The 84,030-nt window shown below is 74.8% G+C and carries 83 protein-coding genes, 1 pseudogene and 1 riboswitch (1 of these 85 only partly in view); of the genes and pseudogenes, 36 read left to right on the top strand and 48 right to left on the bottom strand.

Features of this window, described 5'->3' with window-relative positions:
• The 7 genes and pseudogenes from BUB17_RS08850 to BUB17_RS08820 all read right to left on the bottom strand — a co-directional run.
• Positions 1 to 236, bottom strand: a pseudogene (locus BUB17_RS08850) (endonuclease); the annotation flags it as partial.
• A 150-nt stretch (positions 237 to 386) separates the two neighbouring features.
• A complete protein-coding gene (locus BUB17_RS08845) occupies positions 387 to 1,046 on the bottom strand; it encodes a glycosyltransferase (protein WP_072916573.1) in 660 nt (219 codons plus the stop codon).
• Complete coding sequence (locus BUB17_RS08840; protein ID WP_072916570.1) at positions 1,043 to 1,897, bottom strand: NAD-dependent epimerase/dehydratase family protein; 855 nt, start codon at positions 1,895 to 1,897, stop codon at positions 1,043 to 1,045. Before BUB17_RS08840 ends, BUB17_RS08845 begins: the two co-directional genes overlap by 4 nt.
• Entirely contained in the window at positions 1,894 to 2,679 is a 786-nt protein-coding gene (locus tag BUB17_RS08835; RefSeq protein ID WP_244277073.1) for an aldolase, read from the bottom strand. The genes BUB17_RS08840 and BUB17_RS08835 overlap by 4 nt, the downstream gene beginning before the upstream one ends.
• Before the next feature lie 20 nt (positions 2,680 to 2,699).
• A complete protein-coding gene (locus BUB17_RS08830) occupies positions 2,700 to 3,773 on the bottom strand; it encodes an ABC transporter ATP-binding protein (RefSeq protein ID WP_072916564.1) in 1,074 nt (357 codons plus the stop codon).
• Between the two features lie 40 nt (positions 3,774 to 3,813).
• On the bottom strand, positions 3,814 to 5,247 hold the full coding sequence (locus tag BUB17_RS08825) for an ABC transporter permease (protein ID WP_244277071.1): 1,434 nt from the start codon (positions 5,245 to 5,247) through the stop codon (positions 3,814 to 3,816).
• A gap of 152 nt (positions 5,248 to 5,399) precedes the next feature.
• Entirely contained in the window at positions 5,400 to 6,449 is a 1,050-nt protein-coding gene (locus BUB17_RS08820; protein WP_244277069.1) for an iron ABC transporter substrate-binding protein, read from the bottom strand.
• Between the two features lie 154 nt (positions 6,450 to 6,603).
• Here BUB17_RS08820 and BUB17_RS27755 point away from each other — a divergent pair, with 154 nt between their 5' ends.
• Positions 6,604 to 7,530, top strand: coding sequence for a GNAT family N-acetyltransferase (locus tag BUB17_RS27755; protein WP_244277067.1), 927 nt, complete (start codon positions 6,604 to 6,606; stop codon positions 7,528 to 7,530).
• Positions 7,531 to 7,596: 66 nt separating this feature from the next.
• Here the strand turns inward: BUB17_RS27755 and BUB17_RS08810 are convergent, their stop codons facing one another.
• The 4 genes from BUB17_RS08810 to BUB17_RS08795 form a co-directional block, all read right to left on the bottom strand.
• Positions 7,597 to 8,553 carry a bacteriorhodopsin gene (locus BUB17_RS08810; protein ID WP_208983347.1) on the bottom strand — a complete coding sequence of 319 codons (957 nt, stop codon included), beginning with the start codon at positions 8,551 to 8,553 and terminating at the stop codon, positions 7,597 to 7,599.
• A gap of 347 nt (positions 8,554 to 8,900) precedes the next feature.
• Entirely contained in the window at positions 8,901 to 10,133 is a 1,233-nt protein-coding gene (locus BUB17_RS08805) for an RNA polymerase sigma factor (RefSeq protein ID WP_244277065.1), read from the bottom strand.
• A 59-nt stretch (positions 10,134 to 10,192) separates the two neighbouring features.
• Complete coding sequence (locus tag BUB17_RS08800) at positions 10,193 to 10,618, bottom strand: YciI family protein (protein WP_072916552.1); 426 nt, start codon at positions 10,616 to 10,618, stop codon at positions 10,193 to 10,195.
• 128 nt (positions 10,619 to 10,746) lie between these two features.
• Complete coding sequence (locus BUB17_RS08795; RefSeq protein ID WP_072916549.1) at positions 10,747 to 11,439, bottom strand: maleylpyruvate isomerase family mycothiol-dependent enzyme; 693 nt, start codon at positions 11,437 to 11,439, stop codon at positions 10,747 to 10,749.
• A 122-nt stretch (positions 11,440 to 11,561) separates the two neighbouring features.
• Between BUB17_RS08795 and BUB17_RS08790 the strand changes: the two genes are divergently transcribed.
• Entirely contained in the window at positions 11,562 to 11,945 is a 384-nt protein-coding gene (locus BUB17_RS08790) for a PaaI family thioesterase (protein WP_072916547.1), read from the top strand.
• Positions 11,946 to 12,074: 129 nt separating this feature from the next.
• Here the strand turns inward: BUB17_RS08790 and BUB17_RS08785 are convergent, their stop codons facing one another.
• Both BUB17_RS08785 and BUB17_RS08780 read right to left on the bottom strand, forming a co-directional pair.
• Entirely contained in the window at positions 12,075 to 12,299 is a 225-nt protein-coding gene (locus BUB17_RS08785; RefSeq protein WP_072916544.1) for a hypothetical protein, read from the bottom strand.
• 255 nt (positions 12,300 to 12,554) lie between these two features.
• Positions 12,555 to 12,977, bottom strand: a complete 423-nt coding sequence (locus tag BUB17_RS08780; RefSeq protein WP_072916541.1) for a hypothetical protein — start codon at positions 12,975 to 12,977, stop codon at positions 12,555 to 12,557.
• A 97-nt stretch (positions 12,978 to 13,074) separates the two neighbouring features.
• On the opposite strand from BUB17_RS08780, the gene BUB17_RS08775 reads away from it, so the two are divergent.
• Positions 13,075 to 13,530: a hypothetical protein gene (locus BUB17_RS08775; protein WP_208983346.1), complete on the top strand. Its 456-nt coding sequence runs from the start codon at positions 13,075 to 13,077 to the stop codon at positions 13,528 to 13,530.
• Positions 13,531 to 13,589: 59 nt separating this feature from the next.
• Here the strand turns inward: BUB17_RS08775 and BUB17_RS08770 are convergent, their stop codons facing one another.
• From BUB17_RS08770 to BUB17_RS08755, 4 genes are all read right to left on the bottom strand, one after another.
• Complete coding sequence (locus BUB17_RS08770) at positions 13,590 to 14,561, bottom strand: hypothetical protein (protein ID WP_072916534.1); 972 nt, start codon at positions 14,559 to 14,561, stop codon at positions 13,590 to 13,592.
• A 176-nt stretch (positions 14,562 to 14,737) separates the two neighbouring features.
• Positions 14,738 to 14,920 carry a hypothetical protein gene (locus BUB17_RS26750; protein WP_072916531.1) on the bottom strand — a complete coding sequence of 61 codons (183 nt, stop codon included), beginning with the start codon at positions 14,918 to 14,920 and terminating at the stop codon, positions 14,738 to 14,740.
• Between the two features lie 124 nt (positions 14,921 to 15,044).
• Positions 15,045 to 15,509 carry an NUDIX hydrolase gene (locus BUB17_RS08760; RefSeq protein ID WP_072916528.1) on the bottom strand — a complete coding sequence of 155 codons (465 nt, stop codon included), beginning with the start codon at positions 15,507 to 15,509 and terminating at the stop codon, positions 15,045 to 15,047.
• 193 nt (positions 15,510 to 15,702) lie between these two features.
• A complete protein-coding gene (locus BUB17_RS08755; RefSeq protein WP_083606181.1) occupies positions 15,703 to 16,497 on the bottom strand; it encodes an enoyl-CoA hydratase/isomerase family protein in 795 nt (264 codons plus the stop codon).
• Between the two features lie 200 nt (positions 16,498 to 16,697).
• On the opposite strand from BUB17_RS08755, the gene BUB17_RS08750 reads away from it, so the two are divergent.
• The 6 genes from BUB17_RS08750 to BUB17_RS26740 all read left to right on the top strand — a co-directional run bounded on the left by BUB17_RS08750 (position 16,698) and on the right by BUB17_RS26740 (position 27,374).
• Complete coding sequence (locus BUB17_RS08750) at positions 16,698 to 22,733, top strand: DUF4011 domain-containing protein (RefSeq protein ID WP_072916525.1); 6,036 nt, start codon at positions 16,698 to 16,700, stop codon at positions 22,731 to 22,733.
• Between the two features lie 230 nt (positions 22,734 to 22,963).
• Positions 22,964 to 24,067, top strand: coding sequence for a serine/threonine-protein kinase (locus BUB17_RS08745; RefSeq protein WP_072916521.1), 1,104 nt, complete (start codon positions 22,964 to 22,966; stop codon positions 24,065 to 24,067).
• Between the two features lie 55 nt (positions 24,068 to 24,122).
• Positions 24,123 to 24,260, top strand: coding sequence for a hypothetical protein (locus BUB17_RS26745; RefSeq protein ID WP_175561322.1), 138 nt, complete (start codon positions 24,123 to 24,125; stop codon positions 24,258 to 24,260).
• A gap of 2 nt (positions 24,261 to 24,262) precedes the next feature.
• Complete coding sequence (locus BUB17_RS08740) at positions 24,263 to 25,435, top strand: TRAFAC clade GTPase domain-containing protein (RefSeq protein WP_072916517.1); 1,173 nt, start codon at positions 24,263 to 24,265, stop codon at positions 25,433 to 25,435.
• Positions 25,432 to 27,090 (top strand): GAP1-N2 domain-containing protein, encoded by a 1,659-nt coding sequence (locus tag BUB17_RS26030; RefSeq protein ID WP_141242958.1) that lies wholly within the window; start codon positions 25,432 to 25,434, stop codon positions 27,088 to 27,090. Before BUB17_RS08740 ends, BUB17_RS26030 begins: the two co-directional genes overlap by 4 nt.
• 113 nt (positions 27,091 to 27,203) lie before the next feature.
• The gene (locus BUB17_RS26740) at positions 27,204 to 27,374 is read left to right on the top strand and encodes a hypothetical protein (RefSeq protein WP_175561321.1); all 171 of its coding nucleotides are present in this window, start codon (positions 27,204 to 27,206) and stop codon (positions 27,372 to 27,374) included.
• A gap of 332 nt (positions 27,375 to 27,706) precedes the next feature.
• On the opposite strand, the gene BUB17_RS08730 is transcribed toward BUB17_RS26740, so the two are convergent.
• Positions 27,707 to 29,893: a SpoIIE family protein phosphatase gene (locus BUB17_RS08730; protein WP_072916508.1), complete on the bottom strand. Its 2,187-nt coding sequence runs from the start codon at positions 29,891 to 29,893 to the stop codon at positions 27,707 to 27,709.
• Between the two features lie 125 nt (positions 29,894 to 30,018).
• Positions 30,019 to 30,369, bottom strand: a complete 351-nt coding sequence (locus BUB17_RS26735) for an STAS domain-containing protein (protein ID WP_175561320.1) — start codon at positions 30,367 to 30,369, stop codon at positions 30,019 to 30,021.
• A 74-nt stretch (positions 30,370 to 30,443) separates the two neighbouring features.
• Between BUB17_RS26735 and BUB17_RS08720 the strand changes: the two genes are divergently transcribed.
• The 6 genes from BUB17_RS08720 (at position 30,444) to BUB17_RS08695 (ending at position 35,046) form a co-directional block, all read left to right on the top strand.
• Positions 30,444 to 30,875 (top strand): ATP-binding protein, encoded by a 432-nt coding sequence (locus BUB17_RS08720; protein ID WP_072916506.1) that lies wholly within the window; start codon positions 30,444 to 30,446, stop codon positions 30,873 to 30,875.
• A 2-nt stretch (positions 30,876 to 30,877) separates the two neighbouring features.
• Complete coding sequence (locus BUB17_RS08715) at positions 30,878 to 32,392, top strand: serine/threonine-protein kinase (RefSeq protein WP_072916502.1); 1,515 nt, start codon at positions 30,878 to 30,880, stop codon at positions 32,390 to 32,392.
• A gap of 93 nt (positions 32,393 to 32,485) precedes the next feature.
• Positions 32,486 to 33,643: an RtcB family protein gene (locus BUB17_RS08710; protein WP_072916499.1), complete on the top strand. Its 1,158-nt coding sequence runs from the start codon at positions 32,486 to 32,488 to the stop codon at positions 33,641 to 33,643.
• 66 nt (positions 33,644 to 33,709) lie between these two features.
• Positions 33,710 to 33,973 carry a helix-turn-helix transcriptional regulator gene (locus tag BUB17_RS08705; RefSeq protein WP_072916497.1) on the top strand — a complete coding sequence of 88 codons (264 nt, stop codon included), beginning with the start codon at positions 33,710 to 33,712 and terminating at the stop codon, positions 33,971 to 33,973.
• On the top strand, positions 33,970 to 34,479 hold the full coding sequence (locus BUB17_RS08700; protein WP_083606175.1) for a hypothetical protein: 510 nt from the start codon (positions 33,970 to 33,972) through the stop codon (positions 34,477 to 34,479). Before BUB17_RS08705 ends, BUB17_RS08700 begins: the two co-directional genes overlap by 4 nt.
• A 177-nt stretch (positions 34,480 to 34,656) precedes the next feature.
• On the top strand, positions 34,657 to 35,046 hold the full coding sequence (locus BUB17_RS08695) for an STAS domain-containing protein (RefSeq protein WP_072916494.1): 390 nt from the start codon (positions 34,657 to 34,659) through the stop codon (positions 35,044 to 35,046).
• Positions 35,047 to 35,208: 162 nt separating this feature from the next.
• On the opposite strand, the gene BUB17_RS08690 is transcribed toward BUB17_RS08695, so the two are convergent.
• Entirely contained in the window at positions 35,209 to 36,177 is a 969-nt protein-coding gene (locus BUB17_RS08690; RefSeq protein WP_072916490.1) for a TIGR03557 family F420-dependent LLM class oxidoreductase, read from the bottom strand.
• Positions 36,178 to 36,352: 175 nt separating this feature from the next.
• Between BUB17_RS08690 and BUB17_RS08685 the strand changes: the two genes are divergently transcribed.
• On the top strand, positions 36,353 to 37,252 hold the full coding sequence (locus BUB17_RS08685; RefSeq protein WP_072916488.1) for an SMP-30/gluconolactonase/LRE family protein: 900 nt from the start codon (positions 36,353 to 36,355) through the stop codon (positions 37,250 to 37,252).
• Between the two features lie 12 nt (positions 37,253 to 37,264).
• On the opposite strand, the gene BUB17_RS08680 is transcribed toward BUB17_RS08685, so the two are convergent.
• Together BUB17_RS08680 and BUB17_RS26730 are read right to left on the bottom strand one after the other, a co-directional pair.
• Entirely contained in the window at positions 37,265 to 38,221 is a 957-nt protein-coding gene (locus BUB17_RS08680) for a D-2-hydroxyacid dehydrogenase family protein (RefSeq protein WP_208983345.1), read from the bottom strand.
• 70 nt (positions 38,222 to 38,291) lie between these two features.
• Complete coding sequence (locus tag BUB17_RS26730) at positions 38,292 to 38,462, bottom strand: hypothetical protein (RefSeq protein WP_175561319.1); 171 nt, start codon at positions 38,460 to 38,462, stop codon at positions 38,292 to 38,294.
• 348 nt (positions 38,463 to 38,810) lie between these two features.
• Positions 38,811 to 38,944, top strand: a riboswitch (cyclic di-AMP (ydaO/yuaA leader).
• Between the two features lie 12 nt (positions 38,945 to 38,956).
• On the opposite strand from BUB17_RS26730, the gene BUB17_RS08675 reads away from it, so the two are divergent.
• Complete coding sequence (locus tag BUB17_RS08675) at positions 38,957 to 39,484, top strand: C40 family peptidase (RefSeq protein ID WP_072916485.1); 528 nt, start codon at positions 38,957 to 38,959, stop codon at positions 39,482 to 39,484.
• 79 nt (positions 39,485 to 39,563) lie between these two features.
• On the opposite strand, the gene BUB17_RS08670 is transcribed toward BUB17_RS08675, so the two are convergent.
• Complete coding sequence (locus BUB17_RS08670; protein ID WP_072916483.1) at positions 39,564 to 39,932, bottom strand: hypothetical protein; 369 nt, start codon at positions 39,930 to 39,932, stop codon at positions 39,564 to 39,566.
• 185 nt (positions 39,933 to 40,117) lie between these two features.
• On the opposite strand from BUB17_RS08670, the gene BUB17_RS08665 reads away from it, so the two are divergent.
• Genes BUB17_RS08665 through BUB17_RS08655 form a run of 3 tightly spaced genes read left to right on the top strand, consistent with a single transcriptional unit; the run spans position 40,118 to position 43,135 of the window.
• Complete coding sequence (locus BUB17_RS08665) at positions 40,118 to 40,753, top strand: DUF2238 domain-containing protein (protein WP_072916479.1); 636 nt, start codon at positions 40,118 to 40,120, stop codon at positions 40,751 to 40,753.
• Positions 40,754 to 40,787: 34 nt separating this feature from the next.
• Positions 40,788 to 42,197: an ADP-ribosylglycohydrolase family protein gene (locus BUB17_RS08660; RefSeq protein ID WP_072916476.1), complete on the top strand. Its 1,410-nt coding sequence runs from the start codon at positions 40,788 to 40,790 to the stop codon at positions 42,195 to 42,197.
• A gap of 29 nt (positions 42,198 to 42,226) precedes the next feature.
• Positions 42,227 to 43,135, top strand: coding sequence for a carbohydrate kinase family protein (locus BUB17_RS08655; protein ID WP_175561318.1), 909 nt, complete (start codon positions 42,227 to 42,229; stop codon positions 43,133 to 43,135).
• 13 nt (positions 43,136 to 43,148) lie between these two features.
• Here BUB17_RS08655 and BUB17_RS08650 read toward each other — a convergent pair whose 3' ends face one another.
• Together BUB17_RS08650 and BUB17_RS08645 are read right to left on the bottom strand one after the other, a co-directional pair.
• Complete coding sequence (locus BUB17_RS08650; protein WP_083606191.1) at positions 43,149 to 44,843, bottom strand: NAD(P)/FAD-dependent oxidoreductase; 1,695 nt, start codon at positions 44,841 to 44,843, stop codon at positions 43,149 to 43,151.
• 74 nt (positions 44,844 to 44,917) lie between these two features.
• A complete protein-coding gene (locus BUB17_RS08645) occupies positions 44,918 to 45,205 on the bottom strand; it encodes a DUF3303 domain-containing protein (protein ID WP_072916471.1) in 288 nt (95 codons plus the stop codon).
• 142 nt (positions 45,206 to 45,347) lie between these two features.
• Here BUB17_RS08645 and BUB17_RS08640 point away from each other — a divergent pair, with 142 nt between their 5' ends.
• Positions 45,348 to 45,866, top strand: a complete 519-nt coding sequence (locus BUB17_RS08640) for an HAD domain-containing protein (protein WP_072916467.1) — start codon at positions 45,348 to 45,350, stop codon at positions 45,864 to 45,866.
• Positions 45,867 to 46,108: 242 nt separating this feature from the next.
• Here the strand turns inward: BUB17_RS08640 and BUB17_RS08635 are convergent, their stop codons facing one another.
• Positions 46,109 to 46,312, bottom strand: coding sequence for a DUF3303 domain-containing protein (locus BUB17_RS08635; protein WP_244277075.1), 204 nt, complete (start codon positions 46,310 to 46,312; stop codon positions 46,109 to 46,111).
• 215 nt (positions 46,313 to 46,527) lie between these two features.
• The gene (locus tag BUB17_RS08630; protein WP_141242957.1) at positions 46,528 to 47,172 is read right to left on the bottom strand and encodes an NUDIX hydrolase; all 645 of its coding nucleotides are present in this window, start codon (positions 47,170 to 47,172) and stop codon (positions 46,528 to 46,530) included.
• A 94-nt stretch (positions 47,173 to 47,266) separates the two neighbouring features.
• Here BUB17_RS08630 and BUB17_RS08625 point away from each other — a divergent pair, with 94 nt between their 5' ends.
• Together BUB17_RS08625 and BUB17_RS08620 are read left to right on the top strand one after the other, a co-directional pair.
• Positions 47,267 to 47,512: a FitA-like ribbon-helix-helix domain-containing protein gene (locus BUB17_RS08625; protein ID WP_072916460.1), complete on the top strand. Its 246-nt coding sequence runs from the start codon at positions 47,267 to 47,269 to the stop codon at positions 47,510 to 47,512.
• The gene (locus BUB17_RS08620) at positions 47,509 to 47,925 is read left to right on the top strand and encodes a type II toxin-antitoxin system VapC family toxin (RefSeq protein ID WP_072916458.1); all 417 of its coding nucleotides are present in this window, start codon (positions 47,509 to 47,511) and stop codon (positions 47,923 to 47,925) included. The genes BUB17_RS08625 and BUB17_RS08620 overlap by 4 nt, the downstream gene beginning before the upstream one ends.
• Positions 47,926 to 47,955: 30 nt before the next feature.
• Here the strand turns inward: BUB17_RS08620 and BUB17_RS08615 are convergent, their stop codons facing one another.
• The 3 genes from BUB17_RS08615 to BUB17_RS08605 form a co-directional block, all read right to left on the bottom strand.
• Positions 47,956 to 51,204 (bottom strand): TM0106 family RecB-like putative nuclease, encoded by a 3,249-nt coding sequence (locus BUB17_RS08615; protein WP_072916455.1) that lies wholly within the window; start codon positions 51,202 to 51,204, stop codon positions 47,956 to 47,958.
• 668 nt (positions 51,205 to 51,872) lie between these two features.
• Entirely contained in the window at positions 51,873 to 52,349 is a 477-nt protein-coding gene (locus tag BUB17_RS08610) for a nitroreductase/quinone reductase family protein (protein ID WP_072916453.1), read from the bottom strand.
• Between the two features lie 220 nt (positions 52,350 to 52,569).
• Positions 52,570 to 52,956: a nuclear transport factor 2 family protein gene (locus BUB17_RS08605; RefSeq protein ID WP_072916450.1), complete on the bottom strand. Its 387-nt coding sequence runs from the start codon at positions 52,954 to 52,956 to the stop codon at positions 52,570 to 52,572.
• A gap of 210 nt (positions 52,957 to 53,166) precedes the next feature.
• Here BUB17_RS08605 and BUB17_RS08600 point away from each other — a divergent pair, with 210 nt between their 5' ends.
• Positions 53,167 to 55,635: a lysylphosphatidylglycerol synthase domain-containing protein gene (locus BUB17_RS08600; RefSeq protein ID WP_141242956.1), complete on the top strand. Its 2,469-nt coding sequence runs from the start codon at positions 53,167 to 53,169 to the stop codon at positions 55,633 to 55,635.
• A 179-nt stretch (positions 55,636 to 55,814) separates the two neighbouring features.
• Here the strand turns inward: BUB17_RS08600 and BUB17_RS08595 are convergent, their stop codons facing one another.
• Complete coding sequence (locus BUB17_RS08595) at positions 55,815 to 56,498, bottom strand: hypothetical protein (RefSeq protein ID WP_244277063.1); 684 nt, start codon at positions 56,496 to 56,498, stop codon at positions 55,815 to 55,817.
• 190 nt (positions 56,499 to 56,688) lie between these two features.
• Between BUB17_RS08595 and BUB17_RS08590 the strand changes: the two genes are divergently transcribed.
• Positions 56,689 to 57,729 (top strand): NAD(P)-dependent alcohol dehydrogenase, encoded by a 1,041-nt coding sequence (locus tag BUB17_RS08590; RefSeq protein WP_072916429.1) that lies wholly within the window; start codon positions 56,689 to 56,691, stop codon positions 57,727 to 57,729.
• Positions 57,730 to 57,748: 19 nt separating this feature from the next.
• Here BUB17_RS08590 and BUB17_RS08585 read toward each other — a convergent pair whose 3' ends face one another.
• Positions 57,749 to 58,030, bottom strand: coding sequence for a type II toxin-antitoxin system RelE family toxin (locus tag BUB17_RS08585; RefSeq protein WP_072916427.1), 282 nt, complete (start codon positions 58,028 to 58,030; stop codon positions 57,749 to 57,751).
• Entirely contained in the window at positions 58,027 to 58,299 is a 273-nt protein-coding gene (locus tag BUB17_RS08580) for a type II toxin-antitoxin system Phd/YefM family antitoxin (protein WP_072916423.1), read from the bottom strand. The genes BUB17_RS08585 and BUB17_RS08580 overlap by 4 nt, the downstream gene beginning before the upstream one ends.
• A 241-nt stretch (positions 58,300 to 58,540) precedes the next feature.
• Between BUB17_RS08580 and BUB17_RS08575 the strand changes: the two genes are divergently transcribed.
• Positions 58,541 to 59,137 (top strand): tetratricopeptide repeat protein, encoded by a 597-nt coding sequence (locus tag BUB17_RS08575; RefSeq protein WP_244277061.1) that lies wholly within the window; start codon positions 58,541 to 58,543, stop codon positions 59,135 to 59,137.
• Positions 59,138 to 59,179: 42 nt separating this feature from the next.
• On the top strand, positions 59,180 to 59,596 hold the full coding sequence (locus BUB17_RS08570) for a cupin domain-containing protein (RefSeq protein WP_072916666.1): 417 nt from the start codon (positions 59,180 to 59,182) through the stop codon (positions 59,594 to 59,596).
• A 578-nt stretch (positions 59,597 to 60,174) separates the two neighbouring features.
• Here the strand turns inward: BUB17_RS08570 and BUB17_RS08565 are convergent.
• The 4 genes from BUB17_RS08565 to BUB17_RS08550 are packed head-to-tail and all read right to left on the bottom strand — an operon-like array spanning position 60,175 to position 66,935.
• Positions 60,175 to 61,368 (bottom strand): DUF3322 domain-containing protein, encoded by a 1,194-nt coding sequence (locus BUB17_RS08565; RefSeq protein WP_072916417.1) that lies wholly within the window; start codon positions 61,366 to 61,368, stop codon positions 60,175 to 60,177.
• A 1-nt stretch (position 61,369) separates the two neighbouring features.
• On the bottom strand, positions 61,370 to 64,783 hold the full coding sequence (locus BUB17_RS08560; RefSeq protein WP_072916414.1) for an ATP-binding protein: 3,414 nt from the start codon (positions 64,781 to 64,783) through the stop codon (positions 61,370 to 61,372).
• Positions 64,780 to 65,439 (bottom strand): DUF4194 domain-containing protein, encoded by a 660-nt coding sequence (locus BUB17_RS08555; RefSeq protein WP_072916412.1) that lies wholly within the window; start codon positions 65,437 to 65,439, stop codon positions 64,780 to 64,782. Before BUB17_RS08555 ends, BUB17_RS08560 begins: the two co-directional genes overlap by 4 nt.
• Positions 65,436 to 66,935 (bottom strand): DUF3375 domain-containing protein, encoded by a 1,500-nt coding sequence (locus BUB17_RS08550; RefSeq protein WP_072916410.1) that lies wholly within the window; start codon positions 66,933 to 66,935, stop codon positions 65,436 to 65,438. Before BUB17_RS08550 ends, BUB17_RS08555 begins: the two co-directional genes overlap by 4 nt.
• Before the next feature lie 438 nt (positions 66,936 to 67,373).
• On the opposite strand from BUB17_RS08550, the gene BUB17_RS08545 reads away from it, so the two are divergent.
• A complete protein-coding gene (locus tag BUB17_RS08545; RefSeq protein ID WP_244277059.1) occupies positions 67,374 to 69,038 on the top strand; it encodes a DUF6398 domain-containing protein in 1,665 nt (554 codons plus the stop codon).
• Positions 69,035 to 69,331 carry a hypothetical protein gene (locus tag BUB17_RS08540; RefSeq protein WP_072916404.1) on the top strand — a complete coding sequence of 99 codons (297 nt, stop codon included), beginning with the start codon at positions 69,035 to 69,037 and terminating at the stop codon, positions 69,329 to 69,331. Before BUB17_RS08545 ends, BUB17_RS08540 begins: the two co-directional genes overlap by 4 nt.
• Here BUB17_RS08540 and BUB17_RS08535 read toward each other — a convergent pair.
• The 3 genes from BUB17_RS08535 to BUB17_RS08525 all read right to left on the bottom strand — a co-directional run bounded on the left by BUB17_RS08535 (position 69,306) and on the right by BUB17_RS08525 (position 71,282).
• On the bottom strand, positions 69,306 to 70,520 hold the full coding sequence (locus BUB17_RS08535) for an HNH endonuclease (RefSeq protein ID WP_072916400.1): 1,215 nt from the start codon (positions 70,518 to 70,520) through the stop codon (positions 69,306 to 69,308). The genes BUB17_RS08540 and BUB17_RS08535 overlap by 26 nt on opposite strands.
• 76 nt (positions 70,521 to 70,596) lie before the next feature.
• Positions 70,597 to 70,956 (bottom strand): hypothetical protein, encoded by a 360-nt coding sequence (locus BUB17_RS26725; RefSeq protein WP_072916398.1) that lies wholly within the window; start codon positions 70,954 to 70,956, stop codon positions 70,597 to 70,599.
• Between the two features lie 143 nt (positions 70,957 to 71,099).
• Positions 71,100 to 71,282 carry a type II toxin-antitoxin system VapC family toxin gene (locus BUB17_RS08525; RefSeq protein WP_141242955.1) on the bottom strand — a complete coding sequence of 61 codons (183 nt, stop codon included), beginning with the start codon at positions 71,280 to 71,282 and terminating at the stop codon, positions 71,100 to 71,102.
• Between the two features lie 88 nt (positions 71,283 to 71,370).
• On the opposite strand from BUB17_RS08525, the gene BUB17_RS08520 reads away from it, so the two are divergent.
• Positions 71,371 to 72,276, top strand: a complete 906-nt coding sequence (locus BUB17_RS08520) for a phosphorothioated DNA-binding restriction endonuclease (RefSeq protein ID WP_072916663.1) — start codon at positions 71,371 to 71,373, stop codon at positions 72,274 to 72,276.
• A gap of 21 nt (positions 72,277 to 72,297) precedes the next feature.
• Here BUB17_RS08520 and BUB17_RS08515 read toward each other — a convergent pair whose 3' ends face one another.
• The 7 genes from BUB17_RS08515 to BUB17_RS08485 form a co-directional block, all read right to left on the bottom strand.
• On the bottom strand, positions 72,298 to 72,651 hold the full coding sequence (locus BUB17_RS08515; protein ID WP_072916393.1) for a DUF5615 family PIN-like protein: 354 nt from the start codon (positions 72,649 to 72,651) through the stop codon (positions 72,298 to 72,300).
• Positions 72,648 to 73,082, bottom strand: a complete 435-nt coding sequence (locus tag BUB17_RS08510; RefSeq protein ID WP_072916389.1) for a ribbon-helix-helix protein, CopG family — start codon at positions 73,080 to 73,082, stop codon at positions 72,648 to 72,650. Before BUB17_RS08510 ends, BUB17_RS08515 begins: the two co-directional genes overlap by 4 nt.
• A gap of 131 nt (positions 73,083 to 73,213) precedes the next feature.
• Positions 73,214 to 73,585, bottom strand: coding sequence for a type II toxin-antitoxin system death-on-curing family toxin (locus BUB17_RS08505; protein WP_072916368.1), 372 nt, complete (start codon positions 73,583 to 73,585; stop codon positions 73,214 to 73,216).
• Positions 73,582 to 73,788, bottom strand: coding sequence for a ribbon-helix-helix protein, CopG family (locus tag BUB17_RS08500; protein WP_072916364.1), 207 nt, complete (start codon positions 73,786 to 73,788; stop codon positions 73,582 to 73,584). The genes BUB17_RS08505 and BUB17_RS08500 overlap by 4 nt, the downstream gene beginning before the upstream one ends.
• A 29-nt stretch (positions 73,789 to 73,817) precedes the next feature.
• On the bottom strand, positions 73,818 to 74,243 hold the full coding sequence (locus BUB17_RS28540; protein ID WP_432416381.1) for an HNH endonuclease: 426 nt from the start codon (positions 74,241 to 74,243) through the stop codon (positions 73,818 to 73,820).
• A gap of 292 nt (positions 74,244 to 74,535) precedes the next feature.
• Positions 74,536 to 75,486, bottom strand: coding sequence for a DUF3048 domain-containing protein (locus tag BUB17_RS08490; protein ID WP_244277057.1), 951 nt, complete (start codon positions 75,484 to 75,486; stop codon positions 74,536 to 74,538).
• Positions 75,487 to 75,874: 388 nt separating this feature from the next.
• Complete coding sequence (locus BUB17_RS08485; RefSeq protein ID WP_072916357.1) at positions 75,875 to 76,996, bottom strand: thermonuclease family protein; 1,122 nt, start codon at positions 76,994 to 76,996, stop codon at positions 75,875 to 75,877.
• A gap of 287 nt (positions 76,997 to 77,283) precedes the next feature.
• On the opposite strand from BUB17_RS08485, the gene BUB17_RS27405 reads away from it, so the two are divergent.
• Positions 77,284 to 78,195, top strand: a complete 912-nt coding sequence (locus BUB17_RS27405) for an HNH endonuclease (protein ID WP_072916353.1) — start codon at positions 77,284 to 77,286, stop codon at positions 78,193 to 78,195.
• A 40-nt stretch (positions 78,196 to 78,235) separates the two neighbouring features.
• Positions 78,236 to 78,718, top strand: coding sequence for a very short patch repair endonuclease (locus BUB17_RS08475; RefSeq protein WP_072916351.1), 483 nt, complete (start codon positions 78,236 to 78,238; stop codon positions 78,716 to 78,718).
• Positions 78,719 to 78,757: 39 nt separating this feature from the next.
• On the opposite strand, the gene BUB17_RS08470 is transcribed toward BUB17_RS08475, so the two are convergent.
• A complete protein-coding gene (locus BUB17_RS08470) occupies positions 78,758 to 79,684 on the bottom strand; it encodes an MGMT family protein (RefSeq protein WP_141242953.1) in 927 nt (308 codons plus the stop codon).
• 87 nt (positions 79,685 to 79,771) lie between these two features.
• On the opposite strand from BUB17_RS08470, the gene BUB17_RS08465 reads away from it, so the two are divergent.
• The 4 genes from BUB17_RS08465 to BUB17_RS08450 all read left to right on the top strand — a co-directional run.
• Entirely contained in the window at positions 79,772 to 80,395 is a 624-nt protein-coding gene (locus BUB17_RS08465; protein WP_072916345.1) for a hypothetical protein, read from the top strand.
• Between the two features lie 298 nt (positions 80,396 to 80,693).
• Positions 80,694 to 81,938, top strand: a complete 1,245-nt coding sequence (locus BUB17_RS08460; protein WP_072916343.1) for a polyhydroxyalkanoate depolymerase — start codon at positions 80,694 to 80,696, stop codon at positions 81,936 to 81,938.
• Between the two features lie 99 nt (positions 81,939 to 82,037).
• Positions 82,038 to 83,582, top strand: a complete 1,545-nt coding sequence (locus BUB17_RS08455; protein ID WP_072916339.1) for an acyl-CoA synthetase — start codon at positions 82,038 to 82,040, stop codon at positions 83,580 to 83,582.
• 109 nt (positions 83,583 to 83,691) lie between these two features.
• Positions 83,692 to 84,030, top strand: partial view of a nucleotidyltransferase family protein gene (locus BUB17_RS08450; RefSeq protein ID WP_072916318.1) — the 5' portion only. The gene runs 69 nt beyond the window's last position; only the first 339 of its 408 coding nucleotides appear in the window; its start codon is at positions 83,692 to 83,694; the stop codon falls past the right edge of the window.

Genomic DNA, 84,030 nt, shown 5'->3' with positions numbered 1-84,030 from the left:
GCGGCCTCGGCGGTCGACAGGTGCCCGTGCCCACGCAGCCAGGAGCCCATGGACTTCAGCCCGTCGACCTCCGCGGCACCGGACACCTCGCACTCGCGCACCGTGCGGGCCACCTCGGCGGCCAGCCGGTTCTGCGCCACCAGCAGCGGACCCAGCCGGTCCAGCAGCGCCGGGCCGAACAACGGCGCCAGATCCTCGCCGGCGAGCGCGTCGAGGGCAGCCAACAGGTCGTCCACGACACCTCCCCACCGACTCGATCACCTGTTCGAAGCCTAGCGAGCCCGGGGACGTCACTCATCCCGAATCCGCAGCTCAATGGCTTGTCCACAGATCGACTGGGCCTCTTGACAGCCCGCAGCAGCCGATGCCAAACAGCCAGCAGACGCCTACTGCTGCCGCAGCGCCCAGCCCAGCGAGCGCACCGACTGCCCCAGCCGCGCTCGCGCCGTCCACGCCGAGCGCCCCTCCGGGCGCACGGCCCGCGCCACCGGCACGCTCGTCACCGGCTGCCGGGCCACCCCCACGGCGAGCACCACGCTCGGCGACCCCGATGCGAGCACGGCGGCCCGCACGGCAGGGCCGAGAGCCAGGAACGCGCCGGCGTCCGGGGGCAGGCCGGTCAGCCGCGCCGCCACCCGCCGGTGCAGCCCGCCGGTCACCCGCCGCAGCCACGACTCGTACGCCCCGCGCCGGCCGGCGAACACCGCCTCGGCGTCCCCCGCCGCCAGCCGGTCGAGCAGCAGCGGCACGGCCTCCGGCGGGTCCTGCAGGTCGGCGTCCAGGCACACCCACGCGTCGGCGTCCGGCTCGTCGGCCAGCCCCCGCCGCAGCGCGGCGTGCTGCCCGCCGTTGACGGACAGCACCGTCACCCCGACCCGCGGACCGGCCAGCGACCGGGCGACGTCGGCGCTCCCGGCGGGACACCCGTCGACCACCAGCCGCACCCACCAGTCCCGGTCGGCCAGCGCGACGCCCAGCCGGTCGACGAGCGCGGGGAGGGTCGCCGCGTTCCGGTACACCGGCACCACGACGGCGACGCGGGTCACGACAGCGCGGCCCAGGTGCGCGACAGGCCCTCGGCCAGGTCGACGGAGGCCCGCCAGCCCAGCAGCGACGCCGCCAGCGACGGGTCGCTCACCCAGCAGTCGGTATCCCAGTCCCGGCCCGGGTGCGCACCCGCCGCGACGGCGATCGGCCGGCCGGTCACCCGCGACGCCATCGACACCAGCTCCTCGGTCGAGGTCTGCACGCCGGTGCCGATGTTGAGCACCTGACCCGGCGGCAGGTCGTCGGCGAGCGCGGCCCGCACGCACGCCTCCACGACGTCGCCGACCCACACCCAGTCCCGCCGGCTCACCCGCTCCGGCAGCGGGACGACGGCGCCGGTGCGGGCGGCGTCGAGCACGACCGGCACCAGCCGGGGAGGGTGGTCGCCGGGCCCGTACACCTGGAACGCGCGCAGCACCGCCGAGCGCATCCCGCGCTCGGCCGCGGCGGCCTGCAGCAGCAGCGAGCCGGCCGCCTTGGTGGCGCCGAAGAACCCGCGCGGGCGCAGCGCGGCGTCCTCGGCCAGCGGGACCGGCGCGGCGGCGTACTCGGTCGACGACCCCAGCCGCACCACCGCCCGGCACCGGTCGGGCAGCGCGTCGACCAGCCACGGGCTGGTGTTGACCGCGACGGTGGCGGCCCGCTCCGCCGGCGTCGCCTTGCGCCGGGCAGCGGCCAGCGAGAAGACGACGTCCGGGTCGGCCACCCGCACGGCGGCCGCGGCGTCGTCCGGGGACGCCAGGTCGACCGAGGCGCGGGTCAGCGGGACGACGTCCCACCCGTCGCCGCGCAGCCGCGCGACCAGGTGCCGGCCGACGAAGCCGCCGGCACCGGTGACCAGTGCCCTCACGCCGGCTGTGCCACCGGCACGCCGGTCACCGCGGCGACGAAGGCGGCCCGGCGCTCGGCCACGTCGGCCGCGGTGGCGGTCTCCAGACCGGTGAGGACGTCGAGCAGCCGGGGCACCTCGACGAACGGGTCGCGCCCGGCCATGTCCGCGGTGAACGAGCGCCGCAGGAAGGTGAAGTCGGCGCCGAGGCGGACGAGCTCGGCGGCCAGCAGCCAGGCCGGCACCGGCGCGCCGGCCTCGGGCAGGGTCAGCCCGCCGACCCCGAACGGCCCGGGCACCGCCGCACGGACGGCGTCCACCGTGCCGTCGACCAGCGGCGTGAACAGCTGCTGCGCGCCGCGGTCGATGCGCAGGTCGTTGAGGCCCACGTACACCCGCGACAGCGGACGGCGGGCCAGCTCGTCCGCGCGCGCCACGCCGTCCTGCGTCTCGACCAGGATGCCCAGCCCGCAGCGACCGGCCACCAGGTCGAGGGTCCGGTCGACCTCCGCAGGCGTGCGCACCATCGGCAGGAACAGCTCGTCGGCGCCCCGGGCTACCGCGTCGTCCACCTCGGCCGGCGTCCACGGGCCGAAGCCGTTGATCCGGCACAGCAGCCGCCCGTCGGTGGCCGCGCGCATGCGGCTGAGGTCGGCGGGGGTGTCGCCGTTGATCTGGGTGCCCTCACCGAGCTGCCGGCGGTGCTTGCCACGCCGCTCCCAGTCCACGACGACCCCGGCCGCGCCCGCGGCGACCACGTCGGCACCCCAGCCGGGGTCGACCGTGAAGAGGAAGAGGTCCACGCCGGTGAGCTTAGGCACACCTAACTCGACGCGGGAACCCGACCCATCCGGGACCGGACCTCGTCCCCCGGGAACGGCAGTGCCGCGCCGAGGACGCCGACCGTCACGTCGTCCCCCACCGCCGGCAGGTCCCAGCCCTCCAGCCGCGCGCTGAACGCCATCCCGGAGGACAGCTCGAGGCGCACCCGGGCGTCGTGCCCGAAGAAGTCGACGGCGCGCACGCGGGCGCGCGGCCCGGATCCGGCCACCGGCCCGAGCCGCAGCTGCTCCGGGCGCAGCAGCACCCGCACCGGCCCGTCGGGACAGCTGCGCTCGAGGTCGAGCACGCCGAGGGCCGAGTGCGCCCGGCCGGCCCGGACGTCGGCGTCGAGCACCACGGACTCCCCCACGAAGGTCGCGACGTCGAGGTCGTGCGGGCTGCGGTAGAGCGTGCGGGGGTCGGCGAGCTGCACCAGCCGGCCGCCGCGCAGCACGGCCACCTGGTCGGCCATCGACAGCGCCTCGGCCTGGTCGTGGGTGACCAGGACGGCGGTGGCACCGGCCGCGGCCAGCGCGTCGGCCACCGCCTGCCGCGTCTCCTCCCGCAGCGACGCGTCGAGCGAGGAGAACGGCTCGTCGAGCAGCACCAGGGACGGCGCCGGTGCCAGCGCCCGGGCCAGCGCGACCCGCTGCTGCTGACCGCCGGACAGCTGGTGCGGCGAGCGCTGCGCGAGGGCGCCGTCCAGGCCGACGAGCTCCAGCAGCGACGCCACCCGGCCGGCGTCGCGGCGCTGCCGCCGGGGCAGGCCGAAGGCGACGTTGCCGGCGACCGACAGGTGCGGGAACAGCCCGCCCTCCTGCGGCACGAAGCCGATGTGCCGGCGTCGCGCGGCCACGCTGCGGCCGGGGCCGGCCACCAGGCGCCCGCCCACCTCGACGGTGCCGCGGTCGGGGTCGTCGAAGCCCGCGACCAGCCGCAGCAGCGTCGTCTTGCCGCACCCGGAGGGTCCGAGCAGCGCGGTGAAGCTGCCCTCGGGCACGTGCAGGTCCACCCCGGTCAGCACCGGCGTCGCGCCGTAGGACTTCGTCACGTCGATGACCGTCAGCGAGCTCATGGCAGCGGGTCCCGTCGGGGAGGGGAGGCAGGTCGGGGGATCACGTCGTCAGCCCCCGCCGGGCGTCGCGGGAGAGCAGCACGGTGGCCGGCGCCGAGAGCAGCACCATGACGACCGCGTACGGGGCGGCGGCGCCGTACTCCAGCGCGCTGCTGGCCGACCAGAAGGCGGTGGCCAGCGTCGTGGTGCCGATCGGTGCGAGCAGCAGCGTGGCGGTGAGCTCGGTGACCACCGCGAGGAACACCAGCGCCGCGCCCGCGCCGAGGCCGGGCGCCAGCAGCGGCAGGGTCACCCGGCGCAGCCGGTCCGCCGGTGAGGAACCCAGCGAGGCGGCGACGTCGTCGTAGAGCGGCGGCGCCTGCTCGACGGCGGCGCGCACCGTGACGATCGCGCGGGGCAGGAAGAGGATCGCGTAGGCGGCCAGCAGCACCGGCACCGTCTGGTAGATCCACGGCGTCACCTCGAGGGAGACGGTGACCAGCGCGAGGGCGATGACGATCGCCGGCACCGAGCTGCCCAGGTAGGTGCTGCGCTCCAGCAGCGTGGCCACCCGGCCTCGGGCCCGGACGGCGAGCCAGCCGGTGGGCAGCGCCATCGCGGTGGTGACGGCTGCTGCGACCGCGGCCAGCCCGAGCGTCGTGCCCGTGGTCTCCAGCAGCGCGGACCGGTCCAGCGCCGTCGACGAGCCGCGGACCATCCACAGCGCGAGGCTGCCCAGCGGCACGGCCAGCGACAGCGCGACCAGCCCGCCGAGGGCCAGCAACGCGGGGATCCCGAGGGCGCCCAGCCGGGCCGGCCGCCCGCCGCGGGCCACCCCGGCTCCGGTGCGGGCGTAGCCACGCACGCCGCGCAGCCGCAGCTCGGCCAGCAGCAGTCCCAGGCACAGCAGCAGCAGGACGCCGGCCAGCGCGGTCGCGCCGGGCCCGTTGAAGGTGGCGCGGTACTGGTCGTAGATGGCGGTGGTGAAGGTCGGGTAGCGCAGCATCTGCAGCGCGCCGAACTCGGCGAGCACGTGCAGCGCGACGAGCAGGCTGCCGCCGAGCAGCGCCACCCGCAGCTGCGGCAGCTGCACCCGCCGGAACACAGCGGGGCCGGACAGCCCGAGGCCGCGGGCGGTGTCCTCCAGGGCCGGGTCCAGGCCGCGGAAGGCGGCGACCACCGGCAGGTAGACGAAGGGGAAGTAGGACAGGGTCACGACCAGGAGCGCGCCGCCGTAGGTGTCCAGCCCCGGCAGCAGCGAGATCCAGGCGTAGCTGTTCACGAACGCCGGTACGGCCAGCGGCGCGACCAGCAGCACGTGCCACAGCCGCCGTCCCGGCAGCACCGAGCGCTCCACCAGCCAGGCCGCACCCACGCCGAGGACGGCGCACAGCAGCACGGTGCCGCCGACCAGCCGTGCCGTGTTGCCCAGCAGCTCGGCCACCCGCGGGCGGAACACCAGCTCCCGCACGCCGGCCCAGCCGACGTCCGCCATCTCCGCGACGACGAAGCCGAGCGGCAGCAGCGCGAGCAGCGCGACCGCCGCCGCGAGCAGCAGGGTCAGCGGCGTGCGGCGCGTGCGCGACCGCCCCGGGACGGCCGGCCGGGCCGCCGTCCCGGGCGCGGCGGCCGGCGACGCGGGGGCGCTCAGAGCAGCCCCACGTCCTGCATGAGCTCGGTGACCTGCTGCTGGTCGAGGGAGCCCGGGTCGACCTGCGGCGCCTGCAGCTCCGCCAGCGGCGGCAGCACCTCCGCGGAGGGGACGCCGTTGCCGACGGCGTACTCCAGCGCGGTGCTCTCGGCCAGCCGCTGCTGCGCCGGCGGGGAGGTCAGGTAGGCGACCAGCCGCTGGGCCTGCTCGGGCTGGTCGGACGAGGCCAGGACACCGGCGCCGGAGACGCTGAGGAAGGCGCCCGGGTCGGAGTTGCGGAAGAAGTGCAGCTCGGCGTCGTCGCTCTTCAGGCCGTTCTCGGCGCGGTCCCGGTAGAAGTAGTAGTGGTACATGACGCCGGCGTCGATCTCGCCCTCGTCGGCGGCGACCATCACCGCGCTGTTGCTCGGGTACACGTTCGCGTTGCGCTGCAGCCCCTCCAGCCAGGCCCGGGTGGCCTCCTCGCCGCGCAGCGCCAGGACCCCGGCCACGATCGCCTGGAAGTCCGCGCCGCCCGCCGCGATGCCGATCCGGCCCTGCCACTCCGGGTCGGCGAGGTCGAGGATCGACGCCGGCAGCTGGTCGGCGGGCAGCTGCGCGGGGTTGTGGACCAGCACGGTGGAGCGGGCGGCGAAACCGGTCCAGTTGCCCGACGCGGGCCGGAACTGCGCGCCGACCTGGTCCAGCGTCGCCTGGTCCAGCGGGGCGAGCAGGCCCTCGCGGTCGAGGACGTCGATCGACGGGCTGTTCTCGGTGAGGAAGACGTCGGCCGGGCTGGCCTCGCCCTCCTGCACGATCTGGTTGGCCAGCTCCGCGTCGTTGGCGTCGCGGAACTCCAGCGCGATGCCGGTCTCCTGGGTGAAGCCCTCGAGCATCGTGCGCACCAGGCTCTCGTGCTGGGCGCTGTAGACCGTCAGCGTCTCCGCGGCCTCCGCGTCGTCCCCGCCGCAGCCGGCGAGTGCCCCGGCCGCCACCAGGGCGGTGAGCGCCGCGGCGGCGCTCCGCCCGAGCACCGCCCCGCCGAGCACGTGAGTTCTTCCGGGCACGTGGGCCTCCTCGCCGACGGATCGCCGGACCCCGCGCCCGGCCGGACCGCCCCGTGAGGCGGTGTCGTCCGGAAGACAGGTTAGGCACACCTGACTTGAAGGTGTACCACGGGTCGCGGCGGGGCGGGCAGGCCCGATCGGCTACAACTCCCGCATGACCGCTGCACCGCTCCGCATGCGCACGGCCCGCTTCGCCGAGCTCACCGGCGCCGAGGTCTACGGGCTGTGCCGGCTGCGGGTCGACGTCTTCGTCGTCGAGCAGCAGTGCCCCTATGCCGAGCTGGACGGCCGGGACCTCGAGCCGGCCACGGTGCACCTGTGGTTCGACGACGGCGGGGGCGGCGCCGCCGCGACGATCCGCGTGCTCGACGACGGCGGCACCCGAGCCATCGGCCGGGTCGCGACGGCGGCCGCGCACCGCGGCGAGGGGCTGGCGGCCCGGCTGATCGAGGCCGGGATCGCGCTGTGCGACGGCGTGCCGATCACGCTGGGCGCCCAGGCGCACCTGGAGGGCTGGTACGAGCGGTTCGGGTTCCGCCGCAGCGGCGCCGGCTACCTCGAGGACGGCATCCCGCACGTCCCGATGCGCCGCGACCCGACGGCCGGGGACCCGCCTGCCTCCCCGTGGCGGCCCCGTCCAGAGGCTCGCCGCGAGCCTCTGACGGCCCCCTTGCAGGGTCCCCGGCCCCGGCCCGGGGCCCGCACCGAGCCTGCGAGGGGTGGGGAGGACGGGGTCCTTCACCGAGTGGTGGGGGGCAAGGAGGTCCTTCAAGAGGAGGACGGGGTCCTTCCCCTGCTGCGGACGGCGGCCGACCGCCTGGAGGCCCTCGCCGCCCGGACGACGCCCGGGAACTGGCGGGCCGGGGGCCTGCTCGCCACCCGCCCCGAGGTGGTCGCGCACTCCCCCGACGGCGGCACCGAGCACGTGGCCGAGGCGCGTGCGGGGACCGGCGCGTGGATCGCGGCGCTCTCCCCCGCGCTGGCCGCGCCGCTCGCGGGCTGGCTGCGGGCGGCGGCGCACGGACCGGTCGACCCGGCGGCCGAGGCGTTCGCCCGGGCGCTGCTCGCCCGGCTGCCGTGAACCACTGCGGCCCCGCCCGGGGGTCGCCCTGCTGCGCGGGGTGGGGAGGACGAGGTACTGCTGCTCTCAGGCGTCCTCTCGGCGGCGGCCGGCCGCGCCCGGAGCCGCGTCGGACCGGCGGAGGACCTCACGTCCCGGGGAGGTGCCGAGCCGGTCGAGCAGGGCCGGGGCGATCCGCCCGACCTCGGGGAGCACGCCGTCGCTCTTGTGCACGTTGCTCGACCACACCGGTTCGGGGTGCGTGTCGACCCCCGCCGCGACGTCCTCGGCGGTGCGCAGCTTGGCGACCTTGTGCACGAGGACACCGAAGCCGATCTTGGCCACGACGTCGGCCGCGGAGTAGCCGACCTGCATGGCGGTGAACCACGCGGGGGTGACGTCGGCGAAGACGGGGATCGCGTAGACCAGCGGATAGACGCCGAAGCTGCTGAGCAGCACGATCGTGGCGTTCCGGAGGCTCACGGCCGCCTCGGGACCCATCGTCGGCAGTGACCGGCGCACCGCACCGATGAGCGCCACGTACAGGTAGGCGAAGAACACGGTGCTGATCAGCCCCCACACGACCAGGGCGACCCGGTCCCGGCCCTGGTCGAGCACCTGCGCCCCGAGGTAGCCGGTGACGATCATCAGGAAGGCCGCGGCCATGGTGCTGGAGCGCAACCGGCGTGCCGCGGCCCCGGTGAGCGAGCAGACGGCCAGCAGCTCGACGGTCAGCAGCGGCACCGTGATCGACCAGTCGATGTACCGGGTGCCCTCCGTGGTCCGCGCCTCCTCGTTCGGCACGTAGACGCCGTCCTCGAGCCGGAAGCCGCTGTCCCAGTCCAGGTACAGCAGCAGGTAGGCCACCGTCGCGATCGCGGCCAGGCAGAGGGCCGCGTACGACGAGGGCCGGTACCGGGCCGACACCTCGTCGCGGCTGGTCAGCGAGTACAGGAAGTAGGCCAGCAGCGCGAAGCCCGCGCCGAGGATCGCGAACTGCACCACGTCGTAGAGGCCCAGCGGCATGGTCTGCAGTTCTGGCACGGGCGGGTCGGTCGGGTCCACGGACCACTCCGGAGGCTCGGGGGCGGGCGGGCCCGTCCCCGGTACCCGGACGACCGCGCGGGGCAACCGGAACGAGCCGCTGCGAGATCGAGGGGGTCCGGCGCCCCCGTGGCGCCGGACACCGTCACTGTACGAGACCGCGATGTTCTGTTACCCACCGGTGGGCAGGCGGCTCCCCATCGGAACGGCCCGCCGTCAGGCCGGCTGCAGGGACGCCAGCCGGTCACCGGACGGGTCGTGCGCGCGGACGCTGCCGCGCGCGGCCGGCACCGGCGGACCGGCCTCGGTGCAGTCCCTCGACGACCCCGTGCGTTCCGCCCCGGTCCTCACCCGGGCGCGCAGCCGGCCGCACGGTCGAGCAGCAGGGTGCGCTCGCGCTCGTTGCGGGTGAGGCCGGCGGCCTGCTCGAACTCCGCCCGCGCCTCCGCCGTCCGGCCGAGCTGCAGCAGCAGATCACCCCGGGCGGCGGGCAGCAGGTGGTAGTCGCGCAGCGCCGGAACGGCGGTCAGCGCGTCGACGATCGCCAGGCCGGCCGCCGGGCCGTACGCCCGGGAGACGGCGACCGCGCGGTTGAGCTCGACCACCGGGGACGGCGCCAGCTCGGCCAGCGCCTCGTAGAGGGCGGCGATGCGCACCCAGTCGGTCTCCGCCGCGGTGCAGGCGCGGGCGTGGCAGGCGGCGATCGCGGCCTGCAACCCGTAGGGCCCCAGGCCCGCGCCGGTCTCCTCGGCCCGGCGCAGCGCGGTCAGCCCGCGACCGACGAGGACGTGGTCCCAGCGGCCCCGGTCCTGGTCGAGCAGCAGGACCGGGGCGCCGTCCGGGCCGGTGCGGGCCCGGATGCGGGAGGCCTGCAGTTCCATCAGGGCCACCAGGCCGTGCACCTCCGGCTCCCGCGGCGTCAGCTCGGCGAGGACGCGGCCGAGCCGCAGCGCCTCCGAGCACAGCTCCGGCCGGGTCCAGTGCCGGCCGGCGGTTGCCGCGTAGCCCTCGTTGAAGACCAGGTAGACGACCTCGAGCACCGAGGCGAGCCGGGCCGGGAGGTCGGCGGCGGTGGGCAGCTCGAAGGGCACGTGCGCCGCGGCGAGGGTGCGCTTGGCGCGGACGATCCGCTGGGCGACGGTCGACTCCGGGACGAGGAACGCCCGGGCGATCTCGACGGTGGTCAGGCCGCCGAGCAACCGGAGGGTCAGCGCTACCCGGGCCTCGCGGGAGAGCACCGGGTGGCAGGCGGTGAAGACCAGCCGCAGCAGGTCGTCCTCGACCACCTCGTCGAGCGCCTCCACCAGAGCGCCGGCCCAGTCGGGTTCCTCGGCCTCGACCAGCTCGCGGCCCAGCAGCGCGGTCTTGCGCTGCAGCCGCTCGCTCCGCCGGAAGACGTCGACCGCCCGGTGCTTGGCGGTGGCCATCAGCCAGGCGGCCGGCTTGTCGGGGACGCCGGTCTCCGGCCACCGCTCCAGCGCCGCCACCAGCGCGTCCTGGGCCAGCTCCTCGGCGAGGCCGACATCGCCGGTGACCCGGGCGAGGGCGGCGACGAGCTTGGCGGACTCGATCCGCCACACGGCCTCGACGACCCGGTGCGTCGTCGTCCGACAGCTTCCCGCCGCCCCGCCCGCCGCCGTCACCGGTCGTGCTGCTGCTCGACGGTGGCCCGCATCCGGTCCTCCTGCTCGCGCAGCTCGGGGGTCATCGCGTCGCCGAAGTCGTCGGTCTCGAAGACCTGCCGGACCTCGACCTCGCCCCCGCGGAACGGCGCCCGCCGCGCCCACTGCTCGACCTCCTCGCGGGAGCTCACCTGCAGGACCCAGAAGCCGGCGATCAGCTCCTTGGTCTCGGTGAACGGGCCGTCGACCACGGTGCTCTTCCCGTCGGCGTCGTAGCGGACCCGGAAGCCGCGGGAGCTGGGGTGCAGGCCCTCACCGGCGAGCATGACGCCGGCCCGGACCAGCTCCTCGTTGTAGGCGCCCATCTCGGCGAGCTCCTGCTCGGTCGGCATCACGCCGTTCTCGGTGTCCTGGTCGGCCTTGACGATCACCATGAAACGCATCTCTGGTCCCTCCTCGGGCGGGAGCGGTCGCGGCCCGGTCGGCCGGCGGTCCACCGTCCCCCCGCCTCCACGTCGAACGGGCGCGAGCCGGATCGACACGGGCGGCAGATCCTTCCCAGAACGGTCCGTCAGATCCAGCGCGGCAGCTCCGGCAGGTCGCCGTCCGCGGCGAGCCCCTCTCCCCGGCTGCGCCCGGTGAGCCAGCCGGTGACCGCCGGCAGCGGCCCGGAGACGGCCACCGCGCCGCTCCCCCACTCCCGGTCGCCGGCGAAGACGACGACGTCCGGTGTCTCGCCGCGCCGTGCCCAGGCGTCGAGCACCTCCTCGCAGATCGCCGTCTGGACCTCCTCGGCGGCGTCGGCGAAGCCCACACCGGCGTCGAGGTCGACGGCGTGCACGACCACCTCGATGCAGCGCATCCACGGCACCTCCGAGGCGGGCACCTCCCGGCCCTGCATGGTGCGCACGGTCGCCGACCACGCCGGCCCGGGGAGCCCGCGGACGGCGTCGGCGAACCGGGCGGCCGCGGTGACGTGGTCGGTGCGCAACCGCGCCGCCTCCAGCGCGGCGGTCTCGGCGATGCCGGCGTCCCGGGCCTCCCGCGAGGGGTACATCGGCGTCTCCTCGCCGGTGCGCGCCCAGGTCAGCAGGTTGCCCAGCGCGCCGGCGTTGCGGATGACGTGGGCCACCACGTGCCGCCGGTCCCAACCCGGGCACAGCGAGGGCCGGTCGAACTCCTCGTCGGTCAGCCGGCCGAGCGCCGTGGCGAACAGCCGCTCGCCGTCGGCCCACCGGTCCAGCGTCTCCTGCGGTGCGGTCACGCCTGCTCCCTCCGAGCGGCGCCGGCGCCGGCCGGCGGTGAGCCCCCGACGCTAGGGGCCCGGAGCGTCCGGCACGACCCGGCCGGTGCGTCGGACGGCGTCCCCGCGGGTAGCGCCGCGACATGAGCGAGCAGACGGGCCCCGGGGGCTTCGCCCAGCGGATCGGCGCCCAGGTGGAGGATGCCGACGACGGCGGTGCGCGGATCGCCTTCGAGGTGCGCGAGGAGCACCTCAACCCGGCGGGCACGGTGCACGGCGGCGTGCTCGCCACGCTGGTCGACACCGCCATGGGGCAGGCGGTGCGCACCACCACCGGGGAGGGCGAGGTGCCGGCGACCAGCCAGCTCACCGTCACCTACCTGCGCCCGGGCACTCCCGGACCGCTCGTCGTGACCGGCCGGGTCCGCACCCGCGGAGCGCACCTCACCGTCTGCGAGGCCGAGGTCGAGCAGGACGGCGAGGCGGTCGCGCACGCCGTCGCGACCTTCGCGCTGCTGCACCGCTGACCCGGCTGTCCGACGCACCGGCGGTCTTCACGTTCTTCCGTGAGTTCATCCGACGAGGGGTCGAGGTCCCGTGGCACGACCAGGGGCCGGGACCGGACGACGTCCGGCCCCGGCCCCCGTCGCGGGCACTCAGCCGCTCATGCGCGAGCGCAGCAGCGCCTTGCCCTGCTCGGCGCCCTTGCGGCTGTCGCTCTGCGCCTTGCGGAACAGGTCGGCGATCTCGTTGTCACCGTCCCGTTCCGCGTCCTGGACATAGGTCTCCAGCCGCAGCGCATTGCTCAGGCACTGCTCGGTGAACCAGATGAGGTTGTAGTCCTTGTCCTTGGTGCCGGTGACGTCGCCGCTCTCACTCATCGCGTTCCTCCTCGACGGTTGCTCGCGCACTCGCGCGCCGGCACCCCCGTGGCGGCTGCCACGGACGACGTCGGCAGAGCCAGTGCAGCGGATCGGCCGCCGCAGCGGAACCGGTGCGTGCGCGCCGAGTGCCTGCTGGAACGGCCCTCCTGCAGTAGAAGGACCCCGTCCTCCTCACGGCTCGCGAGCTCGCGGCGAGCCTCCGGACAGGGCCTGGCGCGAGCCTGCGCGCGACGGGGGCAGGAAGGTCCTTCGTCAGCTCGGGCGGATGCCGGCGAGCTCGCGGGCGGCCGCGGCCGCATCGGTGTCGAGCACGCGGGCACGCTCGTGGCGCTCGATGAGCTGGTGGTAGCGGGTCCACGCCTCCTCGGGCCGGATGCCGAGCGCCTCGGCGATCTGCTCCCAGGAGGCACCGCCGCGCAGGGCGGCGCGGAACCCGGTCAGCTGGCTGTCCCGGGCCTTGTGCGCGACGACCTCACCGAGCGCGAGCAGCTCCAGCGACTCGGCGACGTCGAGCGACGTGGTGGCCGACCGGAACGAGGTCCAGTCGTCGGCGTCGACGTCCTCCGCGGTGTTCAGCGTGGTCTCCCCGCTGTCCCGCCGGTTGAGGAAGTCCAGGCGGGTGACGGCCGTCGTCAGGGAGAACTCCTGCTCGAGGGCGTCGGGTGTGATGCTCATGCGGCATCCCATCCCCGGCCCCGACCGCCGGTCAAACCCGGTGCGACCCAGATCTCCCGGAGTGGCCGTGTCCGCTGCGAGCCCCGACCGACCGCGCGTGGTCGCACACGTCGCGGTCTCCCTGGACGGCGCCACCACCGGCTTCGCCGCCGACGTCGCCGCGTTCCACGAGCTGGCCACGACGTGGCGGGAGGACGTCACCCTCACCGGAGCGGACACGATCCTGGCCCAGGAGGAGGCGCTCGCGGCCGCACCGCAGCCGGGTCCGCGCCCGGACGGGCCGCTGCTGGCCGTCGTCGACAGCCGGGCCCGGGTGCGTCGGTGGACGGCGCTGCGCGACGCCGGCCACTGGTCGGGCGTGCTGGCCGTCTCCAGCGCGCAGACGCCGGGGCTGGTCGACGAGGTGAGCCTGCTCGTGCACCCGGTCCTCGCCGGGACCGCGAGCGACCGTCGCTGGTTCGGAACACAGCCGCCGGCCACCGCCCTCGCGCTGCAGGATGTGCGGCAACTGGCCGGCGACCTGGTGTGGCTGCGCTACCGGCCGGCTCCCTGAGACGCCGCGAGGGCCCGCTCCCGGGTGGGAACGGGCCCTCGCGAGGGGGTGGTGCGACGTCAGCTGTCGACGCCCACGGCCTCCTTGGCCAGCGCGGCCAGCTGGGTCTGGGTGGCGTTGACGACGCTGGTCCGGTTCTTGTGGGTCTCCTCGTAGCGGATGATCACCCGGACGTCGTGCGCGCTCTTGAGCTCCTTGACCGCCTTGATGGCGTCCTGGGTGGACAGCGAGTCGTAGCCCTTGATCGGCAGCTCGTCGGCGCTGACGTCGCCGAGCTCCTCGCGGGCGGCCTTGGCGGCGTTGGCGGCGTCCTTGTTGCCCTCGCGACGGGCGATCCGCTCGGCCCGGCGCAGCGCGGCGCTGCGGCCGACGGTCAGCGTCTCGCGGACGGCGTCGGTGAAGGAGGAGGCCTTGTCGGTCGCCTCGTTCAGCCGCTCACCGGCCTGCTCGCGGCGCTGGTGCACCGACTCGACGACCTCGTTGACCCGGTTGGCCCAGAAGCGGACCGGGGCGTTGGCGGCGCGGGCGGCGGTGCCGGCGACCCGCTGCAGCGCGGTGGCCTGCAGCGCGGCCGGGCCACCCATGGCCTCCTCGGCCAGGACGACGGTCAGCCACTCGACGGTGGCCTTGTGCGCGGCGATCAGCCGCTCGGCGAGCTGGCGGACCTTCGGCAGCTCGGCCTGCTCGGCGAGCACCTTCACGTAGGTGGCGCGGTCGAGCAGCTGGTGCTCCAGGTTGAGGTCCTGCAGCAGGGCCTCCTCGAGCGGCTCGGCCTGCTCGAAGCCGGCCTTGAGGACGGCGGAGAGGCGGCCCACGACGGGGGTCACGACGTCCGGCACGCCACCCAGGGCGCGCAGCTGGTCGGTGATGTCCCGGGTGCGCTCGGCGGCGTGGTCGGCGTTCTGGGTGAGCTCACGACGCACGGCCTCGGTGCGAGCCTGCGAGATGCGGGTCCGAGCGACCTGCTCCTCGGTCTGGGTCAGCAGGACGAGGGCGCGGAGCTGGTTGATGATCTTGGCGTTGTCGGCCATAGCGGGGGGAACTCCAAAAATCGGGGATGACCTGACGTCCTGAGCATGCCCGGTATTCGCCGCCCGCTAACTCCTGCAAGCGCATTGCTTGCTGTGAACCGCATCACCCCGTGTCGACGAGTCGGCACGGCGTCCTCCGCCCGGGCCGCCTGTACCCAGGCCCGGGCGGCCGGCGCTCAGCGCGCGGGAACGGCCGGCCTGCCCGGGCGCTCCAGCCGCAGCACCGGCTGGGTCAGCTCGTCGGCCAGCGGCGACCGCGGCCGCGGCGACGGAGCCGGGGACGGGGGGACCGCCGCGCCGCAGCCGACGCAGAACCGGCCCTGCTGACGGGCCGCGCCGCACTTCGCACACGCCGACATCGGCGTCCTCCTCGCTCCCGGGAAGTCCGGCGACTTCGCTCGGCGGCACCCTGCCAGGTGGCGACCTCCCGTGGCGCGGGATGGGACGGGTGGGGCGAGCTGTCGCAGGACTGTTGCGAAGCGCTCAGCGCAGCAGGTCCAGCAGCCGGTCCAGGAGCGGCACCTGGCCCCTGACCAGCTTCTCCCGCGCCTCGTCGAGGGGCAGCCAGGCGGCGCGGTCGATCTCGGGGAACTCCTGCAGGCGACCCGAGCGCGGCGGCCACTCGAGGGGAAAGGTGTTGCTGACGGCGGCCGCCGCGTCGAAGTCGCCCTCCGCGGCCCAGGCGGTGAGCCGCTTGCCGCCCGACTGCCGGACCTCACCGAGCGGGACGAGGTCGGTGGCGGGTGCCGCGGACCCCATCTCCTCGGCGAACTCGCGCAGCGCCACGTCGCGGGGTTCCTCGTCGGGGCCGTGCTCGCCCTTGGGGATCGACCAGGCGCCGGCGTCCTTGCGCGCCCAGAACGGGCCGCCCATGTGCCCCACCAGCACCTCCACGCCGCGGTCGGGGTGGCGGCGGTACAGCAGCAGCCCCGCGCTGGTCCTCGGCATCCCGCTGCTCCCCTCTCCCCCGGCAGGCTCCACCCTTGCTTACAGGAGGAAGCAGCGGTCGAGCTCCCGGGGAAGGAACCGCCGGCCGCCGTCCCCGGTCGGCTCGGCGCGGTGGACGCCTCGGTCCCCACCCCACTGGTCCACTGGGCGAGCTCGCCGGGGGGAACCGCCCTGGCTCCCCGAGACGGCCAGGTCAGCGCCCGGTCCACCGCGGCGGACGCTTCTCCAGCCGGGCGGCGATGCCTTCCTCGCGGTCCTCGGACAGGTACGGGTTCGGCCCGACGTCCAGCCGCAGCGCCTGCCACAGCGGCAGCTCGAGGGCCTTGACCGCGGTCTCTTTCATGCGGCGGACCGAGATCGGCGCGTTGAGGGCGATCTGCTCGGCGAGCCCCAGTGCCGTGGGCAGGACGTCGTCCGCCGGCACGAGGCGGTTGACCAGCCCCCACCGCTCGGCGACCTCGCTGGTCACGTACTCGCCGGTGTAGAGCAGCTCCAGGGCGATGCCCATCGGGATGCGCTTGGGCAGGACGACGGAGCCGAAGTTGGCACCCATGCCGATCTTCGCCTCGGGCAGCCCCATGGGGACCCCCGGCGCGGCGACGCGGAGGTCGCAGGCCAGGGCCAGCTCGAAGCCGCCGGCGACCGCGGCGCCGGCGATCGCCGCGACGATCGGCACCGGCGTCTCGGTGACCACCTCGAACAGGGCTCGGGTGGGCCGGTTCATCGGCGGGCGGAACCGCTCGCCGCGGAGGTCCTGCTCGCGGATCTCCGTGAGGTCGAAGCCGGCGCAGAAGGCCGGCCCGTTGGCGGCCAGCACGACCGCGCGGACGTTCCCGTCCTCGGCACAGCGCAGCAGCTCCTCGACCAGGTCGGCCTGCAGCGCGGCGGACAGTGCGTTCCGGCGCTCCGGCCGGTCCAGGGTGAGCACGCGGACGTGCCCGCGCTCGTCGACGACCAGTCCCGACTCCCGGCGCTGCGGATTGCCCATGCCAGCAACCTGGGGCACCCCGCCGCCTCGGCGCAACTGCGGGCGGACCGGCCCTCATCGGCGCCCGACTGCGGCGCCGTGACCCTCCGCAGGGGCCTCTGGCCGGATCCGGAGTCAGTCCCGCCCCACCTGTCCCACCCACCCCAGACGCCTCGGCGGCCTGAGGGGACCGGTCCGTCCGGACCGGTAGACAGGACGCCATGAGCACCACGCAGGTCCGGACCGCCGACGCGAGCAGCCGGCCGGCCGTGGCGATCCAGGCGACCTCGACGCCGGTGCTCAGCTACGCGCTGGCGCACAACCGCGTCCCGGTGGTCTCCCGGCTGGCGTTCACCAACCACGGCGGCGCGGTGCGCGGAGCGACCGTGCGGCTCGGCGTGCGCGACGCCGAGGGTCCGATCGGCACCCCCGTCGAGCTGCTCGTCGACCTCGACGCCGGCCAGAACACCGTGCTCAACGACGTCGGCCTGGTCATGGACCCCGCGGCGATGCTGCAGATCGAGGAGCAGCGGCCCGGCTCGATCGAGATCGATCTGCTGGTGGACGGCGAGGACGTCGGGGGCACCGCCGTCCCGGTGCAGGTCCTCGCCGCCAACCAGTGGCTGGCCGCCCCCGTGCCGCTGGCGCTGGAGATGCTCGCTGCGCACGTGATGCCCCACCACCCGACGGTGACCGCGCTCATCGGCGAGGCCGCCGAGCTGCTCGAGCGGGGCACCGGCAGCGGGTCGGTGCAGGGCTACCAGTCCGGCCCCGAGCGGGTCGACGAGATCGTCGCGGCGCTGACCGAGGCGATGCACCGCCGCGCCATCCGCCACACCGAGCCCCCGGCCTCCTGGGCCGAGGTCGGGCACAAGGTGCGCACTCCCGGGGACGTCCTCGACGGGCGGGTCGGCACCTGCCTGGACACCGTGGTCACGCTGGCCGCCGCGCTGGAGCAGGCCGGCATCCGGCCGCTGCTGTGGGTGGCCGAGGGCCACTCCTTCCTCGGCTACTGGCGCGAGGAGCGCAGCGCGGAGAGCGTCGCCACCACCGACGTCGCGCCGCTGGTCGACCTCGTCGACCTCGGCCTGATCCGGCTGGTGGAGACCACGCTGCTCACCAGCCGCGGCTCGGCCGGCGCCGACCTGCACGCCCCCGCCTACAGCGCCTGGCTGGCGGGCGCCGGCGACCTCGACCGGGTCCTCGGCGTCACCGACGTCCACCGGGCCCGCCGCGACGGCATCGTGCCGCTGCCGGCCCGCACCCGTGGCCGGGACGGCACGGTGCAGGTGGTCGAGTACCGGCCGGCGGTGCACAGCGTCGCGGCGCGCCCGGTCGAGCGGACGCCGGTCGCGTCGGCGCCGGGCCGCCCCGAGATCCCGGCCCGGGTGCACAAGTGGAAGAACAGCCTGCTGGATCTTTCGCTGCGCAACCGGCTGATCAACTACAGCGAGCGGGCGGGCCTGCCGCTGACCGTGCCGGCGTCGCACCTGACCGCGCTCGGAGACCTGCTGCACAGCGGCACCGCCGTCCAGCTGCTGCCGGACGACCGCATCGCCGCCGTCCACCGCGAGCGCGGGCTGTCCTCGGCCCGCGACCTGCCGGCCGCGCAGCTCGCCGAGGTGCTCGTCGAGCGCCGCGCGGTGCACGCCGAGGTCAGCGAGGGCGGCTACCTGCCACGGCTGCGCAACCTCGCCTACCGGGCCAGGACCGTGCGCGAGGAGACCGGCGCCAACAACCTCTACCTGGCCCTGGGCAGCCTGGTGTGGGAGCTCGACGGTCGGCCGCTGCGCTCCCCGCTGGTGCTGGTGCCGGTCACGCTGACCCCGACCAGCCGCAACGGCGTCTACCGGCTCGCCCTCGACGACACCGGGTCCAGCACGCCGAACCACTGCCTCCTGGAGAAACTGCGCCAGGTGCACGGCCTGTCCGTCCCCGGGTTGACCGAGCCCGGCGAGGACGGCGCCGGCATCGATCTGGACAAGGCCCTGCAGGCGATGCGCCAGGCGCTGGCCGACGCCGGCCTCCCGCACCGCGTCGAGCCGACCGCCGACCTCGCCGTCCTCCAGTTCGCCAAGTACCGGCTCTGGAAGGACCTCGACGAGCACTGGGCCGACCTCACCACCAACCCGCTGGTGCACCACCTCGTGCACCGGCCGACCGAGGCCTTCGCCGACCCGGCCCTCGACACCGCGGGCGCCACCGACCTCGACGAGCTGGCCGCGGCGTGCCCGGTGCCCGCCGACGCCTCTCAGCTGCGTGCGATCGCCGAGGCGGCCGCCGGGCGCACGTTCGTGCTCGAGGGCCCACCCGGCACCGGCAAGTCGCAGACCATCACCAACCTGCTCACCCGCGCGGTCGCCGACGGCAAGCGGGTGCTGTTCGTCGCCGAGAAGCGCGCGGCCCTGGACGTCGTCTCGCGGCGGCTCGAGGCGGTCGGCATGGGCCCGTTCGTCCTCGACCTGCACGACCGCGGCGCCAAGGCCGCAGGAGTGCGCGCCCAGGTGCGGGCCGCGCTCGAGCACGCGGTCGCCGTCGACGCCGAGGGCTCTGCGGTCGAGGAAGGGGACGCCGGCTCCGACGACCTCCGCTCGGCCCGCCGCACCCTGGCCCGCTACGCCGACCGGCTGCACGCCGAGAACGCCGCCGGGCTGTCGTACTACACGGCGCGGACGGCGGTGCTGGCGATGCGGGACAGCGCCCCGACGCTGCCGGTCTCCCCCGCCTTCGTCGCCGCCGCGTCCCCGGAGACGCTGACCGCGGTGCGCCGCGCGCTGGCGCTGTTGCCCGACATCGCGGACATGGTGCGGCCCTCGCCGCGGCACGCCTGGGCGTTCGTCGACACCGCGCAGGTCGACCTGCTGGCCGCGCAGCAGACCGCGGCCGCCGTCGACCGGACCGTCCGCGACCTGCCGAGCGAGCCGCACCTGGCCCGCGCGCTGCGCGAGGTCCGCACGCCCGCCGACCTCGATGCGCTCGCCCACCTGCTCTGCGGCCCCGCGACGACGCTCGACGTCCTCGACGAGGTGCCGACCGAGCGCTGGAACGTGGCGACGACGACCGTGCTCGGCGAGGTCGCCGCGTTCAGCAGCGCCGTCCACCCCGGCCTGGAGCTGGCCACGCCGGCGGCCCTGGAGCTGCCGCTGCCCGACCTGTACGTCGCCGCGCAGACCGCGCAGGCCGGCCGGTTCATGGCCCGCCGGGCCGGGCTGACGGCCGTCCGCGACCAGCTGCGGCCGGTGCTGCGGCCGGGCGTGTCGGTCAAGCTCGGCGACGTCCCCGAGCTGGTTGCTCAGCTGTGGCGGCTGCAGACCGCCGCCCGGGGCATCGTCGCCCGCGCCTCGGTGATCCCGGGCCTGGCCGTGCCGCCCACCTGGAACCCGCTGGCCGAGCCCGAGCTGCTGGTCGGCCAGGTCGAGTGGCTGGAGCGGGCCGGCGCCGCCACCGACAGCGCCAGCGAGTTCGCCGTCGCGCTGCGCCGCTGGGTGGTGCAGGGCGAGGGCCCCGACCCCGTCGCCGGCGCCGCCGTCGCCCGGCTGCGGGACACCGTCACCGCGCTGCTGCGGGTGTGCCGGAGCAACCCGCGCCGGCTGGCCGAGTGGGCCGGGGACGACGGCCTGGTGCTGCGTTGGCAGATGACCCGGCCCGAGCGCGGTGTCGAGCACACCGGGCTGATGTCGCTGCGCCGGTGGGCCGATCTCGTCGACACCCTCGAGCCGCTGCGCGTCGCCGGGCTGCACGAGGCCCGGGCGCTGCTGGTCACCGGCGAGCTGCCCGCCGAGGACGCCGTCCGCGCCTTCGAGCGGGGGCTGGCGCGGGCCTCGGTCGCCGAGCGCCGCGACGCCTCCGGGCTCGACGACTTCGACGCCGACGCGCACGAGCGGGCGATCGCCCGCTACACCGCCGCGTCCCGGGCGGTGCGCGCGCACCTGCGGTCGGCGCTGCCGGCCTCGCTGCTCGCCGCCCGGCCGTCCGCCGCCGCGGACGCGGAGGTCGGTGCCCTGCGGCAGGAGCTGGCCAGGGCCCGCGGGGGGCTGGGCGTGCGCGCGCTGCTGGCCCGGTACGGCCGGCTGGTCACCACCGTGATGCCGTGCGTGCTGGTCAGCCCGGACTCGGTGGCCCGCTTCTTCCCCGCCGAGGCCGGCCTGTTCGACCAGGTCGTCTTCGACGAGGCCTCGCAGATCCGGGTGGCCGACGCGGTCGGCGCGCTCGGCCGCGCGCAGGCCGCCGTCGTCGTCGGGGACAGCCGGCAGATGCCGCCGACGTCGTTCGCCGAGCCGACCTACGGCGTCGCCGAGGACGACGCGGTGGAGCTGCTGGGTACCGCGGTGGAGGACGAGGAGTCGATCCTCTCCGAGTGCGTGCAGGCCCGCGTGCCGCGGCAGTGGCTGTCCTGGCACTACCGCAGCCAGGACGAGTCGCTCATCGCGTTCAGCAACGCCACCTACTACGACAAGCGGCTCTCCTCGTTCCCCGCGCCGACCCACGGCCGGCCCTCGGCGGACGTCGACGGCCGCGGCATCTCCCTGGTGCGGGTCGAGGGCACCTTCCACCGCACCGGCGCCGGGCGGCTGCTGCGCACCAACCCGATGGAGGCCAAGGCCGTCGTCGCGGAGGTGCGCCGCCGCTTCGACGCCTCCCCGGACGCCCTCCCCTCGATCGGCGTGGTCACCTTCAACGCCCAGCAGCGGACCTACATCGAGGGCCTGCTGCGCGACGCCGGGGACGAGCGGCTGGTCGAGGCACTGGACCGCACCGACGGCGAGGGGCTGTTCGTCAAGAACCTGGAGAACGTGCAGGGCGACGAGCGCGACGTCGTGCTGTTCTCCACCGGCTTCAGCGTCGACGACCGCGGCGTGCTGCCGCTGAACTTCGGTCCGCTGAACCGGGTCGGCGGCGAGCGGCGGCTCAACGTCGCGGTGACCCGCGCCCGGCGGCAGGTCGTCGTCTTCTCCTCCTTCGACCCCGCGCAGCTGCGCGCCGAGCAGACCTCGTCGGTCGGCGTGAAGCACCTGCGCGCCTACCTCGACCTGGCCGCGCTGGGCACCGACGCGCTGCCGCGCGACGCCCGGCCGGTCGCGGTTCCCGACCGGCACCGCGAGGAGATCGCGGCGGCGCTGCGCGACCGGGGTCTGGGCGTGCGCACCGACGTCGGCCTCTCGGAGTTCCGCGTCGACCTGTCGGTGGCCCGGGCCGGGACGCCGGACGAGCCGGGCCTGGCCGTGCTGCTCGACGGTCCGGCGTGGGCCCGGCGGCGCACCGTCGGCGACCGCGACGGCCTGCCGGTCGAGGTGCTGTCGGGGATGCTGGGCTGGCCCGCCGTCGAGCGGGTCTGGCTGCCGGCGTGGCTGCGCGACCGCGAGGCGGTGCTCGACCGGCTGGTCGCCGCGGTGGAGGCGCTGCCCGCCGCCGCTCCGCCCTCCGCCGTGGCGAGCCCAGCCGCTCCGACGCCCGTCGTCCAGGGTCCGGCCATCTCCCCGGAGAGTGCCGTCGTCCCGCCGGTGCCCGCGCCCGCCGAGCCGCCGGCGCCCGAGGTCCGCTCGATCGTGCCGCTGCGCGCTGCGCCGCCGGCCGTCGTCGAGACCGTGCTGCCCGAGCCCGTGGCGGCCTCTTCCGCAGGAACCGCCGAGGCCCCGGCGGCCGCACCGGCGGCACCGGCCGCCCGGCCGGCCCGGCGCGGGCCGCGCAGGCCGGCTTCCCCGCAGCTGGACGGCGAGATCCCGTTCGCGCCGTGGACACCCAGGGGCGGCCTGGAGCGCAAGGCGCTGGACTCGCTGGACGACCCGCGGGCCGCCCGCACCGTCCGGCGGGTGCTGACCGCCGGTCTCAAGGCGGAGGGCCCGGTGCACCGCGACCGGCTGGTGCGGATCGCGGCGGGCGCCTTCGGGCTCTCGCGGGTCAGCGAGGCACGCCGCGACACGCTGCTGCGGCTGCTGCCCGACGGCGTCGTCGACGGCGATTTCGTCTGGCCCTCGTCGCTGGACCGGGCCGGCTGGACCGGCTTCCGCCGTCAGGCGGCCGGCGCCGACCGGCCGCTGGAGCACGTCGCGCCCGAGGAGGTCGGCAACGCCATGGTCGCGCTGTGCCGCGCCACCGGGGAGCTGGCCGAGGACGAACTGTTCGCGCGCACCGCCGAGGTCTTCGGCTACCGCCGCCGGACACCGTCGCTCACCCCGCTGCTGCAGGCCGCGCTGACCCGGGTGCTGGACGGCGGCCGGCTGGTGCGGCAGGAGTCCGGCGCGCTCACCGCCGGCTGACCCCGCCGGCCCCGCAGGGGAGCAGGCGGTCCTCCTCGGTCCGGCGGGAGGAAGGTGCACGTGGGTCCGCCGGCCCGGGGCGAAATGGGGGAGGTCCCGGATGGTCGTCGGCACGGGGAAGCGTTCACCCTGGCGGGACCGGATGGACGCACGGGCGGCCGACTCCCACCTCGCTCCCAGGTAGGGGACCTAGCCTCGGCCCCACCGCCGTCGATGGGAGGCCGTACCGCGTGGACGAGGCACTCGACCCCGCCGGGGCGGTCGCCGACCTGGCCGGGACCCGCCAGATCGGCCTGCTCGAGCCCGGCGACCCGGACCGCATCGGCCCCTACGACCTGCTGTGCCGGCTGCCGCGTGGCGGCCAGGGCGCCGACGTGTTCGTCGGCTCGGCCGGGCCGGACGGCGCGCTGGTCGTCATCAAGCGGCTGCCCGAGGGCGCGCCGGACCTGGCCCGCAAGCGGCTGGCCCGGGAGGTCGAGAACGCCGCCCGGGTGAAGAGCTCGCGGGTCGCCGCGATCGTCGACCAGGACCTCGAGGCCGAGGCGCCCTACTACGTGCAGGACTACGTCTCCGGAACGCCGCTGGACGAGTTCATGGCGCACCGCGCGGGCGGGCTCAACGCCGAGGAGCTGCGCCGGATCGCCATCGGCCTGCTGCGGGCGCTGCGCGACGTGCACGCCGCCGGCGTCGTCCACCGGGACGTGAAGCCGGGCAACATCATCATCTCCGGGGACGACGTGTGGCTGGTCGACTTCGGGATCAGCCGCTACATCGGCCCCGAACCGCCGTCGGGCACCGCGACCACCGGGATGGCGGCGCTGGGCACCAAGCTGTTCGCCAGCCCCGAGCAACTGGCCGGAGCGGTGCTCACCGAGGCCAGCGACGTCTACAGCTGGGGCATGGTCATCGCCTTCGCGGCCGGCGCCGTGCACCCGGTGGACCCCGACGACACGATGCCCGACTCCGACTACTACCTGGCGCTGCGGGCCGGCCGGCTCGACCTCACCCGGGTGCCGGCCAACCTGCTCGACAGCGTGGAGAAGGCGCTGCGCTTCAACCCCGAGCGCCGCCCGACCGTGGCCCAGCTGGCCCGCCAGGTGGAGCAGCGCACCCGCTGGCTCGGCGAGACCTCGCAGATCCCCGACCCGCGGACGACGGTGCGCGACCTGCAGTCGCTGGGCGCGGTGGCCGAGGCGGCGCGCTACGAGCTGGCCCGGCTGGAACGGGCGGTCGCCGACACGTGGACCGGCTTCGCCGTGGCCGCCGCCACCATGGTGCTGCTGGGCATCGTCGCCGGGCTGCTGCTGGCCGTGCTGTACCACGCGGTGTTCTGAGCAGGAGTGTGCCGAACCGTGCTGTCCTGATCCCCGACCCCCGAGGAGGAGCACCGTGTCCGGGATGTACGAGCGTGCGCTGGCCCAGCAGCGGCTCGACGCGCGCCGCCAGCGGTTCCGCGAGCGCCAGCGGCTGCTGCTGGCGATCCTCGCCGTGACCACCGTCGTCTTCTTCGCGCTGTTCGTCCGCTGACGATGCGCCGCCGCCGCGTCTGCCCCCGCTGCCTGGAGCCCCTGACCGCGCCGGTGTGGCGCGACGTCACCGGTGCGCCGGCCCGGCCGCCGGTGGAACGCCGCACCCGCTGGCAGCGGCTGCTCGACCCCCTGCGCACCGACCCGCTGCCGCTGCCCACCGTCCGGGACGCCGCGTACGCGGCCGCGGCCAACGTGGTGCCGACCTGCCCACGCGGGCACCGGCTGCCGCCGGAGTACCTCGACCGGCCGACGGTCGTCGTCGGCCTGGTCGGGCTGACCGGCGCGTCGAAGAGCACCTACCTGACGGTGCTCATCGACCTGCTGCACGAGGGGGCGCTGGCGCCGCTCGGCATCTCCGTGGAGATGGACGAGGAGAGCGCCGCCCGCTTCGACGACCACCGCTACCGGCTGCTGGTGCAGCACCAGCAGCTGCCGCTGACCCTGCCGCTGCTGGGCGAGGGCAGCTCCCCCGACCCGTTCATGCTGGTGCTGCGCGGCACCGGCCGGAACGGCGCCGAGCGCACGGTCAACCTGGTCTTCTTCGACGCCTCCGGCGAGCAGCTCTACCGCAGCGAGGACATGGGCCTGTACGGCAAGTTCCTCTACGCCGCGGACGCGCTGCTCGTCGTCCTCTCCCCCGGCGTCTTCCCGCGGCTGCGCTCGCTGGCCGACCCCGGGGAGGACTCGATGGGCCTGGCCCGGCACACCCAGATGGTGGTCAACCTGGCCAACGTGCTGCGCGCCGCCCGCAACCTGCCGCCCGACGCGCACCTGGACGACGTCGCGACGGCCGTCGTCCTGAGCAAGGCCGACAAGCTGCGCGGCGTGCCGGACTTCCCGGCCGAGACGCTGCGCGACCCGGACCTGGGCGCGATGCCGCTGGCCCACTGGTCCGCCGACGTGCGGACCACCAGCTCCCGCCTGGTCGACTTCCTCGAGGTCAGCGGCGGGTCGAACCTGCTGACGGCGGTGCTGCACCGGCTGCCCCGGCCCACCGTTCACGCGGTCTCGGCCACCGGCGCCGACGCCCGGGACGGCGGCTACCCGCGGATCGCCCCGGTCGGCGTGCTCGATCCGCTGCTGGTGCTGCTGGCCCGCGCCGGCTTCCTGTCCGAGGAGGGGCTGGACGCCGAGGAGCACGGTGCCGGCCTGCGCGGCGAGTGGTCGCGGTGAGCGGCCGGGCCTGCCCGCAGGCGCTCTACACCTCGGCCAGCCGCACCCTGGAGGGGCCGGGCTTCGGCGTCTACGCCCACTCGGCGGACTGGCCGGGCGAGGTCGGCCGGACCCGCAAGGCGCTCGGCGCGCTGGTCGGCTTCCGGCCCGCGGACGGCGAGGCCTACGGAGTGCTCTCCCGCGGCACGGGCCGGGTGCTCTACCGCGCGGTCGCCGCCCGTGCCGACGGCTTCGGCCGTCCCGGCAACTACCTGGTGCACCTGCTGTGGGACTCGAGCGGCCGGCTCGGCGCCCGGGAGCTGCTGGCGCTGCGCCGGACGGGGCGGTTCCTCGACGCGCTGCCCGAGGGCTCCTCCCCCACCGCCGAGCTGCCGCCGCTGCGGGTGGCGCTCGCCGACCGGGCCGCGCCGGCGCTGACCCCCGACGAGGTCGACGCGCTGACCCCGCCGCTGGCCGGGCTGCTGGCCGTCCTCGCCCGCGGCTCGGGCAGCTGCGCGTTGCCCGCGCGGACGGCGTCGGGGCGGGAGGTGGCCGAGGTGCTCCTCGCCGTCCTGCCGCGCGCGCTGACCGCCGGCGTCTCGCTGCACGCCGGCCCGCGGGAGGACGACGGCGACACCGCGCCGGTGCGCGTGCAGCTCACCGGCTCGCCGGCGCCGGCGGCGGCCGGGCCGCACGACACCGAGCGCGCCCGCACGCTGCTCGAGGCGGCCAGCAAGGCCGAGCTCGCGCCCGACGACCTGGCCGACCTGCGCCGGGTCGACGCGTGGCTGTTCGCCGACGCCTGGGCCGAGCAGGACGCTGCCGCGCTGTCGGCCGACCAGGTGGCGAGCGTGCTGGAGTCCTCGGCCGCGCCGGGCTGGCTGGCCCGTGGCGACAACGCGGCCACGACCCTGGAGGTCGCCGCGGGCAGCGCGGCGGTCGAGGCGGCGCTGCGGGCGGCGGTGGACCGGTGGCCGGCGGTCGCCGAGCTGGTCCGCGGCCGGGTGCTGGCAGCGCTGCTGGACGAGGTGTTCGACGGCGCCGAGGGCCCGGCCGAGCTCTTCGTCGAGGTCGCCGGGATCGGGCAGCGGCACCTGTGCGCGGCGCTGGCCGACGAGGTGCGCCGCGGGCGCCGGGTGGCCCGGCTCGACCGCGCGGCCGGTCTGCTGGTCGAGCAGGCGCTGACCCTCGGGGTGGACCTGCCGCTGCTGGGGCTCACCGGGGAGACGTGGGAGCTGGCGCTGCTGGCCACCCGCCGTCCGGTCGTGGGGGACGCGCTGGTCGCGCAGTGGCGGTCCGGCGGTGGCTGGACGGCGGAGCACGGCGCGCTGCTCGGGCACCTGCTGGTCGCCGATCCGGGATGGCTGGCCCGGCTGGGCGACGCCGTCCCGGTCTCGGCGCTGCCACCGGCGCTGCGGTGGGCGGCGCTGCGCCTGGACGTCGCCGGGGTCGGAGCCCTGGCCGAGGCGGTCGCGACCGGGGACAACGCCGGGCGCGGATGGGCGCTGCGCGAGGTGGTGTTCGGCTCCGAACTGCCGGCCGGCGACGTGGACCAGGTGCTCGGCCGGCGGCTGGAGCTGCTGCTGGTCGACGACGGCTGGCCGCGGGAGCTGGCCGAGTCGTTCGCCCGCAGCCGCGGCGACTCCCCGTTCCGCCGCCGTCGCCGCGGCGAGTGAGGAACCCCCTGTTCCTCTGCAGTCCCACCCGGCACAGCCGCCCCCGCGCGTCCCGGATGTGCCGGGCCCAGCTCCTAGCCTCGGTGGAGCCCACGCACGGAAGGACCCTCATCGTGGCCAAGCACCTGCTGGACGAGACCGCCGAGTTCGCCCTCCCCACCGTGGGACGGCACGCGGCGGACGGCGAGGACGACCCCGGCGACCGGACGCAGCGGTTCGACGCCGGCGTGCGTCGCCAGCCGCCGGTCCCGGGCCGCGCGGAGGCCGACGGCCGCAGCCGGTAGGGCGGCGCGCCGACCGGGCCTGATGCCGGCCGGGCAGCACGACGCCGTCGGTCCCGACCGGCTTCCGGGAGCACCCCACTCCGCGCGACTCCTTTCCGCCCTGCGGGCAGGAGGAGCCGGGCACGGTGGCGCCCCCAGCCGGACCACGTCCCCGGCCGACCTCAGCCGTTGCTTCCCATGCGGAACAGCGCCCGAGGTCGCCGACCCCTTCAGGGCGGCCCCGTCCCGGATCCCGCCCTGAGCCCTGACGGCCCCGTGCAGGGTCCCGCCGCCGGCCCGTCCCGGGCTTGCGGGGGGCAAGGGGACCTCCAAGGGGAGGGCGGGGTCCTCTCTCAGGTGCGGCCGAGGCCGACCAGCGTGACGTCGTCGGTGTCCGGCGGGTCGAGCGCGGCGAGCACGTCGTCGAGCAGCGCGTCGGGCTCGCTGCCGGCCGCGGCGGCGGCGCACAGCGCGTCCAGCCGGTCCGGCAGCGGGACGTCGCGGCGCTCCACCAGCCCGTCGCTGTAGAGCAGCAGCCGGTCCGGGCCGGCCAGTCGGAGCCGCGTCTCGGCGTAGTGCACCTCGTCGAGCAGGCCCAGCGCCGGGCCCCGCCCCTCGCCGAGCAGCCGCACCCCGTCGGCCGTCGCGTGCAGCACCGGCAGGTGGCCGGCACTGGCGATCGCGACCTCCCCTGTCCGCGGGTCCAGCTCGGCGACGACCGCGGTGGCCAGCTCGCCGGGCAGCAGCGCGGCGATCACCTCGCCCAGACCCCGCAGCGCGGCGGCCGGGCCGCGGTCGCGCAGCAGGTGGGCGCGCAGCGCGTGCCGCAGCTGCGCGGTGACCGAGGCGGCGGCCAGCCCGTGCCCGGCGACGTCCCCCAGCACGATCGCCAACCGGCCGCTGGGCAGCGGCACCAGGTCATACCAGTCGCCGCCGACGACGTCCGCGGCGCTGGGCCGGTACCGGGCGGCAAGCGCGACGCCGGGGACCTCCGGCAGTGCGTCGAGCAGCAGGGTCCGCTGCAGCGCCGCGGCCATCCGGTCGTCCTCGGTCGCCCGCTGCAGCACCGACCCGGTGAGGTGCGCGGCCAGCGCCCGGGCGGCGGCGACCTCGTGCCCGCGCCACGGCGTCGCGGTTCCGCGCACCGTCTCCCGCCAGGCGGTGAACGAGCGGCGCGGGCTCAGCCGGGGCCCGGCCCCGGTCTCGACCGTCGTGGACGTGTACGGGTTGCCGCCCCAGGTGACCTCGCGCGGGGTCTCCGGCCGGAACCAGGCCAGGAAGTTCCCGCGCCCGCCGCCGACCTCGACGGCGAGCAGCCCGCTGGCGGTGTCGGCGACGTCGGCCGCCGCGGGCACGACGCTGCCGAGCGCGTCGGTGGACAGGCGGCCCTGCGCCAGCAGGGCGGCGACCAGCCCGGGCACCCGGTCGACCGGCGGGGTGCTGCCGAGCAGGTGCAGCCGGCCGTCGAGGCGGACGGCGGAGCCGGCGGCGGGCAGCAGGTCCAGCACGGTGGGCGTCCCCCCGGTGAGCGCCTGCGCCGGTGCCCGCGGGGTGCGGCCGAGCGCGGCCACCAGCTCGGCCTGCCGCTGGGCGACGGCGACCACGCGGCCCTGCTCGCCGGCCTCGACCGTGGTGTGCAGCAGCAGCGAGGCGGTCCGGCCGAGGAACTCCGCGGCCACCCGGTCGGCGTAGGAGGGGCGGTGCGGACCGCTGTAGGAGTGGCAGGAGACCAGCCCCCACAGCCGGCCGCGGTCGATGAGCGAGACCGACATCGACGAGACGACGCCCATGTTGGCCAGGTACTCCAGGTGCACCGGCGAGACGCTGCGCAGCACGGCGGCGGAGAGGTCCAGGGGCCGGCCGGTGACCGGGTTCGTGGCGGGCTCCAGCGGTACCGGCCGGTAGGTCGCGTCGGGGATCAGCCGCAGCCAGTTGGTCGCGTACAGCGCGCGGGCCTGGGCGGGGATGTCGCCGGCCGGGTAGCGCAGGCCGAGGAAGGGTTCGAGGTCCGCGCGCCGGTCCTCGGCGACCACCTCGCCGTTCCACTCGGGGTCGAAGCGGTAGACCATCACCCGGTCGAAGCCGGTGAGCGCCCGGACGTCGCGGGCCAGCGCCGCGGTGAGTTCCTCGAGGGTGCCGGCGGCCGACAGGCGCTGCAGCACCCGCGGCAGCCGCCGGTGCCAGGCCGCGCCGGCCTGCTCGGCGCCGGCGAGCGGCTCCCACTCGGTGACCAGCAGCCCGTCGGCGCGGTGGACGACGACGTCCAGCTCCGCGCCGGCGACGGTCACCCGCAGCGGGTCGAGCTCGGCGAGGTCCCCGGCGAGACCGGTGCGCAGCCGGTCGAGGTCGGCGGGGGCGAGCACGTCGGCCAGCGACGCCGGTTGCGTGCCGAGGACGTCGGCGGCGTCGGCCGAGGCGACGACGACGGCGAGGTCGGGCTCGGTGACGGCCAGCAGGGCGCCGTGCGGCTGGATCGCGCCGGGAACGGCGATCGGCTCGTCGGCGCAGCGCTGCAGCGCGTCGTCGTCGACCCCCGGCACATCCGGCTCTGCCCTCTGGCCCGACTCCGCGCCGCGGTCCGCTCCTCGCTCGTTCCTCACTGCGGTGCTCCCGCAGCTGTCGTCGGGCGCGGCGTGGTGGCGGTCAGCGTCATCGCCGGCCGACCCTACGGACCGACTCCATCGTCCGTCAGGCTCGGCGACTCGACGATCGGCACCAGCGCCCGCAGCTCCAGCAGGTCGACCACCAGCCGCACCGGCCGGTTGGCGCGGGGGCAGACCACCTCGAGGGAGACCCCGTCGGCGGCGGCGCGGCGGGCGATGCGCGCCAGCTGCCGCGCGCCCGAGCTGTCCAGGAACGTCGTGTCGGTCAGGTCGACGACCAGGGACTGCGGCTGCTGGGACAGCTGGGACTCGACGGCCTCCGCGAGGCGCGGAGCGGTCGCGATGTCCAGTTCGCCGCGTACTGTCAGCGCCGGCCGTCCGAGGACCGTCGTCGGTTCGACGTCGAACTGCACCGCTCGGTCCTCCCATCGACGACGTTGGAACCCGAGCAGCCTAGATGCCTTCGGGCGGGAGGGGTGGACCTGGCATGGACATCGCCTTCGCCGTCCACCTACCGGTGGACACCGGCAGCGTCCCCCTCATCCGCGGGCTCTGCCGCCAGGCACTGGAGCACCTGGGTGTCGAGGGCACGGTGGTCGACGAGATCTCGCTGGCGCTCACCGAGGCCTGCGCCAACGTCGTCCAGCACGCCGGGGAGCACACCCTGTACGAGGTCGCGGTGGCCATCGACGACCGGCTGTGCCGGATCAGCGTCGTCGACGACGGCGAGGGCTTCGACCCGAGCACTCTCGCCGAGGGCGGCGAGCACTCGCCGCTGGAGGACGGCCGCGGCCTGCGGCTCATGCAGGCGCTGGTCGACCGGCTGGACTTCCGGCACGAGGCCGACGGGCGGCACCGGGTCACGCTGGAGAAGCGGCTGACGCCGCACCCGCCACTGCGCCTGGTCGACCCCGTCTGAGCATGGCGGCCGCAGGGGACGTCCTCCAGGACCGCTACGAGCTCCGGTCGCTCATCGCGACCGGCGGCATGGGCGAGGTGTGGCGCGCGCAGGACCGGGTGCTCGGTCGCGAGGTGGCGGCCAAGGTGCTCAAGAGCGAGTACACCGGCGACCCGGTGTTCCTGACCCGCTTCCGCACCGAGGCGCGCCTGTCGGCCGGGCTCACCCACCCGAACGTCGCCGTCCTGCACGACTACGGGGAGTCCGAGCCGGCGTCCCCCGGCGGCGACCGGCTGGTCTACCTGGTCATGGAGCTGGTCGACGGCGAGCCGCTGTCGGCGGTGCTCCGGCGCGAGGGCCGGCTGGCACCGGAGCGGACGCTGCGGCTGCTCGGCCAGGTCGCCGCCGGGCTGGGCGCCGCCCACGCGGCCGGGATCGTGCACCGCGACGTGAAGCCGGCCAACCTGCTGGTCCGCCCCGACGGCACCGTGAAGATCACCGACTTCGGCATCGCCTGGTCGGCCGCGAACGCCACCGTCACCCGCACCGGCCACGTCGTCGGGACGGTGCAGTACCTCGCCCCCGAGCTGGTGCAGGGGCAGCGGGCCACCCCCGCCGTCGACGTCTACGCGTGGGGCACGGTCGCCTACGAGTGCCTCGCCGGCCGCCGTCCCTTCGACGGGCCGGACCCGGTCGAGGTCGCGATGCGGCGGGTCGCGGAGACGCCCGCGCCACTGCCGGCCGACGTCCCCGCACCGGTCCGCGCGCTGGTCGAGCGCACCCTCGCCACCGATCCGGCCGGGCGGATCCCGGACGGCGCCGCGCTGGGTGCGGCGGTGGCCGAGGCCGTCGCGGGCCGCGCCCCCGAGCCGGAGGACGAGCGGACGGCGACCCGCGTGCTGCCCGTCGTCCCCGCACAGCAGCCGGTCACCGCGACGCTGCCGGTCGGCCCGGTCGCGGCCACCGCCGTCGGCCCGGTCCTCCCCGGGCTCGACGACGAGGACGCCGGGGAGGTCGAGGAGGTCGACGACCGCGGCCGGGTGCGCCGGCTGGTGGTGCCGGTGCTCGTCGGGCTGGTGGCCAGCGCGCTGGTCGTCACCGGGCTGGTGCTCGGCTCGCGCGACGTGCCGGCTCCCGCCGCCCCGGCGGCCGCTCCGGCCACGACCGCGCCGGTGACGTCCGCGGCGCCGCGACCCACGAGCCCCTTCGTCCGGGTGGTCGCGGCCGAGCACGTCGGTTCGTCGGTGGCCGAGGTGCAGGCGTGGCTCACCGGCCTGGACCTGCCGGTCGCGCTGGTCGCCGTCGAGCGGGCCGACGTCCCCACCGGACAGGTCCTCGCGCTCGCGCCGACCGGCGACCTCCCGGTCGGGACGACGGTGACGGTCACCCACGCGGTCGCCCCACCGCCTCCGTCCCCGCCGGCACCGGCGCCTCCCACCGTGCCGACCTCCGGGTCGGTGAGCGACGACGGGGACCGCGGGAAGGGCAAGGAGAAGAACGGGGACCGCGGGCGCGGTCGCGACAAGGACGACGACTGACCGTCCCGACCGGGTAGTGCGGGGGTCGACGGCGGCGCGGACGCGCTCCCCCGCCGCGTTCCGCACCCGGACGAGAGGGCCAGGACGAGGAGCATGGAGAAGATCAGCGACCGGCTGCTCAACTGGGCGTCGATCCTCGAGCCGACCACTCGCACGCAGGCCGAGCGCACCGCCTCGATGCCCTTCATCCACCCGCACGTGGCGCTGATGCCCGACGCGCACCTCGGGCTCGGGGCGACCGTCGGCTCGGTGATCCCGACCGACCACGCGATCATCCCGGCGGCCGTGGGGGTCGACATCGGCTGCGGGATGACGGCCGTGCGCACCCAGTTCACCGGGGACCACGTCCGCGGCCGGAACCTGGCGACGCTGCACGAGCAGATCTCGCGGGCGATCCCGCTGTCGGCCGGCCGCCACAACAAGAAGCTGCGCGGGACGGCGGCGGCGCGGGCCGAGGAGCTGCGCGACCTGCCGGGTGCCGCGCAGGCCGACGGCGACGCGCACAACTGGCCGCTGCAGCTGGGCTCCCTCGGTTCGGGCAACCACTTCATCGAGGTCTGCCTCGACGAGGACGACCGGGTGTGGCTCTTCCTGCACTCCGGCTCGCGCGGCGTGGGCAACCGGCTGGCGTCCAGGCACATCCGGGTGGCTCAGGAGCGCTGCCGCGACATGGACCTGCCCGACCGCGACCTGGCCTACCTGGAGGAGGGGACGGCGGAGTTCGACGCCTACGTCGAGGCGCTGCACTGGGCGCAGCGGTTCGCCGCCCTCAACCGCGAGGAGATGATGGACCGCCTCGCCGAGCAGGTCTCCCGGTTCCTCGGCGAGGAGGTGCACCGGGCGCAGGTCGTGCAGTGCCACCACAACTACACCGAGCGGGAGACCCACTACGGCTCCGAGGTGTGGCTCTCCCGCAAGGGCGCGATCTCCGCGCGGACCGGCCAGTGGGGGCTGATCCCCGGCTCGATGGGCGCGGCGTCCTACGTCGTCGTCGGCAAGGGCGACGTCGAGTCGCTGACCTCGGCACCGCACGGCGCCGGGCGCAACCACTCGCGGAGTGCCGCGCGGCGGATGTTCACCCGTGCCGACCTCGACCGGCGGATGAGAGGCATCGCCTGGGGCCGCTCGGACGCCTTCCTCGACGAGCACCCCGACGCGTACAAGCCCATCGACCGGGTCATGGCCGACGCGGCCGACCTGGTGGAGGTGCGGCACACGCTGCACCAGGTGGTCAACGTCAAGGGCGACTGACCCGCCGACCGTCTGCCGTGTCGGGTCTACTTGACTTGATGTCCAGTAGACCCGACACTTACCGCCGTGGGACGGACCTCGGCGAAGGGGCGGCGCAACGCGGTGCGCGCGGCCCGCACCGCGTCGGGGCTGACCCAGGCCGATCTGGCGGGCGCCGTCGGGGTGACGCGGCAGACGGTGGTGGCGGTCGAGGCGGGGGACTACGCGCCCTCCGTGTACCTCGCGCTCGCCATCGCCGCCCGCCTCGGCCGCACCGTCGAGCAGCTGTTCGGCGAGCAGCCCGGGGCCGACCGGTCCGGGCGGGAGACCGACGTGGAGGTGGGCCGGTGAGCGGGGACGACGACGTGCAGCCCGATGGACGGAACGGCTGGTTCCTGCGCGCGGCCGGGGTGGTCGGCGACCTGGACCACCCCTTCTACGAGGAGGAGCGCCAGCGCGACGTCTGGAACGAGGCCTGCGCGGTCGGGCTGCAGGTGGCGCTGTGGCTGGGCCTGGCCCTGGCCGCGGCGATGGTGTGGCTGGGCGGGGCCACCGCACTGCCGTACGCGCTCGCGGTCTTCGCCCTCCTCGCCGGCGTCACCTCCTGGGTGACCGTCTCCTACGCCCAGCGCTTGGGTGTCCGCGTGGAGGACCCGGCCGGAGTCCTGCGGCTGCGGCTGGTCCCCTACCTGGTGCTCCTGGCCCTGTTCCTCACCGGTGTGGTCCGGGCCGCACCGTCGGACGGGTTCGTCGGCGGGCTGGCCCAGGGCGCCGCGGTGGGCGGCGCGGCCGGGACGCTGTGGCTGCTGGCGAGCGGCCTGCGCGCCCGGCGCCGCACGCGGAGCGAGGAGGCCTGATCCGGCTCGAACGGCGTGTCGGAACGTTCCGGTGATGGGCCATTCCATTGTCCACCAGCGGTTTTCGCCGGACGCTGTTAACGTCTGGAACAGGTCGAAGAGCTGGCCTGACACGCTCGTACGTGGGGACGTCGTCGGTCGGCAGCGGCTGGCCCGTCGTCCCGCAAGGGGGACTCCATGCGCGCACGTGACACGACGGGGCGCCGGGTCGAGGACCGTTCCCGCCCGCTGCTGCTCTCCATCGACCTGCAGACCGGCCGGATCACGGCCGCCGGAGAGCTCGACCGCGCCGTCGCCCACCGGCTGGGCGACGCCCTGGAAGCGCTGTCCCTGACCTGCCACCGCACCTGGACCGTCGACACCTCGGGCATCACCTTCTGCGACGCCGAGGGGCTGCGGGTGCTCGCCGCCGGGGAGGCCCTGGCCGGCAGCCGGGGCTGCACCCTGCAGCTGGTCGAACCCGCACCCTTCACCGCGCGCCTGCTGCGCGCGGTGGGCATGGGGCACCTGCTCGACGAGCCGGCGGCGCGGTCCGCCCGGAGCCGGGTCCCCCTCGGCGTGGCCTGAGGACGCTCCCCCGCCGCGGCCGGCCGGCGTCCGACCCGGACGCCGGCTCGGCCCCGTCCCGAGGCTCGCCGCGAGCCCTGAGGCCCTCTTGCAGGGTCCCGCCGTGAGCTTGCGAGTGGCGGGGGGCAAGGGGGTCCTTCACGAGGAGGACGGGGTCCTTCCTCAGGACGACGGGGTAAGCCCCCGGACCCGCTCGATGAGCTCGCGCTCGCACACGTCGAGGAAGCCGTCGGGGTCCGGGCCGGTGTTCTGCAGCACCAGGTGGTCGAAGCCGGCGTCCGCGTAGGGCTGCGCCTGCTGCACGTGCGCGTCGAGGTCCGGACCGACGGAGAACTGCTGCCGGATGTCCTCGGGCTTCACCGTGGCGCTGGCCGCGTCGAAGTTGACCGGGTTCGGCAGCTCGCTCATCACCTTCCAGCCGGTGACCGCCCAGCGGGCGGTCTCCAGGGCGGCCTGGACGGCGGAGTCCTCGTCGGCCGCCCACGCCATGGGCACCTCGGCGTAACGCGGGCCCGAGCCGCCGGCGTCCCGGTAGGCCTCCACCAGGTCGCTGCGCGGCTCGGTGGCGAACAGCCCGTCGCCGAGCTCGGCGGCGATGGCGGAGGCGTTGTGCCCGCCGGAGGCCACCGCGATGACCGGCAGCTGGTCGGGCAGGTCGAAGAGGCGGGCGTCCTCCAGCTGCAGGTACCGCCCGTCGTAGGACTGGTAGCCGCCCTGCCACAGCAGCCGGATGATCTCCAGCGCCTCGCGCAGCATCGCGTGCCGCGTGCGCACCGCCGGCCAGCCGGCGCCCACCACGTGCTCGTTGAGCCGCTCGCCGGAGCCGATGCCGAGGGTGAAGCGGTTGCCCGAGAGGAGCTGCACCGTCGCCGCGGCCTGGGCGATCACGGCCGGGTGGTAGCGGATCATCGGGCAGGTGACGCCGGTGGCCAGGCCGATCCGCTCGGTCCGCGCCGCCATCGCGCCGAGCACCGACCAGGTGAACGAGCTGTGGCCCTGGACGTCGAGCCACGGGTGGAAGTGATCGCTCATCTCGACGAAGTCGAAGCCCGCCTGTTCGGCGCGGACCGTCTGGCGGACGAGCTCGTCCGGTCCGAAGGCCTCGGTCGCGAGCTTGTAGCCGACCTGCATGGTCGTCGTCCTCACTGTCGGGTGCGGGTCCGCGGGGGCCTGCCCTGCCGGTCAGGTGCGGAAACGGCGCGCCGGACCGCCCGGTCCGGTCGGCCGGGACGGCTCCCGGCACCCGGGCGGCGGCCGTCCCGACCATCCCGTCGGTGCGGACGCGGCGTCACCTAGGGTCCCGGCCATGGCGGAGCAGCAGCTCAGGACGGTTCTGGAGGGTGGCGGGTTCTTCGAGGGCCCACGCTGGCACGAGGGCAGCTGGTGGGTGTCGGACTTCTACCGGCGCACGGTCAGCCGGGTGACGCCGGACGGCGCGGAGATCGTCGTCGTCGAGGTGGCGGGCCAACCCTCGGGGCTGGGCTGGCTGCCCGACGGGTCGCTGGTGATCGTGTCGATGAAGGACCACCGCGTGCTGCGGTACGCCGACGGGACCCTGTCCACCCACGCCGACCTGACCGAGCACTGCGGCGGGCACCTCAACGACCTGGTGGTCACCGACGCAGGGCAGGTGTTCGTCGGCGACTTCGGCTTCGACCTGATGGGCGGCGGGGACGCCCGGACCGCGTCCCTGAAGCGCATCGACCCCGACGGCACGGTGTCGGTCGCCGCGGACGGGTTGCAGTTCCCCAACGGGATGGTGATCCCGCCGGACGGCGGCACGCTCGTCGTCGGCGAGACCCTCGGCAACCGGTACACCGCCTTCGACCTCGGCGCCGACGGCGCGCTCACCAACCGGCGCGTGTGGGGGCCGCTCGGGCCGGAGGTGACCGGCCGGACCACCGAGGAGGTGCTCGGCCAGCTCACGGTGGCGCCGGACGGCTGCACGCTGGACGCCGAGGGGTACGTCTGGGCGGCCGACGCGGTCGGCGGCCGGGTGGTGCGGGTCGCCGAGGGCGGCGCGATCGTCGACGAGGTCGCCGCGCCGGAAGGGCTCGGCGTCTTCGCCTGCATGCTCGGCGGGGACGACGGTCGCACGCTGCTGATGTGCTGCGCGCCGGACTTCTACGAGCACAACCGGGCGCCGGTGCGCGAGGCGGTGCTGGTGGCGACCGAGGTCGACGTGCCGCAGGCCGGGCGGCCGTAGCCGCGGCGGGGGTCACGCGGGGGCGATGACCCGCACCGGCTCGCCGCGGAGGAAGGCGGCGACGTCCTCGACGGCGTCGCCGTAGAAGACGCGGTAGGTGTCGCGGGTGACGTAGCCCAGGTGCGGGGTGAGCACGGTGCGCGGCGCCCTGCGCAGCGGCGAGTCGGCGGGGAGCGGCTCGCGGTCGTAGACGTCGAGGCCGGCGCCGGCGATGCGGCCCGCGGACAGGGCCTCGACGAGGGCGGCCTCGTCGACGATCGGCCCGCGTGAGGTGTTCACCAGGATCGCGCTGCGCTGCATGCGGGCGAGCTCGTCGCGGCCGACCAGCCCGCGGGTGCGGTCGGAGAGCACCAGGTGGACGGTGACGACGTCGGCGGTGGCGAACAGCTCGTCGCGCTCGACGCGGCGGACGCCGGCCTCGGCGGCGCGCTCGTCGGTCAGGTGCTGGCTCCAGGCGACGACGTCCATGCCGAACGCCGAGCCGATGCGGGCGACCCGGGTGCCGAGCCGGCCCAGGCCCACCACGCCGAGGGTGGCTCCGGCGAGGTCGGTGCCGACGGTGCGCTGCCAGCCGCCGGCCCGCAGTCCGGCGTCCTCCTCCGGGACGTGCCGGGCGACGGCCAGGATGAGCGCCCAGGTCAGCTCGACCGGGCCGGTGGGGTGGGCGCCGGTGCCGCAGACGGTCACGCCGCGCTCGGCGGCCGCGGCGACGTCGATGGCGGCGTTGCGGGCACCGGTGGTCACCAGCAGCCGCAGCCGCGGGAGCCGCTCGAGGAGGCTGCGCGGGACCGGGGTGCGCTCGCGCATGGCGACGACGACGTCGAACCCGGCCAGCCGCTCGGCGACGGCGTCCTCGTCGTCGAGGTGGTCGGCGAAGGCCACGACCTCGGCCGCCCCGGGCAGCCGCGACCAGTCGGCGAACGTCCCGGACACGGACTGGAAGTCGTCGAGGACGGCGATGCGCAGCACGGTCCCCGAGCATGACGGCGGCCCCCGCCCGGTGCGAGCCGGGGGCCGCCGTGCGGTCAGTGCGGGACGGTCAGCGCACCGGCCCGCGGCCGTAGCCCCGGCCGCCGCCCTGCTTCTTGTTCTGCTCGCCCATCTTGGCGATGAACTCCTTGATCTTGGCCTGGTTGTGCGGCTTGCGGGCCTCCTGGATGACCTTCGCCGCGAGCCCCGACGCCAGGACCTTCCTCAACATGCCAGCCATGTCCTCGTCCCTCCTCGATCCGGTTCCCGTGGTCGTGCCCGATGGCGGAGCGGTCCAACCGCTCACCCGACCCTCAGCTGACCGTTATCTCACCGTTACCTGGTGTTCGGACGCTCCGGATGTGGCCGAAGTCCCCGACAGCCTCCTGACCTGCAGGTTCGCGAACAGGGTCTTTGGTCCACCGGAGCCGTTCGCGCTGGTCGGCACGGCGATTCGCGGTTCGGTGGGAGACGCCGTCCGGAGGACCCGCCCGACTTTGTCGCAGTGGACGAGCCGCACCTACCGTTCCCGCCGTCCGTAGGGCCGTTCGTCGCCTGCCTGGTGACACCCGCCGGACGCCGCCGAACCGTGTGCCGGTCACCGACCGGTGCGCGGGCCGGGGACCCACCGCAGCACTGGGGTGAAGCGCGACCTCGTCGCGCCGGGCGACTCCCCCGTCCGAACCCGTCAGCTAACCCGGTAGGCGGTCGTGGAGAACAGGAGAACCGTCGTCGATGACGACTGCCCGCACGTCCTTCGCTCGTCGCTCGTTCCGCGGTGTCGCCGTCGCCGCCATCGCCGGCGCCGGGATCGCCCTCTCCCCCCTCCCGGCCTCGGCCGCTGTGGGTGGCGCCACCGGTCCGGCGCTCGCCGCAGCCCCGGTCGCCGCGTCCAGCAGCGCCGCGTCCAGCAGCGCCGCCCAGAAGGCCGTCGACACCGCGCTGGCCCAGCGCGGTGACATGTACCTCTACGGCGCGACCGGTCCCGACCGGTTCGACTGCTCGGGGCTGACCAGCTTCGCCTACAAGGCGGCCGGCGTCTCCATCCCGCGCACCTCGAAGGCCCAGTCGACGTTCGGCACCCCGGTGTCGAAGGGCGACCTCAAGCCCGGTGACCTGGTGTTCTTCTACAGCCCGGTCTCGCACGTCGGCATGTACATCGGCAACGGCCTGATGGTGCACTCCTCCAGCGCCGGCAAGCCGGTGGCGGTCACGAACCTCGACTCGATGCCGAGCTACGCGGGCGCCCGCCGGGTCGCCTGACCCCTGGACGCGGCGAGATCGCCGATCCCGCACGGCCACGACGCTGGAGCCGGGCGGGATCGGCGGTCTCGACGGGCCGTCAGCGGCAGGGGTGCGGCGGCTGATCGGCCGGTTGCAGCGAGAACACCGCTGCGGCGTCCTGCGGCCAGGGGCGCAGGAAGAGCAGGTCGTACCGCTCGTTGAGCAGCGCGTCGGGGCCGGTGGTGCCGACCAGCTCCAGCAGCCGGCCGGCGCCGTGGTTGCGGTAGCGGCGGAGCTCCTCGCCGCAGGCCACGGTCAGCACGTCACCGACGGCGCCCATGACGACGACCGGAGCCCAGACGTCGTCCGGACCGCTGTCGCAGAGCAGCACGTGCGTGGGGTGGACGGCGTGGCCGGCGGCGTGGCTGCTGCACGGCACCGTCCGGCTGCTGCTCGCGGCGGTCGGCTCGAGCTCGTGATCGGTCACGCCGTGCTCCTGTCCTGCGGTCCCCTCGCCGGCTCGGGCCGGCTGAGGACAGTGCAGCACCGGGGCGCTGTGGTCCGCGCGCCCTGGACGCCGCGGTCCCCCGATCGCCTGGGTGACGGCGGGCTCCGGTGACCCAGCGTCGGGAACGGCGAGCGTGCGCCGCTCCCGGCGGGTAGTCCGGCTGTGTGGACGGACGCACGCTGCTGCTGGGTGACTGGACGCCGGTGATCAGGGACGGCATCGACGTCCTCCGGCTGGTGATCTTCGCCGGGGCCGCGGTGTACGCGGCGAACGGGCAGTGGGGGTCGGCTGCGCTCCTGACCGCGCTGGGCAGCATCACGCTCGTCGCGCGGCTGGTGAACCTGCCCCGGCTCTACGACCTGTCGCTGACCCTCGGCATGGCGCTGCAGGGGTTCGGCGAGACGTTCGGCCTCTACGACGAGTTCGTCCGGTTCGACGACCTGGTGCACTTCACCCTGCCGATGCTCACGGCCCCGGTCGTCTACATCGCCCTCGCCCGGCTGGACGTCGTCCCGGACCCCCGCGACGAGACGCACCTGCGGCACTACGTCGGCATCGGCGTGGTGACCGCGGCCCTGGGCATCGCCGTCGGGGCGCTGTGGGAGCTGTTCGAGTGGCGCTCCGACGCGTGGTTCGGAACGCAGCTCTCCGAGGACAACGACGACACCAACGGCGACCTCTTCCGCGACACGCTCGGATCGCTCGCCGGCGCCGCGCTGCTGGTCGTGTGGGCCCGCTACGGCTGGGGCTCGGTGCGGCGCATCCCCGGGGTGAACACGCACGAGGAGGTCAGCGCCTGACGGGTGGTCCTCCGAGCGTGTGCACGATGCACACGTGACCCTGCGCATGCACCGCTCGCACCGCGCCGCCGGCGCGCTGGTCGGCTCGGCCGTCGGCGACGCGCTCGGCGCGCCCTTCGAGTTCGGCCCGCCCGGCCGGTTCAGCGCCCGCTTCCCCACCCCGGCCCGCGGCACGCACACCGAGATGTGCGGCGGCGGGTCGTCGGGGGAGGAGCCCGGCGAGTTCACCGACGACACGCAGATGGCGCTGCTGGTCGCCAGCTCGCTGGTCGAGCGCGGCGGGCTGGACGAGGCCGACCTGTTCGACCGGTTCCGCACCTGGGCCGCGGCCGACCCGCCGGGCATCGGCGACCAGATCCGCGCGGTCCTCGGCTCGGGCCTGCCGTGGGACACCGCCGCGGCCGAGCACTTCGCCCGCTCGGGACACGCGGCCGGCAACGGCTCGCTGATGCGCACGACGCCGGCCGCGATCCGGTTCGCCCGCGACGGCCGTGGAGCCAGCATGGACGCCGCCCGCCGGATCTCGGCGCTCACCCACGGCGACCCGTCGGCCGGCGAGGGCTGCGCGGTCTTCCACGAGCTGGTGCGGGTCGCCCTCGACGGCGGCGACCCGCTGGCCGCGATCCCGGCGGCGCTGGAGTCGGTGGCCGGCGAGCACCGCGACCGGTGGGCCACGGTGCTGGCCCCGGACTGGACTCCCGAGGACGCGACCGAGTCGAACGGCGCGGTGTGGCCGACGCTCGGCGAGGCGGTGTGGGCGCTGCGCCACGGCCGGGACTTCGCGGAGGTGCTGCGGCTGGTCATCGACCTGGGCGGCGACACCGACACCGTCGCCTGCGTCGCCGGCGGGCTGGCCGGGGCGGTGTACGGGATGGGCGGCATCCCGATGCGCTGGGCGTCGGTCGTGCACGGCAGGGTGCCCGGCTCCGGCGAGCGGGTGTGGCGGCTGGCCGACCTGCAGCAGTTGGGGGCTGCGCTCGACGGCGGCGCGCGGCAGAGCTACGACCCCGGGGTGATCCCGCGGATCGGCCCGCGCGAGGTGCTGCCGGGCATCTGGGCGGGCAACCTCGACGGCGCCCGGTACAGCGAGCAGGACTTCGCCGTCATCTCGCTGTGCCGGCTCGGCGAGCCGTTCCCCCATCCGCTGCACCGGATGGCCTACATCGCCGACGACGAGCACAACGCCGACCTCGACGCCATGCTGGCCGACGTCCTCGACGACATGGCCGCGCTCCGCGCCGAGGGCCACCGGCTGCTCGTGCACTGCCACGGCGGCGCCTCGCGCACCGGCCTGGTGCTGCGCGCCTGGCTGGTCCGCGAGCGGGGGATGACGGTGGACGAGGCCACCGCGCACGTCGCCGAGCGGTGGGAGCACCTGGGGCTGTGGAACGACAGCTTCACCGCCGCGCTGCAGCGCCTGCAGGCAGGACCGCGACCGGGCTGACCGGTTCTGCACCGGGCACCCTGACGTCCGTGGTGCACGAGGGGACTCCCCGGTGGCCGCGTCGCGCCGGCCCCGGCCCGGTGGTGGCGCTCGGGAAGCTGGTGGCCGACCAGCTGCTGGAGCTGTCCGCGCCCCTGGTGGTCGGCGGGCAGCAGCGGGTGGTGCGGACGACGACGGCGGGCGGGGCGCCTGCCAACGTGACGGCGAACCTGGCGCGCCTGGGTGTGCCGGCTCGGCTGGCGGGCTGGGCCGGTGCCGACCCGCTCGCCGACGGGCTGCTGGCCGCGCTGGCCGAGCGCGGTGTCGAGACGGCGGTGGTGCGCCGCGGCCGGGCGCCGCTGTCGACGGTGCTGGTGCACCCGGACGGGGAGCGGACGTTGCTCACCGACCGCGGGGAGGGCGGGCTGGAGCCGGCCGACGTCCGCCCGGAGTGGTTCGCCGGTGCGGCCGTCGTCCACCTGGACGGCTACGACCTGCTGCGCTTGCCCGAGGCGGTGCGCACCGCGGCGTCCGCGGCGCACGACGCCCGGGTGCCGGTGAGCGTCGACGTCGCCGCCGCGACCCGGATCGAGCGTCACGGGATCGGCGCGTACGTCGACCTGCTCGCCGGGCTGCGGCCGGACCTGCTCTCCTGCAACGCGGCCGAGGCTGCGGTGCTGGGGCTGGACGGGCACCGGCCCGGGTGGGCGCCGGAGCTGGTGCTGGTGCACGCCGGTGCGCACCCGACCCGGGTGGGAACGCGGGCCGGCACGGAGCAGGTGCCCGTGGAGCCCCTGCCGGGAGGGCGGCTGCGCGACACCACCGGCTGCGGGGACGCCTTCGCCGCCGGGGTGCTGGCCGGCTGGCGCGCCGGGGTGCCCGTGCTGGACGCCGTCCGGGCCGGTCACGCAGCGGCGGCGGCGGTCGCCGGCGTGGTCGGCGGGCAGCCGCCGTCCTGACCGTCGCCAGGGATCAGGTCGCGAGCAGTTGGTGCACGTAGCGGATCGCGATCGAGCCCTCCCCCACCGCGGAGGCCACGCGCTTGACCGACCCGTGCCGGACGTCACCGACGGCGAGCACCCCCGGGACGCTGGTCTCCAGCGGCACCGGCGGGCGCCCGAAGGCCCGGAGCGCGTCGGCACTGAGGTCCGCGCCGGTCATGATGAAGCCGTCGAGGTCCCGCTCGACGATCGGGGGCAGCCACTCGGTGTGCGGCCGTGCGCCGATCATCAGGAAGATGGCGTAGGCGCAGACCCGTTCCAGTTCGCCGCTCGCACGGTCGTGCAGCACCAGGTGGTCCAGCCAGCCGTCGCCACCGCCGTCGACGACCTCGGTGCCGGTCCGGACCTCGATGTTGGGCGCCTCCTCGACCGCGCGGACCAGGTAGTGCGACATCCCGGCGGCCAGCGATGCGGCGCGCACCACGAGGGTGACGCGCTTGGCGTAGCGGGCCAGGTGCAGGGCGGCCTGCCCGGCGGAGTTGGCCCCGCCGACGACGTACACCTCCTCGCCCGAGACGAGCGGCGCCTCGGAGGCGGCGGCGCCGTAGAAGACGCCGGCACCGTGCAGCTCCTCGAGGGACGGGACGCCGAGCCGGCGGTAGCTGGCCCCCGTCGCCAGGACGACGGTGCGACCGGCCACCACGCCGCCGTGGGCCAGCTCCAGGACGGTCGCGTCGCGCTCGCGGCGGAGGTGGGTGACCCGCTGCATGAAGGCGAAGCGGGCGCCGAGCACCCACGCCTGCTCGTAGGCCCGCCGGGCGAGGTTGCCGCCGGAGATGCCGCGAGGAAAGCCGAGGTAGTTGCGGATCGACGAGCTGGACGTGGCCTGGCCGCCGAGGCCGGCCGAGTCGATGACCAGGGTCCGCAGTCCCTCGGAGGCGCCGTAGACGCCCGCGGACAGGCCGGCGGGTCCGTTGCCGACGATCACCAGGTCGTAGCGGTCGCCGTCCGGCTCGATCGTCGTCCCGGCGGCCCTGGCGATCTCGATGTCGGTGGGGTCCTCCAGCACCGACCCGTCGGGCATGATCATCAGCGGGAACCGGCACTCGCCCACGCCGTCCAGGAGCCGCTGCCCCTCGGTCGAGCCGGCCAGGTGGAACCGGTGCGGCATCGCGCAGCGGCCGAGCACCTCGCGCAGCTCGTACGCCCGGCCGGCCCAGGCCTCCCCCACCACGTCGACCGTGTGCGGGGCGGCGCGCTGCGACTCGGCCCACTCGAGCAGGAAGCTCGCGACGGACTGGTGGAACTGCTCGTCGCGCGGCGGCGCGGGCCGGACCAGCCAGTGGTCGATGCGCCCACGGGCGATCGCCTCGAAGATCGCATCGGCGGTGCCCGGGTCCCCGACGTGGCTGTACGGGATCAGCAGGGCGCGTTCGGCCTGCGGGAACAGGCGCCGCACCTCACCCAGCAGCGTCGTGCCGGGCGTGTCCGCGACCACCTCGGCGGCGAGCACCAGGGCGACCTGCTCGCCGGCCGTCGCGAGGTCTTCCAGCGTGGCGAACGCGTCGTCGATCGAGGACAGGCAGCAGACGCGGTAGTCGCTCTCGTACCGGCTGCGCAGCTCGCGCTCGACGTCGGCCAGCCGGTCCGGGTCGTGGTCCACCGCGACCAGCAGGGGCGTGCTCGTGCCCAGCTGGTCCGGTCGCCGCGCAGGCGTTCCCGACACGACCCGACCGTAGGAACGGTCGACCTCCGTCACCAGGCTCGAAGGTCCCTGCCACCTGGTCCGCAGCGCGTCCGCTATCCGGCGCCGCGCGTCCCGGCGAGGACGGCGTCCGGCACGTGCACCACCGGCTCCACCGTGAAGGACGAGGGCGCGTAGGCGGTGGCGAAGTACTGCAGGTCGGCCGGCTCGTCGGTCTCGACGACGGCGTACCCGCCGAGCCCGACCCGGGCGACGAACTGGCGGATGGTGAGGCTCGCCGGCTTCTGCCCCGTGGCGAAGGCCGCGAGGACCCGCTGCTGCGCTGCCCGGTACTCCGCGTCCGAGCCGGTCGGCTGCTCCTGCCAGGTGACGACGTACTCCATCGCGCTTCCCCCCTCGTGCACCCCGTCGGGGAGAAGGCTCCCGGGGAGCGGAACGGCGCCGACAGAGGACGACGACCCTGCACGGCCGCCGTTCCGACGCGGCCGTCCACCTGCGGCGGCTGCTCCGGCGGCAGGATGGGGCATGGGCTCGACCAGGGAACGCCCGATCCTGCTGCTGGACGTCGACGGGGTGCTCAACGCGGCCCGCGTGGACCTGCCCGAGGGCTGGCAGCGGGGCACCTTCAACGGGTACGTGCTGTCCTGGAACCCGACCATCACCGCCCGGCTGCGGGAACTGCACGAGTCCGGCCGGGTGGAGATCCAGTGGCTGACCACCTGGACGACGGACGCCGACCGGCTGTTGGCCGAGCCGATGGGCCTGCCCCGCGGGCTGGTGACCCACGCCCGCGCCGACACCGCGCCGACCGGGTTCGCCGGCGTGTTCGACGGCCGGTCCAGCTGGTGGAAGCTGGCCGCCGCCCGCGCGGTCGCCGAGGCCGAGCCCGACCGGCGGATCGTGTGGGTCGACGACGACCTGGCCGAGCAGGCGGCCGACACCGGGGAGTGGCTGGCCGCCCATCCGCACGTGCTGGTGGTCGCCCCGCACCTGTTCGTCGGGCTCACCCACGAGCAGCTGGACGCGATCGAGGCGTGGCTGTGAGTCGGGCGACCCGGACGACGACGGGAGCTGGGACCCGCAACCTGAGGTGCTCTCGGCGACCTCAGCCCCTGCTCACAGGTGTAAGCAGGGGCTGAGCTCCGCCCGCGGAGGTCTCGTCCTCCGTGAGGTCACCCTGCCCCGCAGCGAGGGCAGGGGACGAGCGTCGGAGTGCGGGTCCGGCTACGCGGTGGCGCGGTACGACGTCGCTCCCGGCTCGAGGCCGCCCGCTGGAGCGGACGCCGTCACCCGGTCCGCAGCGAGTCCCGGTACTCGATCCCGCGCGTCTCGGCGGCGACGGCGTCCATCACGTCCATGACCGGCTCGACGGTGAAGGAGAAGGCCGCGTAGACGGTGGTGAGGTACTCCAGGTCGGCCGGCGCCTCGGTCTCGACGACGGCGTACCCGCCGAACTCGCCGAGGCGGACGACGAACTGGTGGAAGGTCAGGCTCTCCCCCCTTCGAACGTCGCACAGGACGACGAGGCTCCCGAGGAGCGGAGCCGCAACGCAAGGAGGACGACGACACCGAGCGGACGACGGTCGCCATCTCGACGCGTCGACACGGCGCGTCCACCCGTCGCAGCCGCTCCGACGCCAGAGCCGAACACCCCTGCCTCGACGGCGACGGCGACGGCGACGTCGACCGGGCCGGCCGCGCCGGGTCAGGGCACAGTTCCTGCCACGGATTCCCGGCGGACGTCGAGCTGCGCCGGCTTGCCGACCGTCCCCTCCGACCTCCGCCGGGTCTCGGCCGGCATCGGCAGCATCGCGCGGCGAAAGGTGTCGGCGGAGTAGTCGAGGGCGCCGGCCACGGCCTCGTGCAGACGGAACAGCGACCGTATCGTGAACGGCTCGTCCAGGAGCGCGTCCGGATCGGGGCGTTCGGCGTAGGCCATCCGCACGTCCGCCGCGGCTCGCCGCACGATCTCGTCGTGGTCGAAGAGCAGTCCGTGGACGTCGTCCACCGGCCGCACGCGCACGTCCTCCGCCCCTGCCACGAGCAGCGGCTCGACCGCCCGCCACGGCAGCGCGGCGACGTGCGCGACGGAGAGGACCCAGCCACGGTCGTCACGGCTCGGGTCGTCGAACGCGTGCAGCTGGCGCGGCACGACCTCCGGCGTCAGCCCGGCCTTGTCCCGCAACGACCGCCGGACCGCGACGGCGAGGGTCTCCTCCTCGTGGAGGAACGTGCCGGGCAGTGCCCACTCCTGCGTGCGTCGCTCCCCCGCCCCGGCGGACGACCAGGACCGCTGGGGGGTCCTCGGCCGAGGTCGACGTCGTCGAGCAGCCGACGACCGGCAACTCATGCCCCGATCTCGGATACGACCACGCCCACTGCTGCGAGTGAGCCGCGCGCGTAGCGCGGCCCAGTTGCTAGCATTGCCAGCAGAGGAGGGGGCCGTGGCCGCCATCAGTGTCAGAGGTCTCGACGACGACGTCCGCGAACGGTTGCGGGTTCGCGCCGCACGCAACGGAAGGTCCATGGAGGCGGAGATCCGCGAGATCCTCACCACAGCGGTCAGCGAGGCCGAGCCGTCCGCCGACCTGTTCTCCACCTTGCGGAAACGCTTCGGCGATGCCGGAGGCGTCGAGCTGTCGATCCCACCCCGGACCTCGCCGGCGCGGGCAGCGGACTTCTCCGAGTGATCGTCCTCGACACGAACGTCGTGTCCGAGCTGATGCGCCCCTTCCCGGACACGGCGGTCACGACCTGGATGGGCGCGCACGCGAGGGAATCCCTCGTCACGACTGCGATCACCGTGGCCGAGATCCGCTTCGGTCTCGCCCGGCTCCGTGACGGACGGCGTGCCACCGAGCTACGGCAGCTAGCCGACGAGGTGCTCGGCGCCTTTCCCGGTCAGGTCCTCCCCTTCGACACCGCCGCCGCCGGGCTGTACGGCGACATCGCGGCGGCACGAGAGCGTGGCGGGCACCCTGTCGACGCCCTCGATGCGCAGATCGCCGCGATCTGTCGCGCTCACTCCGCCTCGCTGGCCACGCGCAACTCCCGGGACTTCGTCGGCACCGGCGTCGAACTCCTCGACCCCTGGCGAGCCTGAGATCGATCCGTCGCTCCCGGCGGCGGAGCGTCAACGCACGACGGTTGCCATCTCGACCAGCCGGCACAGGGCGTTGACCTGGCGCAGCTGCTCCGGCGTCCGCACCGCGGCGTCCAGCAGCTCCTCGCTCATCACCACGACCGCCAGCGCCTTGGCCCGCGAGACCGCGACGTTCAGCCGGTGCAGGTCGTAGAGGAACGAGACGCCGCGGGGCGCGTCCTCGGCCGAGGTCGACGTCATCGAGTAGACGACGACCGGCGCCTCCTGCCCCTGGAACTTGTCCACGGTGCCGACCCGAGCGCCGTCGGGCAGCGCCCGCCGGATGAGTGCGACCTGGTTGTTGTACGGCGCGACCACCAGCACGTCGTCCGGACCGATCGGCCGCTCGACACCCTCGGCGTCGGTCCAGCCGATGCCCTGCAGGGAGCGCCACAGCTCGGCGACCGTTGACGCCTCGTCCGGCGAGGCCGCCATCGACGGCTGCACGTGCTCGACGAACCGGGCGGCGAGCCCGCTGGCCCAGCCGTCCACGGCGATCCGCTCGCGGCCGGCCGCCGACTCCAGCCGGCCCTCGTACGCCAGGTCCGACACGAACGCGGTCAGCGCCGGGTGCATCCGGTAGGTGCGGTCGAGGAAGACGCCGCGGTCCTCGGGCACGGTGGGGTGCCCGTCGAGCAGGTGCTCCAGCGCCGAGAGCCCCGACTCCCCCGGGTGCACGGCCTGCGTCGGCTGCGCGAGCTGTTGCGGGTCGCCGAGCAGCACCAGCGACGTCGCCGACCGGGCGACCGCGACCGCGTTGGCCAGCGAGAACTGCCCCGCCTCGTCGATCACCAGGACGTCGACCGCCTCGGCCAGGTCCTCCCGGCACCAGAACCACGACGTCCCGCCGACGAGCGACGCCGAGCCGTCGAGCAGCCGGCCGGCCACGTCGCCGGCATCGCGGGACCACTCGACCCCCGGTGCCCCGCACGCCTGGGACTCCTCGCACTTCTGCAGCGCCGGCCGGCCGACGGCGCTCAGCACGTTGCCGATCACCGCGTGGGACTGCGCCGTGACGCCGACCTTCTTGCCGGCGTCGAGCAGCGCGCGGATCAGCCGGGACGCCGCCCGCGTCTTGCCGCTGCCGGGCGGCCCCTGCACGGCCAGCACCTCGCCGTCCAGCGCCAGGCCGAGCCGGACGACGGCGTCGCCGGCCTCCTCCCCCGGCAGCCGGCGGGTGTCCGGGGGGACGACGCGGTCGAGCAGCCGCTGCCCGAGGCAGGACTCCCCGGCCAGGACGGCGTCCGCGGTGGCCTTGATCGCCGCGCGCAGCTGCTCGTCGTTCAAGGGTCCCTCCGGACCCAGCCCGCGCGGGCCCGCCGGCGCCTTGGTGCTCTTCACGACCACCCGCCCGGCGACTGCGTCGAGCGCGCGGACCTCGCCGATCCGCGCCCGGCTGTCGACGTCGAAGGCGGGCTTGCCGACCGAGAGCTTGGCGTCCTGCGGCGGAAAGGTGAACTCGTAGAGCTTGCTGCGCTTCTCGGTGCCGATCTCGACCGCGGCGGACAGCCCGCCGAGCGCCGTCCGGTCCTCGACGAGCTGGTCGTCGTCGAGCTCGCCGCGGCTGAAGAACTCCCACCAGCCGGGGCGGGCCTCGCGGCGGTGCCATTGCACCAGGTCGCCGAGCAGGTCGTGCCCGCGGTCCTGCAGCTGCTCGACCAGGGCCAGCTCCGCGACCTCGGCGCCCGACCGCGGGGCCGGGACGGCGATCTCGGCCACCCCGGGGCGCGGCTGCGGACCGTGCAGCGCCTCCAGCTCGGCCCGCTCGGTCTCCAGCCAGTCGTGCAGCTCGCGGGTGGAGTCGACGTCGTCCTTGTTGTAGTCCTCGATCGACCGCAGCCGGGCCGGGTCGCGGTCGATCAGCCACTTCTCGTACTCGACGACGCTGCTCATCGCGTCGGCGACGTCGCCGGTGTGCGCGCGCCCGTAGAGGGCCTCGACCTTCTTGATCGAGTAGGACTCCCCGCTGATCCGCATCGCCTGGCGGACGACGGGATAGAGGTCGACGAACCGCTCGGCGCGCAGCAGCTGGTCGAGCTCGGCCTCGCGGACGCCGTACCGGCCGGTGAGCCGCTTGAGCGCGCTGACCTCGTAGGCGGCGTAGTGGTAGACGTGCATGCCGGGGTCGGCGCGCCAGGCGTCGACGATGCGGTCGACGAGGTCCTCGACCATGCCGCGCTCCTCGGCGGCGTCGTGCGCCCAGAGGGCGGTGAAGCCGCCGTCGCGGGTGCCCAGGCCGGCGAGGTACTCCAGCCCGTCGCCGTCGCCGGCGAGCGGGTCGCCCTCGAAGTCGAGGTAGAGGTCGCCGGCGCTCGGCTCGGGGAGTCTCAGCAGCCCCTGGGCGGTCTGCGGGGGGAGCAGGGTGCGGGTGGGGGTGCCGGCCGCGCGGCCGCGGAGCTGCTCGCGGGCCTGGTCGCGGAGGCGCTCGCGGGTCCCGCGGCTGATGCCGGTGGCGCGGAGGACGTCGTCGGGTGCGTCGGCGAGCTGCTCGAGCGTGGCGATGCCGGCGCCGTTGAGGGCGGCGCGGTGGTCGCGGCGCATGCCGGCGACGAGGCTGAGGTCGTCGCCGGTGCGCAGCTCGGTGGAGCAGCGTGGCGCCCAGGTGCACTGGTCGCAGTGGGCGATGGGCACGGGCGCGGTCGGCGTGGGGTGGGCGATGAAGGTCTGCAGCCGGGCGCGGGCGCGGCGGGCGTAGGCGGCGACGTCGACCAGCCGCCACGGGCGGGTCTCGCCGTCGCCGGTGACGACGCAGATCCGCTCGGGCTCGCGGCCCTGCAGCGTGGTGAGCCGGTCGGCATAGGTGGCCATCTGCAGCAGCGCCGGCACCTTGATGCGGCGGGCCAGCTTGGCGTCGGCGACCTCGTAGGACCAGTCCCCGAGGTCGGACGGCTGCTCCACGCGCAGGAGGAAGTCGGCCTGGCCGCCCCAGGTGCCGTCGAACAGCGTCGCCTGGTGGACGACGTCGACGCCGGCGCGCATCGCCTCTCTCGTCGCCGCCTCACCCCGGCTGCCCTGGAGCCGCGCCACGGTGAGCCCCTGCTCCTCCAGCGACTCCAGGTAGCGCAGCTCGTGCGCGATGCCGAGGTCGGCGACGAGCACCGTCTGGTCGCCCACGCCCTCGGCCGGCGGGTCGAGGCGGCGCTCGGCGACCTGCAGGTTGAGCGCGGTGAGGTGGGAGCACTCCTGGTGCCGGGTGAGGTCACTGGGGCTGAGGACCAGCCGGCCGTCGACGCGGTACACGGCGTCAGCCCTCGATCGGGTGGACGGCAGGCAGGGAGTGGACGGCGGGCAGAGAGAGGTGGAGCAACGTTCCCCCGTGGTGCGACGTACAGGGCCTCAGGGACCCTCGCACGGACGGCGCCGTCCCGGGATCTCCCGCGCCGTCGCCGGACCCCCGGACCGGCCTGACCCGGGGAGCCGGCGGCCGGACGGGGATCGGCGCTCCCCGGGGGTGACACGGCTCCGCCTGCACTCCCCTGCGCTGCTCGTGCCGGCCGGCCGGTACGACGAGGGCCGGGTCCGCCACGAACAGGTCGCGGCGCACGTGGCCGGGACCGGCTACCGCGCCACCGGTGGCTCGGCTGGGCTCCGGAACCGGCCCCGGGCAGGACCGGCCTGTTCACCGGCCCGGGCACGGACCGAGGTCGAGGGTCGACCGTCCCGCCGCCACGGGTGTGATCAGCTCCTGCAGGCGGGCCGTCTCGTCGGCCGGGAACCCGTCGGCCTGCCAGTCCGGGAGCTGGTCGACGATCGAACGCGCGTATCCCTGCACCACCGGGGGCGGCGTTCCCTGCCGGACCTCGACGCACGACGGGGGACGGTGTGGATTATCGGTGAGTGCGCATCCACTCCGGCACGTGGCTGCCGTCGGAAACCGCTCCGCACCCGTGCGGTCGTCGCGACCGTGGTCACGGCCGCAGGTCGATCACCACCAGCGGTCCCGTTCCGCTGCGCGCCGACCGCGGCCAGCGGATCGCGTAGGTCTGCCGGGCTGTTCGCCAGTCCGGATCCCCGGGCTCCACCACACGCGCCGTCCCCTCGTGCAGTCGACCGGCAAGGCGCACGGTCACCGGCTGCGGCGTGCGGAAGTTGCGCCACCACGTGGCGTGCTGCCAGTGCTGGGGCCGCACCACGAGGTGGTCGCCGGCGCCGGCGTACTGCACCGGCAGCACATACTGCCGCCCACTGCGCCGCCCGGTGTAGCGCAGTTCGATCGCCGAGCCGCTCAGCAGCCGGTGCGCGCGCGACCGCAACACGGCCAGCACGACGGCATTGCCCTGCGGCAGCTTCATGCGCTTCCGGGCGCGGTGCGACCACTGCCGCCTCCGCTGGTCCGGAGCCGCGACGACTCCGTGCACCCTGGTGGTGTCCGGCTGCCTGGCCATGCTCTCCTCCTCAGCTGTCCGTCCGACCTCGGCCGGGTCCGCTCGGGGGCTCCGCCGCCCGGGCCGGGGAGCCCTCGATGGTGCGGAGCCGACGTGCACTGCAGGGCCACCGCTCGACGGAGGACGTCGCGGGCCCCGCAGATACCGGCGCCCGACCAGCGCCGCGGGGAACGGCTGCGCACGCCGTCCCTCGCGGGTCGGGACGACAGGAGCTCCCGGCTCAGGAGGACGGCGCGGCTCGCCACCGGACCCGCCAGTCCGGCGGCTCCCACGCCTCTCCGACGTAGATCGTCTCGCGGGACACCTTGTCCCCGCGGAACTCGTAGATGGCGGGGCCGTAGTTCCACGGCCCACCGTCGTAGCGAGCCCGGACCTCCGCCACCCAGAAGTCGTCCCGGCCCCGTACGCGCAGGACCTCCAGCTCGACCTCCGCCGGGTAGCTGCGCCGCCACTCCCGGAAGTTCTCCACACCCTCGAACCGCTCCCCGGACTGCGGGAACTCCAGGACGGCGTCCTCGTGGTAGATCTCGCTCGCCCTGTCCTCGTCGCCGGCCCCGCTGTAGCGGATGTAGTGCTCCAGCGCCGCGCGGACGGCCTCCTGGTCCATGGCCCCCGATGCTCCTCGGCGACGGCGCGCGCATCGACGGGCACGGGCACCGGCACGACCGCACCGGCTCCGCGCCCGTCGGCGTCCGACCGGGTCCCGCCGCGGGGTGCCCGCCCCTACCCTCGGTGCCCGCCGGGTCCGTTTCCCCGGCCCGCCCACTCGGGTCGAGTGACCAGGGCCCGGGAAGCGGAGCCTGGAGGGGTGGACGGCATGGAGCGGACCACAGGGACGGCGCTCCCGAGCCCCCGCCCGCCGCGCGCGACGGCCACCCCGCCGGAGGCGCCGGTGCGCGCGACCGCTCCGGTCGCGGGGAGCCGCACCGACGAGGAGATCACCGGCTACGAACGGTCCCCGAGCGACGTCCTGCGCACCGTCGCGTTCGCCGTCCTCGCCCTGCTGCTCGTCGCCGTCACCCGGTGGTCGCGGGACGAGTTCACCGCGCTGGACGAGGACCTGGTGCAGCGGTTGTCGTTCCTGACGCCGACCGTCGGCCGGATCCTGGCCGGCGCGGTGGCCCTGCTGGTCCTCGCCTCGATCGTCGGAGCCTGGGCGACGCCGCTGGTGACCCGCCGCTCCCGGCTGCTGGGGCACCTGCTGGTCAGCGGCGTCCTCGCGGTGCTGCTGCTGCTGCTGGGGGCCGACTGGTTCGTCGAGCGGGGCGACGCGGACGCGCTGGTGCGCGAGGTCGGGCGGCGGGGCGGCGTCGACAGCACGCTCACCGTGGACGGCCTCGCGGTGATGGCGGCCTCGTTCGTCGTCCTGGCGCCGTTCGTGTCCCGGCGCTGGCGGCGCGCCGGGGCCCTGCTGCTGGCGCTGGTCACGCTGCTGCGGCTGCTGGTGCCGATCGCGCACCCGGGCACGCTGGCGGTCGCGCTGGTCCTCGGCGCCCTGGCCGGCTCCGCGACACTCCTGCTGCTCGGCCGCCCCAGCCGCCGGCCGACGCTCGGCGCCGTCGCCGCCGCCCTGACCGGCAGTGGCCTGCACCCGGCCGACCTGGCGCCGGCGGTGGTCGACGCCCGCGGCTCGGTGCCCTGCGTCGCCACCCTCGCCGGCGGCGACCGGGTGTTCGCCAAGGTCATGGGCGCGGACAACCGGGCCGCGGACCTGCTGTTCCGGGCCTACCGCTTCCTCCGGCTCAAGGACGTCGGGGACGAGCGGCCGTTCTCCTCGCTGCGCCGCACCGTGGAGCACGAGGCGCTGGTGTCGCTGCTGGTCCGGGACGCCGGTGCGCGGACCCCCCGGCTGCGCGCCATCGCCCCGGTGGGATCCGACTCCTTCCTGCTGTCCTACGACCTGATCGACGGCACGACCCTCGACAAGCTGTCCGACGACGCCGTTCCCCCGGCGGTGCTGTCCGGGATCTGGGAGCAGGTCGCCGTGCTGCGCCGGCACTCCGTCGCCCACCGCGACCTGCGCCGGGCCAACATCCTGCTCGACCGCACGGGCTCCCCGTGGCTCATCGACTTCGGGTTCAGCGAGGTCGCCGCCTCCCCCGCGCTCCTCGACGCGGACGTCGCCCAGCTGCTCGTCGCGCTCGCCCTGGACGTCGGTGTCGACCCGGCCGTCGACGCGGCGGTCGACCGGCTGGGGCCCGAGGCCGTGGCCGCCGCGCTCCCCCGGCTGCAGCCCAACAGCCTCAGCGGCGCCACGCGGGAGGCACTCAAGCACCGCAAGGACCTCGTCCCGCAGATCCGGGCGGCCGTGTGCCGGCGCAGCGGGGTCCCGGAACCGAGGCTCGCGGACCTGGGGCGCATCCACCTCAAGACGGTGCTCACGGTCATCATGCTGGCCGCCGCCACCTACCTCCTCGCGCCGCAGCTCGGCGACGTGGGCGGCATGGTCGCGCGGGTCCGGGACGCCGACTGGGTGTGGCTGCCGTGGATCCTGGCGATGTCCGCGCTGACCTACGCCGGCGCCACGCTGAGCATCGTCGGCGCCGTTCCCGCCCGGCTGCGCCTGCTGACCACCGTCGTCGCCCAGTTCGCCTCCTCGTTCGCCAGCAAGCTGGCACCGGCCGGCCTCGGTGGGGCGGCGCTGAACGTGCGCTACCTGCAGCGCAGCGGCGTCGACCTGCCGGTGGCCACGTCCGGGGTCGGTCTGAGCTACGCGGCCGGCTCGGTCGTGCACGTCGTCCTGATGGTGGTCTTCGCCGTCTGGGCGGGGCGGTCGGCCTTCGGCTCCCTCCGGCTGCCGCACCCGCAGGCCGTGCTGTGGGGGGTGTCGGTGGTCCTCGCGCTGGCCGCCGCCGCGCTCGCCGTCCCGGCGGTCCGCCGGCTCGTCGTCGGGAGGGGGGTCCCGCTGGTCCGCCGGTCGGTCGAGGGGATCGGCTCCGCCGTGCGGCGCCCCGGGAAGCTCGCGCAGCTGCTGGGCGGCGCCGCCGTGGTCACCCTCGGCTACCTGCTCTGCCTCTACCTGTCCACGCGGGCCTTCGGCGGCGGCCTGGACCTGGCGACCGTGGGCGCCGTCTACCTCGCCGGGGCCGCTCTCGCGGCCGTCGCTCCCACGCCGGGTGGCCTCGGCGCCCTGGAGGCCGCCCTGATCGCGGGGCTCGTCGCCGCCGGGATGGACCACACGGTCGCCGTCCCGGCCGTCTTCCTCCACCGCCTCGCCACGTTCTGGCTGCCGATCCTGCCCGGCTGGGCCGCCTTCGCCTGGCTCCGCAGGTCCGACTACGTGTAGGAGGAGACGACGATTGACATCTCTGCGCCCCGCGTCCTGAGGGTCGCCATCTCGACCAGCCGGCACAGGGCGTTGACCTGGCGCAGCTGCTCCGGCGTCCGGACGGCGGCGTTCAGCAGCTCATCGGTCGTCAGACGGCGCGACCAGGTCTGACCGGTGGTCGTCCGTGCCCGGTCGGGTCACCGGCCCGGGCACGGACGGAGCTCGACGGTCGCCTGCCCAGCCGCCACGGGTGTGATCGCCGCCTGCAGGCGTGCGCTCTCATCGGCCGGGAATCCGTCGGCCTGCCAGGCCGGCAGCTGGTCGAGGACCTGACGCGCGTATCCCTGCACCACCTCGGGAGGCGTCCCCTGCCGAACCTCCAGGCACGTGGGGGATCCGGCCGGCGCTGAGGGCGCCGGCGACAGACCGGTCATCGTGCGGAACAGTGCCAGCCGGCTCGCGGTGGCGTACCGCGGGTCGAGCGCCTCACCGCTGATCACGATCGGCAGCACCTGCTGGGCCGACCGCTGGCGCACGGCCTCGTCCCCCGACACGAAACCCTGCAGCCCGTCCCGAAGCTGTGGACCGGCCGGTCCGGCAGCGTCCGGTCGCGCCGTCAGCTCCGCGATGAGGCCGGTGACCGTCTGCGGCGGGGCCGGCGCCGACTCCTCGACGGGGGACGGAGCCGACGGCGACGCCTGCGTGGCGGTCGCACCGCCGCTCGTCGCCGCAGCGGTCGGGGCCGCGCCCGTCGGGCGGTCGTCGTCGGCTGTCGTCAGGACCACCAGGACGATCACCCCCACGGCCGCGGTGGCGGCGGCAATGGCCACCCCCACCCGACGTCGCCGGGAGGCCGTGACCGCGCGATCGAGGTGTCGCACCCGCGTGAGGATAGGGGGCGGGAGGGTGCATCCAGGCGTCCTCAGCAGCGGTCCGGTCACGACCTCCGCCCGGCTGTCCGCCGCATCCTGCCCCCCTGACCGCCACCCCGACCTGAGAGCCGAGGTGCGGGACCGAGCGGTCACTGAGGTACTGGGGGCGTCGACCTGTCTCATGACGAGAGGACAGCCCGTGCGAGCGGTGCAGTACCGGACCATCGGCGGCGGACCCGAGGTGGTGGAGGTCCCCACCCCGGCACCGGGACCGGGGCAGGTCCGGCTACGGGTGACCGCCGCCGGGCTGTGCCACTCGGACTGGTTCGTCATGGACCAGCCTGCCGAGCGGTACGCCTACGGGCTGCCGCTGACGCTCGGGCACGAGGGCACCGGGGTCGTCGACGCGCTCGGCGCCGGCGTCACCGGTGTGGCGGTGGGCGACCCGGTCGCCGTCTACGGCCCCTGGGGGTGCGGGCTGTGCCCCGCGTGCGCGCGGGGTGCGGAGAACTACTGCCCGCGGGCGGCGTCGCTGGGCATCCAGCCACCCGGGCTCGGCGCCCCGGGCGCGCTGGCCGAGTACCTGGTCGTGGACGACGTCCGGCACCTGGTCCCGCTCGGCGACCTCGACCCGGTGGAGACCGTCTCGCTCACCGACGCCGGGCTGACGCCGTACCACGCGATCGTCTCCAGCCTCGACAAGCTGCCGGCGGGGAGCACCGCGGTGGTGATCGGCGCCGGCGGGCTGGGGCACGTCGGCATCCAGGTGCTGCGCGCGATCACCGGCGCGATCGTCGTCGCGCTGGACATCAGCGAGGAGAAGCTGGCGCTGGCGTCGGAGGTGGGGGCGCACTCCGTGCTGCCGTCCGACCCGTCCGCGATCGAGGCGATCCGCTCGCTGACCGGCGGGGTGGGCGCGCAGGCGGTGTTCGACTTCGTCGGCGCCCCGCCGACCGTGGAAATCGCGCGGAAGTCGGTGGCCCTGGACGGCGTGATCCAGATCGTCGGGATCGGTGGCGGGCTGCTGCCGACCGGGTTCTTCTCCACGCCGATGGGGGCCTCGGTGCGGGCGCCGTACTGGGGCACGCGGGCCGAGCTGATGGAGGTGCTCGACCTCGCGCGGGCCGGCGCGGTGCGCGTCGAGGTGGAGAAGTACACGCTCGACGAGGCGCCCGAGGCCTACCGACGGCTGCACGAGGGGACGGTCCGCGGCCGCGCCGTCGTCGTCCCCGGGGACTGAGCCGCCTCCTCCGGCCGGATCAGCCCGGCCCTGGAAGCCGGTAGGCGTGGGCGCGGTGGGCGACCCGGACGACGAGGATCCGCCGGTCCTCCTCGTCCACCTCGATCAGCACCCGATAGTCACCACGCCGCGCGTTACGGAGCCCGGACAGGGCGCCGGTCAACGGCCTGCTGAGGCGGAGCGGGTCCTCCGCGAGGACGGTGGTGGGGAACTCCACGATCGCCGTGGCGACCCTGTCCGGCAGTTGACCCAGTTGCCGTCGCGCGGCCGAGGAGACCTCGACCGTGAACGGCTCGGTCACTCAGCGAGCCCGAACTCAGCCCTCAGCTCGTCACCCGACACAGTCCGCCCCTCATCCTGCTCGGCCCGAGCGTCGTCGACGTCGGTACGGACGTCGGGCTGCGACAGCCAGAACAGGGTCTCGTGCAGGGAGTCGAGGTCGGCCTTCGCCATCAGGACGGCGGCCTCCCGGCCGTGGCGCGTGATCGTGACGATCTCGTGCGTCGTCTCGGCCGCGTCCACGAGTGCCGAGAGCTTGTCCTTGGCCTCGCTCAGCGGGATCGACGTCATGGGCCAGAGTCTAGCCTGAGTTCTGGCCAGGCTATCGGCGCGCACGGTGGGTGCACTGGTCCCCAGCCCTCGCCGGTACCGATGACTGGAGGCCCCGACGGAGGTCGAGGCGCGCGCCGTACTGGGGCGCATGGACTGAGTTGATGCGTGTCCGCACTGCGGTGTCCCGCAGTCCTCGCTCGTCGCCACAGCAGCTCGCGCCGGTTCCGCGGCTCGCCCATCCGGCCATACGGTGACCCTTGTGCGCAGACCGCTCACCGGCGACGAGGTCGAGGACCTGTACGCCCGAGCCCGGACGCCGGAGCAGCACCGCGCGGCGGCCGAGAAGCTCGCCGCCTGGGCGGAGGAGGCCCATCCGGAGGACCAGGACGTCTCCCCGGCCTCCCTGCTGGTGAGCGCGGGCGAGCACCTCACCGAGGCGGGGGATCTCGAGGGCGCGGTGGCCCTCTTCCGCCGGGCCGTCGCGACCGGGCAGCACGTGCCGCCCGACGTCCGCTGCTACCTGCACGGCGGAATGCTCCGGCTGGGCGACGCCGAAGCCGCACGGCGGATCGCCGAGGAGCTGCGCCGCGAGCGCCCGGTCGACGGGGACGTCTACCTGTTCCTCGGAGAGAACCACGAGCTGGCGGGCGACCTCCGCGAGGCACACCGCTGGCTGACCATGGGGGCACGGCGGGCGTTCGGCGACATCGAGGACGGCGACGATCGCGCGGTGGAGGACGCCGCCGGTCTGCTGATGGCGCGGCTGCGCGTGCGCCACGCCCTCGGCCTCCCGCTCGACGAGTACGACACGCTCGTCGCGTCCGCGTTGCTCGACGAGCGCAGCACCTCCGGCTGACGGCGCTTGACGTCCGCGCGCCGGCGCGGTCGGCTGGCGGTCGTGACCGAGGAACCCACCGACGGCTGGCACCAGCCGCTGCGGCACGTCCGGGCCGACGAGCTCACCGGCGACACCGGCCAGACCGACGGCATGACCCGGCGGGAGGCGGTGTCGGCGAAGACGGTCGGATCCCGGCGGGTGTGGATGGGCCAGACGCACGTCGCGCCGCGCACGTCGTCCGGCGACCACCACCACGGCGACTCCGAGACCGCCATCCACGTGCTGCGCGGCCACCCGGTCTTCGTCTTCGCGGAGGGCGGCGAGGAGGTCCGGCTGGCCACCGGGCCCGGTGACTACGTCTTCGTCCCGCCGCACACCCCGCACCGCGAGGAGAACCCGACCGACGAGGAGGCCGTGGTGGTCATCGCCCGCAGCAGCCAGGAGGCGATCGTGGTCAACCTGCCCGGGCTGACCTGACCCCCGGGCGACGTGGGACGGCGCAGACCCGGGACGTACCCGTACGACTACACCCCGGGCGACGAGCGGCGGTTCGCCGGCAGCGGCGTCGGCGGCACGCTGCGGGTGCTGCACGGCCCCGGGGCGCGGCATGGGGGTCCCCGAGGGCGTCGCCTGCCGGGTCGAGGTGTCCGGTGCGGACGGCGCCCTGCTGGACGAGGCGAAGGCGGGCAAGCTCGGCAAGGAGCACCGCCTGTCCCGGACCGCGCCCGGGGACCGGGTCGAGGTGACCGGGACGGCGCACCACGGGTCCGACCCGGAGCGCGAGCTCACCGCCACGCGGACCGTCGTGCTCACCGGGGACCTCACCGACGTCGTCCGCTTCGGGGTCGGCCCCGGCTGGGAGCAGGTGGCCGGAACCGACGCCGGCGAGCTGCCCTGGGAACCGGCGGCCCCGACGCCGCGGCTCTGGGGTGCCGGCGTGCGGCTCCGTGGGGGCGCGGGCGTCCTGGACGGGCAACACGTACCCGCCGGGCGGGGGCGCCGGTGCCGCAGCGGAGTCCTGCCGACGTCCGTCGCGTGCCGCGCAGCCGGCGCCGTCATCCACGGACACGTGCCACGGCGACGGCTCGCTCGACGGCGGAGAACCGGATCCGTTCCTGCTCCAGGCGCACCAGGTCGCCGTGCTCGTTGCGCACCAGCGCCTGGAAGACGGCCTGCTCGTCCGGAGTGAGCCGCGGCAGGTGCTCGGTGACCGGCACGGGCTCGCGGGACCAGTGCGGGCGGTGCGCCAGCAGCGTCGGCTCGTCCATGAGCAGGCTCCGGGCGGCCGGCAGGAACCGGCGCAGCCGGTCCAGCGCCCGGAGGCCGTGGGTGTCCAGGTCCCCCCAGTAGCGGACGTCGCGGTCGCCGAGCCAGGGCAGCGCCGCCAGCGAGGAGACCGCGTACCCGTTGCCGAGCACGACCGCCGCGCCGGGCACCGGCGGGAAGGCCAGGTAGGTGACCTCGTTCTCCACGACGAACACCGTCCGCGCCGCGAACGGGAACCGCGCGAGTTCGTCCGACCGGACGGCGAGCTCGCTGTAGGGGCCGTCGGCGGGGTCGAACGAGCGGAAGCGCACGAGCTCGGGCTTGCTGCGCAGCCCGAACCTGCGGGCGATGTCGGCCGGCCGAGCCGTGGGATCCCCTCGGTCGGCGGGCAGCGTGCGAGCGAGCAGCGCGCCGAGCACGCCGCGACGCTCCTCGACGAACTTGGTGTCGACGCCGGGGACGTCGACCTGCCGGAGGTACACGTGCGGTCCCCCGCGGGCCAGGATCCACTCGACCACCGCCAGCATGCGCGGCCAGTCGGCGGCGTGCGCCAGAGCCTCGTGCGGCCTGGCGGCGACCCAGCTCAGGCCGGCGGGAAGCTCGGCCTCGGTGGCCGCCACGAGGTCGTCGAAGCGGCGGACGTCGGCGGCCACGCCCAGCGCCGTCCACACGTCCTCCGCGCTGTCGAGCACGACCCGCTTGGGCACCTGGTTGGTCCCGATCAGCCGGCCGCCGAGCGCGGCGGTCTCCAGCCGGGCCGGTCGCAGCCGCGCGGCCCGCCAGCCGGCCACCCAGTCCTGCACCTCGCCGAACCGGTCGGCGGCCTCGCGGGACGTCGGCCCGCGCACGGGCAGCACCAGCGGCGTGACCGGCCGGCCGGTGAGCCGCGCCCGCAGCAGGTCGCCGGAGTCCCACCGGGCGCGGAGGGCGGCGCGGGCGTCGGGCCACGTGGTCCAGCCGGGAGCGCCTCGGCGGGCGGCCACGTCAACCGGCTCCGGGGGCGCCCGGCTCCGCGGCGGTCAGGTGCCGGGCGCGGCCGTCCCGGTACTGCTGGATGGTCAGGGTGTGCATCCGCGAGCCGGCGCCGGTCGGGTTGTCGACGAAGCCAACGGCTGCCACGGCGTGCTCGATGACGTGGATCTTCTGCAGCGGGGTGACCACGACCAGCTGCAGACCGAGCCGCCGGAAGAGGGCGAGCGCGTAGCGGGTGGACTCGTCGGAGCCCCGCCCGAACGCCTCGTCGATGACCGCCATCTGGAACGCCCTGGCCCGCTCGGCACCCCAGCGGAGCTTGAACTGGTAGGCCAGCGAGGCGGCCAGCACGGTGTAGGCCAGCTTCTCCTTCTGCCCGCCGGACTTGCCGCCGGAGTCGGTGTAGGTCTCGTGCTCCTCGTCGGTGTCGCGCCAGCGCTCGACGGCGGTGAACACGACCCAGTTGCGCACGTCGGTGACCCGCTGGGTCCAGATCCGGTCGGCCTCGGTGGAGCCGTCGCGCCCCCGGAACCGCTCGACCAGGGCGCGCACCTGGTGGAACTTCCGCTCGGAGTACGAGCCGTCGGCGTCGTCGCCGCCGAGCGCCTCGTCGGTGCAGGCGCGCAGGTCGGCGAGGAAGGTGCGCACCTCCATGTTGGGCGTGCGCCCCGTCTCCAGGCTGATGTAGCGACCGTCGTTGTAGTCGATGCCGCGCAGCGAGTCGTTGATCCGGTCGATCCGTTCCTCGATGAGTTCCGCCTGCTTGCGCAGCTCGGCGGAGAAACCGGCGATGTCGCGGATCGCGTTGGTGCGCAGCAGCTCCTGGAACTCGGCCTCGAACCGCGGCAGGTCGTCGGAGACCAGCCGGCCGTGCAGCTCCCGGTAGCCGCCGATCGACTCGACCGCGTCGTCGAGTTCACCGGTCAGCAGCGGCCAGCGCAGCCGGAACTCGTGCATGGCGCCGGTCACCCGGCCGGCCGCCTGGGTGCGCCGCACGGTGGCCCGGTCGTGCTCGTCGGTCAGCTGCTGGAGGGTGGCCTGCTCCCAGGCGTCCCAGCCGGCGACGTCGCCGGGCGCCGGTGCGGGCGCGGCCCGGCCGAGCGCGTCGAGCACCGCCGGATCGATGTCGCGTGCGGCCGCGGCCCGGTTCCGGCGGACGTCGGCCTCGGCGAGCGCGCGGCGCTGCTCGGACCCGGTGGAGCCGACCCGGTTCAGCACGCGGTCGCGCTGCTGCGAGGCGCGCGCGACGCGCCCCACGGCGTCGGTGAGCAGCGCCTGGAGCCGGGCGAGCTCGCCGGAGGCGCCGGTGAGCCGGGCGCGCTCGGCGCCGAGCTCGTCGATCCGGTGCACCAGGGCGGCCCAGTCGAGCTCCTCGAAGGAGCTCACCCCCGCGACCCGGTCGAGCGCGCTGCCCCGGGCGCGCAGCTGCTGCTCGCCCTCGCGGAGCTGCCGGTCGCGCTCGGCGAGCTGCTGGCGCCGCCGGCCGAGCTGCGAGGCGATGTCGAGCAGCGCGTCGATCTTCGCCTCGGGAGACCAGCCGAGCACGTAGTTGCGCCGGTCGCCGATGCGGAAGCGGTCGTCCTTCTCGTGCCGGTTGCGGCCGCCCTTGACCTGCCCGGCCCGGGTGACGGCCCGCTCGGCGCGGCGGAACTGCGCGGTGGTCTCGACCCGCTCGAGGTCGGCGCGGGCCAGCACCTCCGCGCGCAGCCAGGCCGCGAACGGACCGTCCTTGACCTCGACCACGTCGGCCAGCGGGTGCGCGCTGCGTGGCGGGCGGACCGGCTCGGCCTGCGCCGGCACCCGGTAGTACACCAGCCGCCCGCGCAGGTGTTCGGTCTCCACCCAGTCGCTGACGGCGGCGTAGTGCCGGTCGGGCACGAGCAGCGAGAGCCCGAACCCGCGCAGCACGCGCTCGGCGGCGCCTTCCCAGTCGGCGTGCTCGGGCCGGACTCCGATCAGCTCGCCGGCGAAGGGCAGGTCCGCCTCGGTGAGCCCGGTCGCCGCCAGGAGCCGGGCCCGCAGCTCCAGGCTGGCGGCGGGGATGTTGACCCGGCGCCGGCGCAGCTCGAGCAGCTCGGCGTTCAGCTCGGCCTCCTCGTCCCTGAGCCGGGCTGCGTCGACGGCGAGCCGGTCGCCCTGCTCGCGCTGCCCGGCGCGGCGGCTCTCGTGCTCGGCGTGCAGCCGGTCGATCTGCGGCCGGCGCGCGGCGAACACGTCCGCGGACCCGACCGGCGGCAGCCCGAGCACCGCGAGGTCCGCGGCGTAGGCGGTGGCCCGGCTGCGTCGCTTGTCCACCTCGGGCGACAGCAGCGTCACCGCCAGGTCGATCTCGCGCAGCCGCGCGCCGCCCTGACCGTCCATCTCCCGCTCGAGCGCCTTGACCTCCTCGCCGCCGCGGGCGATGTCGTCGTCCAGGCGCTGCTTCTCCTCGGCGAGGCGGGCGAGCCGCTCGGTGGCGGCACGGGCCTCGCTCCCCAGCAGGGCCACCGTGCGGTCGGCGACGAAGGCCGGCAGGGCGGCCCGCTGGGCGGCGAGCGCGGTGATCCGCTCGGTGAGGTTCTCGTAGGTGCCGGCGACCGCGAGCAGCGGGTCGAGCTGCTCCAGCTGGGTGCGGGCGGCGACCACCGCGTCGTGCGCGCGGGTCAGCGACTCGAAGTGGGTGACGAGCTTGTCGACCCAGCTCTGCGCGTCGAAGGGTTCCAGCATGTGCTGGCGGACGAACCCGGTGAGGTCGCCGACGGCCTTCATCGACACGGTCTGCGCGAACAGCTCGATCGCCTGCGCCGAGGGGATGTCGAGCAGCCGGCGCAGCCGCTGGGCGTAGGCGGGGTACCCGTCGTGCACGCCGGCTCCGCCGGCGGTGAGCCGCTTGCGCAGCGCCGCCGGGTCGCCACCGAAGCCGGTGAGGTCGCCGGCGATGGTGAGGTCGCGGTCGGCGGTGAGGTAGAACCGGTCCGGCTGCCCGGTCTGCCCGTCGGCGAGCCAGAGGACGACGCCGAGGCTGGTGGTCGTGTCGTAGCCCTCGTTGCCGAAGACGGCGAGCAGCACGGTGAAGGTCGGCCCGCGCCGCAGGCCCACCGGGGCGGACCCGCCGGTGGTCTCGCTGCGCTCGGCCTTGTAGTGGCCGAGCACGTAGGAGCGCAGGTCGCGCTCGCGGGTCTCGGCCCCGGCGGCGCGGTTGAAGGTGATCCGCTGCGGCGGCACGAGCAGGGTGGTGAGCGCGTCGACCACGGTGGACTTGCCCGAGCCGATGTCGCCGGTGAGCAGGCTGTCGTCGCCGCCCGGGCTGAACGTCCAGACCCGCTGGTCGAAGGTGCCCCAGTTGAGCAGCTCGAGCCGGTGCAGCCGGTGGCCGACGCGGGCCCGGCGCTCGCCGCTGCTCCCCGTCGCCTCGGCGAGGTCCGCGGCGGTGAACAGGGTGGTCATCGAGCGGTCTCCACGGTCTGCGGCGCATCGAGGGTCGCGGCGTCGTCGGGCGGCCCGTCCGGACCGTGGGCGTAGGCCCGCAACCGCGCGTCGAAGTCGGCCAGCCACTGCCCGTCGACGAACGCCTTGAGGATGCGGCGCACCTCGTAGCGCCCGGGATCGGCGGGCAGCCTGCGCAGGAAGCCGAGCTCGACGGCCTTGGCGATGGCGCCGTCCAGCTGCTCGACGACGCGGGCCTCGTTGCTGCCGGTCGCCAGGAAGATCCCGACCATCTCGGTGATCTGCTCGCGGGTGAGCACCAGGCGCACGTCGCCGCTGCTGGCGTCGAACTCGGCCATCCGCTTGCGCAGCAGCGCGAGCAGCAGGCTGACCGGGTAGGTGAGGGCGTGCCGGCGGACCAGCCGCGGCAGCGCGGGCTTGCCGGTGCGCAGCTCGGCCAGTTGCTCGTCGGGCAGTGCGCGGAGGAAGGCGTAGCCCTCGACCTCGTCGAGCACGAGGGCCAGCCCGAGCACGGCGACGTGGTCGCGCACCTGGCTGGTGAGCCCGAGCAGGTGCCGCCAGACCTGCGGGTGGCTGTCCTGCTCGACGACGCCGCGCAGCAGCGAGGTGAGCACGAGCGGCAGGTCGAGCTCGGAGTGCCGGGGCGGGGCGGTCATCGCGGCTCCTCGTCGGGTTCGCGGCCCGCCGGCGGTCGCCGCGAGCCGGCGCGGGTGTAGACGACGTGCGGCACCGAGGCCGCGCGGTCGACGTCGTCCTCGCCGGTCCAGGTCACCTCGTCGCGCCGCTCGCCGTCGACGGTGGTCTCGACGCCGTCGCGCAGCGCGAGGTAGCCGACCAGCTCGGCCAGGCCCTGCTGCAGCGGGTGTTCGCGCAGGATGTCCGGCAGCGCGGCGACGGGGCCGCGGGCCAGGCCGTCGGCGACGGCCGCCGACAGCCGCGCCGGGTCGAGGTAGACCTGCTCGTAGAGCGCGGTCGGGTCGGCGCGCTCGGTGGCGTCGGTGATGCCGTCGCTGTCGAGGGTCAGCCGGCGGCGCTGCCGGTAGAGCGGCCGCTCGGTGGGCAGCACGACGGTGATCTCGGTGGCGTCGACGGTGGTGCCCGGTGGCTTGCCGGGGCGGTCGCGGACGGCGAGGGCGCCGGCCTCGATGCCGCGCAGGATCTCCATCACCCGCCGGTTCTCCAGCCACACCTGGTCGTCGAGGAACCGGCGGAGCTGGTCGGAGAGCAGCCGGACGGTGCTCTGGGTGCGTTCGGCGGCGTCGAGCCAGTCGTGGTGGATGTGCCGCAGCCGCGTGTCGGGCAGGGTCTGCGCGACGTCGGGCAGCCGCTGGACGCGCACCAGCAGGTCGGCGAACTCCTCCTGCCGCGGCGCGGAGAGCAGGAAGTCGTAGAACGCGTGGAACGAGCGGCCCTGGTCGGAGTCGGCGATGCCGCGGCGGTCGCCCAGCACCTCCTCCAGCAGCTCCCCCTTGCCGCCGGACCAGGTCGCGATCTTCTCGCGCAGTGCCCGGTCGAGCGCCCGGAAGTTCTCCTCGACCTGCCGGAAGTCGGCCAGCAGTTCGCGGGCGGTGGTGGCGAACTGCTGGTAGCGGTCGCGCTGCGCGGCCGGGTCGAGGACGTCGACCTGGCCGGCGCTCACCCGGTCGATCTCCTCCTGGATCTCCCGGCGACGGCGGTGCAGCTCCTCCAGCCGGACCTGCGGGTCGAGCTCGGCGCCGAAGGCCATCTGGCGGAGCAGCTCGATCACGGTGTTGAGCCGGGACTCGGTGCCGACGAAGGGAGCCGGCTGCAGCGATCGCAGCCAGCCGAGCGCCTTCTCGACGGCGGGGGTGGCGTCGTAGGCCGGCTCGTCGGCGCCGGGCGGGTAGTAGGCCCGCAGCCATGCCGTGCCCGGGTCGGCCCACTCGTCGACGTACTGCGCGGCGGTGCGGGCGTACTGGTCGCCGTCGTCGGTCCGGTCGTTGAGCGCGTGCAGCAGCTCGTCGAGCCGGGTCAGCAGGTCGGTGCGGGACACCGAACGGACGTTCTCCTCGACGAAGACCCCGCCGAGGAAGGCCAGCGCGAGCGGCGCCGTCCGCGCGCGCAGCAGCTGCCAGGCGGGATGGCGGCGCTGCAACTCGGAGATCTCGTCGTGGCTGCGCAGCAGGTCCATCGGCGGCTCTCCCCTCTCGATGGGCGGGACCGGTCCTGACCCGTGCGCCAGTGAAGCAGGGCGGTACGACGACGACGGCAGACCCGGCCGACGGTGGCTCGAGGTCGGTCGACCCAGCGACGCCGGAGGAGACGATCGAGTCGAGCAGGGCGTCCCGCGGCCACTCCGGAACCCGGACGCGCCGGCCTGGAGTCCCGCTGGGCGATCAGTCCTCGTCGCGACGCTCGGCGCCCCACGTCCGCACGCGCCGCGCGGAGACGCCCTCGTGGACGCTCTCCCCGCGCAGCACGGGGGTGATCCGCCCTCCAACCGAGCCCTAGTCTGGCCCGGATGTCCAAGCGCTCCCACCGCCCGAAGCCTGCTCGCTCGGCGTCGCGGCGCCCATCGAAGCGCCGGAAGGCCGCGGCCCCGCGACGACGGCAGCGCGAACCGGACCTGATGGAGGCCGTCGCGGCCGCGCTCGCCGCAGACGATCCCCTTCCCCTGCTGAGCCTGGCGAGCACGCTGCTGTCCGCGTTCGAGGACCGTCCGTCGCTGGGCCGGCCACAGGAGTCTGCACTGCCCGCGCGCGACGAGGTCCTGCAGACGTTCTTCGACCTGCCCCTGGTGGAGACCTCGGCGCTGCTCGCGGCGGTCGCCGGGCTGGCCGGCGACGAGATGCTGCGCCACCGGGTCCGCCGGGAGATCGGCTCCCGGGCCCACGTGCTGCCCCGCTGGCTGCTCGCCATGGACGAGGCCGAGCCGGTGGACGGGGTGTTCGAGATGCGGCACGTGCTGGGGGACGGCGAGAACCTGGTGGTCGGCGTCCGGCTGCCCGGTGGCTCCGAGCTGTGCGCGGCGGTCCACGTCGACCACAACCTGGGCACGCTGGTGAAGGACGCCTACGTCGTCCCGGGCAGCCTGCGGGAGCTGGTCGAGCTGATGCGGACCACCGCCGACGACCCGGACACGACGATCACCGGTCTCGACCCGGCCGACGCGCGGGCGCGGATCACCGAGGCGATCGAGCTCGGCGCCATCACCGTCCCACCGATCGAGACCGACACCTGGCCGGCCTGCCGGCCGCTCGTCGAGTGGGCGGTCGGGCTGCTCCCGGACGGCGGCACCGGCTACGAGCGGCCGGAGTGGACGGACGCCGACAAGCAGGCGCTCGCCGACCGCTTCTTCGCCTCGCCGTTCGGCGCCGGCCTGGACGACGCCGACCGCCGCAGCCTGCTCGACTCGCTGCTCTGGTTCGGCACCGACTACGGGCCCGGCGACCCGCTGCGGTGGAGCCCGGTGGCCGTGGGGATCCTGCTGACCGACTGGATCCCGCGGAAGATCGTCGCCGACGTCCCCCACCTGGCACAGGCCCCGGAACTGCTGCGGGCCTTCATCCGGTTCAGCCACGCCGAGCGCGGGATCCGGGCCGGTCTGACCGAGGAGACCCTCGCCGCCGTCGACGAGTGGGAACCGGAGTACCAGGAGATCATCCGGTCGCCGCGGCCGCAGGGCCCGATGGCCTTGCTCGCCCGCATGGGCGCGCTGGACCCGGACGGTCCCTGGGGAACCGCCGGGGACGACGAACCGGCCACCTTCGGCGAGATCATGCTGGAGCGGCTGTACCCCGCCGTCGGTGGCGCGCGGGCGCTGGACGAGCTCGACGACGCGCCCCTGCCGGACGAGCCGTTCGACCGGTCCCGCGTGCCGGAGGAGGTGCGCGAGCGCGCGGTCGAGGTGCTCGTGCTGGTCGACCAGTGCTGCCGCGCGCTGTTCGACCGAGAGCTGCGGACGGCGGCCCGCCGGCTGCTCGCCCGGATCGCGCGGGACGATCCGCAGGCCCTCCGCCGTGGCCGCGCCGACACCACCGCGGCGGCGATCTGCTGGATCGCCGCCAAGGCCAACGACGTGTTCGACACGGGCGGCCTGACGGTCAAGCAGCTGCTGGACTGGTTCGGGGTCAGTGCGAACACGCCATCGCAGCGCGGACGAACCCTGCTCGAGGCGCTCGGCGTCCGGGCGACCGACTACGCCTACGGGCCGCTGGACCTCGGCTCCCCGGAGTTCCTGACGTCCGCCCGCCGGGCGCGCCTCATCGCGGCCCGCGACCGGTACCGGGGATGACGACCCCCATCGAGGAGGGCGGCGCGACCGGGCCCACCGTGCGGTGCACCGAGCCGGAAGCAGCGGCCAACCTGGCCGCCGTCCGCCGGCTGTGCCAGACCGGCAGGCTCACGTGCAGCGCGACCACGCGCCGGCCGTCGGCCGCCACGGTGCGCGCCGTCGCCGTCGCCGTCGCCGACGTCCTCGTCGCCGGCGACTTCTACCCGGACGACGCCATGGCCGCCTTCGCCTGGCCGCTGCTGCTGCAGGCCGGTGGTCCCAGTCAGCTCATCGGAGCAGCCGGACTCCGATGACGATCTCGGTGCCATCGGGCCGGTAGGTGTGCCATCGGCCGTCAGGATCTCGTTCGACCCAGAACCCGTGATGGACCTTCGTATGGTGGCGTTCGCACAGCAGCGCTGAATTCTCCAGGCAGGTCTCTCCGCCGTCGGCCCAGTGCAGGACGTGGTGCACGTCGCACCACCAGGCCGGTGCCTCACAACCGGTGAACACGCAGCACTGGTCGCGCAGCTCCACGGCGCGGCGCAGGTGCGGCGGCACCACCCGGTGGGTGCGGCCGTAGTCCATCGGCACCGAGTCGGGGCCGATGACGATGCGGGTGACGTTGCCGTCGCAGGCCAGCATCCGCGCCCGGGCTGCGGAGATGGCCGCTCCCAGGCCCGTGGTCGCGGCGCCCGGGCCGTCCGCGGGGTCGAGCAGGTCCTCGATGCCGACCAGCACCCCCACATGGGGCTTGACCGTGCGCAGCACCGGCAGCTCTCCCGAGGCCAGGTGCAGATCGGCCAGTTGCACGAGCGCGTCGCCGAGCATCTGGGCACGGGTGCGGATGTCCCCGGCGCAGCGGCTCTTCGCGGCGATCGATTCCAGGGCGGTGGCCAGCTTCTCCCCGCCGACCGCGTCGAGGGTGAAGCCGCCGGTGAAGGCGCCGTCGGGATGCTGCACCAGCGACAGCGACCGGCCCTCGGTCGGATCCGGTTCGGGCCCGTCGGGATCGAGGGCGGCCAGGTAGGCGCCGACGGCCTTCTGCAGGTCTCGGTACGGGGCCTCGACCGCGACGGCGACCAGTGCCGCCTCGATCGCGGGCAGGTCGACGCCGGCCGCGGCGGCCTCGTCCAGCGCCGTGGAAGTGCAGATCTCGGCGAGCACCTCCACCTGGTCGGCCGTGATCTGCCCGGCCGCGCAGGCGGCAGCCACCGCGGGCAGGTGCTCCTGCACCCGGCCGGCCTTGATCAGGCCGGTGATCGCCGGCCCGGACTGCCGGGCGTGCGTGCGCAGCCAGGGGCGCATCGACTTCAGCCCGTCGTGCTCGGAGGCCTGGGCGCATTCGGCGCGGCGCACGGTGCGGGCCAGCTCGGCGTCGACCATGTTGCGGGCACGTGTGAGAGCACGGGTGCGATCGAGCAGGTCGCCGTCGGAACAGTCGAACAGGTCATCGGCGGCCAGGGCGCCGAGCGCGTCGATCGCCGATGCCAGCTCGCCCACGACACCTCCCGAGCGGTTCGATCAGGTGTTCGAAGTCTAGCGCGCATGGAGGCAGGACGCGGCACGAATCCCGAGGTCAGTGGCTTGTCCACAGATCTTCGACGGCTCTTGACTTCGACGAGACGACGTCGTCCCAACCCCGGCGAACGCGACCGACCACGTCCGGCCGGAGCGGGTGGCCGGCCCGGCCGTCCTGCACGTCGACGGCTACGACCTGCTCCGCTACCCGGCGGCGCTGGTCCGGGCTGCGGCGCTCGAGCGGGAGGCCGGTGTGCCGGTCAGCGCCGACGTCGCGGCGGCGTCCCGGATCGAGGCGTACGGCCGGATCGCCTACGGAGCCCTGCTCGCCGACCTCCGACCGAGCGTCCTGTGCTGCAACGCCGCCAGGGCGGCGGCCCTGGAGCTGACTGGCGACGTCGCCGAGCTCGTCGTGCACGCCGCCGCCCAGGGACCCGCACGTGCCGGATGCCTCCGCTGCCCAGTCGGAAGGAACCGTCGCACGTCCCATCATCGCTGCTCACAGAGGTATCCGTCCGTCACGGCGTGCCGCCGGCTCCCACCACTCCGGCGGATCGAGGCTCAGCGGTCGGGTGTCCGGAAGGTGCACCGCGGACCCGGTGAGTCGGCGAGCCTCCGGTCGAGGGTCCACAGCGGCGCGCCCAGCTCCTCGGCGAGGGCGACGAAGGCGGCGTCGTAGGCGGTCACCGCGGGGTGCAGCTCCCAGACGCGGTCGCCCAACGGCTCGAAGGGAAAGGTCGTCACGGGCAGCTGCACGAGATCGCGGTGCGCCAGTGCGGCGGCCTCCCGCCCGAGCCGCCGGGCGAGGACCGCGCGCCGGCCAGGGACAGTGATGCCCGTGCCGCCCAGCGCCCCCGAGGGCCAGCGAATTCTCGATCGCCTGTGCGCGCTGCGGCAGCACCAGCAGGACGGCCGCCGCTCACCGCACGAGCCGCTGCTCGTCCTGCTGGCGCTCGGCCGACTGGCGACCACCGGGACGAGTGCGCTGCCCTGGTCGGAGGCCGAGTCCGAGCTGGCCGACCTGCTGCGGGAGTTCGGTCCGACGTCGAGGACCGGTCGCGCGCGGAGTGCGGCCTACCCGTTCACCCGCCTGCGGGCCGACGGCGTGTGGACCCTCGACCGGGACGTCCCCATGGACAACGTCGGCCCGCTCCGCGAGGGCGTGACCGGCCGGCTGGAGGCGTCGCTCGAGCAGGCGCTGCGGGACCGTCCGGAGCTCATCCATACGGCCGCCCGCAGCCTGGTCGACACACACTTCCCGGGCACGGTCGCGCCCGATGTCCTGATGGCGGTCGGCCTGGACCCGGAACTGCTGGAGGGCGGCACGACGCCGCCGCGGGACCGGCGGCGCAGCAGTGCGTGGCCGGTGGCCGTGATCGAGGCCTGGGACCGGCAGTGCGCCTTCTGCGGCTTCGACGGCGCCACCGGCGGGGCGGTGGTCCGGATCGAGGCGGCGCACGTCCGCTGGTTCAAGCTGGGCGGCCCCGACGATCTCGACAACGGCCTGGCGCTCTGCTCGCTGCACCACAAGCTGTTCGACCGCGGGATCCTGGGGCTGGACGACGACCTCGCCGTCGTGGTGTCCCGGCGATTCAACGCCCGCACACCGCAGGGCCGGGCCCTGTACGACCTGCACGGCCGGCGACTGCGTCCCCGGCCGGGCACTCCCCTACCGGCTGAGCGACACGTGGCCTGGCACCGCGAGCAGGTCTTTCAAGGGACGGCGCTGGCCTGCTGACGTGGACCTTCGATCAGGCTCCTAGAGCCAGTCGACCAGCCCGGCATCCGAGACCTGCTCGTCTGCATCCTCGGGCCGGGCGTCCAGCCAGGCAGCGAGGGCTCGCTCCAGTCGCGGCAGATCTTGGGGCCTGCGAGGCCAGCGGCGCGCGGAGACCAACAGGAGACCCGAGTGGTGCCCGGTGTCCAGGCGCAGGAAGTCAGCGACGTTCTCCGTGACCACGATCCGCCCCCGCTCACGGGCGAACCGCGCGACCTCGATGTCGGACCGACCGATGAGCTCGGCCAGTTCAGCGACGGCGAGGACGTCGTGGCCGCGGGCCCGCAGGTGCTCGGCGAGGCGCGGGGGGTACATCTCGTCGAGCAGCAGCCTCACTGGCCGCGACCGGCCAGGACCTCCTGCTGGCGGCGCCATGCGGCTTCAGCTTCGTCCGCGGCTCGCTGGGTGGCCTCGATGCGCTCGTCGACCTCGCCGCGGTGGTCGGCGTAGTAGGCGACGGCGGCGCGCACCTGCGACTCGGTCAGCGCAAGCAGGTCGGCGACCGTGGCGATGACGTCGGCTGTTCCCTCGCTCTGGTTCATGCGGAGGGTGCGGATCACCTCGTCGACGTCCGGACCGGCCACCAACCCGGCCCGTCGACCGCTGGGGCCGTCCCGGAACGTGACGCCCGGGTGCGCCTCGCGGCGCAGCGCTTCATCGAGCAGGCGCTCGATGGTCGAGGACACGGACGCCCCCCGCCGCCCGGCCAGGGCGGACAGCCGAGCGAGGACGTCGTCCGACAGTCGCACGGATCGCGGAGTGGCCATGGCTACATCGTAGTAGCCCGTAGTGAGGGCGGGACCGGGTGCGGGTGCTGAGCACGGTCATCCGGCGACCGCGGTGGACGTCGGCGTGGCATGTGCCCAGCCGCCGTCGCGAGCGGAGTGCTCCGGTGGGGTCAGCGCGGAGCGACCCGGAGCCGCTCGGCGATCCCCTCGACGTCGGCCGCGCCGGCGGCCACGTCCATGACGAGCTGGAAGGCCGCGTCGTCACTCAGGTCCGGTTGGGTGCCATTGAGGTCGAGGAACACGACGGTGGCCAGCCAGCCGAGCCGCTTGTTGCCGTCGACCAGCGGGTGGTTCCGCGCGAGCGAGTGGAGCAGCGCGGCGGCCTTGAGCGGCAGCGTCGGGTAGGCCTCCTGCCCGAAGACGATCGTCCGGGGTCGCGCAGCAGCCGAGTCCAGCAGGCCGACGTCGCGCACCGGTCCGGTCCGCAGCGCCCGGACGAGGCCGAGGAGGTCGTCGAGGTCGAGGTACTCGACCTCGCTCACACCGTGCCCAGGCGGTGCAGCACGTCGCCCCACCTGTCGATGAGCCGACCCGAACTCTCCTGGACCCGCGCAGCGTGGCCGCTCCGCTCGTACCGTTCGAGGACGGCCCGGCGGATGATCTCCTGCCTGGAGGTGCCCTCTGCGGCGGCGAGGGCCGCGAGCGCCCGATCCAGCTCGTCGTCGGTCCGCAGGGTCATCGCCATGCCACGATGGTACCGGCGCGATACCAGTGTCAGCGATTCAGTCCGCGTCGTCGGGCACGTGCTGCAGCACACTCGCCCCGGACACCGCGCCGGCTCGGCCGCCTCTCACCCGTCGAGCGGACGTGCGGTCCATGGCGGACGACGGCCGCAACGGAACCCGGTGGGAAGTAGGCTCGCCTGCGCCGCTCCAGGCGAGCCAGCTCCCATCCCCACGGCACCCGCGCCGCCTTCTTCCTGTTGTGCCACCTGCACAGCGCTTGGCCATCGGCGACGTCGGTCGCCCCGCCGCGGCTGTGCGGGTGGACGTGGTCGGCCTGGAGCGCCTCGGTCTCCCGGCACCGACCGAGAAGCCAGGAGTGGTGCTCGCACCGGTGCCCTGCCAGCTCGAGGAGTAGGGCCTTCTCGGCCCGGGAGAAGGCGCGGCGAGGGTCCCGCGCATGCCCGCCGTGGATCATCGCGCGGCCGAGCTGAAGCAGCTTCCCGGTCGCGAGCAGCACCGGGAGACCCGCCAACCACGGGGTCGCGAGGACCTCTGCCAGGACGGTCCGGAGCACCTCACCGACCATGTCGCCGACCGCCGTCTCCGATCCCGCGACGACTGCGCCTGTGCCGATCTCAACGGGCCCAACGAGCGATGACTGGAGCCCCATCGCACGATCGGGCGACTGAGCCGCCGCCGTAACGCTGCCTGGGGCGGCCGACCCACGCAGCCGGGCGCCCATCTCTCGTTGCGGGCCTCTCCGTGGCTCATGCGATGTCGACTGCGCCGTCGCTGTTGGGGACCAACTCGACCCAGGTGGTCCCGGGCGCCAGTGTCACCGGGGCGCCGTCCGCTCCGGCCAGCGTCACCCGGTCACCGGTCCCCGGCTTGGACCAGGTGGCCTCGACCGTGTACCCGCCGGAGGCGACGAGGGCCCGGCCGGTGCCGGTCAGGATGGTCTCCGGGACGGGGTTGCCGGCCGGGTCCCGGGCCTCGGTCGCGACGACGTCGACGCGCAGGACGACGACGTTGGTGGCGCCGATCCGCCTGCCGTCCGCCTCGACCGCCGGGGTGCTCCCCTCGCTGCGCAGCCAGCGGCCGTCCGCAGCGCTCCAGGTCCACCGGGGGCGGCTGACCCCGGACAACGTGAGCTCCAGGGTGGTCGTCGGTTGCCCCGCGGCAACGGCGGTGGGTCGTTCGCCGGCCGCGGAGTGGTCGAACTGGGCGCCGGGTGAGGCTCGGTGGGCAGCGTCGGCCTGGTCGACGAGGGTCTGCGGCACCGCGTAGACGTTGTGCGGCGCCGCGCGCGTCGTCGTCCGGTGGAAGCCGTCGGCTCCGGAGTCCTGGCTGACCACCTGCAGTCCCGCGTCCTGGGCGGCGGTGACGTAGGTCGGCACGCCACCGGAGAACGCGAGCAGCCCGGCCAGCGGCGCGGCGATCGCGGGGTCCATCGGCCGGATCGACCGCACCGGGCCGATCTCGGGCGGGAGGTCGGAGTGGTAGACGGCGACGAACCGGGTGATGCCGCCCTCGACGACCTGCTCCCACACCACGTCCGCGGCGGTCAGCCCGGTCTGCGGGCGGGCGTCGACGGAGTTCTCGATCTTCACCGCGAGCGCCGGACGGTCGGCGATCGCGTCGGCCGGGACCCCCGTCAGCGGCCAGGCGTGCGCGGACGACGGCGTGAGCGCAGCGACGACCGAGTCCAGAAACGGCAAGTCGGACAGGTGCTCCTCTGCCGTCGGCCACGCGACCACACCGGTGGCCACCAACACCATGAGCAGAGCCGCTCGAAGACCGCGCCCTAATCTCGACCTGCGGCGGCCCTTCGCCGTCCTCCTCTTGGCTTGGGCGCCTCTCGTGGTCCGAGCGCTCTTTCTCGGCCCGGAGCGGGACCGGGGCGCGGGAGACCTGGGCACGTCGGGCCTTCCTGGCTCGGCGAGGCGTTGCCTCCCCTGTATCGGCACGACTCACCGGGCTCGGCACCACGACTCCGCGGGGTGGCCGGGCGCCGACTCGGACGACGCGGATGGCCATCTCGGCGAGTCGACAGCGCGAATTGTCCGGAGGTCGCCGCCCAGCCGTCCGCTTCCCGGGCGCGACTGCTCAGCAGGGAATTGGTGTCCAGGTCTTGCCGCCCGGCGCATAGCTGCGGCAGCCGGTGTACGTACTCGGCCCGGAATCGGATCCGCCCGAAGACCTGGACGGTGCCGCCGTCCGCGGGGTACTGGATGAACCCGAGGAGCGCGATGACGATCCGCCCGAGGTAGACGACCGCGGCGCAGCAGGGGCAGCGGCGGCCCGCTCGGCCGCTTCCTCGGCAGCCTCACGAGCAGCTTCCTCAGCAGCCTTTCGTGCTGCCTCCCCCGCAGCTCTACGCGCCGCTTCCTCGGCCGCCCGTCGAGCTTCAGCCTCGAGTTGTCGATTCCGTGCAGCTCTCGCGGTGCTGTTGGCGGCGGTCGCCTTGTCGAGCCGACTCTGCACGGCCGTCACCTGCGACCGGAAGAACGCAACGCGATCAGCGCCGTGCGCCAGCAGCGGCAAGGCGTCGATGTCGCCGTCCAGGACGCCGAGGAGGGCCTTCGCGGTGCCGGCCACCGCAGCGAGTTCGGCGGCCTGCCCATCAAAGGCGGCGAGCGCTGCTGCCGGAGCGGGGGCCTGCTGGATGGCGTCGGTCGCGGCAGCCTGGAGCTGCTCGATCTGTGCAGGAACGGTGCACTCGACCTCGTTCGAGTACATACCGCGCCCGACTGCCTCGGCCTCGGCCTGAGCCGTCTGCACAGGACGGAGGTACTTCGTGTTGGCCCCGACGGACATGGCCACGCCGAGGCCTGCGCGGGCGATCTCCGCGCTGATGAGGTTGTCTCCGACGAAGACGGCAGCCAGCTCACGGCCATAGTCGTCCAGGGTGTCCTGGTCTCGTTCGAGGCTTACTTCGGTGCCTGCAGGCAGCCGCTGCTTCAACCACTCCGATGCTTCGGAACCCAGGCACTCGACCGGCTTCTCGGGATCGACCGACTCGGGGGTGTCGACGTTGAGCAGTCGGACGCGGTACGTCTCTCCGTCGTACCGGACGTCGATGGTGTCGCCGTCCACGACCTTGGCCACCGTCGCTGTGGTCGAGTTGTCCGTAGCGGCGTGGACGACACCACCTCCGGCAATCACCCCTGCGACGACCACTGCCGTCGCAGCCTTGTGCGCCCCCGCGGCGGCGAACAGCTCTTTCACGTCGATCCCTCGTTCGCAGCAGTTCCAAGCCGCGCCAGGCTATGAGACTGATTCATCCGGATCGGGGAGCTGCAGCGACTGGCCACTCACACGAGTGAGGAGCCGCAGCACCTACAACACGCGGACGTCCGTCCTCTCGGCCAGCCGGCACAGGTGGCGTCAAGAGCAACAGAGCCCACTCCGGCCGAGTGCCACACGGGCTCCGTCGTGTCCAGGGTGGGCCAGGCTTCGCCCACGCTTCGCCGGTGCTGTGTGACGGATCGTCAATCTGGGTGTAGGACGAGCGCATGACCGTCCCGTTCGACGACGCGACCGTTCGGGCGGCGATGTTCGCCTTCCTCGCGCGGCTGTCGGCCGAGCACCCGGAGGGCATCCCGTCGGCCGAGCTCAACACGTTCCAGGTGGCCGGCCAGCCACTCAAGCTCGTCGTGCAGCCGGGCATCTGGAAGCCCGCCACGCTGGCCGGTGCACTGACGATCCGGACGACGTACACGGCACCGAGCCAACTGCCGCCGTACGCCGACGACCTCGCAGAAGGCGGCTACGTCAAGTACGCCTACCGCGGCACCGACCCGCAACACTCCGACAACCGGGCGCTGCGGGTGGCGATGCGCGAGCAGCTGCCGCTGGCGTACTTCGTGGGCGTGGCACCAGCGGTCTACCTGGCGCAGTTCCCCGTCTACGTCGTCGACGAGCGGCCGGACGACCTGTCCTTCCTGGTCGCGGTAGACGAGGCGCAACGGCTGATCGATCCCGGACTGGTCGGGACGCTGACTCCCGACCGGCGGTCGTACTTGGAGCGGCTGATCCGCACCCGGTTGCACCAGCCGGTGTTCCGCGCACGTGTGCTCCAGGCGTACGAGACCAGGTGCGCGATGTGCCGTCTGCGGCACGCCGACCTGCTCGACGCTGCACACATCATCCGCGACTCGGACGAGGGTGGCCTGCCGGTCGTGCCCAACGGCCTGGCCCTCTGCAAGATCCACCATGCCGCCTACGACCGCAACATCCTCGGTGTGCGGCCGGACCTGGTGATCGACGTCCGCCGAGACATCCTCGACGAGGCCGACGGGCCGATGCTGCGGCACGGCATCCAGGAGATGGTCGGGGTCCGCCTCACCGTGCCGCGGCAGCGCAGCGCGCACCCGAGCCGGGACAACCTGGAGCGCCGCTACGAGGAGTTCCGCGCCGCGGGCTGAGCGACCTTCCGCTGTCGGTGGCTTCCGCTACTGACGGTGCATGACCGAGGGGACGCGGCCGTACGTGGACCCGGGCCCACACCCGGGCGCTTCGAGCGCTGCCACCGCCCGGCGGATGAGCACCGTACGGCGCCGCGACAACGGCCCGGAGATGGCAGTGCGCAGGGCGCTCCGCGCCCGCGGGGTCGGCTACCGGGTGTGCTTCCGGGTGCCGGGCCAGCGCCGGCGGACGATCGACATCGCCTTCCTGCGCGCGCGGCTCGCCGTGTACATCGACGGGTGCTTCTGGCACGGCTGCCCAGCGCACGGCCACATGCCCACGGCCAACAGGGAGTGGTGGACGGCGAAGATGGCAATGAACCGGGCTCGTGACGCTGCGACGAACGCGCAACTGGCCGAGCTCGGGTGGACGGTGCTGCGCTTCTGGGAGCACGAGTCACCCGAGGATGTGGCCGATCTGGTCGTCGCGCGCCTAGCACACCTACGCGGTCAGAGGCAGCCGCCAGAGCGTCAGGGCGGCTGACCGGTCACCCGACCTCGCGGGTGAGGATGTTGCGACCGTCTACCCGTCGTCCCCACCGCGGCTGCCTGCCCGGAACACCGACGCGAACCAGCCGAGCGCCGCCTCCACCGCCGACCGCCGATCGTCCTCGGTGAGGATGCTCAAGGAGAACGACGGACGCAGGTTCAGCTTGGCGTCCGGGATGCTGATCCCAGCGAGCGCCAACTGATCCCGGAACTGCTCGCGCATGGCCAGATCGTCGAAGACCAGCCGGCGGCGCATGTGCTGGAGGACGACTTCGACGGAGCCTGACTGCGGGTAGACCACCATCGGCCACGTGTCCCCCTGGTCATGCCGATGAGCGTCGATGACGAGGAAGCAGGATGTTTCGTCCGCCCGCCCGAACGACAGTCGCCCGCCGATCGTCTGCCAGTGCGCGAGGAGCCGCACGACCGCGGGGACGGCATCCGGGTATGCATCATTGAGCTGGTCGAGGAAGCGCCGACCCGGCTCGCTGCCGAACGGGTCGTCGCCAGCAGTCCGGGCCGGCTCGTCCGACGCCTCCATGCCCAGCAGGTCCGCGAGTTCGCGCGCGGTCAACCGTTGTGCGGGGTCGGCCCGCTCACCGGTGAAGGTCACGCCCTCGTCGGTCAGCACGTCGACCGGGTCGTCGGTGCGGTCGTCGTACCAGCGGAACTGCGGGGAGATTCGTCCGTCGGCGCTGAGCACCCGCCACCCGTTCGGCACCGGTTGCGTGGCGATGTGGACGCCCACCGGAACCGGGTGGCTGCCGATGAGTTCGGCCATGTCGCCGTACGTGGTCCACGAGCCGACCGGGATGGCCGCGCACGCGCCGAGTTCCACCTCCTGGTGCGCAACATCCACAAGGTGCTCCTGACCGCAACCTGCGCGGCGTCTATCTGCACTCCACCGATCCGGAGACTCAGCGGTTCCTCGAGCGACTGGTGGACTGATCTGACCGACCACTGCCGCGGACGGTTGCCTCGCAAGTCTGCGGCCGAGAAGCTGACCCGCGAGGCGATGCCGCCGGGGCGCCGCCCGAACGGAGGCGGAATGTACGCCCGATCCACCAGCATCCGCGGCGACCTCAGCAACCTCGACGCCGGCATCGCCTACGTGCGCGACGAGGTGATGCCGTCGGTTCAGAAGACCGACGGCTGCGTCGGCCTGTCGCTGCTCGCGGACCGCGGGAGCGGCCGCTGCATCGTCGCGACCTCCTGGGTCGACGAGGAGGCCATGCGCGCCACCGCCGCGGAGGACCGCACCGTCCAGCACCGCCTCATGCAGACCCTCGGCGGCGAGCACGCCGACGTCCAGGAGTGGGAGATCGCCGTCCTCCACCGGGAGCGTCCGGCCGGCGACGGCGCCGGCGCGCAGGTCACCTGGGCCCGCGTCGCCCCGAACCACCTCGACGACCTGCTCGACGCCTACCGGCAGAACCTGCTGCCCAAGCTGCAGGAGCTGCCCGGCTTCTGCAGCGTCAGCATGCTGGTCGACCGGCGCCTCGGCCGGACGGTCAGCGTCACCAGCTTCGAGAACCGCGACGCCGCCGGGCTGGTGCGCAAGCACGCCAGGGTCCTGCGCGACCAGTTCGCGCAGGCCATGGGCGCCAAGATCGTGGACATCGCCGAGATGGACCTCGTCCTCGCCCACCTGCACGTCCCCGAGGCCGTGTAGCGGCCCGCGACAGAGCAGAGCGCCCCGGCGACTGTCGTCGCCGGGGCGCATCCGCGAGCTGAGGTCACACCCGGCCGACCCAGCAGCACCGAGCTCCGGACCCCATCGACGGCACCGCTGCGACGGTCCGGCGCGACCGGAGTGGCCGCTGTTACCCACGGGACGCCGGTGCCGCCGAAACGCGCCCGCAACGTCTCCGACCCGAGGGTCGCTGCGCCGTCACCCTGCCGTCGCGTTTAAGTTACTCGCCAGTGACCTAAGTCACCGACGACGCTCCGACTCTGCGACAGGCAGGCCCATGCTCTACACCGCGTACGAGATGAACCGCCGAGCAACGGCACCCGTCCTCACGGCGTCCGAGCTGACCGCTCGGGCACTGCAGGCCCTGCCCACGCCGCTGGCCAAGGCGCCGGCCGTCCGGCACGCGCGAGCTCTCTGCGACATCGTCGCCAAGGCGCGCCCCACCCACGACCGCCCGGCCTTCGGCATCACGACCGTGCCGGTCGACGGCCGCGACGCCGACGTCTTCGAGCGCTCCGCCCTGACGACGCCGTTCGGCACCCTGCTGCACTTCGCCAAGCCCTCGGTTCCCGGGCAGCCCCGCGTGGTCGTCGTCGGCCCCATGTCCGGGCACTTCACGACGCTCATCCGGCCGACGATCAAGACGCTGCTGGCCGACCACGACGTCTACGCCATCGACTGGCACAACGCCCGCGACATCCCCGCCGAGCACGGGCCCTTCGGGCTGGACGAGTACATCGAGCACGTCATGCAGGCGCTGCGCCACCTCGGCCCCGACACCCACGTCGTGGCGGTGTGCCAGCCCGCCGTCCCCGTGCTGGCGGCCGTCGCGCTGCTCGCGGCCGAGGACGACCCCGCCCAGCCGGCCAGCGTCACCCTCATGGCCGGCCCGATCGACACCCGGGTCAACCCCAACCGCGTCAACAGGTCGGCCGCCACCAAGCCGCTCTCCTGGTTCGAGCGCCGGGTCGTCGACACCGTGCCGAGCCGGTACCCGGGCGCCGGACGGCGGGTCTACCCCGGCGTCGTGCAGCTGACCGCCTTCATGTCGATGAACCCCAAGCGGCACCTCACCGCGCACGCGCGGATGTACCGCGACCTGGTCACCGGCAACGCCGCCTCGGCCGCCACCACCCGCGCCTTCTACGACGAGTACGGCGCGGTGATGGACGTCCCCGCCGAGTTCTACCTGGAGACGGTCGGCCGCGTCTTCCAGCAGCACGAGCTCCCGCTCGGCCGCTTCACCTGGCGCGGCCGGCGCGTCGACCCCGGCGCCATCCGCAACACCGCGCTGCTCACCGTCGAGGGCGCGAACGACGACATCTGCTCCCCCGGCCAGACCGAGGCCGCCCACCGGCTGTGCACCGGGATTCCGGAGGAGCGCAAGCGCCACCACCTGCAGAACGGGGTGGGCCACTACGGCGTCTTCAGCGGCTCCCGCTGGGAGGCCGAGATCTACCCCGTCGTCCGGTCGTTCATCGAGTCCGCCCGGAACCGGGAGCGGCTGACGTCCAACGGCTGACCCGCGCCCGCCAGGGGCGGCCGGCCGCAGAGCCGTCCGCCTCTGGCCCCGCGGACGCCGCCGGCGCCACGATCCGGACCCACCGGATCGGAGGTCGCCGTGTACCTCACCCAGGGCCTGCACCGCCACGTCCAGCAACGCCCGGACGAGATCGCCACCGTCTGCGCCGGCCGCACCCGGACCCACGCCGAGTCGGTCGACCGGATCGCCCGGCTCGCCGCCGCGCTCCAGCAGCTCGGCATCCGGGACGGCGAGCGCGCGGCCGTCCTGTCCCTGAACTCCGACCGCTACCACGAGTTCCTCGCCGCGACGCTGTGGGCCGGCGGGGTCGTCGTCCCGGTCAACATCCGGTGGAGCGTCCCGGAGATCGCCGACTCGCTCGCCGAGGTCGACGCCCGGGTCCTCGTCGTCGACGACGTCTTCGCAGGGTGTTTCGAGGGCATCCGGGCCGGCCAGCCGTGGCTCCGGCACGTCGTCCACGGCGGCGACGGCCCGACGCCCGACGGCATGCTCGCCTTCGAGGACCTGGTCGAGGCGCACCAGCCGGTCGAGGACGTCCGCCGCGGCGGCGACCGGCTCGCCGGCGTCTTCTACACCGGCGGCACCACCGGCCGGTCCAAGGGCGTCATGCTCAGCCACGACAACCTGCTGACGTCGGCCATGGGCGTGTTCGCCACCGACCACGTCCCGTCCGACCGCGTGCTCCTGCACGCCGCGCCGATGTTCCACGCCGCCGCCTTCTCCGGCTGGGTCGGCACCGGCGTGGTCGGCGGCACGCAGGTGATGATCCCGGTGTTCGACCCGGTGGCCGTGCTGACCGCCGTCCAGGAGCACGGCGTGACCGACGTGCTGCTGGTCCCCACGATGATCCAGCTGGTGGTCGACTCGCCGCGGGTCGACGAGTTCGACCTCACCAGCGTCCGGAAGGTGATGTACGGGGCCTCCCCCATGTCCGACGCCCTGCTCGGCCGGACGATGAAGGCGCGGCCCAACGCCCGCTTCCTGCAGGTGTACGGCATGACCGAGCTCGCCCCCGTGGTGACCGTCCTCAGGCCGGACGACCACGAGGACCCGAGGCACCGGCGCTCCGTCGGCCGCGCGGCGCCGCACACCGAGGTGCGCGTCGTCGGCCCGGACGACGTCGAGCTCCCTCGCGGGGAGGTCGGCGAGATCGTCGTCCGCGGCGGCAACGTGATGCTCGGCTACTGGAACCGGCCGGAGGAGACCGCGGAGGCGCTGCGGGGCGGCTGGATGCACACCGGCGACGCCGGCCGGATGGACGACGAGGGCTACGTCTACCTCACCGACCGCCTCAAGGACATGATCATCTCCGGTGGGGAGAACGTGTACTCGGTCGAGGTGGAGAGCGTCCTCGCCCAGCACCCGGCGGTGGCCGCCTGCGCGGTCATCGGCGTCCCCGACGACACCTGGGGCGAGCGCGTGCACGGCGTCGTCGTCCCGGCGGCCGGCGCCGCCGTGACCCTCGAGGAGCTGCGCGCCTTCTGCGCCGACCGGCTCGCGAGCTACAAGGTGCCGAGGTCCATGGACGTCGTCGACGCGCTGCCGCTCTCCCCCGCCGGCAAGGTGCTCAAGCGGACACTGCGCGAGCCCTACTGGGCCGGGCAGGAGCGCGCCGTCCACTGACCCCGGCTGCTCGGGGGGCAGTTCGGCTGAGATGGCTGCTCGGGTGCCAAACGGCCGGCATCACTCCATGCGGCTCCCCGGTGACACAGGCGTCTCCTACTCTCGGACCGTGTCCGTTCGCGAGTCACTCGACCGTCTGCGCGCCGCCGCCGACGACGGGCGACTCGACGATCTGGCCCGTCGGCACGGCGTCGCGCTGATCACCGTCTTCGGCAGCGCCATCCGCACCCCGGAGCGGGCGCGGGACCTCGACGTCGCCGTGTCCCTTCCCGCAGGAACGCAGGGGCTGCTGGCGCTGGTCGGAGACCTCGCCGACCTGACCGCCAGTGACGACGTCGACGTGCTGGTCCTCTACGGCGCCTCCCCGACGGCGCGGTTCTCCGGACTGGTCGGCGCGCGACCGCTGTACGAGGCGTCGGCCAGCCTGTTCGCCCGGACGCAGATGGCC

The sequence above is a fragment of the Geodermatophilus obscurus genome, assembly GCF_900143215.1.
Classification (GTDB): Bacteria; Actinomycetota; Actinomycetes; order Mycobacteriales; family Geodermatophilaceae; genus Geodermatophilus; species Geodermatophilus obscurus_A.
Note: the sequence above shows the minus strand (reverse complement) of the source record. Positions and strands in the feature narration are given on the sequence as shown.

Excerpts from the sequence above, each read along its gene's own strand:
- BUB17_RS08605 (WP_072916450.1), bottom strand. The coding sequence starts at position 52,956 with ATGGACCAGGAGGCCGTCCGCGCGGCGCTGGAGCACTACATCCGCTAC.
- BUB17_RS08780 (WP_072916541.1), bottom strand. The coding sequence starts at position 12,977 with ATGAGCATCACACCCGACGCCCTCGAGCAGGAGTTCTCCCTGACGACG.
- BUB17_RS08785 (WP_072916544.1), bottom strand. The coding sequence starts at position 12,299 with ATGAGTGAGAGCGGCGACGTCACCGGCACCAAGGACAAGGACTACAAC.
- BUB17_RS08475 (WP_072916351.1), top strand. The coding sequence starts at position 78,236 with ATGACCGAGGGGACGCGGCCGTACGTGGACCCGGGCCCACACCCGGGC.
- BUB17_RS08630 (WP_141242957.1), bottom strand. The coding sequence starts at position 47,172 with ATGAGTTGCCGGTCGTCGGCTGCTCGACGACGTCGACCTCGGCCGAGG.
- BUB17_RS08550 (WP_072916410.1), bottom strand. The coding sequence starts at position 66,935 with ATGGACCTGCTGCGCAGCCACGACGAGATCTCCGAGTTGCAGCGCCGC.
- BUB17_RS27755 (WP_244277067.1), top strand. The coding sequence starts at position 6,604 with ATGACCGCTGCACCGCTCCGCATGCGCACGGCCCGCTTCGCCGAGCTC.
- BUB17_RS08710 (WP_072916499.1), top strand. The coding sequence starts at position 32,486 with ATGGAGAAGATCAGCGACCGGCTGCTCAACTGGGCGTCGATCCTCGAG.
- BUB17_RS08555 (WP_072916412.1), bottom strand. The coding sequence starts at position 65,439 with ATGACCGCCCCGCCCCGGCACTCCGAGCTCGACCTGCCGCTCGTGCTC.
- BUB17_RS08465 (WP_072916345.1), top strand. The coding sequence starts at position 79,772 with ATGTACGCCCGATCCACCAGCATCCGCGGCGACCTCAGCAACCTCGAC.
- BUB17_RS08545 (WP_244277059.1), top strand. The coding sequence starts at position 67,374 with ATGGAGGCCGTCGCGGCCGCGCTCGCCGCAGACGATCCCCTTCCCCTG.
- BUB17_RS08800 (WP_072916552.1), bottom strand. The coding sequence starts at position 10,618 with ATGCGTTTCATGGTGATCGTCAAGGCCGACCAGGACACCGAGAACGGC.
- BUB17_RS08720 (WP_072916506.1), top strand. The coding sequence starts at position 30,444 with ATGGACATCGCCTTCGCCGTCCACCTACCGGTGGACACCGGCAGCGTC.
- BUB17_RS28540 (WP_432416381.1), bottom strand. The coding sequence starts at position 74,243 with ATGATCCACGGCGGGCATGCGCGGGACCCTCGCCGCGCCTTCTCCCGG.
- BUB17_RS08750 (WP_072916525.1), top strand. The coding sequence starts at position 16,698 with ATGAGCACCACGCAGGTCCGGACCGCCGACGCGAGCAGCCGGCCGGCC.
- BUB17_RS08600 (WP_141242956.1), top strand. The coding sequence starts at position 53,167 with ATGGAGCGGACCACAGGGACGGCGCTCCCGAGCCCCCGCCCGCCGCGC.
- BUB17_RS08830 (WP_072916564.1), bottom strand. The coding sequence starts at position 3,773 with ATGAGCTCGCTGACGGTCATCGACGTGACGAAGTCCTACGGCGCGACG.
- BUB17_RS26750 (WP_072916531.1), bottom strand. The coding sequence starts at position 14,920 with ATGTCGGCGTGTGCGAAGTGCGGCGCGGCCCGTCAGCAGGGCCGGTTC.
- BUB17_RS27405 (WP_072916353.1), top strand. The coding sequence starts at position 77,284 with ATGACCGTCCCGTTCGACGACGCGACCGTTCGGGCGGCGATGTTCGCC.
- BUB17_RS08520 (WP_072916663.1), top strand. The coding sequence starts at position 71,371 with ATGCCCGTGCCGCCCAGCGCCCCCGAGGGCCAGCGAATTCTCGATCGC.
- BUB17_RS08640 (WP_072916467.1), top strand. The coding sequence starts at position 45,348 with ATGGGCTCGACCAGGGAACGCCCGATCCTGCTGCTGGACGTCGACGGG.
- BUB17_RS08770 (WP_072916534.1), bottom strand. The coding sequence starts at position 14,561 with ATGGCCGACAACGCCAAGATCATCAACCAGCTCCGCGCCCTCGTCCTG.
- BUB17_RS08825 (WP_244277071.1), bottom strand. The coding sequence starts at position 5,247 with ATGGCGGACGTCGGCTGGGCCGGCGTGCGGGAGCTGGTGTTCCGCCCG.
- BUB17_RS26730 (WP_175561319.1), bottom strand. The coding sequence starts at position 38,462 with ATGGCTGGCATGTTGAGGAAGGTCCTGGCGTCGGGGCTCGCGGCGAAG.
- BUB17_RS08675 (WP_072916485.1), top strand. The coding sequence starts at position 38,957 with ATGACGACTGCCCGCACGTCCTTCGCTCGTCGCTCGTTCCGCGGTGTC.
- BUB17_RS08740 (WP_072916517.1), top strand. The coding sequence starts at position 24,263 with ATGCGCCGCCGCCGCGTCTGCCCCCGCTGCCTGGAGCCCCTGACCGCG.
- BUB17_RS08460 (WP_072916343.1), top strand. The coding sequence starts at position 80,694 with ATGCTCTACACCGCGTACGAGATGAACCGCCGAGCAACGGCACCCGTC.
- BUB17_RS08685 (WP_072916488.1), top strand. The coding sequence starts at position 36,353 with ATGGCGGAGCAGCAGCTCAGGACGGTTCTGGAGGGTGGCGGGTTCTTC.
- BUB17_RS08540 (WP_072916404.1), top strand. The coding sequence starts at position 69,035 with ATGACGACCCCCATCGAGGAGGGCGGCGCGACCGGGCCCACCGTGCGG.
- BUB17_RS08500 (WP_072916364.1), bottom strand. The coding sequence starts at position 73,788 with ATGGCGATGACCCTGCGGACCGACGACGAGCTGGATCGGGCGCTCGCG.
- BUB17_RS08760 (WP_072916528.1), bottom strand. The coding sequence starts at position 15,509 with ATGCCGAGGACCAGCGCGGGGCTGCTGCTGTACCGCCGCCACCCCGAC.
- BUB17_RS08695 (WP_072916494.1), top strand. The coding sequence starts at position 34,657 with ATGCGCGCACGTGACACGACGGGGCGCCGGGTCGAGGACCGTTCCCGC.
- BUB17_RS08715 (WP_072916502.1), top strand. The coding sequence starts at position 30,878 with ATGGCGGCCGCAGGGGACGTCCTCCAGGACCGCTACGAGCTCCGGTCG.
- BUB17_RS08580 (WP_072916423.1), bottom strand. The coding sequence starts at position 58,299 with ATGACGTCGATCCCGCTGAGCGAGGCCAAGGACAAGCTCTCGGCACTC.
- BUB17_RS08690 (WP_072916490.1), bottom strand. The coding sequence starts at position 36,177 with ATGCAGGTCGGCTACAAGCTCGCGACCGAGGCCTTCGGACCGGACGAG.
- BUB17_RS08755 (WP_083606181.1), bottom strand. The coding sequence starts at position 16,497 with ATGGGCAATCCGCAGCGCCGGGAGTCGGGACTGGTCGTCGACGAGCGC.
- BUB17_RS08645 (WP_072916471.1), bottom strand. The coding sequence starts at position 45,205 with ATGGAGTACGTCGTCACCTGGCAGGAGCAGCCGACCGGCTCGGACGCG.
- BUB17_RS08790 (WP_072916547.1), top strand. The coding sequence starts at position 11,562 with ATGAGCGAGCAGACGGGCCCCGGGGGCTTCGCCCAGCGGATCGGCGCC.
- BUB17_RS08610 (WP_072916453.1), bottom strand. The coding sequence starts at position 52,349 with ATGGCCAGGCAGCCGGACACCACCAGGGTGCACGGAGTCGTCGCGGCT.
- BUB17_RS08510 (WP_072916389.1), bottom strand. The coding sequence starts at position 73,082 with ATGGCCACTCCGCGATCCGTGCGACTGTCGGACGACGTCCTCGCTCGG.
- BUB17_RS08560 (WP_072916414.1), bottom strand. The coding sequence starts at position 64,783 with ATGACCACCCTGTTCACCGCCGCGGACCTCGCCGAGGCGACGGGGAGC.